This window comes from Pseudoalteromonas sp. DL2-H2.2 (assembly GCF_021532535.1).
GTDB classification, from domain to species: Bacteria; Pseudomonadota; Gammaproteobacteria; order Enterobacterales; family Alteromonadaceae; genus Pseudoalteromonas; species Pseudoalteromonas rubra_A.
Genome location: NZ_JAKGBD010000001.1, coordinates 1 through 115343, shown reverse-complemented (window position 1 = coordinate 115343; position 115343 = coordinate 1). Strand labels below are relative to the sequence as shown.

Sequence of the window (115343 nt, the reverse complement as noted above, 5' to 3'; positions counted from 1 at the left end):
TCGCGCTGTACTTCTTCGTCTTCAAAACGACGACCGATCAAACGCTTGATTGCGTACAGTGTGTTCTGAGGGTTAGTCACAGCCTGACGTTTTGCCGGTTGACCTACTAGCGTTTCGCCCTCTTCGGTAAATGCAATAACCGATGGCGTTGTACGATCCCCTTCAGCGTTTTCGATAACGCGTGTCTTATCACCATCAAGTACCGCTACACAAGAGTTAGTAGTACCTAAATCGATTCCAATAATTTTACCCATGTGAATCTTCTCCGACTTCAAAAATTCGTTGTTCTGTTAGATGACTTGATAAATAGGGGCGGCAATTTGTAATTCAAGCGTCACAACAAAAAAAAAGTGATTTTTTTTGAAATTTTTTCGTTATGCCGTTTTTTTCATCAAAAAAACGGCATTTGACATTTCCACCCTGGTATGACCAGATAAGTAACTCTAAAAACGAACCAAAAGTAAACGCGATGACATTTGATCAACTAATTTCTCTGCCTGTCTTGCAAAACGCGCAGGCCGACCTTTCGTTACCAGCCAGCTGGGGTCAGGGCAGAACGGTATTTGGTGGGCTTTCTGCGGCCCTGATGCTGCAAAGCATGTTGCACCAGCTCACAGAGCAAGACAGACGCCTGCTTTCTTTTAGCTGTAACTTTGTCGGCCCGCTGTTAAGTGAGGAACCATTTGAGCTCAGCACGCAGCTGCTCAGATCGGGTAAAAATGCCACTCAAATGCAAACCACCATTACTCAAAATGGCCAGCCCTGCCTTGTTGCACTGGCTTGTTTTGGTAAACCTCGTACATCGGCAATCACAGTGCCCGCTGATGATACCTGTACTTTAGCAGAGCTCAATGACAAGCAAACATTACCTTACATAGACGGAGTAATGCCTGCCTTTATCCAGCACATCGACCTTAATCTGCAACAAGGCGCTCTGCCGTTTAGCGCTGCCAGCTCGAGTAACCTAGGCGGCTGGATGAAATTCAAGGCGCCTGCCGAGCCAAACCTATCAGTACTACATTTACTTGCACTGGCCGATGCCTGGCCACCAACATTGCTGCAATTGTGTAAAGGACCGACTCCCGCCAGCAGTATGTCTTGGTACATCGAGTTTTTAGATGATATTGCATTACCGGGTGATGAGTGGTTTGCAATGGAGGCGGTGACACACCAGGCTGAGCATGGTTATGCCATTGAAGATGCCAAGCTCTTCTCACAAGATGGTAAGCTGCTGGCACTAAGCAGACAAACAGTCGCTGTATTTGACAGTTGATTAAAACGCTTTAGTCACTCACACTATGTGACAGGAGTAAGTTTAGGTATATTCAAACAGTGATAGTTGCCTGTCAGCATTGTGATTATTTAGTATCCATTCAAGATTTGGGCGAGCAGCAACGCGCTGTTTGCCCCCATTGTGGTAATGTGCTGGCTACCACTGTGCGCAATTATAGCCAGTGGATAGCCGCATTTAGCCTTTCGTCTATTATTTTTTTATTGCTGAGCCTGCAACCGCACTTCATTTCTTACTCACAGCACGGTCTGAAACAAACCATCAGTTTAATGGCTGCCATTATGCAACTTGCCGAACACTATAGTGTGTTCTTAGCCGCATTATTGAGTACCAGTATCCTGATATTACCATTGTTAGCCAGTGCCCTTATTTTATTGGTGCATACGCCGGTGTGGCAAAAATTAAACCCCCACAATGCCCGGGCAATCGCCAAGTTTATCATGGCGCTGAGGCCCCTCAACCTGGCCGATATTTTTCTGGTCGCCGTGCTGATCAGTGCGTTTAAGCTAACCACCTTCGCCGAAATCGTAGTCGGCCTTGGCTTTTGGGCTTATATTTTATTCGTACTGTGTTTTATCGAAACCCTGTCTTTGCTGAGCCAACATCAGTTATGGCAGCTGCAGCAAGCGCATTTTACCCCTACAATCGAACACTGCGCCAAACGCGCCAGCACCCAAAACCTAAAGCAATGTCATGTGTGTCAGCAGATCAGTCGCAGTGAGCACTGTCCGCGCTGCCTCGCTAAATTACGTTACCGTAAAAATAACTCTGTCGCGCGCAGCGCGGCCTGGATGCTCACTTCTTTGGTGTTTATGGTACCTGCCCTGTCTTTTCCAATCATGGATACCATTAACCTGGGGCTACACACCCCGGCCACCATTTACAGTGGCGTAGAGGTGCTATGGCAAAATGGCTCCTATCCCATCGCAATCGTGATTTTTATTGCCAGTATCTGCATTCCTCTGCTAAAAGCCGGTACGCTGTTTTATTTGCTGTATCGTGTGAGGCATCCGGTTAATCCAAAAGTGACCGCTAAGTTTTACCGCGCCCTTGAAGCGGTCGGTAAATGGTCAATGATCGACGTTTTCGTCGTGATCCTCTTGGTTTCTCTCGTACAGCTTGGTACTGTACTGAGCGTAGAGCCACAGCCGGGTATCGTCTTTTTTACCGCCATGGTCATTTGTCAAATCTTTGCTGTGAACAATTTTGACCCTCGTTTACTTTGGGACTCTCTAAAAAAGTATGAATAAAGAAGCGCATATCGAGCCCAAGCCCAGGCTTTCCGTAATCTGGATCGTGCCCCTACTTGCCGTTCTCATTACCGGCTGGATGCTATATCAGCATCAGCAAAACAAGGGCCACCAAATCTACATTAAAATGAAAAATGCGGACGGCGTTATCGCTGGTAAAACAGAAATTAGAGTCCGCAGCGTTAAAATCGGCATAGTCGAAGAGTTGCGCCTGCAAGTAGAGCAAAAAGCCGTAGTAGCCACAGTGCGTATAGAAAAACACTATGATAACTTACTGACGCAAGACGCCAAATTTTGGATAGTGAAACCGCGCATTGATCAGTCAGGGATCAGTGGGTTAAACACGCTGTTATCGGGCGTTTATATTGAATTATTGCCTGGGGAGAGCAAACAACGAACCAGCCTTTACACGCTTCAGGAGCAACCCGCGCTGATCTCTACCGATATAGAAGGCCTGCGCTATCAGCTTAGCTCCACCAGTGGAGAAGTGTTAGATGTCGGTACGGGGATCTTTTTTCGCAACTATCACGTTGGCCAGATAGAAAGTGCGGTGTTCAATACCGACTCGTTAAAGATGGAATATGGTATTTTTATCCACTCTCCTTATGACAAGCTCATCACCCACAATGCCATTTTTTGGATCAACTCAGGGGTCGAATTGTCTCTGACCAGCGAGGGGATTAACGTCAACACGGGATCGCTCGCAAAAATGATTAAAGGCGGGATCTCTGTCGATTATCCACCGGGCCAAAGTGCCGGTGAACCCGCAGCAGAAGATAAACCCTTTACGCTACACCAAAATTTTGCCGTTGCGCTGGAACGGCGTTTTGATTTATTTGATCACTACTTGGTAGAATTTGAACAATCTATCCGGGGCCTTAAGCCAGGCGCGCCAGTTGAATACCGGGGTATGAGAGTCGGCACAGTCGAGCAAGTGCCAGCAAGGTTAGAGCGCAATGGACAGCCACTCTACTTTCAGCAGGGTAACACCTCGATCCCGGTGCTAATCAAAATCGAGTATGGCCGCATTTATGAAGTTGATGCGAAAGCCAAGCAATACTGGCAGGAAAATATAGAACAATGGGTTAAAAATGGCCTAAGAGCATCACTAAAAAGTGGTAATATTTTAACAGGTGCGGTATATATAGAACTTGATTTTTACAACTCAACCCCTCAGACCAGTTTAGGTATGAATTTCGAGTATCCGGTATTACCAAGTGTTCCGAGCGGGTTTACGGCCTTATCTGAGCAAGTTATGGCCTTGTTAAACAAACTCAACAAGCTGCCGCTGGACAGCTCGCTCGTCGAGGCACAAAGAACAATGCAGGCGTTTAGTGCATTAGCAGCCGAAACGCAGGCACTGGTAAACAGTTTCAACACAACGAAAGTATCAGAGAAAGTGGAAAAGAATTTAACACAACTACAAGGAACGCTGGCGCAACTCACAGCGAGTCTGAAACAATTTGAGAAGACGCTGAACAACTATCAAAAAGGCTCCGGTATGGTCGAGCAGCTCACAGATACATTGCAAGAGCTGGAGAGCCTTAGCAATTCACTCAAACCCGTTTCAAAAGGGCTGAACGAGCAACCTAACATGTTGTTGTTCGACAAAGAAATACAGGCAGATCCAGAACCCAGGAAGCAACGCTAATGAAGGCTGTGATTGGTTTATTGGTTATCATTTTGGCAGGATGCGCCGGCTCGGAACCGGCCCAGTACCAGTACTACCGATTTGGCTCAGCGCCTGTCACCTCAAGCCAAACCAGTGATGCAGCCGAAAAGAATCCTCATCGGGTCTATGTCGATCAAGTAAATATCATAGGCGTTGCTGATCAGCAGGCGCTTATTCAATATGTAACACAACATAAGGTGCACATTGCCAATTACCATTACTGGGCAGAGCACCCCAAGTTACTGTTGACCAAAGAAACACTGAGTTCCCTAAATAATGCAGGCTTTGCCCCGGTGCTCTCAGCCCATGCCAGCAATATCAAACCTGGCGACTACAGATTGCTTATTGAAGTGTCAGATCTGGCAGGTCACTATCAGCAAGGGGCCATTTTAAAGGGCGCCTGGCACTTGTATCAAATCACAGAAAACGGTAACGAATTACGCCAGGTCAAGCACTTTGAGTTTGAATCAGCACTCTCACAAGATGGTTTTAATGCGCTGGTATCGGCCCATCAGATAAACTGGAATAAGTTAATGGGCCAACTACATACAGAACTGGCCCAGTAAATACTAATCCCGCAGCAGATTTACATACAGGTTGGTCGGTCCCATGTCTGGCGCCAACTCAAGCGTGCCGACTAATACAAAGCTCAACTTGTTCAGCAACTTATTGCTGGCCAGGTTGTTAGGGGATGTAATCGCTCCCAGCGCCTTATATTTACCACATTGGTATACAAACGTGAGCAATGCGTCTGCCGCTTCAAAGGCGTAGCCTTTCGCGCAATACCTGTCCAGAAATGCATAACCCAAATCTGGAAAAGCCAGATAAGGACGCTGATACAGGCCACAAATGCCAATGGCCGTACCGTCATTCAGCGTCACAATATAAGGGCTCGGCGCGCGTGAGTCATAAGGCGTGAAAAAAGCACTTTCTATGTACTTTCGGGCGTCAGCTAAAGTTCGGATCTGCTTGTCAGCAATATTGTCTATGAAGCTTTGTTGGTTGAGCAACTCGTAGATAAACTCAGCGTCTGTGATTTGTGCCCTGCGGATAATCAATCGCTCTGTATGCGTTATGATATCAGACATATGAATACATCCTTAAAAAGTGGGGCAATTTGCCCCACAAAATAGCAGTCATTTACTGAAAACGCGCTTTTTTATAAAGCTCCGTCATCGAATTGATTTTTACTTCATTTTCCAAAGTAGCAAAGGGCTTGTCGGCAAACTTCTTACCCCGGATCTGCACATTCAACCTGGCAGCATCGGCATTAAGCATACTCTGCTGATAATAAGACTGAATATCCGCCAGTGTTACTTGCTCTGTTGCAACAATCAGCTTGGCTTTCGAATCAAACGCTAAGTTATCGCGATACCAGTCGCTCAAAATAGGCTGAGACTCTTCTGCCAGATTTTTAGGTACTTCCTTAAGAGACAACAAAGCAGCCTGCTTGAGTTGTGTAAAGGTCTCTTCATCGAGTGCTTCGAGTGCCTGTGCATACTCCTGACGATAGCGGTCAAATCTTGCCTGCATTGACTGCACATCTAACACCGGCGTCTGAATATAAAACCCTAATGCAGAGTGTTCATCAATACTCTGAGCGACTGCCCCAACCGCGTAGGCGAGTTGCTCTTCCGTGCGCAGTGCATTAAACAAGTGGCTACTCAGATGAGACTTTAAGATCAGCGCCGCCGCTTTTTGCGGATATCCGGGCTGTGGGTGCACAAACATATCAACAATCGAGACATCCGCCGTTTCACTGTCCTGTTGCCATACCAGTGTTTGTTTAGCCTGTGGCTGCAAAAAGTGCGCTCTCACGTAGTCATTATGCTCTGCCGGCTTGTTAAGCGTGCCTTTTACCTTTTTTACAACTTCTGCAAGGAAGTCCTTGTTGTAGTTACCATAACCAAAAATACGGACTGTATGATGATTTAATAGCGCATTTTGAGCTTCCAGGAAGCTATCCAGGGTCATTTTAGTGGCGGCTTCAATCTGTACTTCTTCATCAAAGTTACCGGAGCGCACCAAAGATTGGTAACGGCCAAATGCCTGATAAAAAGGAAACTGCTGGCGTTGATTCTGAATATCACGAACAAAACGATCAATGGCTTGCTCTAACTGCTTTGCCGTGGGTTGTACTTTCAAGCCTTCTAACGACTGAGACAGCAGTACCCCCTGCTTGTCTGTAAACCCTGATAAAGTCAGTAACAAACCGTTATTCACACTCATACGCATTCCCATGCCCGCAACCCCGGCTTCCGTTTGCAACTTGGCTTTGTCTATCGCGTATAGATCTGCCCAAAGTGCTGCAGCAACCTGGACCTGCACACTGTCTAAAGTAAGCGGAGAATTAATATGAACTTGCAGGCGCCCCTTGGGCTGTTCGCTGTATTTATCACTGGTTTTTTGCCAAACGGCCACCGAATTATCCTGATAAATCTTGTTTACCGTTTTGGATGCCTCGCCTTGAGTGACGATATCAAACTGCTCCGGTAGCAAGCGGTTCACACTAGGCAGCGCCAACTGAGGAGCGGGCTCTGCCTGCCAGGACGCAATTTCTTGTTGTGGAATGTCCGAGACCTTATAGCGACCGTCATAAAAGTGCAGTTGCTGATCGTGTGGCTCTTGCTTGCTGATATACCAGACACGCAGACGCTCCGGATTTAATTGCACCAGTACATCTTTGACTGCTTGCTCGTTAAAATCAGCAAAATAATATGGCGCGTTAATTGCATTATTTAGCGGATACTTTTGCATGCTGTCTGCAAGATTTGATACGTAACCAAATTCATCACCACGCTCTAAGAAACGAAACTGGTTGGCAAGTGCGGTTTTTATCTCTTTAAAGTACTTAGCGTCGATCCCCTGCCCTTTGATCAGCCGAATATATTGCATCACGATAGCAACCGCCTGCCCGCGGTGCTGCATGCCCAGATCTGTCAGTTGGATATCGACCGACAAGGTACCATAGTTACCGTACAGATCCGGCGATGCATTAGCCGTTAGCTCAGAGATCCAGCCTTTTTGTTTGAGGACTTGTGCCGGACTGCCCTGCATTTCGTTACTCAACAGATAAGTGACAAAATAATTCGGCTTAAACGCAAATTCGTTGCGATTGTTGGTAATCGTGAAGTCCAGCTTCAATGTTTTCACGTCTTCGTTCGGCACGTAATGGATACGCTTTTTGCCCATTTTCGAAAAGTCTAACGATGCTTCAACCTCAGGCTTATCGATTTCTTTATTTTCTATCGCAGCAAAGTGTCGCTGTGCCTTTTCAACCATTTCGGATAGCGGCAAATTAGATATCATCGCCAGCTTCATGATGTTTGAAGAGTAATACTTATTGTAAAAAGCGACGGTTTCCTGGTGTAAGTTGCTGCCAGGTTTATCTCCCAGGGTTTCCAAATTACCTATCAAAAACCGATTGGCTGGGTGTGTGCCCATCATACTGCGCGACAATTTATACTGCCCGAAAAAATCTAGCTCACGGCGCATCGACCATTCCGCATTCACCGCACTCTTCTCTTTCTCTGTGTATTCGGGGTAGAGCTTGGGTGCCTTGAAGAAGTCGGAAAAGCGATCCAACGCCTCATCGTATGCCTGATTGTTTACTTTGAACATGTAGTTAGTGATATCTAACCAGGTATAAGCATTATGTGAGCCACCATTACGGCTCATAAAGTCTTTGTAACCCTGAGTATCAGGAAAGCGCTCCGTTCCTAAAAACAGCATGTGCTCCAGATAGTGCGCCATGCCCTGTTGCGACATCGGGTCGTGAAGCAAACCTACTCCCACACTTAACGCAGCCGCTGATTTCTCAACTTCAGGATCTGAGACAAGAATAACCTCTATGCCATTTGATAAAGTCAGTGTTTTATATTGTCGGTTATCATTCGGGCTCACCACGAGCGAAGATGTTTCAGCAACCGTCGCTGACTGACCAGCTCCGTATTGAGTTGCCGCACATCCGGATAACAATGCCAGCGTGATACTGGCCACTATCATTGTTTTTTTCATTCACTTTCCATCTTAAAAAATGAGTCTGGTCCCGGTTTATCTGGGGTCCTATGAGATACTCAAACGCTATCATCTATCCTCGGTACAATTCAATCACCATCAAGCATTTTAGTGACTTACGGTGCAACCTGCGCTATTTGCGATCAACGTGTAATCTTTCCTCAGCGTTGTTCTTATTCCCATTAGTAATAATAAGAAGGAAATTTAAAAGAATTTTTTATCACAAATGTTTATCCATTTGATAACATTGGGGGCGAAATATAATCATAAACACAGATCATCAGGGGCTAACAATGGACATTAATCAACCGATCTGCGATTTCGGGCTGCACAGTGGCGAACCCTACTGCAAACTTCCCGCAAGCTTTTTAAACTGGATGGTCGCAACGGGCCATGCTAAACAGGCGCTGGCCAAAGACGAGCTCACCCGCAGACACAACGCAGTTTGTGACTCAAGAATGAAATCAAAAGTTCAATAATGAGCTAGGTTTACTATGACTTTTTAGTTTAAACTACAGCGTATAGTTCGTCCCCATTGAAGTAAACTTATGCGCTTTATCATACCTTCTCTTTTAGCGCTGTCGCTGACAGCGTGCTACTCTACACAACAATCAACAACCCAAGCCGCCGACAACACAACCCGCTATCTGACTGTGCTGCACACCAATGACCATCATGGTCGTTTCTGGCACAATGAAGACGGTGAGTATGGTATGGCAGCAAGGAAAACCTTGCTGGACAAACTTAGAGCACAAGCTCACGCCAAAGGCCACAGTGTGGTATTGCTCTCCGGAGGCGACATCAATACCGGCGTACCAGAATCTGACCTACAACATGCTGAACCAGATTTTAAGGGCATGAGCATGCTTGGCTATGACGCCATGGCGATCGGCAACCACGAGTTTGACAACCCGCTGGATGTGCTGGATAAACAAATTGGCTGGTCCAACTTTCCGCTGCTGTCTGCCAACATTTTACATAAGCACAATGGCGAGCCCGCCTATCAGCCGTATACTGTCATCGAAAAGCAAGGGCTGAAAATTGCCATCATCGGCTTGACCACAGTTGATACGGTGAAAATCGCTAATCCGGAGTTTGTTGGCGGCTTGGATTTCGTTGACCCAGCCCCCGTCACGGCGCAACTATCCGAGCAAATCAAAGCGAAATATAGCCCGGACGTCACAATTGCAGTCACTCACATGGGCCATTATCATGATGCCGCTTTTGGTATTAACGCACCGGGTGATGTCACGCTTGCGCGCAATGTCCCGGCCGGCACTCTGGATATGATCATCGGAGGCCACTCGCAAGAACCTGTCTGTATTGATGAAAACGGCAAAGAAGACAGCGCATATGTGCCAGGCAAAGCCTGTCAACCAGACCAGCAAAACGGCATCTGGATCATGCAGGCACATGAGTGGGGCAAATACGTAGGTAAAGCCGTTTTTGAAATTTCACAAGGCAAAAAAACGCTACAAAGCTACGAATTATTACCCGTTAACCTCAAAGATGAGCAAGGGCAATGGGCAACCAACTATATCGAACATGACCCGGAAATAAAGGCCTTCCTCGCTCCTTATCAAAAAGCCGGTGAAAGCAAAATTTCTGGCGCCGTTGGCGAAGTCGACGCCTTTTTGGATGGCCGCAGAAACACCGTGCGTTTCAAACAAAGTCCGCTGGGTGACTTAGTGATCAAAGCGCAAATGGCCGCGGTTGGCGCCGACTTTGGCCTTATCAGTGGTGGCGGGATCCGTGCCAGTATTAAGGCAGGAGAAGTGAGCTACAAGGATATTCTGAAAGTGCATCCCTTCAGAAATCGCATTACCTATATCGACTGGCGTGGTGAGCAGCTGATTGACTACCTGTCTGTGGCCAGTCGTTTCCCGCCGGATTCAGGCGCTTACTTGCAGTATCACGGTATTGAGTTTGATATTCAGGGAGACAAGTTAACAAACCTGAAAATTCAGGGCAAGCCTGTTGAGCCGGGTAAAACCTATCGCATGAGTATTAATAGTTACAATGCGGCAGGCGGAGACGGTTACCCGGTACTAACGGATTTACCCGGTTTCACAGCAACCGATAGTACAGATGCTCAGGTTCTCAAAGACTACATTGAACGACACTCACCTATCAAGCGTTCAGCACTGTAAACACTTTCTCAGTGGCGGTACACAAGGTATGCACCGCCACTGTCTTTACTTCCCTATTACTTCAACGTCATCCACACCCAGTGCTTTTAGCCCATAGCTGTGCAACTTAGAGCGTGACCCTTCCCCGTGCGCTTTTGGGGGATAGAGCTTTATTTTCAAGTCGGGCTGATGCGTCAGCAATTCATCCAGAGCTGCGCGGATCTCACTCAGCGTCTTCTCCAGACTATTGGAGAAGTTGGGGCGCTTTCTGATGGTGTGGCCGAGTGCAACTAAGCGATGAAAATATTTATCAGCAATATCCAGTAACTCCTCGGGCACGTCTTTATTTTGATTCAATAAGGCTTGTGGATTTTGCAAGCAAAACTCGAGTAACGCGAGATAGAAACACAGTGGTTTATTCGCCAGCTGAACCTGACACGTTTTATCACCACTCAGGCACAATGTTTTGGAGTACAGGTCAATAACCAAGTGCTGAGGTTGAGGCTTTGTGGCCATTGTTGTGGCAGTTTGTCGTTTTGCCTGCTCTCTTTTTCTGGAAACCGATTTATAAAACGCCAGGTTTAGCAAAGCAATTAATAAGGGGATGATATACAGCCATTGGTTGTGGCTGGTATTAGCCCGATAGCCTATTACTGTAGTGCCCTCCGGGCCGGATAACAGCAGCTGGTCCGCCGAGATGTCTCCATTACTGGTGGAGATATTAACAATTCGGATCCTGCTGGTCTTCTTCTGCAAATTGTCGTTTAGCAGATCTATATATGCCTGAACGCGTGTCGCATCCCCTGCGTAATTCAGGGCTGGGTCAGCAATGGGAAGACGATTCTTATCCAGCGCGACTCTGAGTTTAATGCTGTCCAAGTCTTGTGCAATGGTATGTCGGATCGCCTGCTCATGTGCAATGGTAAATATGAGCAAGAAAATGACACTGTAAACAATAAATGCAAGTATACCCGTTTTACGACTCATCCGTTTCTCCTAAAAAATAAACAGGTAATTCATTACATTGCCAGTACAAATCAAGTTCATCGAAATAACTTGAGCCGTTATTTTTTGCGACTTGCTGCAATTGCTGCTGTAACGCGCAGGCCAGGTCAGTGTTGTCTACGTCCATTTTCATATACCAGCGGCTGCCGCTGATGTTTTCACCAATAGGGGTTATGTAATTGGCCGAGAAGCGACTTTCATCACTCTCTTGCCAATAAGTTGCAATAATGTCCAGCTCACCGGATGAGAGTTTTTCTCTGAGCACCTGATGAGAGCTGACGTATTGGATATCCAGTACACGCATATCTAAGTCAAGCCGTTTAAACATTTGCTTGGGTATGATGTGGCCAGAGCGACTGGTGGGATAATCCAGCAAACCAATTTTTTTATCCAAAAAATAGGCTTTGTCTAATCTTGGCTTTTCGCGAGTTGAGATAAAAAAGGCGGTATAGGTCGGATAGCCCACGACTGGCATGTAGTTGTAGGTTGACTGAGCTTTTAGCGCTGCCATGACATTGTCTTTCGACAATATCAGATCAGCGAGTCCCTTTGCGATATAGTCGATTTGTTCAGCTAACTCACCACTATAACGCACTTCCACTTGCCCGTACTGCTTTGCAACCACATCGTCGCCGCACAGTGCAGGCGCGAGTCTGCGAGCCAATGACTCGACCGGAACATGAACCCTGAAAACAGCCATATTACTGGTTGAACGTGTCTTACAGGAGACGCTACTTTCGACCAGCTTTGGCAGCTCGCCAACAGGCTTACCAGTGAGGTTACTGGCAAGTAACCAACAGCACCAGACTGAGAGAAACAAAACTGTAACAATAGTTGTTTTATTGCTTAGAGAGTGATTATTTTTCAAAACATCGTATTTCTTAGGTTGCGCGCCCCTATATTAGATCAATTTTTCTTACTTATTGCAATAGGTAAACTTACTAAAAAGTTATAAACCTATGTTTTTGCTACTTTATTAACAAGAAATTATGAATCTCATTGAGTCCTTTTCTTTTTCTGAAAAATCCGGACAATTGGCCGCATTCCAAACGTGTAAACAATACCCAGTTTGGGTAATGAGAGATTTTGATGTTACGAGCTTCTTTAAAGGGTTTAGCGTTGTCTGCACTGCTTATAAGCACCAGCGCCTGGTCTTGGGGTATGAATGGTCACAGAGTGGTTGGTGAAATAGCCCAACAACACCTCACCCCAGCAGCAGAAAAAGCAGTAAAAGCCCTGTTAGCTGAAGATTCACTGGCCGAAGTGTCTACCTGGGCAGACGAAATGCGATCCAGCCCTGATGACTTCTGGAAAAAACAATCTGGCAAGTGGCACTACATCAATATCGAAGATCCCAGCAAAATGGCACAGCACGACAATCACGCTGTTGAACACAAACACCAGGTGTCACACATCCTGGACGGGATTAACTATTCAGTTTCTACATTACAAAACCCCAAAGCCATTAAAGAAGACAAGCAGTTTGCTTTAAAGTTCCTGGTTCATTTGGTCGGCGACGCTCATCAACCATTTCACGCAGGGCGCAGCGAAGACCGCGGTGGTAATTTAATTAAGGTTTCCTTCTTTAAAGAAGAAACTAATCTGCATTCCGTATTCGATACAAAACTTATTGAGCACCAGTCTTTATCCTATCGCGAGTTCAGTGACTTTATTCTTACCCGCGACAAACAGAAGATAGCTCAGATGTTAAACAGCCGCCCTGCCGACTGGCTTTTAGAATCAAATCAAATAGCTGAAAAGATTTATGACAGCAATGAAACTGACATGAGTTGGGAGTATATTTACAGGTACACCCCTGTTGTTAAATCTCGACTACTTCATGGTGGGATTAGACTGGCAGGATTGCTCAACCAAATTTTTGACAAAAATTCAAGGCCACTTGACACTGCTTTAAAAGCAGCCAAGTGATCTTGGGGATGATTATTTAATAAACCTATAACACGGGAAACAACATAATGAAAACGCAACTACGCAAAACGGCTCTATCGCTTGCAGTTATTGCAGGCATTGGTGCTAGTGGTGCTGCATTCGCTAACGAAACATCTTCATCTGTAAAAGGTCAGATTGTTGGCCCTAACGGCAACCCTGCCGTAGGTACAACTATCACGATCATGCACTTACCGACTGGCTCAACTAAAGTCACAAGTGTAAACGATGCGGGTTACTTCAGTGCCAAGGGTCTGCGCGTTGGTGGTCCTTACCAAATTATCGTTGATTCAAACAAATATGAAGATCAGCTGCTGGAAAACGTTTACCTATCTCTGGGCTCAGACTACCCTGTAAACGTACAACTTCAGCCACAATCAAGCATGGAGCAAATCGTTGTAACTGGGCGTCCGATCAGCCAAATGGCCGGTGGCACAGGTCCTGCTGCAACGTTCACACTTGAAGATTTACAAGAAGCACCTGCTATCAACCGCGACCTGAAAGACATCGTTCGTGCAGATCCACGTGTATACGTTGATGAAAGCCGCGGTGCTATCCAGTGTGGTGGTGGTAACCCTCGCTTTAACGCGTTGACACTAGACGGCGTTCGCATGAACGACAACTTCGGTCTTAATGCAAATGGTTACCCAACAATTCGCGCACCATTCTCTTTTGACTCAATCGAGCAAGTTGCTGTAGAGCTGGCACCTTTCGACGTTCAATACGGTGGTTTCACGTCTTGTAACATCAACGCCGTAACTAAGACTGGTTCAAATGAAATCCACGGCGGCGTATTCTACGACTACACCAGCGATTCAATGAAGGGTGATAAGTCTAAAGACAAAGAGTACGATAATGGCGATTACGATGAGAAACGTTATGGTTTCAACGTTGGTTTGCCAATTCTAAAAGACAAGCTTTTCCTTTTCACATCTTATGAAAAGCTTGAAGGTGTTCAGCAGTTTAGCTACGGCGCACTTGATACAACAGTAAGCCAGGCTGACTTGAATCGTATTATCGACATCACTAAAAATGTTTATAACTACGACCCAGGTACTATGGTACCAAGTATGCCAGTTGAAGATGAAAAGCTACTGGTAAAACTTGACTGGAACATCAACGACTCACACCGTGCAAACATTGTTTACAACTACAACGATGGTTTTGCACTTTCTCAGTCTGATTCTGGTAGCCGTGAGCTGTCTCTGAGCAACCACTTCTATGAGCGTGGTGCAGAATTTACCTCAATCGTAACTTCAATCTATTCAGACTGGAATGACGAATTCTCAACCGAAATTCGTGTTGGTAAAGCAGACCTTGACGCACGTCAACAGTCACTGGATGCAGCAAGTGGTTTTGGTGAATTCCAGGTAACTGCCGCTGACGGTGGTAAAGTTTACATCGGTCCAGATGACTCTCGTCAGGCGAATGACCTTGACTGGGATAACTTCACAGTAAAACTGGCAGGTACATATTACCTTGACCAACACACTATTACTGCAGGTTATGAGTATGAAGACCTGAACGTATTCAACTTGTTCATGCAGCATGTACAGGGTGAATTCCGTTTCGACTCTATCGAAAACTTCGAAAAAGGCTTGGCTCAGCAGGTTTACTATAACAACGCAGCAGAAACCAATGATCCGAATGATGTAGCAGCTAACTTCTCTTACCAGCAGCACACATTCTACATTCAGGACGAGTATAGCTTCTCTGATATCGATGCTACGTTAACTTATGGTCTTCGTTACGACAGATATACCAGTGACGACACACCAACTCCAAATGCACATTACGAGAGCATTTACGGCTTCTCTAACACCACTAACATGGACGGTGTTGACCTTGTACAGCCGCGTGTAGGTTTCAACTGGTATGTTGATGATGCACTAGAAGTACGTGGTGGTATCGGCCTGTACTCTGGTGGTAACCCGAATGTTTGGTTGTCAAACTCATACTCTAGTGATGGTGCAACACAGGTATTTACCAGCCACAGAAAGAATGATGAGAGAGGCATAGGTTATTACGATTTATTCGCCAACGAAATGACTAACTTTGACGGCGGCACACCTGGTTTTGACGTACCTAAAGAGCTATTCGACAAAGTTGCTGCAACGAAAGTAGCAGATGGTAAAGGTTCTGTAGACGCAACTGCGCCTAACTTCAAAATTCCTTCTGAATGGAAGATTTCTCTAGGTGCAACGTATACCACAGAAAACGAGTACGTCATCAGTGCTGACTGGTTGTACACTGAGAAAAAAGACTCAGCAATCGTCCGTCACATTGGTTACAAACTTTCTGACGAAACAACCTTTGATGGCCGCCCTATCATGGTTGAACGTGACCCTAACAACCCTCGCGGACGTGACTATTTACTGACAAACGTTTCAGGTCCAGATGGTGAGTCACACGTAATGTCATTGTCTGTTGCAAAACGCTACGAAAACGGTATTAACTTCACCCTGTCGTATGCTTACACAGACGCTAAAGACATTACACCAATGACTAGCTCAACGGCGTCTTCTAACTATGGCAACATCGCGCTAACTAACCCTTGGAGCCCAGAGCTGGCAACTTCTGATTATGAAGTACCACACCGCTTTACGTTGCAGTTAGGCTATAAGCACGAGTTCTTCGATGGTTATGCAACTAAGTTCAACTTATTCGGCCAAATCAGTGAAGGTCAGCCGTACAGCTTCACATTCAATGAAAGTGATGGCATCTGGGGCGATAGCAACTCATCTGACGGTCGACAGCTGCTGTACGTTCCAATGGAAAACGATCCTAACGTTGAGTACGACATGACTGCTGAAGAGCTGAAAGAGTTCAACGACTTCATCGCTGCTGAAGGTCTGGAGCGTGGCACTATTCTTAGCCGTAACTCACAGAACGCTAAGTGGATGACTAAGGTTGACTTCAAAGTGACTCAGGAACTACCTGGTTTCATGGAAGGTCACAAAGGTGAAGTATTCTTCGTCATTGATAACCTGACAAACCTACTTAACGATGACTGGGGCACAATGTACAAAGGTGGCTTCGTAGGTAACCGTGTTGTTGACGCTAAGCTGGTTGACGGCAAGTACGTTTACTCTAACTTCAACGATGGCGCTATCGCACCGACAATCCAAAAAGATGCGTCTCTTTGGGAAATGCGTGTAGGCGTTAAGTACACTTTCTAATATCTAAAACACGTAATTAGATAAACTCAAAGGTCAACTTCGGTTGACCTTTTTTTATTCTCATACTCTGATTATTCAAGGCTGTAAGGAATGAACTATCTAGAAAGAAAGTGACCCTCCAGTTTTTCCATCATCGCCAGTAACGCTTGCTTCTCATCAGAATTCAGCTCACTCAGCAGCTTACTTTCCCAGTAAAGCGCCTGCGGCGTTAGCGCATCAAACAAAGCCTTCCCTTGTAACGTTAATGACATTTCAGTCGCCCGCTTATCGGTCTCACTTTGCTTAGCAACCAGCATGTCCTGTTGCTGTAGTTGTTTGATGGCCCGTGACACGGTTGATTTATCCATGCTCGCCAGGTCACACAACTGCTTGGCGGTTGCCCCCGGATGTTGAGCCAGATGTACCAACACTCGCCACTGAGGTATGGTCAGCCCGGCGCGCTCATACACCTCAGAAAAGGCCTCACTCATGGCATTCGCCAGTCTCACCATGCGGTAGGGAAGAAATTCATTAATATCAAACGCCATTATCAAGCTCCGGGTACACCAGCTCCATTTCTGTATATAAAAATTTACACATAAATATGAGTCAAAGATTGAAAATACTCTCACATGAGAGTATCTTTACAAAAAACATCAACGGAGTCTATGCAAAATGAGTGCAGAATTCGAGTACATGAGTGGTTTTGGTAATGAATTTGAAACCGAAGCCCTGCCTGGCGCCCTACCCGTCGGCCAGTTTTCACCACAAAAAGTAAAATATGACCTATACGCGGAGCAATATAATACAACGGCTTTCACGGCCCCGCGCGCTGAGAATCGCAGAAACTGGTTTTACCGTATCCGTCCGTCGGTGGTACAGGGTGATTATCAGGTAATGGACAATGGTCTGCTACGTACAGCGCCTATCACTGAAGTACCGACCCCGCCCACTATGCTGCGCTGGAACCCGGTAGAAGTACCCGCTGAAAAGACTGACTTTATCGATGGCTTAATCACTATGGCCGCAAATGGTAGCGCCAACGGTCAGGCCGGTATCGGGATCCACGTCTATGTTGCGAATGCCTCAATGGAAGGCCGTTACTTTTACAATGCGGACGGTGAACTACTATTTGTTCCTCAGATGGGTGAATTAGTGCTACACACTGAGTGCGGCAAGCTGGCCATTAAGCCCGGTGAAATCGCAGTGATCCCGCGTGGTATTAAGTTCCGCGTCGAGTTACTGAGTGAGCAGGTACGAGGTTATATTTGCGAAAACTATGGTAACCCTTACATTCTTCCTGAGCGCGGCCCAGTTGGTGCAAATGGCTATACCAACGAACGCGATTTTCTTTATCCGGTAGCGGCGTTTGAAGATCTGGAAGGTGACTTTGAACTGGTTGCCAAGTTCAACGGTAATTTGTTCCGTTGTGATATCGGACATTCTCCACTCGATGTGGTTGCCTGGACAGGTAACAGTGCACCTTATAAATATGATCTGGCCCGCTTTAATGTGATGAATACAGTAAGCTTTGATCACCCGGATCCGTCGATTTTCACGGTACTGACTTCGCCGTCCGGTACACCGGGTGTTGCCAACGTCGACTTTGTAATCTTCCCACCACGCTGGATGGTTGCAGAAGATACGTTCCGCCCACCTTACTACCACCGCAATATCATGAGCGAGTTTATGGGTCTGATTGAAGGTGTTTACGATGCGAAGGAGCATGGTTTTGTACCTGGCGGTATGAGTTTACATAACTGCATGTCGCCACATGGCCCAGAAGCAGACGTATTTGAAAAGGCATCGAATGCGGAATTAGAGCCACAACGTTATGAAAATACATTGGCCTTTATGTTCGAATCGCGTTATGTCATTTCTCCGACCAAGTATGCCCTGGAAGGCAAAGAGCGCCAGCCAAATTATCTTGATTGCTGGAAAGGCGTCAAAAAGTATTACAAGGGTGCCTAATTAATAGATAACGGACACAGAAAACAAAGCGGGCTGATATGCCCGCTTTTCATCGTGTCTAATTCACCTCGAATACGAAACTACTAATACCAATTTCACTTAATACCTGTTCAATTTGACGGAGCAAATATGACGCTAACGGCGTTAAAAATTTCTCATTTAGAACAACTAAATAGCAAAATTTTTGCCTCGCCTATATGGATGTAGGTGCCTCAGCGATAGCAGGACGCGAGAGCGGTGTTATCGACTATATTTTCTCGCCTCAAAATAGAACACTTAATTAAGCAAATTGGTATAATATAAAAACTTAACCTGCGTCGTGAACAAAAGGATCAACCATGAAACTGTATACTTATTTTCGCTCCTCTGCCGCGTACCGTGTGCGGATAGCACTCAACCTAAAGGCACTGGATCATCAGCTTGTGCCCGTCAACCTGCTAAAATCTGAACAACAAGGGGCTGATTACCTGAGTAAAAACGGCCAAGGTCTGCTCCCCGCTCTGGAAACGGACCAGGGCGTACTGGCACAGTCTTTAGCCATATTAGAATGGCTCGAGGAAACTTACCAAGCAACTCCCCTACTGCCTGCAGATCCCTGGGAAAAAGCACAGATCCGCAACTTTTGCTATGCCATAGCTTGTGATATTCACCCAATTGATAACCTCAGAGTATTGAAATACCTAAGCAACGAACTGGCTGTGACCGATGAGCAAAAGAACACCTGGTATCGCCATTGGGTAATTGAAGGGTTTAAAAAACTGGAAGCAATGCTGGATGACAACAGTGCGTTTTGCTTTTGTGATAAGCCAACGCTTGCTGACGTTTGCCTGGTTCCTCAGGTCTATAATGCCTTGCGCTTTAAAGTAGATATGAGCGAGTTTCCAAAAATTGCGCGTATTCATGAACACTGCAACACGCTGGCAGCGTTTTCAGATGCTGCGCCGGAAAATCAACCGGACGCGCCCAAATAATAATAAAGTCAGGAGCGCTTTAAACGCGCTCCTACTCTCCTCTCGCACTATTTAAGTGCACTGTGCACCTGGTCCAGATGCACCAGTAGATCGTGCCCCAAATCGGTTAAGTATCCCCCGTCGGGTTGGTCAATCACGCCCTTGGCATACAAGCGCTCTGCCGCCGACAAAATATCCTGATCTGCATTTTTGTGTATTTTTATCCCCTGATGCAAACTGCTACGTGGAAACTTCACCAGCAACTCCAGCTCAGCCATTAGTTTTTCATCAAATGCCATATTCCCTCCTGAGACCGTAAAACAGGCCCAACTTCTGCATAATTTACCGCCACTGGCCAGCCAAAAAAGCCTTGCCAGCACATTACCAATAGCTAAGGTGTATAGTACATTAGCTTTCCCCCTTAAATTTAGCTGGAACTCGGAGTTATGCCATGAAAAATAAGCTAATTTGCTTTTTATTTACAATTTTATTGATTCCACTCAAAGGGACAGCCTTTGGTAACGAAACCAATCTCTACCTTGAACAACTTCAAAGCGTATGTTGGTATCAGGACTTAAGGTACTCGGAAGGGTCTGTCATCAAACAGGCTGATAAGCTCTATGTCTGTTCATACCGATATCAAAATCAACCACAGAGCCCACTGATGTGGCTGAAGCTCGATAAAAACGGCGACCCCGTCAGAGTAGAAATGAAAGGTAAAATCAGGGTACACTAGTGACTTTTAATGAACGAACATAAGCAGTATGAGCGAATCACAACCTAATAACCCGTTACATGGTATAAAGCTCCAGGACATAGTTGAGCGCCTGGTTGAGCAACTCGGGTGGGAAGCCATGGCTGAAGCGGTCAATATCAATTGTTTCAAGAAGGATCCGTCAGTCAAATCGAGCCTCAAGTTTCTCCGTAAAACCCCCTGGGCAAGAGAAAAAGTAGAGCAGCTCTATCTGGACACATTCCATGGTTTTAGCTGGCCGGAGATTAAAAAGCCTTAGTACAGCCGTTGGTAAGCAGCCTGAATACGCTGGATGATCTGCGCAGGCACTTTTTTGTTGCAGGCAAAATAGAGCTGAGTACTCATAGTTTCAATCCTCATCACCGGCTCAAGCTCGTGGCTCAAGGGTTCACTTTTGCTCTTATGCTCGAACTGAGCATCGCTTAATATCACCAAGTCAACGATATTTCTGCGTGTAGCCAGTAGCTGAAATACCTTATCAAAAGACTGGATCAAAAGCAGTTGCTGACCTTCTACGAACCCCTGGCTCTTCAGGTATTGGTGGCTAAAGTTGTCACGGATCACTGCAATCTTATACTGCCTGGCTTGCTCCAGAGAGTCGATGCGAATGTTTGCGGTCTTGAGCGCATAAAATGAGGTTGTAAAAGCGCCGATGGGAAACACCCATGAGAATAACGCATTACGTTGTTCGCTCTTAGCGATAGAAAATATACACGTATTTGGGTCTCGCTTAGCGCTATTATAAGACGTGCTCCAATTATCAATACTCAACCGATAATCAAGCTGTGCTTCTTTGAGCACAGCTGTCACCTTCTCTGCAGCATGACCCACCAGCTCCCCCTCTCCGTTCACATACTGAAAGTGTGCGAAATTCTCGGTAACCAGAGTGAGTGTATAGGCATATGCACCTGCGTTACCCAGCATAAGCCACGCGTAAACAAACCAGCGTACCAAGCATCGCTCCTTATGAATTATTCATGAATTATTCAGACTGCAATTTTTAATATAGGAAAATATTCCAATACTGTGAATACAAAGGAGAGTTAAATTTTCGAGGAGTTAGGAAAAACAGGTGACATAAAACAAGAAAGAAGGCCAACGCCTTCTTTCTGGTGATTGTTTTAGCCTTTGTTCATGGCATCAATCAGGAAGGCTGATAGCTTAGCCCCTTCACGCAGCGTTGTTTCAGAGCTAGACTGGCCTGCCAAAGAGCTATCCGTAAATGGCGCAATCTCCATCATATCAGCACCGGTGATAGGGAACTCCTTACTTAGCGCAGTCAGAATTTTCATTGCCTCATCCGGTGTCATACCACCAGACTCAGGCGTACCAGTTGCAGCTGCAAACTCTTCATCCAGCGCATCAATGTCGAAGCTCACATAAAGCTCATCAACTTTGTCTTCTTTAAGCTGCTTGATGACCTGCTCAACGATGACGTCGGCACCTTGTTCACGAATTTCATTCGCCCAGTGTTGCTTAACACCAAACGTTGACTCCCAATGTTGCTTACTCTTACCGCTTGAACGGATCCCGAACTGGATCAGGTGGTGGGGTGCTGGCAGAAACTCCAGAATATGCGTACACCAGGAACCAAAACACAGATCAATACCTAAACGCTCAACCAGCAGATCGGTATGTGCATCGAAATGAATGATAGCCGTGCGCTTACCTTGCTCGCGTTTCGCCTTCAGATAGGCTTTAGTAAGCGGGTAGCTGATTGAATGGTCGCCACCGATACCAAAGATACCTTTTTCTGGATAATGAGCATAAAAGCCGTCGCATACATCTTCAGTGATAGACAGTGGAGAAACGTGATACTCACTGTTTTCATCCTGGTAAAGTGCCTTCTGACAGTTGCTGATCGTTCCCTCGTTTAAATACTTATCGTGAAGTAAGTGAGGAATAACGCGCACATCACCTAAGTCAAACGCACTGACTTGTGGTTGCTCAGTCAACAAAGTCGAGCGAAGAAATAATGGCCCCCAATTAGCACCTCTTAGGATCCCGCCACCACAATCAGAGCTGATCCCTAAAATAGCCGCCTTGTGTTCACTGTCACCTAATGTGTTTAATGATGCTTTCCAAAGAGGTTCAACGTTTTCTGTCTGTCCATACAGCTTTTCACGTAGCGCCGCTTTTCTTTCCTTTGCTGTGTTGACGGTAAATACACCATCGCCCGGCGGACACAGACAGTTTTCTATTTTCTGATGAAATTTTGCTTTGCTATCACTCATTGAGACCTCCTCAGTCAACTGCATAAACATGCCACACCGCTACTTATAAATTTATTGTCAGATCTGTACTGCTATTTGGGTAAGCCAACCTCAAGCTTTGAGTAAAACTCGCGAACAAATCAAACTAACCGTTTATTTTCAAATGGTTAAGAAGATAGTGTGGACTTTAAAATATTAAAATATACTTTTCTGAAGTTGGTATAACATGGCTGGGAGATAAGTCAACCGCCCTGCTACTGCCAAGCGCAGCAAGGGCGGTTGAATATGCAGGCTAAGTGTTTGCTTATTCGTATTTTCTCGGCTTTTTAGTCTTAATTGTCGCGATGTAACCGTGCCAACTTGCGTAGGCTAGTAATGGCATAATCACAATAAATCCGGCCGTACCAGTTAAGAAACCTACAATCACCAGCACACCTATGGTTACGCCCCACACAATCATGGCCGCAGCGTTAGATTTCACAGCATGAATGGAGGACACCACCGCAGTCATAATATCGACACGTCGTTCCATCATGATCTGAGGTGTAAACGCCGAAATGGCAAACACAGTGACAACCAATATGCCACCAACTAGCGTGCCGAGCCCTAAAAATGCCGACAGCTGCTCAAAGTTTGGGTTGGGTACATTCGGATACAGTGCATGGATCAGAGCGGCTAACCTCATCCAGACAATCATAATCACCATTAGCAAAATGGCAAAACCCCACTCCCCCGCCGGGTTTCTGAACATAGATTTCAAACTATGGCTCAACGTCGGTTTGTGGCCCTTTTCAAGTTCCCAGGCGACATCATACAAACCGGCAGCAAACGCGGGCCCTATTAACGCAAACGCAACAGCCGCGGGCAAAATGACCAGGTGAGTCTCCACTTCAAATGCGAGCCACATTATGGCTGCCGGGATCGTTGTAAAAACCAGTCCATATATCAGACTCAGTAAAGGTGCTCTGGCGATGTCTTTAAATGCGAGTGCGAGCCAATGAAACGCCACAAAGGGGCTTAACTTGTTGCTTTCAAAACAGCGGGCAAACTCGGTGTGCTTGTCTATCGATTGTGTTGCAGGCATAGTAGGTATTCCCCATTTGCTTCTCCTTATTAAGGTTTAGAAGACAGTCGACAATGTTGCAAGCAATCGGTTAATTTGAATGGCTTCAGGCGTTACATTTGGCCTCTTTAATTCCCCCTATCTTAGCGGTAATTAATTGACAACCCTTTGTTTCAGGGCCCATTACACTTAATACGACGGGTTTTTCTTTGATCTTGATATTATTCTCGATTGAAAAACATAATTGTAACGCTCAAAGGCCAGTATAAGGACATTCGTCCTGTACTTAAATGCAGGTAAAACTGACCATTGGGCTTTAGAACTATACAAGGTTTATTTATGGAAAAGGTATTTCACCTGGGTCTTTCGAAAGCAGATCTAAACGGTGCAACACTGGCTATCGTACCTGGCGACCCTAAACGTTCAGAGCGTATTGCTTCACAACTCGATAACCCTAAATGTTTAGCACAGACACGTGAATTTCACGTCTATCTTGGCGATATCAAAGGCCAATCCATTGTCATTTGCTCAACCGGTATTGGCGGCCCATCTACCTCTATTGCTGTAGAAGAGCTGGCTCAACTTGGTGTAAATACTTTCCTGCGCATCGGCACAACTGGTGCTATCCAGCCACATATTAACGAAGGTGATATTCTGGTCAGCACAGCGTCTGTGCGCCTTGACGGTGCCAGCCAGCATTTTGCGCCACTGGCCTACCCGGCGGTTTCAGATTTCCATTGCACCGCAGCTATGGTCGAGGCGTGTGATCACTTGGGTGTTACCTATCATACCGGTATTACCGCTTCAAGCGACACCTTCTATCCGGGCCAGGAGCGCTACGACACTTTCTCCGGCTACGTGCCAAAAGCATTTCAGGGCTCTTGTGAAGAATGGCAAAAGCTCAATGTTATGAACTATGAGATGGAATCAGCAACGCTGTTCACTATGTGTGCGGCACTTGGCTTAAAAGCGGCGTGTGTTGCAGGCGTACTGGTAAACCGCACTCGTCAGGAAATTCCGAACGTCGATCATCAGCTGGTTGAAAAAAATGCAGTGTCTGTGGTTATCAAAGCCGCAGAGCTGGTACTGGAAAAAACAAAGCAGGCTTAAGCCTGCTTTGTGTCTATCTGATAATATTGCAGCTCTAGCGCCTCGTTAAAGCTGCTTATCACCGCCTCTGTGACCGCGCGCTGATTCTCTCTTCCTTTTGTTTCCACCAACGTGGCTCGCTCAATTTTCGCCTCAGCCAATATCTGGCCACTCATGGCTAGCTGACTGAGAGCACTTTGCATGGGCGACAAGCTTGGGCTATACGCCGCATTCTCAACGTAGCGGCCATAAAAGCGCGTGCCATCAGTCATTACCAGCTCAGCAGCGGCAATATTGTTTGTATAAGGCGCATAGACCTGGGTCAAGTGACTGATAAGCTCACTGGATAGCCCGTGCGCATTTGCAATACTGACCGGTGCACTGTTGAACAGTGACTCCTGATTACCCAAATCTTTCGGGCCAAAGTCTCCCGGTAGCAGCTGAGATAATGAGGTTTCACCGCTTGGCAGTGTGATCTTAAGTTGCCTGGCGTTACTCAGTTCATTCATAAACTGGCGGCAGTAGCCACAAGGTGCAGCGGTAATATCCAGGCTGGTAATTTCCTTAGCCCCATTTAACCAGGCATTGTTGATAGCGGCCTGTTCGGCGTGCACTACCAAAGACAGCGCCTGGTGTGAAAACTCCAGATTAGCGCCCAAAAAATACTGGTCGCTATGCTTATCATATGCCACAGCGCCGACCAGAAATGAGGAAATAGGTGCCTGAGCAAAGCTGGCAGCATATGGCAGTAGCGCTTGCCCTAACTGTGCTTTACTACAACCGAGTATGGTTTGAATGTGATTTTGAAGATCGAGGTTTAATACGCCTTTGGCGGTTTTACATACTTCCAGTACGGAAGAGTTTAGCTTGTTGTCAGTATCTACCATATATCGTTATTATTCGCGCAGGTAAAGGCCTGCACAGCGCTGTTTTGCGCTTGTTTCATGGCAGACCAGTTTACGCCTGAATCAGCTTTTACTCAACCATTCCTTGGCACTTTTGAAGCACTCAAAGTTCTCGGCATGAATACCAAAACGCTGCACCTTTTGAAGGAATAAATCATGCATAAAGCCTTCAATCCCCACGACCCGAGCAATCTTCATGTTTTTAACATGGTGAGCAACTTTAGGCATGATATTAACCACGTCAATTGCTGCAAATCTGTGTTCCAGCTCAGACACATCTACCAGTAACTTACTACTTTGGTGTTTGCTGGCATAGTTGTTAGCCGCCTTATAGGCATTAACAACATCATCCACTCCTGCTTTGCCTCTGAGGGTCATCATGATCAGGGTGGTGGTTTCATCATAAGTGATACTGGTTGAAAGCGTTGACATTTCAGCCTCTGACTATTGCTTTAATTAACGTGAAGCGCATTTACAAGGTAGCAGGGGATTCTAGTTAATTAAGAATTGATGTCAACAAACCAACCATAAAAAACCAGATAAAATAAAAAAACCAACCCATAAGGATTGGTTTTTGTTATTGCAGAATAAACTCGCTATTGCAGCAAATAAAATTAACCCGTATTTCTTATCCCTGCTGCAATACCCATCATAGTGATCATCAATGCGCTATCGAGTTCATGGTTGGCTTTCTCTCGGGTCCGTTTAAGCAACTCTACTTGTAGTACATTTAGTGGATCGGTATAAGGATTGCGCAGCTCGATTGATTCGCGGATCCAAGGCTGTGCAGACAGCAAAGATCCCTTTGGCGCATACTTTTTAATAAATTGGGTCGCTTCTTTTAATTCACTGCGCAGGGATTCACCCAGAGGTTGTAAGTCATCGGGCACCAAACGCGCATCATAGTATTCGCTCAACCACAAATCGGTTTTACAAAACACCATTTCCAGCATTTCCAGACGCGTTCTGAAAAACGGCCACTGTTCACTCATCTCGCCCAGCAATTCCTCACCATAGGTCTTCACGACACTCTGAATACCTGCTAGTGCACCCAGCCATGCCGGAAGCATTAGGCGATTCTGACTCCAGGCAAAGATCCAGGGGATCGCTCTGAGACTCTCAATGCCGCCCTGCGGCTTACGCTTAGCCGGACGAGAACCCAAAGGAAGCTTCGCCAGCTCAATTTCTGGCGTTGCGGCCCTGAAATAGGATACGAAGTCGGCATTGCCGCGAACAAAATCCCGGTACTGTTTGCACGAGTGCTCACTCAACAGCGCCATAGCTGCACGCCAGTCCGCTTTAGGTTGCGGAGGCGGATAAAGATTATTCTCGATAATTGCACTGGCATACAATGACAGGCTTTGGATAGCAACCGGTGTCAGGCCAAATTTAAAGCGGATCATCTCGCCTTGCTCTGTGACCCTTAACCCGTGACTCAAAGAACCGGGAGGCTGAGAACGCAGCGCCTGCGCCGCCGGTGCTCCACCCCGCCCTATGGTGCCACCACGGCCATGGAAAAGGTGCATCTCAACCTGATATTTATCTCCTACTTCAATGAGCTGCTCCATGGCGAGATACTGTGCCCAGCCCGCAGCCATCATGCCAGCATCTTTAGCGGAATCAGAATAGCCAATCATGACATACTGTTGCTGACCCACGTGTCCTTTATACCAACTGGAGTCAAATAGCTGCTGCATAACCTGTTGTGCGTGATTAAGGTCATCGAGTGTTTCAAACAGCGGTGCGACAGGCAGCTTGAACGGACAACCACTTTCTTGTAGCAACAGCTCTACCGCCAACACGTCCGATGCTTCTCTGGCCATTGAAATGATATAAATCCCCAGCGCGGCTCTATCCTGTGCGGCAATAACAGAAAACGTATCCAGCACCTCCTGCACTTCTTCGCTGGGTTGCCAGTGTTTGGGCAGCAAGGGCCGTCGCGACGATAGCTCCGAGAGTAAAAACGCTTGTTTATCCTGTTCAGACCATTGGGCGTAATCTCCCAGTCCCAAATAGCGAGTCACTTCAGACAATACGTCGCTGTGGCGTCCTGAATCCTGACGAATATCCAGTTTACACAGCTGTACCCCAAAACACCTGAGCCTGTGTATCACATCCAGCAACATGCCATTGGCAACCACTTCCATGCCACACTCAGTGAGTGAAGAATAACATGCACTTAAGGGCTCCATCAGTTGTGCGGTTGAACGGATCTTATCCTGGTATGAACTGGGCCGGGACTTAATCTTATGCTCTAAAAACAAGATTGTTTCATTGATATCAGCTTTAAGCTGCTTGAGGAGTGCGCGATAAGGTTCGGGGTGGTCCCCGGTCAGCGCTTTGAGCGCCTCATTGGCAGGCGCCATCGACAACTCGGAGCTAAGCACATCTAAGTCACGATAATACAAGTCCAGCGCCATCCAGCGGCCATGGTCTAACACGCTCTGGGTTACCTCAGCAGTCACATTAGGATTACCGTCCCTATCTCCCCCCATCCAGGAAGCCAGGCTAACAGGGGCATAGTCTTCAGGGAGCGTGATGCCAAGCTGCCCTTGCGCAAGCTGAGTGAGTGTTCGGGTAAATTTAGGCACCGCATCCCACAGGCTATTCTCTATAACCGCAAATCCCCACTTCGCTTCTTCCAGCGGCGTTGGCCGCTTATTTCTGATTTCATTGGTGTGCCAAGCCTGGCAGATCAACTGCTCAATTCGTGCAATGACCTCATTGCGACACAGACTATTATCCAGACATGCTCCAAGCTCAGATAAACAATCGCTCAACTCAACATGCTTGCTGATTAGTGTACGACGAGTCACTTCGGTGGGATGCGCCGTGAGTACCAACTCGATAGACAGGTTTTCGATAACCTGGGCGACCTTGTGTTGATCTGTGTCGCCCAGACTCACTTTCTTGGTGATCTCAGACAAAGTGGTTTGCAGGGTATCGAACGGACCTTGCGGACAACCTGAATCGGAAATTGTGTGCTGCTGCTCAGCGACGTTGGCAAGGTTAAGAAAGTGACTGAATGCACGACACACCGGCAGCAGCTCTTCATCAGGTAAAGACTGCAGTGTTTCTATTAGCGTCTCTCTGGCCTGCACGTCGCCACTGCGGGATGATTTAGCAAGGTGGCGGATCAACTCCACTTTTTCGAGTACCTCTGGCCCCTGTGAGTGGGCTATGGTAGTGCCCAACAACTCACCCAACAGACTCACGTTTCGTTTCAATTCTGTATATTGCTGTTGCATAAAATGCTCCCTGAACAATTTTCACTCATCCCAATATACTGACTCTACAGAAAAAAAGAAAAGATACTTTGATGACAAGCAAAAGCTAAAAGTTATAAAGGCCCGCAAACGCAATTAATTATCATTTACTATTGACATCACGCACAGCGTTAGTGATAATCATTCTCAATGAAGTCAAAAACACCTCGTTGCTCAATTCTCCGTTTCCGGCTTCATTAACGTTGATATGCCAGCTACTTTTCACAGGAGGGGTTGGCAAACGTACTCATTTACTTGCTACATTGCTCATATCAGTGACGGTTGATATGTATCAGAAAAGCCCGAAAGGGCTTTTTTTATTTCTCTTCAATCGCTTATACTAGTCATTTGGCGAAGTTACAATCCAAAACCAGAATAGCGTCGCAGTGCTATACTCAGCACTTAGATCTGGTGATACACAACGTCGGTTTTGAAGGAGAACGCACATGTGGCAAAAACTTACTTACGCACTGGCCTTTGCGGGTCTGCTTGCCAACACACCCGCTGCGCAAGCCGGGCTTGAAGAAGGTATTGCAGCAGCAAATGCCGGACAATTTGATGTCGCCCTGAAAGAATTCAGATATCTGGCTGATATGGGGTACGCGCCGGGTATCTACGAGCTGGCCAGAATGTATGAGGGTGGATATGGCGTACCCAGAAACCCATATAAAGCGGCTGAGCTGATGCAACAGGCCGTCAAGCTGGGCAGTGCCGACGCGATGTTTTCACTGGCCGTTATGTACGATCAAGGCCTGGGCGTAAAAATCGATAAACAAAAAGCAGTTGACCTATTTATGTCGGCTGCGAAAAAGAACTTACCTGCCGCGCAATTTAACCTGGGCGTGATGTATGCCAATGGCGATGGTGTGACCCAAGATTACAGCGGGGCAAGGTTCTGGTACGAGCGCGCCGCCGCCAACAACTATACGCTGGCGATGTTCAATCTTGCGTTGCTTTATTATCAGGGTCTCGGTGGAGAGAAAAACATCCAACGCTCATACATCTGGAATACGCTCGCCGAATATAACGGCTATCGCCCGGCAACAACCAGTCGTAGATTGGATGAGAAGAGCATGTCACGATCTGAGCGTGAGGATGCTCAGGAAATTGCCGATACCATCTATCATAAAATTCAGGCTGGTACTTATATCGCGGGCTCCCAAATTACCGAAGACTAACATCAAAACAGAGCAATCCGCATGAGTGCGGAGTCAATTCAGCGGATTGCCATTACACCAACGCAAAAATCTCTTCTCTAATTTACGCCAAAGCACGCCGTAGTTTCGTACTACACAAGTCTGCTTATTATCTAAACAACCATACTATATTCTGAACATTAAAATAAATATAAACATAAAACGCTACCATAACTTTAACTTGATGATAATAAAATGAAATCAGTTCATAATATTGTCATTTAATGTTACCGAAAGAAGATTTCTCCGCTCGAATATGATTTAATCCCGCCAACCCGAGATCGGGACACTTTAGTAATCAAAATAGTATAAATAGGACATATGGATGTTTAAGTATTCAAAAATTGCAATTGGTTTAGCGACGTGTTTTGCTCTAAGCGGATGTCTTGAAGTAGAAGATAACAATAACAATGATGAACTGGTCAATAAACTTGAGCAGCAAAATCAAATTTTGCAAAGCCAGCTTGATGAAAACAAAAAACAAAGTGAAGCTCAGGCCGCAAAAGACAAAGCGCTTGAAACACCATTTATTCTGAAGGGCGGTATTGTCGCCGCCGTTGACGGTGTTGACTTATCTGATGTGCAAGTGACCGCATACTATGATGGCACATGGCACGAGCCTGTCGACGTTGCCGAAGATGGCAGCTACTCAATTCCTAAAGTCCCTCAGTACAGCAATATTTTGCTCAAAGTAAGCAGCCCGAGCAACGCGATTGTTACTCAGCTGTTCGACCATGCAACACGCAGTGCCGGTGACCGTACTGAAGTAGTCAGCGCTGTGCAAACACTGACTGTATCCAAACCGCATACCGTTACCTTTAGCATTCTCAATCGGAACACTTTTGAAGCCATTTCCGATTTGCAAATTACGGCTGAGCCGGAATTGAGTTTTAACACTTATACCAGTGCGCGATATGAATTGGCACATATGCTGGAGAAAAACAAGGTTGATGCAACCTATAGCACTGAAACAAACCAGTATGAGCTTATCGTGCCTCAAGGCATTGATTTCAAACTGGCGATTGATGTAGACGTCGACAACGATGGCAATGACGAATACACCATTTATAAATCAGACTACGAAATTCACTCAAGTAATGGTATCGCGAACCTGCACCACTTTGATGCTGAACGACACAATACGCTACATGCGACTGTTGAAAGCATCAATGAGTACGATTTAATGGTTAACTTTGTCGGCGCATCAGGTGAGCAGCTTTATCCTGATACTGTATTTGCCATCAACAATGATAAAGGTGACAGCAACTTTACGTTTAATGAAGCACAAGGCCATTATACCTTATCAGCTAGATACTACGGCGAGCTGCAATTCATCACGCATGAATTCACAGTAAATGGGCGCACGTATAAGGCCGACAACATTGGTATTTATCGTGATCATGATGATACTTTTCAAATAAGCCGACATCACAGCCAAAACCACCAGGAAGGCCTGTATAATTCTGAATTAAGCAACAACACGTTAGCTATCACCATACCACTTGTAGAGCAGGTTTCAGCACCTTATCTGGGACTTGAGATCATTGAATCTACAGAAGACGAAGTTGAAGAGACACACGGCTTAACTTACTACTTTAATGCCCCTGTTTCACTAAAGCAAGACTCTGCCCGGTTATACAAGCAGGGTGTAATCACCGTTGTAAAAGGCAATGATTCTGACAGTGACGATGTCGCTGCGGGAACCACCTCTATACAGCGTGCTAACCAATCTGTTGAGTTAAACCGTGCGCTGTCATTCAACGATACCAAGCTCTCTATTGCCCCGGCCGCACCACTTGAAGCGGGTTATACATACCGTTATGAGCTGGATAACATCACTCGAAAAGAAGCGAACTCTCAAGGTTACGTCAACCGTTCAGTTCAATTTTCAATCGATACCCCATTTGAGTTCGATGAGTCTCAGTTCAAAGCAGACAACATGAACTATCGCAGCGGCGGTGCACTAATCACACCGAAGAACACGGCAGGCGAGCAAAGTGGTACAAACAGTGATGCAGCCTCGTACCAACTGTGTATCATTGCACCAAAAGACGTAATGCTTAGTGACGCACATATCAGTGCGGTTACAACCAATGGTGTAAAATACACAACCGACCAGCGCTATCATGGCTACTCTAACGTTTATTTATACGCGCTTGCTGACAATGAGCAGCTAGATTCCAACATATACCTAAACATGCGCTCTGCTCAACCAAATGGTTACTACCACTCGATATGCTTTGACTATATCAGCCAGTACGACCAAGATGGAAACTGGGCAGGAAATGCGCAATTCATGGACCATACCGATAGCGCGACAAATAGCGTAGATGTCAACATCACTTATCGTTTACCGGGTTCTGATACTGAAATCTCAACCGGGGTTAAAACACTCTATATCGATTAACACGATATATGGCCCTGCCTGAGTTTCTCAGTGCAGGGCCTTTTTGCTTATTTAGCCACACTAATAACCAAACATGTAACTACCGACTGTCATAGTCAGCGTCGTTATCACCGCAATTGCAAGCAGATTCATCACAAACCCAGCTTTGATCATATCGCGGATTTTTATCTCACCAGAGCCAAATACAATCGCATTAGGCGGCGTCGCCACCGGCATCATAAAGGCACAGCTTGCCGCCATCGCCGCAGGTATAACCCAGATAAGTGGCGTACCGGCAATTTGCTCAGCAACTGGACCCAGCAGAGGCAAAAACCCCGCCGCCGTTGCCGTATTACTGGTCAGCTCGGTCAAAAAGGTTATGAGTGCAGCAACAGCCAATACACCCAGTACCAAAGGTATCGCACTGGCACCGGCCAGCATGTTGGCAATGTACTCGGCCAGGCCTGAGCCTTTAATTTGTGATGCCAGTGTTAGTCCCCCACCAAACAGCAATAAGATCCCCCAGGGTACCTGCTGCGCCGCCTGCCAATCCATTAAGCGCGTATCACTTCCCCGCTTTGCCGGGAGCACAAATAATAATAACGCAGCGGCCATCGCAATCCCTGTGTCTGTGATGTCCAGACCAGTCCAGCTGGCTAGATAGGGACGGCTGATCCAGCTTACGGCAGCGAAAATAAACACCAGCAGGACATTTTTTTCGGCCAGGTTCATACGACCCAGTTCACCCAGTTGCTGGTTAAAAATCTGAGTCAGGTTGGTATCAGTGTTGGTCGTTTGTACTCTAAACGCAAAGCGCGTCAGCCATACCCAGCACAGCAATATCATGCCAAATGTGAAAGGGACCGCCATCACCATCCACTGTGCAAAGCCAATTTTAATCTGATAATTTTCCCACAGATAGGCAACCATAAGCGCGTTCGGTGCAGTGCCAATGATAGTGCCGACGCCGCCCAGGCTCGCGCTGTAGGCTATCGCCAGCAACAGAGCAATACCATAATTATTATCCTGGGATTGATTGTCTTTAAGCACATGGATCACCGACAAGGCAATCGGCAGCATCATTAATGTCGTTGCGGTATTGTTAATCCACATAGATAAAAAGCCACTTACCAGCATCATTGCGAGAATTTGGACTCTGGGGTTATTGCCACTGCGTAACATGGTATGTAAAGCAATACGTTTGTGTAGCTGCCATCTTTCCATGGCGATAGAGATCAAAAAGCCGCCCAGGAACAAAAAGATCAGCGGGTGCGCATACAAACTTGACGCAGACTTAATGTCATTGATCCCGGCCAGAGGGACCACCAGCAGAGGAACCAAAGAAGTAGCAGGTATGGGCACAACTTCGCTCACCCACCAAATTCCCAGCCAAAGAGCAAGTCCGGCTGTACGCCAGGCTTCTACACTCATCCCTTCGGGCGCGGTTGTTACGCACGTTAGTAACATAAAAGCAGGACCGAGCAGCAAACACAGTCTGTCGGTCCAGAGTTTTGATTTGTTCAAATTATCCATTACTTATTTTTTACCTGGATCTAACACTCGGTGCGTATTATGCCAGTAAAATAAGTACAGAGTATGGAAAATCTGACTACTGTGCCGTTATTGACAACGTCATGCCACTGGCACTTTGATAGCCTTTGATGCCTATATACCAGTTGCCCGCACTTGGCGTACTAAAGGTACAGGTTTCTGAGTTACCACTTTTATAGGGGCGGCAATCAAAACTGTTGTCTCCCACCTCAGCACCGTGTTTAACATAAAGGTCTCCATCCCCTACACCACCTGACAAAGTGACCGTTAACGACTGATAATCACTTCCCAACTGTTGCGAGAAGTTGACCCAACCCCCTTGTGCCACGGATAGGTCAGATTCAGTCCGGTTAATTGGCGTTGGCGTTGTTCCGCCTTGCTGATACTCGCCCACGAGGGTGACATTCTGAATCTCGTTCCAGGCTTCAACCAAGACATAGTAAGTGCCCTCATTAACCGTAGTAATGGTGCAGGTTTCAGCACTGCTGGAGTTTGTACTCTTGCAGTCATAGGTTTGCAGCGTTGGTTTCGAGCCGTATCTGACATACAGATCGGCATCACCTGAGCCGCCTGATGTTGTGAAAACCAAGTTGTTACTTCCGGCAGGTACATCGAGTGAGAAGTCATGCTGCGACTTGGCTACCCCGCTGATCCCCGTTCTTGGCACGCCATTTTGCAGCTTACCGGGGTCCGGCGGAGGCAAATCTCCCGCGTTTTTGCCCATTTCAGCCAAATAAGCGACCGCTAGTTTGGCAAACTTACTGGCATGTGTGGCATCAAAAGACGTATCGTTGCTGGTATGTATCTTGCGGTTTATCTCAGACATGCGAGATTCAAATGGCATAGACGCCGCAAACCCTTGCTGATACCAGGAAGCATGATCCGAACAGCCATAGCCACATTGATCATAACCGTAACTTAAATTAGGTAAGTAAGCGTCAAGGAGCTGCGACAAAAATTGATTTTGACCACTGTTGGTGTAGTCAGTCATCATAGTGATGTCCTGGGTGCTTCCGTTATTGCCAGTCATATCAAACTGCACCATACCTACCACATTTTTACCCTGAGACTTATAGTCCTGAGCAATGGCTTTTGACCCTCTGAGGCCGACTTCTTCTGCCGCAAAGCCCATGATCTGAATGGTTCGTTGCGGTTTGTAATCTGCCGCAACTAAGGCCTTTAGTGCCTCAGTCAGCACAGCAATACCCGACGCATTATCGTCCGCGCCCGGTGCTCTGCCAGCGCTTGGGCTTGACTGATTGATAGAGTCGAGATGCCCACCAATGACTACGATTTCATCGACATTTTCGGCCCCGTTAATGGTCACAACAACCGAAGATTGAGACCAGCTGTGGGTGTAATAATCAACGCTGATGTCACTGCGGGACTGTGCGATGCTCTGCCAGTTTTGTTTGATCCACTGAGCCGCGTCGACGCCACTTTGCTGGGTATAGTAGCGATTATGAAATGCAGTCAGGTTAGCCACTGTGCTATCCAGGCTGGTTGTACTGATTTCGTTGATCATGGCATTGGCCATAGCCGGGTTGTCTATGGTGTAGGTTTGTAGTGGCTGGTTATTTATTGCCAGGTTTAGCTGGGACAGATAGAGCTCAGCCTCACTTTTAGATGCATGCGCAACAAATCCACCGCAGCGGTGATACTGATCATGCATAAAATGACTTAACTCGCCATGCTCTGATTCATCTATCTGCGCTATGCTAATACCCGGTATTGCGCTCACCTGCGCATTAATATGCTTACCTGTTAATAAATTTTGTAACTGATAATGTTGCCCTGCCATCGTATCTATCGTGATCCAGGGTTTATCTGATTGCGCTGAAGCATTAGCAAATGCCACACCATGAGATAAAAAGATTAAGTTCGCAGCCACCAATAAGCCCGGCACACGAACGGGTCGTTGAGCTGTCATCGCAACACCCCTCTGTAAAGTGAATGAGAAAGAAAAAGGGAGCAGCTTGCTCCCTTATTCAAATGTTAATTGGCCTGGATATTTACAGTGACATCGCTTGCCGCAGTGTAACCACGTAAGTCGATGTGCCAGGTGCCCGCTTGTGGATTATCAAAGGTACAACTCTCCGAATTGCCATTACGATATGGACGACAATCGTATGTTGAGAGCGTCGATTCGCTGCCATATCTCACGTACAAATCAGCATCACCACTACCACCATTGATGGTAACGGTCAGGTTGGAGTAGCCAGCGGTCAGATCCTGGGTGAAGCGTGTCCATTGTCCGGAGCCAATCGAGACATTACTCTCTGTACGGTCAATCGGGGGCGTGCCGGTGCCACCTGAGCTGTAAGAGCCGGTTAGTGACACACCTGAAATGGCATTCCATGCTTCAACCATCACGTAATAAGTGCCTGCCTGAACGTTCGCAATGTTACAAGTTTCATTGCTGCTTGATGACGTACTCTTACAGTCAAAAGTTTGCAAAGACGGACGACTGCCGAATTTCACATACAGATCTGCATCGCCACTGCCACCTGTAGTCACAAATGACAAGTCTGAGGCATCTGCCGGCACTTCCAGGCGGAAGAAACTTTGCGCCTTTGATGCGCCGCTGATCTCGGTGCGAGCAACACCATTAGTGAGCAACTCATCCTGTGGTGGCTCAGTCGTGCCACACGAGCTGCCCGGGCTTAACTGCGAAGTTACGCCCACTACAGCCAAAGCGGCCTGCACATCTTCATGGTTGTAGCCTAAGTCACACGCAGCATCCATCACGCCGTTACCTGCTGTATCCCAGTCAGTATTTGCCGTCCAGTACAGCTGGTTTGCTTTCGCCATGACGATAAACGCTTTTTTAGTATCCCAGCCGGTTTTATTTGCCAGGGTATAAAAGGCTTTATTGAATACCCCCGAGCTATGATGCACATCCATGCTGGAAGTGTAATCCGACTGATGCCCAATTGAATTGCCGTCTTTGGTGGGGTCGTCCATGTAGCGCAGCGCGCCTGTCGCTTTGAAGATCTCCTCTCCCACCATCCAGTCGTTACTGCCTTTCATGTAAAACTCAGCCGCTTCACCTGCCATATCAGAAAATGCTTCATTCAGGCCGCCAGATTTATAGCGATAAACCAGCCCGGAATTCTGCTCGGTAAAACCATGGCTGACTTCGTGTGCCGATACATCCAGGCTAACAAGAGGATAAAAACGCGTTCCCCCATCACCAAACGTCATCGCACTACCATCCCAAAACGCATTTTCATAGCTATTGCCATAGTGAACGCGCATTTTCAGCTGAAAGCTCAGTGGCGCAGTGCCCAGCCAGTCGTTGTACATATTGAACACCACATTACCAAAGTAATGTGCGTCGTTAAGCGGCGAAAAGGCACCGTTAATTTCCTTGTGGGTATTTTCCGGGCAAGTGAAGCTGTACGCGGCACTGCCGCTGCTACCATGATTCAGGTTGATAGTTCTGACATTGGCATTGTTCATGGTGCAGGTATTGCCAGACTGAGCAACATCCAGATAGCCATAGTCAGTACCATACTCATAACGCCCTGTTTTCTGGTTGCCGCCGGGGCCGGTCGCATTCGCATGCTGGATATTATCGAATTCCAGCAACAGCTCACCGCTGTTCGCATCAATAATTTTGTACGGGCGTGCTGGCGATTTACCATAGGTGACATAAGTCACTTCATAGACCAATCTGGCAGTCGATTGCTCGTCAAGCCAAATCCCCAGGCGGCTAGTTTCGTTATGCCTGGCAAGTGCGACTTCTTCATCACCATGTTGCGTAGCAAATTGCGCTTCCAGTTTACGCTGCATTGCCTGCTTAGACAGTTTTGGTGTGACTGAACCCAGATCTGCCGCAATTTCATACACTGCGGCACCATGTGCTCGCTTCAGCGCACCGGCGTTGTCATATGTCAGGCTGACGGTGTCTCCAATCACAGGCAGACCCTTGTACATTTGCTGATAGCGCTTGGTAACCGCACCACTGGCATGTGGGTAGGACTTTATCTCGACCAGTGCGTTGTCTGCGCCCAAACCAATTAATTGTTCAGGCTGTGCCGACAACACAGCCGGTGCGGCTGATTCAAGCATTGTTGAAAGCGCATTGTGGGTATTTAAGAAGCGCTTTTGAGCGGCATTCGCGGTGCCCGACGCCAGTACCAATCCGGCAACAGTTGCCAAAGCTATTTTTGATAGTTTCACTTGATTTGCTCCATGATTACTTGTTGTTTTAGGTGCGAGTGAGAGATTGAAGCCCACCCACAATGCGCTCAATTCATGAACACGCAACATAGAGACTAGTGACAATGTTAAAAAAATAAACTTTCGTTAACTTTTTATTGTTTTTGATTTTACATGTGAGGCAAATTTAAAATTAGCTTTATTTACATTTAGTTGAATATAAGATCCAGACGATCGAGCGTGGTTCTCACACTCCCAATGTAAGGATTTTGTTACACTTAGAGTAATCTTAACGTTTTATGATTATCCTTATGAGTTGCCAAACCACAGTTGATATACTATAACAAAACATTACCTAAAGGTTATTGATAGCGCCAGCTTTCGTCACCACTCACACCTGCCATAAAATAATTAGATACGATTACCGCCTGCAGTTATTGCGCGCAAAAATTGCGTGCAAAAATCTCGTGCAATAATGGCTTTAGTGATCAATTGCCAACCGAGCGATGTTTCCTTCAGCTCAGACAAATTGCCGGGTTCAGTCTTGAGGCACAGCGACTTTTCTTCCCCCGCAGACTCAAGATGCAGTTCAACCTTTGCAAAGGCCAGATCATCATCACCGCGTTGTGCCTCAAAAGCCAGCTTCTGTATGGCTACGGTATCCACATCGGGATATTGCTGAACAATCGCATTGGCCATTGCCCATACGCCTTGTTCTTTTGAATTATCCATTGCCAGGCCAATGTCTTTACCGATCCCCTCGTCAATAGCAAACCCGACCGCAATACCGACAGGGCCCAGCGCTCCTGCCAGCATGGGACCTGCTGCACTGCCCCTGCCCTCATAGGTCACCTTTGGCAAAGCCTGATTTACAACGGGAGTGTGGGATACAGATGAACAGCCGCTCAACACAGTCAGTAAGATTGCATAGATAAGTTTTTTCATTTCAAATAGTAATACCAATTTCACTTAATACCTGTTCAATTTGACGGAGCAAATATGACGCTAACTGTGTTAAAAATTTCTTATTTAGAACCTTTACCTAAGGTATGAGTTCGCAAATTTTTGCCTGGTTATCGAACATGTTTTCTCGCCTCAAAATAGAACACTTAATTAAGCAAATTGGTATAAGGATAAAATACATTAGGTGCCGCACATTATAAGAGGTTGGGAATTGCTGCATAGCCAAACTTGATCTTTCAGCAAGGACATCCGCCGGGAGCATACATTTTAAATCGACGGATTAAATTCCTTCTCTCAGATAAATTGATAAAGCTAAATATGCGCCATATGGTTATCCCAGTGCACTGAGTATTGGTGTTTTACATCATATTTCCCTTTACGGATTATTAATTCCCCTTGCCCTGTACTGGCAATAAATCCTGCGTGCGTACTTGCGATAGCTGCACAGTCGGTTTGTTCAAAAATATCTGCCAAACTCAAAGAGTCACTATTCCAAATACTTACAATGCCGCCACGCGGAGAGGTGACAGCGAGCAAGTTATCTCGTTCATTTACAGCCAGGCTAGCGGTATACTGATTAAAATTCTGCCACACAGATTTACTAGCCTGAAGCGCTTCTAATGAACCTCCTTGCCTGTGCCTGTAAATCAGCGGATTGATCTGGTAGTCCGGACCCTGAAATTGGCAGCCGACAAACACATTGTCTAGTTTATCGACACATAAATGACGGATACTAAGCTGATGATGTGGCGGCATAGCTTGGGAAAGCAGCCTGCCTGAAGATGCATCTATATAGCTTAGATTGGGCTCCATAGTGCTCAGATTAAGCTTTATTCTGGGATTATTCGGATGCGTATGGATCCCACCATTCGCCACCACGAGTGTCTGACCATCACTCAGCAGCGCAAGCTGATGGGGGCCTACCCCACCACTTGAGAACTCGGTCACAGGCTGCCAGTTAACTGTTTCTCTGACAACTATCCTGCCATGGTATGCAGTAAGGCTCTGATCGAATTGATTTTCAGTCGTATATAGCAAGCTACCATCATGACTGAGCACACCGTGACCAAAAAAATGTCGATTTGGCTCAGCGATAATAGTCTTTACCACTGTGTGTAACTTGATATCTATCACCACCATCTCATTACCAGGGCGGCGGGCGAAGGCAACTAGATGACGTTGATCCGGCATAAAGACTAGATCATGAGCACGCTGGCCAATAGCAACCTGACCGATTAACTCGCCTTCACTGTCAAACCAGGCCACAAAATTCTGCCCCTGGCTGTCAGTAAAAGCATTGGCATACATCTCAGATGGTGCCTTTGAACATCCAGACATCATGGTGGTCGCTGAAAGCACTGACCCTAATAAAAGGAGCTGCTTGCAGAACTGACGACGATTCATAACTAATCCCCGTCGTTTGTATTGAAACCGGTTTGGATATCAGTTACCTGAACAAAGTCACTGGCCATTACACTGCGCAGTAGCTCAAGTTTTTCGATCAAAGTCTCGACTTGCACTCGCCCGCTTTCAGCTGCCACATGAATAGCCAGGCTCTTTCCTTCCAGTGGCTCAATTGCAGCGAATATAGCATTAAAGTGCTCATTAATTTGCAGTAACAAATTTTCCTGATCACTAACATCTACAAGATAATCATCTAACCCGTATTGTTCATCAGCATTAAACAGTGATTGTAGAGATGTAACGTTCGTTTTTATATTCCTGACACTCACATCAGCCCAGACACTTTCTCGTTCTTCAGGGGCACCCGGAATGCCTGCACCTAACACAGTTTTTAGTTTGTTATCTACTATTACCTCCAAATATTCAAACCATGCTGAGTAGAGCTTTTCCAAATTCTCATGGTTCTGTGCGAAGCTTGAGGTCTCGCCTTTAAAGCCAGTACCATAGTTGCTCTTCCACTGTTCAATAACTTCTCCAATATTCAACGCAAGGCTACCAGTCATTGCTTTAAGATATTCACACCTGCGCACCTGCTCTTCTCCTTCCAATAGAGTCTTGTTAGCTGTTTGGTCGTAAAGCTGGTACTCGAATGAGATTAAGCCAATACTCTGATGAGGTTTACTTTGAATAGACTGAGAAAAATCGGTGTCACTGTCTATGAGCGCTTCAACCGACTCACTTACCCTTGTCGGAGATAGAGGCCACACCTGAAGACGAGAGTAACGGAAAGACTCCCCTAAAGGACCAAACTTTGTTGCGCGTAATGTTTGAAAAGCATCATAACTTGCAAGCCATGCACTCTTTAGATTTTCTAAGTCACTTTCTGTGCGCTCTGGAAGCGAACAGAATTGAGTTACTTCATAGTCTAAGGTTGTAATTTGAGTCGCAAAAGCCTCATATCCAGGCAAAATCACATTATCAGTCAGGCTAGCCAGAACTCTCTTGTGTCCTTCTTCTTTGCTAAGTGAGCCAGGTTGAGGTTCAGAACTGTTACTGTCATTATCGGCATTTGTATTCCCGGCGTTGTCGCCGCTTGCGTTGTCGACATTAGTATTTCCGCTATCCGAATTAGTATTGTTGCTATCGTTGCTAACGTTACTCTGACTATTGCTGGTGGAGTCACTGGATCCGCCGCCACAGCCGCTTAAAGTGGTAACCAAAGCAATGAGTACTATGGCAAGTAGTTTCAATTTCATGTTCATTATGATTCTCTCTAAATCTGTTTTAAAAAGAAGATTAGAGCTTGTCGCTCATCTTTTGTTAACTTGGTAAATTGCAGCTTGTGCGGTTTGGCTTCACCGCCGTGCCAAAGTATCGCTTGCTCAATCGTTTCGGCCCTTCCATCATGCAAATACGCCTGTGTTCCCTGAACGCGTTTTTGTAATCCAAGTCCCCACAATGGTGGCGTGCGCCACTCTCTCCCATGTGCCAGGTTTTCTCTGCCTTTATCTGCCAACCCTGGTCCCATGTCATGCAGCGCGAGATCGGTGTAAGGCCAGATTTTCTGTCCAGCCAAGGCTTTCACAGGGTAATCCTGAGAAGTCACATAGAAAGGTGTATGACAACCATTACACTTGAGCTGATAAAATAGTGTTCTGCCATTTTGAGCACGCTTACTATTGAGATTGCGTGCTGGCGCAACTGCCACTGTTTGACTCATGTAAGTGGTGGGATCAAGCAATTTTTGAGGTAAGTCAAGCATATCGTCAGGTTCAACACTGGCAGCCTGTAAACATGCCTGTTGGTGGAGAAGACAGGTTTCCTCAGGAAATAGTGGGTTAGTTATTCCTATGTCGTTGACAAATGCGCCGGCAATCTGTTGTTCAAGCGTAGGATGTAATCCTTTAAAACCAAATCTGCCAATCTCCAGCTCATCATTTCGAACATTCTTCACCTTATTATATCGAGCACTGATCCCATCATTGTCTTTGTCGTGCGGATCTTCTTGCACTAACAAATCCTGTTTATCAATGGCATCGAGTAAGCCCATCCCATAAATCGCGGGTGTATACCGTGCAGATAAATGGCTTTTAGTGTCCGGATCTCCAAATGCTGGATTAAGTAATGTGTATATTGGCTTTCTTAGCGTGTAAGAGCCGCCATCTGCATAAGAGCCCTGTATAAACTCATAATCAACTCTGACTTGAGCTTCGCCACGAGGCTCCTTGTTAAGTTTATGATGAGACAGTCTGACAGAGAACGGTTGTAATTGACCACCATACCTTGGATCAACATTGCCATCATCTTGCAAAAACCGGAACAGCAATGCCCGACTTGCGATTTCTCCAGATTTGGGCATTGCTCCTCGCCCTCCATCGCTGTGACATGCTTTACAAGAGCGTGCATTATACAAAGGACCCAGTCCATCGCGGTCTGAGGTGATAGCAGGCGCTGCCACCCATGGATCACGGAAAAACGAAAACCCAATCCAAAACTCCATTTGTGCAGTCAGAGACTCATTACTCACTGGGTGCATAAATGTGCGCTTGGGCACTTTTCGCAATGTTCCATCTCCACCAGGTTTGAGCTCAGCATTAGAAAAAGCAGGCACATTATTTGCCAAAACCGGTAAAGTTAAAATGATGGCTAGGCTCGCCATTATTTTGTTCACACTTAATACTTTAAACATCACAATGACTCAAGAAAGGCTAACAGTGCCGCTCGCTGAGGCTTTTCCATTTTTAAGAAAGCCTTTTTAGCTGCCTCAGCTTCGCCGCCGTGCCATAAAATAGCTTCCTGGATTGTTGTAGCTCGGCCATCGTGTAAAAAGGTCGCTCGCTCAGTCACGACTTTTGCTAAACCAATCCCCCATAAGGCAGGCGTCTTCCATTCCGCTCCGCTCGCTTCACCTTCAGGTCTGTTATCAGCAAGTCCTTCACAGCGTTGAACGTAATAACATTGTGCTCCATCATCGCAAGCCTCACCTGAGCTGGTTTCACGACTTATCTGACAGCTGCCACCCATATCGTGTAACAGCAGATCGGTATAGGGATAGATCACAAGCCCTTCCAAAGCTGAAATATTGGTGCTTGTGTCTTTTAGCCCGACTAAGTCAACATCACCCAGCACACTGCCTTTTGCCTCTCCTGTTTTATGCCTTGGTACATGGCAACTGTGACACTTTGCCTGATAAAACGCAGCACGCCCAGTTAGCACATCAGCACGCCAGCTCTGCGTTGATTCGTTGTAGCCTCTACGCACTGGCACGGATAAAGTTCGGTTATAAAACTCTACTTGTGCCAAGTTGACAGTCGTAACATCAACGCCATTTTCGTGGCGATCCTGCTCTTTATCAGCCTGCGCCAGACAAGCTAATTGCTGTGAGGTGCAATTTTCCTCAGGTGTAACACTGGTCGTGACCCCCATATCACCTCGATAAGCGCCACTTATCTGTTGTAAAATTGAGCCCGTCACCGCTTTGTAACCAAACCGTGCAAGCTGCTTTTCACCGTTAATCGGATGTGTTGTATAAGCTGGCCGACCGGATATACCATCCTGATTAGCATCTTCAGGATCCGCATAAGCCAAAAGACTGGACTCAGGAATACTTTCCAATAAACCCGTGCCAAATACTGGAGGAGAAACACGAGCTGAGAACTGAACATCCTCCATAAACGGTCCATATGACAGGTCTTTTACTTTATAGATTGGATTTCGAAGCGTATATTCCTCACCATCGGCAAACTCGCCTTGGATAGTTTCATATTCTATCCAGCTATACGCTTCACCATAAGCAAGCCCCTCATCGAGGGCGCCATTATACTTAGCTCTGGCACCACCTTGTACACCATCGATGACACCAAAAACCTGGATCTGATCACCGTAAATGGGATCTAAGTTACCTTGACTATCCCCAACTCTCAAAAACATACTGACCATTGGCATATCCGGTGACTCGGGGACAACACCTCGACCATCCTGAATATGGCAGCCCTGACATGTCGCATTGTTGAACAAAGGTCCCTGACCATCATGATTGGTCCTGAAGAGATGGTCCCCGGTCTTGAATAGACCTTCAGATGCAATGTCAGCCTTTATCGCAGGTAACATTTGACTGTATGCGGTTTTGCCTACCTCAGGGGTTGTTGCACTATCAGCAGAACGGTGTTCATTAGGATCCGGTGTATCTATAAGTAATGGTGGTAACTCTTGATTAACCTGAAACGCAAAAGCATGGTTGCTTGTATCTGGCTGGCCGCCTTCTATGTCATCGTTGTCGCCTTCACCATCAGCTTCATTACTATCAGAGCCGCCATTATCATCTGAGTCAGTATTATCTGAATTGCTTGAGTCGGGAGTTTGGCCTGTATTATCTGTGCCTTGCTGGTAATTATTGGTATTAGTTTGGCTGGTGTCTGAACCTCCACCGCAGCCACTGATTATCAAAGAGAGAGTTAGTATCAATAATTGGTATTTCATTTCAGTGCCCCAATTCTGCACCACTAATGAGCAGAAACTGAAGAGGCTGCTTTTTCAGCAGCCTCTGGTATCATTAAATATCTTCGTCTGTGTCGCCAACCAAGCTGTCATCTGCGTTTAAACCTAAAGCATCAAGTGCCTTTTGGATCACTTCAGTCTGCTTAGCGAGTGCATCAACGGCGGCATAAACTTCAGCTTTGTGCTTATCCATCTGAATTTGCACATCAAAAGACGTACCTAGCTTAGCATTAGTATCTATAACTGAGATTGCGGTACTTGACTTTTCAAGTGCCACTCGCAACTCATTTGCCAGCTCTGCGTGACCTTCAGAAACCAATAAATCGTCAATACCAGCACCAAGTAATTGTTCACCATCAATACGCGTGTATTGGCCGAAGAAGTGATTTTCTACGCCCTTGGCGTTAAGTAAAATGTCGCGGTGTGTATTATCTGAGAAACAAGAGTGCTCATCTTCCTGGCTGTCTGTACGCACTGCTATACTCATGCGCTCTCCAGCCAACTCGCCGTAGCTCAAACGCCCCATACTTTCCAACATAGCAGTTAAGTTAGCAGTGGCATTCTCTTCTTTGATGTAATCTTCGTAGTGAAAACCCGAACCTGGAGTCCACGCATCTACAACTGATTGAAGATCATCTACCAGTAGCTCAGCAGCCGCTTTGAGGTAGGCTCCACGTCGAGTACAAATATCATTAGCCGCGCCGGCTTCACCAGAAGTACATGTACCTGTACCGACCAGGTCTCCTAAGCCTTGGGTATTCGCCGTCGTATAGTAGTCGGATACGGCTCTGTGACCCGCCGTATAGTCTCGCTCATGCGTATATGTGCCATCCTGATTCAAGTCTTGACCCCACAAAAGGAACTCTATAGCATGGTAGCCAGTGGACACATTAGCGCTTTCATCATTGATTTCAAACTGACTGCGAAGCAACTCTTTGGTAATGCTAGGGAAAGAAGCCGCATCAGCGATGATATTTCCACCTGGCTGATAAATAGGATCATCACCCCGAGCTTCGTTGTCTGCACCCATAGTGATGGTGTAGTCAATCATAGCTTCTGCAAGAGGCCATGCATTAATAGCGCCTTCAGGCCCTTGTTCATCCACTAACACAAACTCGTTTTGCTCATTTTTCGTCAGAGCGTCAATAGGCCCCTCGCGGAATCGATATACTTCGGACTGACCATATGGTTCACGCGCGTTTAACCAAGCCAGCTTAGCAGCCGTAAAGTTTTCCTGTGACGGCATTGCAACAAGCTTGTCTATCTTACTCTGTAATTCTTTCGCACGAATGAGTGAGTCAGCGTAAACTGCATATGCATGTCTCGCATTCGTTATTACAACATCCAAGGCGGTTACTTTATTTGCAACACCATCTTGACCGGCTTCACCTTGCTCTCCCTGAACACCTTGAGAACCCTGCAAACCTTGTTCGCCTTGAACCCCTTGTTGGCCCTGTGGTCCAATTGCGCCGTCATCACCATTACAGGCCGCGAGCACAGCAGCACATACCAGACTAAATGCCAGGCTCTTCATCTTTTTCGCTTTCACATCATCCCCCTTATGGGTGTTATATTATTTCTTTTAATGAAACAGTTGCATGCAACATATTAAACGATAATGATTGCCATTTGTAGTTTTATAAGTAATTAATAGATGGGTTTTATTGATTGAAATCAAACTGGGTGACTTTATTTGCGATCATATGAAGCAGTTTTAGTGAAAAGTTTAGGTAGCATAGCACCGAGGCAACCAAAGAAGGCTGCCTCGGTAACCAGATCTACCCAAGAGATAATGGAAATGAGAAGTCGTTGTTTAATTGTTTGTAACTGACTCGACTGATGCTTAGAATGTTTGTTTATATTTAAAAAACAATCGTTGCCCTTGTTGTGGCACTCGACCATCATAAACTCGGGGATCAAATGCGTGTGTTTGCTCGTCGAACAGGTTTTGGGCTTCTATTCTGAGCTGTTTGTTAGCCGCAAGATGCCAGGTTAGCGTACCTCCGATCAGCCAGTGTGACGCCTGTTCATAATGTTGGAAGTTTGGGTCGTCAGGAATGAGTGCGGGCAACACTTTGACCTGGGCGCGCCATACGCCATTGAGGCCCACCTGCCAGTGGCCAAACTGGTGATTCAGCTGCCATGAGCCAAAGCGTTTATAGCTGGCGCTGAATGGTTCATCAAAGTGCTGAGTATAATTAAACTTAAACCAGGTCGCGTCGCTTAGCTCAAAGGACGCACTGACTTCAAGTCCCTGCATGGTCGTTGCATAAACGTTGTTAAAGGTAAAGCGACTTTGCGCCATATCGACAGGCTCAAGTGTAATGAAATCATCCAGCTGGTTTTCAAACAACACCAGGTCCAGCTGCCAGCGAGTGTAGGCCATATTCCAGACCAGCTCGGTGGTTTTAATATTCTCGGATTTGAGCTGTGGATTCCCTCGCGTGATGTCATCATTAGAATTGAGCTCATTGCTGACCGGAATACGAAAAGACTCGCCATATTGCAGCTTAAATGCATGGTGTGGATCAAGTTGATAAATGGTGGCTACCCGGGGCGATAACTTGCTGTCTATATCGATAAATTCATCAAAACGCAGCCCGGTAAAAACCGTCAATTTTTCGTTCAGCGCGTATTTTAGCTGCACATATGTCGCATAGGAGTCAAAGTCTTGTTTCAGGCTATCGAACGCCGCGAATTCATCCAGGCCCCTGATGTCGCCAAGATAATACTGATCTTGTAAAATAATCTCCCCGCTGACAGGGTCAAAGTGTGATGTATAAGTCCCAGCTTTCGATTGCTCTTCCAGCGAATATTCGACGCCCCAGTGCAGGGTCAGATCTGCATTATACTGATAAGCCAGATCCCAGTTGAGGGTAAGATCTTCTGATTGCCACTTTGGTCCGTTAAAAAAGTCGTTCTGTAGTCCCAGCTCCTCAGCGGTGGCTATTAACCCGGCACTGTCAATCTCATGGCGAATAAAACTCAATGTTAAATCGCTGTCCAGTTTATCTGATAAGCTTGTTTGATGATTGAACCTTGCCCCAATATTGCGGCTGGTATGAAAGTTGTTCTCACTGTAACTGGATAAGTTCATAAACTCATCCAAAGTGGACTTGGTAAAATGGACTGAGCCACTGAATTCACCCCACCGGCCACCCAGCTCCACAAACAGGTTCGACTGCGGATCGCGTGAGCGCTGTTCAGTGTAGGCTTCCCCATCCGTTTTGTAGCCACTGATATTAGCGTGAAAACTGCGCTCTGCGTCTGGGCTATAACTATAGTTGAGAGACGCCTGACGACTCTTATGTAAACCAATTCCAACTTGTACCTGGTGTGAGGACTGGCGCGTGACAATATTCATAACGCCAAGAAAAGCGTTACTGCCATACAAGGCAGAGCCCGGACCACGAATAAATTCGACTTTTTCAACCACATCAACCGGAATAAAAGGCGCATATACCGATGCTTTACCAAAAGACGCATCGTTCAGCCTTTGTCCGTTTAGCATCACCAGAATATTACCATTATCCAGATACACCCCACGGGCGTGCTCTTTGGGTACACTGCCAACCCAATCTCCCCGGGTAGACTGAAAACCGGGCACAAAGTTCATCAACTCGTAGACATTGCGAATGCCGAGCAAAGTAATCTGCTGTTGAGAAAATGATGTCACGCTGGATGGGACAGACTGAGCCGTCTCTGAAGTTTTACTGGCAAGCTCTACCGTTACATCCATCAGCTCTTCAAACGTCAGTTCGAACAGCGCTTCCTGATGGGCGCACAGTGGCAGGCTGAGCAAAGTGATGCTCAAAGGTAGCAGGCTTTTCATCATATTCTTTCGCTCAACGACGCAACGACAGCTAAACACTTATACCAATTTCACTTAATACTTGTTCAATTTGAAGTAGCAAATATGGCGCTAACGGCGTTAAAAATTTCTCATTTAGAACAACTAAATAGCCAAATTTTCGCCTGGTTATCACCGATATTTTCTAGCCTCAAAATGGAACAATTAATTAAGCAAATTGGTATTATCTTATTAAACAAGACTCACATAGCGATTTTATATTTCAATTTTAATATTACGCAGGCAGGGACAGTTCGCAAGTTTTTTGCGACTTTTTAGTAAGTTAATGAGGAAAGTTAGTAATAAAGCGCGAGATAAGGTAATTAAATATGACCATTTACTGCATAAATAACAAAAATAGCGTAGTATTTTCATGTCGAGCAGTACATCAGCCGATGTACTGCCCGGTGCCTGTATCAGGCAGTCGCAAGTTTGCGCTTTTTGAAGTATTTGTACAGACCAATCAGAGAAGCCGCTATCCAGAACAGTTCAATGACAAAGCTTGCGAGGTTAAAGTTATAGCAAAGGCTGATAAGTAGTAAAATGGCACCACTGAGGTTCATTATATTGTACTTAATACCGTCGGGACTGACTTTGTCCAGTTGCAGTAAAAAGAACGCACCAACCACCAGGAAAGTACCTGTCATACCAATGATATCAAACACTATGTCTATCATGTTTTTGTCCATATAAAGTAGGCTCACCCAAACACGCTGGCCCGGATCCATGGGTAGGGTGATTTTCAGTCTTTGAAACAGCACAAACCTTACTATGATAGGACTTGAGGCTGGGGATAGACAGGATATTTGTCCGCTTGCGTAGGGCAAAGTAGTCGCTGAACCTATCAACTGACTACAGCAACACGCTGGAACTTATGGCCTAACTTAGTATTGCAAGCACAAAACCGATTAAACAAAACTGCACGGTATGATAGCCCGCATTAATAAGAAACAATTTAAGCGGCCGTTGTTCAAACAAGTAACTGGTACCCAGAGTGCTGGCAACAAAACAGACCCCAACAGCCAGACCCAGCAGCACACCATCCACTATGGCAGGACTTTTTCCCAATAGCGCAGCCATGAGCAGCGCAGCCAGCACAGACAAAAACATGGCTCCAGAGAAGATCAGTTTATGATCGGCGTTTTGGATATCCAGCTCCGTCAGCCCGGCTTCTTCAAGCCAGGATTTATGGAACAATAAAGGCGAGTACCATATTCCTCCCAAAGCAAAGGAGGAGATCGCCGCAATGACAACGGCGACCACATCTACATCAAACACAGTCACAGCACTTACCTCAATTATTTCACTAATCTCAATTTAGTTAATAACCTTTGGAAGAGCAAACCAGGCCTTGCATGGATTATTTAAGTACCGGGCGTTTCTGAAGTTTTCTTTGCAAGGTTCGCCGGTGCATGTTCAATTGTCTGGCGGTTTCAGAAATATTGCCTGCATTAGATTTCAGGGTTTGCTGGATATGCTCCCACTCCAGCCGCTCGGGAGACATAGTGTTATCAGCAGCAATATCCAGCGGCGTGTTAGTGCCCAGCAAGGTTTTGGCTATCAGCTGGGTGTCTGCAGGCTTCGTCAGGTATTCATCGGCGCCCAGTTTAATTGCCTCCACAGCCGTTGCAATGCTGGCAAACCCGGTCAGCAGTACAATTTTGCTATCCGGGACAATCTGGCGGATCAATGCAATATGCTGCAACCCGGAGCTGGCCGTTAGCTTCATATCCAGTAACACATAATCCGGCAAAAATGCCTGACACTGAGGTTGAATGTTCAGTTCATCATGGACACACAGACAATCAAAGCCCAGCTTACTCATTCTACGCGACAGCGTAGTGGCGAATGGCACATCATCCTCAATAATTAATAACTTCATAATTTATACAACCGGTAACGTCACCACAGATACAGCACCCTGGCTCTGATGATTAGATAAGTGTAAGGTGCCTTCGAGTCGCTCGATTGTAGCATGAGACAACAACAGTGCCATGCCCAGACCGGACGAGCTGTCGACCACCGACTTACCTATCAGTGCCAGCTTGTCCATATCAATGCCAGGCCCCAGGTCGCGGATCGACAAGGACCAGGTTTGCCGGCCTTGCGCTGCCCCCTCCTCAAACACTGTCACACTGACTTCCAGGCGCGATGCCGAGCACTTTTCATTGGCCTTGGCCGCATTCACAAACAGGTTAAATAGCGCCGGGACCAGCATAGGATCGCCACTGACCGAAAACGGCTGCGCCGGTAACTGGCAGGCAATTGTTTGTTCAGGGAACTGCAAAGTCATAAGCTCATGGAGCTGCTGCCAGAGCGTTTCAAACGCTTGCTTATTGACCTGAGCATGAGGTTTAAGTAACTCAGTCTGCGCCCTGAAACCATCCAGCTGGGTTTTGCACTGAGTAAGCGGTGCCTGCATCTCCTGCACGGCGGGGTGTTCGGGAAAGTCCTCATTTAACTCTTCTAACAGCAAACTCAGGTGCGCGATAGGAGTTGCCAGTTGGTGAGTCACTTGAGCGGCAGCGCTGCCTAGTGCCAGTACCTGCTCCTGTTGCAGTTGCTTTTCACGGCTCTTGGCCAGCGCCAGTTCGCGTTGCTGAATACGGCTTGCCAGATAGGTGACAATCGTTACCGTCACAATCACCATAAAAATAAAATTCACCAGCATGCCAAGCAAATGCTGACCCATGTGCATACCATGATGATGCATCGGCACTACCGTATACAAATAGCCATAGGCAGCCAGCGCAGCGCCAGAGATAAACACCACAAACCTTGGTGGCACCGTGACCGCGGCAATGATGCAAGGCAATAGCAATAAAGAGACAAATGCGTTGCTAGCGCCGCCAAGAAAAGACAGTAACACAGTCAAAAACAGAATATCGGCCACCAGCTGCATCACCATAGCCCTCGGTGACACATCACTGACTTTACGATAGGCATAAATGCTTGCCAACTGGAACAAGGACTCCAGTGCAATCACCGTAAAGATAGGCTGCTCTGGCAGGTTTTTGTCCAGAAACCACAAGGAAATAAGCACCAGTACCAGTTGCAGCACAATGGCGATGGAGCGCAGCAACAGTAACTGGCCAAGGGCAGAATTGGGAGAGAAGTTAATTAACATGTTTTTACGTTTTATACTTTAAAAATGTCGACACAGTAAGCATGCCGACCTGAAGTAAGGCTATCAGCCAGCGCGTCTGGATTGCCTGACAATGGCAAGCTGTCCGTCGATGTGGACATCGCGCTGCGGAAACGCCACCACAATGTCATGTTCAGCAAATAGTTCATCGAGGCGAAAACGCACTTTGCTACGGGCCTGCCTGAGACCACCCTCAACCGTCGAGTTTAGCCAAAAGTTAACCTCAAATATCAGTGCATTGTCGCCAAAGTCTTCAAATGTGACCTGGGGTTTGGGGTCTTTTAAAACCTCTGGCTGCTCCTCAGTTGCCTGCAAAATCAACGCGGCAACCTGTTTTGCTGGCGAGCCATACGCGACACCAACCCGTACCGAGGTGCGCATGAGTTTATCGACCAGCGTCCAGTTGGTCACTGTGTTTTCCAGCAGTTTACTGTTGGGGATCAACATATGCACCCCGTCCACCCGGCGCAGGCGGGTTGAGCGCGTATTGATTTTTTCAACTATGCCTTTGGTCCCTTCCACTTCGAGGAAATCTCCAATGCGAATGGGTTTCTCCCACATCAAAATCCAGCCGCTGATGAAGTTGTTGATAATATTCTGGGCACCAAAACCAAAGCCGATGGCGATTGCACCAGACAGAAATGCGAAGGCCGTGATGGGCACATTGATCACGTCTAATATGGTGATCACAGTGATGGCGATGGCTAGTACATAGCACAACCTTTGGACCAGATGCACCATATTGGGATCGGTATTGCCCGCTCTGAGCCGATTGGTCAGTTTGCCTACCAGATATCGGGTTAGCCAAATGCCGAGTAACAAGAGCAACGGCACGAGCAATAATTTACCTAGGGTAAACGTGCGCTCGGCATAGGTAAATAGGGGAAAATTTAATAATTCGATCAGTTTATCCAGGTAAATCAATACACACCTCTTAAGACTCTAGGGACTAAGTCATGCTTGCGTTCAATGAACACTTTGTTTTGGCTATTATTCGTACTTGAGCTTAAATTCCGGACAAGGCGTTCCCTGATGGAACAACAGCTGCCAACCCGACGTTCTGTGGCGCCAGATGGACATTCTGACTGAATAATTTAAATTAGAATAGGCATTTCGGCGATAAGCGGCATGATAGGTGATCTGTGCCAGGTTTTCTGCCAACATTTGACCCTGAAAGTCCTGATTATAAAACTGCGGGACTTTTTCACGGGGTAACCTGGCCAGCACATGAGACTTATTAAACATCAGCCCGTTAGCGGAAATCTCATAGAAGTCCTCATCCAACAGCTGAGCCAGCCGTTGCGGGCTTTCACGCACCGCAGGGTCCAATAGCTCACGCTCCAGGCTTATGAGTGTATCCAGCGTATCAAATTTAATTTTTTGCATTATAAACCAAACAATTAACGCCACCTATTCCTTTTAGTCTAGTCAATAAGCCAATTTCAACAAGGGATAATTGAGTGTATCACAACGCAGTTTGCGATATACTGTGCCTTAGCCTACTGGTCGGATTTGAATAAGAGATAAAATGAAGTACGCAAAAATAACCGGATGGGGAAAAGCCATTCCCCCCGCCTCTATCAGTAATGACGAACTAAGTAACATTGTAGATACCAATGACGAGTGGATCAGCACGCGAACCGGCATTAAGTCTCGCCGTGTTAGCCACGTCAGTACCGCAGAACTGGCTACTTATGCCAGTAAACAGGCGCTTGCCTGCGCCGGTCTGAAAGGCTCCGACATTGATTTGGTCTTGCTGGCCACCTGTACGCCTTCCACTATGGTTGCCAATACCGCATCTTTGGTACAAAAAAACATCGGTGCCATTGGCGCCGCGGCCTGTGATACGAACGCCGCTTGTTCAGGCTTTTTATACGCGCTGCAAAACGCCACTGCCCAGATCCAGGCGGGTATGATCAAGCGTGCCGTGGTCGTTGCGGCCGAACGTATGACTTGGTACGTCAACTGGGCCAAGCGCGACAGCGCGGTGCTTTTTGGTGATGGTGCCGGTGCAGTCATTTTGGAAGCAAGTGACGAGCCTTGTGGCTTGCTTGGTACCAAAACCGGGTGTGACAGTGAAGATCGGGGTATTTTACATATCTCAAATTACGGCACAGATCTGAGCCGTTATGAGCCAGCGGGCCCATCGGATCTTGCATTTGAAGGGCGTGAAATTTTTAAACGCGCCGTCACCGGAATGAGCGTTGCCTGTGATGATGTATTGGCGCAGGCGAATTTATCGCTGTCCGACATCGACGTACTGGTGCCCCACCAGGCAAACCTGCGGATCATTCAGGCAATCCAGAAAAAACTTGATATTGCGGATGACAAAGTCATGGTTAATATCGACAAGTACGGCAATACGTCAGCAGCCACCATTGCAATCGCCCTGTGCGAAGCGGTTGAGCAAGGGTTAATTAAACCTCACGCTAACATTATGTCTGCTGCGTTTGGTGCCGGCCTGACCTGGGCGGCCAGCTACATTAAATGGGGTGAGCGGGTAACGCCTGTGGCCCAGTGCGAAGAGACACTGCCTGCGTGTGAACAAACAGGTATGGAATTGATTGCCAGTGCCGTCAAGGCATGCCAACAGTAAAGGCCTCATTCCTTTACAAGGCCAGTTTAGCATTCGCGCTGAATTGGCCGCATCCACTCGACCCTTAATCCCCGCTAATGGTAAACTCTCGCTACTTTTTACCCGCTTACCAGCCCCTATCTGAACGATAAACATGCAGGCTGGAAGACAATAGCTCAAATAAGGGGAACCCGGTGTTTAAACCATATTCCGACATTGCCACTTTGGCACCACAGATCGTATGGCAATTCTTTGACCAAATCTGTGCCATTCCACACCCGTCAAAACACGAAGAAGCATTAGCCACCTTCATTGTTGACTGGGCAAAGTCTCAAAATCTGGCCGTACGCCGCGATGAAACAGGCAATGTCTTCATCAAAAAGCCCGCCACACCAGGCATGGAAAACCGCAAGCCCGTGGTGCTTCAGGCGCACATTGACATGGTGCCGCAGAAGAACGACGACACAGATCATGACTTTACCAAAGATCCGATCCGCCCTTATATCGACGGTGAATGGGTGACGGCACAGGGCACCACATTGGGTGCCGACAATGGTATGGGTATGGCCTCTTGCCTCGCGGTGCTGGCGTCCTCGGATCTCCCTCATGGCCCGCTGGAAGTGCTACTCACCGTCGATGAAGAAGCTGGTATGTCTGGCGCATTTGGCCTGCAAGCCGGCTGGCTGGAAGGTGAGATCTTGCTTAATACCGACTCCGAGCAGGAAGGTGAAATCTACATGGGCTGCGCTGGTGGCGTAGATGCCAGCATGACACTCAAATTGGAACGTCAGCGCATTGCCGAGGGTCATCAGCTGGTCGAAGTCAGTTTGAAAGGCCTCAAAGGCGGCCATTCGGGCGTTGATATCCATACCGGTCGCGGTAACGCCAATAAATTGCTGGCACGCGCGTTGAAATATCACCTCGCGGACGTGGATTTTAACCTGGTGGCCTTTAAAGGCGGCTCTCTGCGTAACGCCATTCCGCGTGAAGCTTACGCCACAGTTGCCATTGCGCCTGCTCAGCGTGCCCTGCTTGAGCAACGTTTGAGTGATTTCCAGGCCGTGTTGAGTAATGAGCTGGGTGCCATTGAAACCAACCTCGCGTTTGCTGTCACTGATACTGACAGTGCTTTTGATGCTATGTCGGCACAGGCTCAGGCCACTTTACTGGCTCTGCTTAATGCCTGCCCGAATGGCGTTGTGCGTATGAGTGATGATATTCAGGGTGTGGTAGAGACGTCTCTGAATCTGGGTGTGATCACCACTGAAGCCGATAAAGTAGAAGTACTTTGCCTGATCCGCTCTTTGATTGATTCGGGTCGGACCGATGTAGAGGGCACGCTGAGTTCACTGGCTGCGCTGGCAGGCGCCGAAATCGAGTTTTCTGGTGCCTACCCTGGCTGGAAACCCGATCCTGACTCGGCGTTGGTGCATATTTTCCGCGATATGTACGAGGGCATTTATGGTAACAAACCAGACATCATGGTGATCCACGCTGGACTGGAATGTGGCCTGTTTAAAGAGCCCTACCCTGACATGGACATGATCTCGTTCGGCCCAACGATCAAGTTCCCACACTCACCGGATGAGAAAGTGCACATTGAGTCAGTCGGTCTGTACTGGCAACAAATGCAGGCCTTACTGCAAAATATTCCTGAGCGTGATTAATATCATACTCAGAGTCAATCAGGCACCTCAGGGTGCCTGATTTTTATTGTGCCTGGATGCGAAAAGCTTACTCCTGACAAGAGATAGAAGCCTGTGTATCAGCAGCTGGCTGGATACTTATGTCACTGAAAGACAGGCTCATATTACCAGAGGCAGAAAGTTCAAATGGCATCACCATTTGGTCAAACGCTACCCCTTGTCTGGCAAAACATTGCAAATCAATCGTCAGCGTTTGCCACTGCTGTGCAGCCAAACCTTGCAGTTCAGCCGTGATATCGACATCAGAGCGGCAACTTCCCGGCTTATCCCCTTCGCTTTGGCAGTGCATGCCAACAAACGCTTTGTCTGCAACCGCATTGCCGCGCTTTATCGTCATACTGAGCACGCCCGCAGATGCCTGATAACGGGCTAAATCCTCTCTGAAGCCGTTGCCACTGACAAACTGCACACCCGCTGTCGGGCCTTGCCAGTCGACTCTGAAAGCATCTTCCTGGATAGCCTTATCTATGGTTCGAAAACTCAGACCGCCCAGTGCCATACTACTGGCGCTGACAGCAAGGTTTTGCTGACCCGAGAACAGTCGCATCTGCCACGGCTGCTGTGTTTTGCCATTGAATATCTCATACACGTCTGAGGTGCTGAGCGCAGTATCAACTTGCTCCGGCAAAGTGTTGCTCAGCACTGAAGGCTCGCCATAACTCAAACCAAACCCATAGGGCAGTAAAGGCGCATAATCTTTATCACCACGGTTAACCGGTTTGCTGGGATGTGCAGGCCAGGAAAATGACAAGCGACCGCTAAAGTCGTGCTGTATTTCACCCTTGGCGTTTCTCAGTAACACATCGGCAACGGCCTCACCCTGAGAACCCGGCAGCCAGGCTGCCACAAAGGCATCACTGGCATTGAGCTCTGGATTCACCCACATAGGTCTGCCACTGATAAACACCGACACCACAGGAATGCCTTGGGCCCTGAGTGACTTTAACAAGGCCAGGTCGCGTTTGTTGCCATGCTGATAAATCAGGGTTTCGCGGTCGCCATGCCCTTCGGCATAGGGCTCCTCACCAAATACCACAATGGCTACATCCGGTTTGGTGTCAAACTGGCCGTTTTCGCTTAGTTCAACCTCTCCTCCCGCCTGTTTTATCTGGCGTGCCAGCCCATCGTAAATTGACTGGCCACCTGGAAAATCGCTGTTCTGATTATTGGTGCCCTGCCAGGTAATAGTCCAGCCCCCCGATTGCTTACCAATGTTGTTCGCCGCATCACCGGCAATCAAAATGCGCTGATTGGGGGCCAGCGGCAACAGCTGCTGATTATTTTTAAGCAGAACCAGGGACTCCCGCACAGCCTGACGGGCAATGCCGCGATGTGCCTCGTGGCCAATTAACTGCGTATTGTTAGCATGCGGGCGATTTGCCGGGCTGGGTTTATCGAACAATCCTGCGCGGAATTTTACCCGCAGAATACGACTTACCGCATCGTCGATACGGGCCATGGGAATAACCCCCGCTTTGACCTGAGCAATGGTGTTTTCCAGCAAAGGTTTCCAGGCATCGGTCGGGACCATGTACACATCCAGACCTGCATTGACGGCCTGCGGACAATTGTCATTCTGGCAACCGGGGATCTGACCATGGCCATTCCAGTCACCAACCACAAAACCATCGAATCCCATTTTGTTTTTCAGCACGTCGGTCAGCAGGTAGCGATGGCCGTGGATCTTCTCACCCTGCCAGCTGTTGAATGATGCCATCACGGATTGTGCACCCGCCGTCAGACCGCCCACATAACCCTGAGCATGAATATCAAACAACGCTTGTTCAGCGTCGATATTATTGCCCTGATCGTCGCCTTTGACCGTGCCGCCATCGCCAAGGAAATGCTTCACGGTGCTTATCACCCGATCATTACCCAGGAAGTCCTCATCAGCATGACCCTGCAAGCCGTGTACTATGGCTGCGGCATAGGCTTTTACGATTTCGGGGTCTTCCGAATACCCTTCATAGGCACGACCCCAGCGGTCATCACGTACCGTGGCAACCGTCGGCGCAAAGACCCAGTCAATGCCCGTAGCCATCACTTCTTTCGCCGTTGCCTGGGCAATTTGTTCAATCAGTTCAGAATTATTCGCAGCCCCCAGGCCGATATTATGAGGAAATAAGGTGGCACCAATCACATTGTTGTGACCATGCACCGCATCGGTGCCCCACATAGTCGGAATGTTGATGCCATCCAGCGAGTCATCCACAGAGGCCTGATACATGGCCTCAGCAAGGTCAACCCAGTCTTTAACACTGGCATGTTTGTTATTGCCCGGAAATGCCCCGCCACCATTGAGATAAGAGCCGAATCCGTAACGGCGCATATCTTCCACTGTGATATCACGAATTTCGGGCTGGATCATCTGAGCCACCTTCTGCTCTAACGTCATCTTGCTAAGCAATGCCGCTACCTGACGCTCAATGTCGGGATCTTTGGCCACCTCAGACTGGATTGTGGGCCAGATATCAATCCCTTTTACCGTTGCCCCAGGTTCAGACTGGCTGCTACATGCGCTAAGCACAGCGACGGCCAACACACTCAGTGACATTTTAATTGTTTTTTTCTTCACTTTACTTCTCCGTGGATAGAAAAACAGGTCGGTGTCCCTTGAGGCCAAAGTAACCGATAAACACGTAACACACTGCCGGAAGTAAGAAAGACAGTTGCACACCAGAGATATCCGCCACCATACCCTGAAGTAGCGGCACGATGGCGCCACCCACAATGGCCAGGCACAATACACCTGCACCATGGCTGGCGCTGTCGCCCAGCTTCTCAATCGCAAGGCTAAAAATGGTGGGGAACATAATTGAATTAAACAAACCCACAGCAAGCACAGACCACATTGCCACTGGGCCTTCGGTTACAACGGCCAGAGACAACAAGACAATCACCATCAATGCGTTGAATGCCAGCACTTTGCCCGCCGCAATTTTTTGCATCACCAGTGCACCGACAAAACGTCCAACCATGGCGCCGCCCCAGTAATAGGCAATGAGTTGCGCGGCCTGCGCTTCGTTTAATCCGGCAATGCGCGGATCATGTAAAAAGTTCACCAGGAAGCTGCCAATGGCAACCTCAGCACCGACGTATAAGAAAATCGCCACAGCCCCCAGTTTGAGGTGTCTGTATTGCAGGGCTTTTTTCAACGAAGGCGCACCCTGCGGCTCGGCCCCCAATGCCGGCAGCCTGATAAAGGCAAAGACGATGGCCAACACGGCCAGTGCGCCTGCAATCATCAGATAAGGAAATTGCACCGCAGAGGCGTCGGCATGTGCCGGTTCGCTAGTGCCGGAGAAAATAAGCCAGGCACCAAAAAAGGGCGCAACGGTTGTCCCCAGAGAATTAAATGCCTGCGTCATTGTCAGCCGTGACGAGGCGGTTTTGGCCGGGCCCAGCGCACTGACAAACGGATTAGCAGAAACCTGTAACACGGTAATGCCCGAGGCCAGCACAAATAAGGCACCCAGAAACAAGCCATATACCCCAAGCTCTGCAGCCGGATAAAACAACAGGCAACCTACACTGGCCACACTCAGACCTGTGATAATGCCCTTTTTAAATCCAATCCTGCCCACCAATATGCCAGCCGGGATGGAGACGATAAAATAGGCGCCGAAAAAGCAAAACTGCACCAGCATGGCCTGGGTATAAGTTAAGGAAAAAGCCCCTTTCAGATAGGGAATTAGGATGTCGTTTAAGCAGGTAATAAAACCCCACATAAAAAACAACGTGGTCAGCGTGAATAAGGCAAATCTATGCCCGTTACCCGGCTGTGCCTCATGCTGGGTATCCAGCATCACAGATGAACTAGCCATAATGAATTTCCAATAAAAAATAGGACAAGCGGGCTCCGGCACCGCAATCGGCGGCGACCAGAGCTTACTCAGAATTAGTTAAACGTGTAGCGAAAGCCCAGCGCATAACGCGGCCCGTATTGGCGGGCAAACAGGAATTGACGTTCATAACGGCCAAAACCCTGCTCGGTTTCATCATTGAGGTTCACGCCTTCGAAGAATACCGTCAGCTGCTCGGTCATGTCGTAGTTAACGCTCATGTCCCACTGGCCAAAGGCCTTGGCAAACTGTGGCGGGTTATCCGAGGACCCCTGATCCTGCCCAACCCCTATCAAATACTCATCGCGCCAGGCGTAAGTCAGTTTTACCGACAGGCCATCGAGCTCATAAAACACCTGGAAGTTGGCAGAGTCGCTCAGTCCGGTCAGCGGAGTTTGCTGCTTAAGGCTGGCCACATCAAACTCCACATCCCCATTCACAAAGGTGGCGTTGACACCCACACCGAAGCCGGTCTCGCCAATCAAGTGCTGCACAGCAACCTCAATACCATCTACCGACTTGGTGTCCGGGGCATTAAACGGTCGGGTAAAGTCCCACACAATCAGCGGGTCTTCGGCGTTTGGTGTGATATACCCCTGCTCATTGAGTGTTGCGCCATTGGCCTGCATTTGTGCAAAAATGGCGTCATTGGTGGCCTGCTCGCCACGGCTTTCGATATCAGCAACCGCTTGTAACCATCTTGGCCCCTGATAAATATCGTGAAAACCGTCTACGGTGGTCGAATTCACCTGACTGCCGATGAAGTTTTTCACCGACTTATCAAAGTATCCAATAGCTGCATAGCTGCCCTCGCTGTAGTAGTACTCCAGGCTGAGGTCAAAGTTGGTCGACTCGAACGGTTGCAAGTTGGTATTACCTTCACTGGCATTGCGCGAACCTATTTTAGGGCTATTGGTAAGACTTCGGCCACCGACCAGGTCGCCAAGCGGCGCTCGGGAAATGGTTTTACCCCAGGACAGTCGGGCAACCAGCTCATCGGTAACATCCACGCGTATATCCACCATAGGTAACACCACGTCGTGCTCACCTTCAAGGGTAAAGAAGGCATCTCCATCAGGTACGTATTGGGTATGCCATTCACTGCCGCCTTTCCACCATACGGCCGTTGGCGTTGGCTGGAAAGTACTGCTGGTGACATCCGTTTGTTCGTAGCGGACACCGGCGTTTATCTGTACCGGATAGCTCGCAACCTCGAACTCCCAGAAGCTCGACAGATAGATACTGCTGGTTTCTTCTGTCACGCTGTCGCGCGACAGAGTGCCCATGTCGTGATATGCCGTAGTCGCAAAATAATCTTTGCCGCCGAGTAATTCATTGGTCAAAAAGGCTTCAGAGCGAGCGGCAACCTCATCAAAGTCAAAGGTGTAGTAATAATGTGGCTGCAGGGCACTGCCACCGCCGTCAAATGCATTTAAAAAATCACTGGTGTCATGTTGAGTAAACATGCCGTCGGGGAACAACTCCGGCCAGGCAGGATTAAACAAGAAGCCTCCAATCAAGCCACTCCAGGCGTTAGAGCCACTCATTTCTTGCTCTGTACGTGCCACACCAAACTTGATATTCACCAGTCCCCAACGGTCACTGAGGTTTTCCCATACGCCATCAAGCTGTAACTGCTCAACGGTCGCTTTACCGGGTGAATGTACAAACTGGCTAAAATGAGAGTCAATTTCACTGGCTGCCAGCTCGTTAGTGCCGTTTTTCCACAAAATCTCAGCATGGGGGATTTCGCCGCTGCGATAGTCATAGCGTTTGGTTGTTAACTGATCCGACCCAAGCACCAAAGTGCCTTCACTGCCAAGGCCAACGTCTGCGCCATTATCGGTTTCGCTTTGCGAATCGTGATAATCCAAAGTGAGGCTCAGCGCATCGCTGGCCTGCCACTGAACATTAAAGCCAATGGAGCGCTCTTTGACTTCGGTCGTCGAACGTGAGGCACTGAAAGAGCCATCGTTACCGCTGATATCGGTATAAACCACAGTGCCGTTTTCATCCAGCTCATAGCCATTAATGTTGCCACCGTAGTCGTTCCACATCCCCCATGAAATGCCATTTTTACCGGTTATGGATTTGGTCCCGGTATAGTCCAGGGTCATCACCAGGTCGTCACCGGGCGCATACTGAAAGACCACCTGACCATTGGTTCTTTCGCGCTGCAAATCGCTTATCTGATAATTCATATCCCGTGGGAAGAAGTAATCCCCAGCTGGCACCCCTTGCTCATTCAGCGGGCGATTGTCGATGACGTTACCGGCCTCCAGGTTGGTGGGTAAATCCACGTTCGCCTGCCAGCCCTGAATATTGGCACTTTGCTGCTGAAAGTCACGGCGATGGTGATTGATGTTAAAACCAAACCCGATGGTTTCATCCAAGAATGCATTGGAGTATAAAGCAGAGACCTCTGGTGTGATGTCGTCGCCTGCCACATTGGAGGAGTCGTGAATAGCCTTGGCAGAAAAGGACATTTTCTCGGCGCCACTGTCGAGCGGGCGCGCTGTGACGATATTCACAGTCGCACCTAATCCGCCTGTCGGATTGTCAGCACGTGCTGTTTTATAGACTTCGAGCGCCGAAACCCCATCAGATGACAGGTTTTCGAAGTTGTAAGAGCGGCTATTACCCGTTCCCGGCATTTGTCTGCCATTGAGCGTTACCAGATTAAAGTCGGGGCCGAAACCCCGTACGGTGATCTGACTGCCTTCACCATTGCTGCGACTCACTGCCACACCGGTAATACGCTGCAAAGACTCGGCCAGGTTGGTGTCGGGAAACTTACCCATTTCTTCTGCTGAAATCGCATCCACCACGCCAGACATATCCCGTTTGACGTTCATAGAGCGGATCAAACTGCCCTTGATCCCACGTACCTCGATAACCTCGGGCGTTTCTTCAGCAACCTGCGACGCAGCTTCCTCAGCTTGTACCATAGAAGTACCAAGTACCGCACCGATCAGAATCGCGACATGTGAGAGTTTATAATTTACTGTATTCATAATGACCTGCTTGAATAATTTTCGCTGTCTGGGCGTGGCAATGCCACGCCATCGGTTTGGTTTTATTGCGCGGCTACCATCACATTATCGAGCCGATATACAGCTCCTTCACCCTGCCCCCAAGCTGGGTAAATCATGATGATGTCAATGCCGCTGATATTCACCCCACCATCTTGCAGTGTCTGAAGTGGGAAAGTATAGGTCTGCCACTGGCCAACCTGAGGTGCCACCGCCTCCAGACTGTCGGTCAGATTAAGCTCCAGTGCAAAACTGGCATCCAGCGCTTCTATCTTAAACTTCCAGGGTGCACTGCTATCATTGGGCGCTGTAACCACCTTAAGATCAAACTGCACTGCGCCTTTTTCAAGATAAGCAGACGCATCCAGATAGTGGCCATCTTCAGCAAACAAGCCCATTACCGTATGCTCCCCGCCTACTTTAAATTCAGCCACGATGCCCTGAGTCATATCATCGTTTTCAAGTGTTGGCACAGAGCCGCCACAACAGTCCCACAGCGTCCATTTGGCTGCCACATCATCGGCAAATAACACTTCCCCGGCAAAATCATCGGCCTGATTCGGGTCGTAAATTTTCATGTTATCTATGCGATATACTGCGCCAGCCCCCTGGCCCCAGCTGGGAAAAACCATTAAGACGTCAATCGCACTGATGTCCAGACCAGCTGCAACCAACTCGGTTAGCTTAAACGTGTATGTTTGCCACTTGCCAACCTCAGGTACGGCTTGCTGGATACTGGTATCTAAAGTTAGCTCGGCTGCACTTTGCGCGCCCACCGATTCCGCTTTAAAAAACCAGGCTGCGCTGGCATCTTGTGGTGCACTGACCACCTTCATGTCAAACTCAATCACGCCGTTAGAGAGGATAGAAGACGCATCGAATGGCGCAGCTGTGACGCCTTCAGCCGTAATAAACTCTTGTCTGGAAATAAAGCCCATCACGGTTGCCACGTCACCGATTTTAAACTCTGCCACATTGCCATGGGCATTATCGTCTAGCTCAACCGAAGGTAAAGAACCACCACAGCAATCCCACATTGGCCAGGCTGGGTTTTCGCTCTCCTCAAACACTGTCAATGCGGTGGTTTTGCCTGGTGTCACAATCGCAACATCTGCGACACGATAAATTGCGCCTTCACCACTGCCCCACGCCGGGAAAATAAGCAATGCATCAATACTGCTGATGTCCAGCCCCTGCTCAGCCAATGTCTGAAGCGGGAACGTAAAGGTTTGCCATTGCCCAACCTCAGGGATGGCCCCTTCTGAGCTTTCAGACAAGGTCAGTTCAACCGCTTTTTCTCCGTTAGCGCTTTCTATTTTTAACATCCAGGGTGCGTCTGTATTTGCAGGCGCAGAAGTCACTTTCAAATCGAAACGCACAACTGAGGATTCAATCAACGAAGAGGCATCGAACGGGCTGGGGCTGCCTCCCGCGTCCGACGCCATCGGATCACGAGAGATAAACCCATTGACTGTGGGCTCACTGCCCACGCTGAGCTCGATGACAGTGCCAGCTGCGTCGTCTTCCACCAGCGCAGGTACGCTGCCACCACAACAGTCCCACGCAGGCCAGTCTTTATTGAGCTCACCGTCAAAGATTTGCAGGCTATCGCCTGAGGTTGCAGGCGGCGGGGGGCTGGGTGCTTTACCTTCAACCAGCGCATCCTCTAAAGAATCCCACCCGCTGCGGATAGTGTCGCAGCCTTTGCCGGTTTGCGGGTTTTGCTGACACTGATAGACCCGCACATAATCCACCTCAAACGTCTGTCCATTAGCAAAAGCGTCTGCATTTACGCCCGTCTCATTGACGGCTTCCGGCCAGTTTCCACCTACCGCAAGATTCAGGATCAGATAGAAATTTTGATCAAACGGCGCGCTGTCCCAGTGCGTTACCAACTCACCGCTGCCCTGATCATGATACTCGGCAAACCAGCCCCGATGTTTAAGGCTGAAGACATTGCCTTCACTGTCGTATAGAGGTTCGGACTGGCGTTGTGTTGCGTACAGGTAATCATCCACGTACCAGCGTATTTCTCCCTCTTGCCATTCCACCGCGTAGGTATGAAAGTCATCGGCCGGGTTAACACCACCCGGTAAGCTATGCGATTTACCAGAGTGAACGTTGTCAGGCCAATCCTTACCATAATGTAAGGTCCCGTAGACATGGGCCTCAGGCATACCATCCGCATCTTGTGCTTTGAGGTTCACCGCCTCAACGATGTCAATCTCGCCAGACTTGGGCCAGCCGCCATAGACTTCGTCCGTTGGCAGCATCCAAAATGCCGGCCAGCTGCCCTGCCCACTTGGCAGTTTCGCCCGCATTTCAAATCGACCATATTTGAAATCCGCTTTGTGCTTTGTAATAAGGCGCGCAGATGTATAGGGCTTTTCAGCATCTTCCGCAGCGCGAAGCGCAACTATTTTCAGTGTGCCATCGCTGACATACGAATTGACTGCATCATCGGTATAGCATTGACGCTCTTCATTGCCACCACCCTGGCAGTTCACTTCGTGCGTCCAGTTTTGGGGATTAATTTGTGACTCATCAAACTCGTCCTGCCAGACAAGCTGCCAGTCACTGACCGGCGCCGCGGGATCTGTTTTGCTCAGATCGGTGCGCGTTTTAGCATCGCCGCCACAGCCAGTTAAACCAGCCAATGTAAGCAGGACACTCACTGCGGTGAGGGATTTTGCAACTTTTATCATAATGTGTGTTCCAACTAATCGTTCCGATTGTTGCGCAGCACAGACGTGTTCTTTTCACAGTCTGGCACAAGGCCGCTGTTGTTGTTATGTGCGCGCTGCCATATAGGAATGCTGGCAAAGCGCACTGTCCGTACTACCGGGAATGAGCAGCGAACCAGATGACCGGTTCGGACTGCGCCTGAGACTATCCTGTAAAATTAACTGAAATGTTACAATGGAAACGCGCCATCACGGGCAACTGCTGCGACGCAAGAACGTGGGCCACAATAGTGCACGACAAGACGATACAAAAATAGGATGAAAGGTTAGCCTTTTGTTTTCCTTGGCTTTTGGAGGGTATCGGGTAAATACATATTGCACCAAAACTTGTAGTCGTTGCACCAGAAGAGGTAATACTTGTGGCTGCTGACTGATATTTCTTGTTTGTAGTAACGCGAACCAGCTAGCTCAATGTTTTCTTTTTGGCAACAAATTGCTGTAATGCCTGACTATAATTACGACTGACTTTGAGTTCCACCTGTCCTTTAAGCGTCACCAGGCTCTCGTTATTTCGCATAGGTTTAATCGCAGTGACATAACTTAAGTTAACTATGGTCGACTTGTGGATCCGGGCAAACAGGCTGTCATCCAGCAACGTCTGTAGTTTTTTCATGGTAATGCGCAGGACATGGGTTTCTGACTCAGTGTGCACGCACATGTAATCGCCGGCGGCATCAATCCAGCGGATTGTGCCCATAGGAACAAAGACCTGCTCATTATCACTGTTTTTAATGATCAACTCTCTGTCCTGCTTATCAGGCAATGGGCGGTCTGTTTCCAGCCAGGATTCTAGCTCAGTTACCGCGAGGCCGGAGGTTTGCGTGAGTGCCTGAAGTAATCGGTATTTTTCCTGCTCGGCCTGACGAGGCTGGCGGCGCTCCAGGATCCGGGTCACCGTTTTTTGTAACCGGCCGAGGTTTGCGGGTTTCAGGACATAATCAATCGCATTGAGCTCAAAGGCGTCTAATGCATAATCGCTGTAGGCACTGACAAATACCACCATAGGCAGTACATCCGCCTGTATAGCCTGCACCACTTCAATGCCATTAAGCCCGGGCAGTTGCAGATCCAGAAATAACACGTCGGGACACAACTCATGACATAAGCGGATCGCGTCATCGCCGTTTTCGGCCTGACCAATGACCTCGACTTGTGGGATCTTGGCCAGTCTCAGACTCAATCCCTCCAGCGCGAGAGGCTCATCATCAACAATGATGGCTGTCAGTGGCTTTGTCATAATTAGTCAACCTCGTACGGCAGCACTAAGGTAACCGTGTTTCCCCCGGCTGCGTTTTTATTCAAAGATATGGTGAAATTCCCGCTGTACATAACGTCGAGCCTGGATTTGGCATTGTTCAGCCCGATGCCAAACCCTTTTACTGCCATGCTATTATCGCCAGTCCCGCTGTCTGAAATTTCGATAACAAGTTGCTGTGCTCGCCGCTTTGCCGAGATGCTTATTTCTCCGCCCTGTTTACTGGGCTCAATGGCATACTTGATGGCATTTTCAACCACAGGCTGACACAACATATTCGGTACCAATGCCTTCAATGCATCGGGGTCGAGTGCATAGCGCACCGACAGGCGCGCACCAAAGCGCACTTTTTCGATAGCCAGATACAACTCAATCAGCCGCACTTCTTCTTGCAAAGAGATCCTGCTACCTTCGGTGGCCTCGAGCGAGTGGCGAAAAAAGTCACAGAGCTTGTCGAGCATTTCTGACGCCGCGTCATTGTCTTCTTTGAGGATCAAAGTTGAAATGGCATTCATGGTGTTAAACATGAAATGCGGGTTAAGCTGATAGCGCAGCATTTGTAACTGCGCGTCTTTTGCCTGTGTTTGGGCTCTGAGTAAACGCTCGTGCTCTTTTTGCAATCGACTGTTGTAAAGCATGATAAAAAATATCGACGTCCAGACAAACATGGTGGTCAGTGAAAACAACAACCAGCCGCCAAACTCCAGCATATTCCAGGCCTGGTCCCAGCGCTGGTCATGTACTATGACCTTGTAGCTGGCGAGCTTGATAATGTTATAAATCAGGCCCAGTAAAGCCGCAGAAAGAAAGCTAATAAAGAGTGTGCGCTGCAATGGCTGATGAATGATCCTGCGGATAAACAACCACTGTATAAGAGATAATGCAAAGCCACTGAGACTTTCGACGCCCAGATTGACTATCTGTCCGGTGAGATTAAAACCGGGCGAATCAAACTGAGGCTGAATGATTGCCAGAAACACCACAGCCGCATAACCAAGCCAACCGGCAATTTGTAAGCTCCAGAATTGCTTAGATAAATGAGGTAGTGCGGAAGACTCTGGCTCAAGCGGTGCCAGTTCAGCTTGTTGCGGTGTAAATACAGACAAAACAGTACTCAGAATAAGGCTCTATCCTGCGACACTCTAAAACTTTTTAAAAATTTAGCAAGCCAGCCTGTACGCTTTTCCCCGTTTAGAGACATTAAAAAAGGGCCATCACGGCCCTTTTATCTATTTAACAGCTTATGACGCATAGCGCTGTTCAAGGTAAGCAAAGGTGGCTCTTAAGCCAAGTCCTTCGCCACCAATCGGTCTGCCGGGTAAGGCACGTATGTTCCACGCCATCACATCAAAGTGCACCCAGGGCGTCTGCTCAGGCTCAACAAACTCCTTCAGATACAATGCGGCGGTGATTGAACCACCAAACGGGGTTGACCCACAGTTTGCCATATCGGCTACATCGCTCTTAAACAATGCCTTGTATTGATCGAACAAAGGCAATTGCCAGATGGGATCCTGAAGCGCATTACCTTGAGCAATCATCGCATTGGCGACTTCCTGATCGGTACTGTAGAAGCCTGGTAATTCTGTACCCAGCGCGATACGACACGCACCGGTCAATGTGGCGAAGTCAATCAGCAGATCAGGCTGCTCTGATTGTGCCTCTGCCAGCGCATCACACAATACCAGTCGACCCTCAGCGTCGGTGTTGTCGATTTCAACCGTTAAGCCTTTACGCGTTTGGATCACATCGCCTGGACGAAAAGCGTTACGCGAAACCGCATTCTCTACCGCAGGGATCAGGACACGCAAGCGTACAGGTAACTGAGCGGCCATGATCATTTGTGCCAGACCCAGCACATGCGCGGCCCCGCCCATGTCTTTTTTCATGTTACGCATGCCGGAAGCCGGTTTAAGATCCAAGCCACCTGAGTCGAAACACACGCCTTTACCAACCAAAGTCAGCTTAGGTGCATTTTCATCTCCCCAGCTGATATCCAGCAGGCGTGGCTTGTTTTCACTGGCTCTGCCCACCATGTGGATGGTTGGATAGTTATGCTCCAGCAATTCGTCACCGACGATTTGTGTAAAATGTGCCCCAAATTTGGCTGCCATTTCAGTGCAGATCTCTGCCATATGTTGCGGCATCATATCGGCGGCAGGCGTGTTGACTAAATCTCTGACCAGGTAAATGGCATCCGCCTGGTCCTGCAGCTTTTTCAACATAGCTTCGGACTCTATCGCCAGTTTTGCACTGGGCGCAGATACCTTCTTGTAAGCATCAAAAGTATAGGCACCAAGTAAGTAACCAAGCGCCGCCTGTTCTACAAACGCTTCATCACCTTGAAAAGAATAAATGCCTTGTGGCAGCTGGGCGGGCAGATCACCTGCCAGCCACATATCGTCCAGCGACTCAGCCAGACATAGCACGGCGCTGAGTTCGCCGCTCTGGATATCTGGGATCAACAGGGTTTTTTGTGCTTTATGCCTGGTAGCCAGCGTGATGTTTTTAGCTTGTGGCGCATTTTCCTCTAACCATTCGCTTAGCTGGCTTTCCTTTATAAAATGTACCGGTATTCCTTGTGATGAGTGAACAAGTAAATGACTCATACGTGCCTCTTGAATTACATAAACCTGACAAGAGAATACCAAGGTGGGAAGAATATTTCACTCACTGGATGAACAAAGCGGACTAATAAACGGGAATAAGCCCTAAGTTTCGCTTTAGTCGGTTGATTTATCTTTACTTTTTGGCTTTTTTCCAATCGAGAACGAACTAGGTAATACGTCGACTCCTAACCACTGACCCAGCTTAACAATGAGCGGAATGGTAATGGGCGCAAAAGGCAATAAAGCAAACACCCCGAGACCCAGCCCTTTTAAAATATCAAAAAACTGCTGATTTGCCGCCGCCAGCTCTTGCTTAGACACACCACCCTGAGGGTATCGCTTATAAATATCCAGCATCTCACGGGTTTCTTGCTTTTCCTGAGCCAACGCTATTTTCAATCCAACCAAAGCACGTCGAAGCCTGATTTGCTGACGCTTCTTGCTGATCCTTGCAACTCGAATGGGCGCTTTGTGCACTACTTTAATTAATCGCATTAACATACTTGGGAAATCTTAGTATTGCCAATACTAGCAGAAATAAAAACGAGACGTTAGCCTACATAAGTCTGACCAACAGTCCCTCACCAATTAGTCGAATACCCGCTTGGCGATAACAAGTGAGCGAATTAGATGAAGAATACAACAGTTCACATTTTAAACATTTCAACAAAAAAACCCGCTGGACTGCGCAATAATGACATTTTAGTGAACATATTTCATGCTAGCATGTACCTCAATAAACCCCAAAAAAGACTATTTTTTGTACCGCAAACAAAAAGTTATTGAAAAATTTGACCTAGTAAAATTCACTGCTACCTTTAAAGGTGCAGTGAACATATTTGCAATTATCTTTAATAACTAGTACACATTAAGTTAATACAAGATGTGCAACTTGTGTATATTGTAAGAAATGACAACATATAATAACTGGGGAAACAGGATGAAACTACAGACAAACGCGCTAAGTCGTGCGATTAAATTTGCGTTAGCGTCAACAGCAACAATGGGGTTGGCGGTAACCAGCGTACAGGCAGAAGAGGCCGATGCTGGTGCCGAAAACAAAAAAATAGAAAAAATCGCTGTGGTGGGCTCACGCGCAGCACCACGCTCGGTTGGTGACTCTCCCGTTCCTATTGATATTATCGGTGGAGACGAGATAAGCAAAGCGGGTGGCGACGACATGCTAGAATTGTTGAAAGGGTCTGTTCCCTCTCTCAACGTTCACGCCAACCCTATCAGTGACGCAGCCAGCCTGGTACGTCCAGCAAACCTGCGAGGCCTGCCTGCAGACTCTACTTTAATCTTACTCAACGGTAAACGCCGTCACCGCTCTTCCGTTATTGCCTTCCTGGGTGGTGGTATCAATGATGGTGCTCAGGGTCCGGATATTTCCGTAATCCCCAGCATTGCGCTCAAACAAGTGGAAGTACTGCGTGATGGTGCTGCGGCACAATATGGTTCAGACGCCATTGCCGGGGTACTGAACTTTGTACTTAAGGATGCCTCAGAAGGCGGCAGCGTTTCCGTCAAGCAAGGCCAATATTATGAAGGCGACGGCGACACAACAACCATCGAAGGTAACATAGGTCTGCCCTTTACAGACCAGGGTTTTGCTAACCTAAGCTTCCAATACAAAGAAGCCGATCCAACCAGCCGCAGTGTTCAACGCCCTGATGCGCAAGCATTTATAGATGCGGGTTTACAAGGTGTTAGAGACCCGGCTCAGGTCTGGGGTGCACCAGAAATCAAAGACGACATCACATTATTTGGTAATGTTGGTCTTGAACTGACCAACGATTCTCAGTTTTACATGTTTGGTAACTACTCTGAGCGCGATGTGAAGGGCGGGTTCTATTATCGTAATCCAACAACGCGTCCGGGTGTATACGGCGGTGTGGTCCGTAATGTCGACGGTGCCCCTGCACGACGTCACCTGACAGACGAAGCGCAACAAGCAGCCTGGGATGCAGCAAACCCAACGGTACTAGTCGGTTCATTGGATGGCTATGACCAACAGCTGAACTGCCCAGTGGTTGAAATCCAGGCCAATGGTCTGCCAGATCAAGCCGCATTAGATTCACTTGCAGCAGCCAACTGTTTTGCATTTAACAACATCCTGCCAGCAGGCTTTACGCCGTTCTTTGGCGGCAACATTACTGATACTTCTTTGACCATTGGTACCAAAGGGGAATTCACTGATGGCTTCCTCAAAGGCGCATACTACGATTTCAGTGGCTCGGTTGGCCGCAATGAATCCCGCTACTTTATAACTAACACGGTCAACGCGTCGTTGGGTCCGGACACGCCAATGGAGTTTAGCCCAGGTAAGTACATTCAGCTTGAGAAGAACTTTAACGCCGACTTCTCCAAAGGGTATGACTTTGATCTGGCCTACGATGTTAACGTCGCGGTTGGTTTTGAATGGCACGAAGAAACCTTTGAAGTGATCCCGGGTGATGAAGCCTCATTCATCGCGGGGCCATTAACGACACAAGGGTTTGGTATCGGTTCAAATGGTTTCCCTGGCTTCCAGCCTTCAGCTGGTGGGGAATTCTCGCGTCGTAACTACGCCGCTTATGTAGACATTGAAACGCCATTCACCGAAGAGTTTTTAATGGGTTGGGCACTGCGCTTCGAAGATTACGACTCATTTGGCTCAACCACCAATTACAAAGTAACCTGGCAATATCATGTTACTGAAGACATCGCGTTACGTGGCTCTGTTAGCTCGGGCTTCCGTGCTCCAACAGTCGGCCAGGCAAACGTGAGTAACGTGCAAACCAACCTGAGTAGTGGTGTATTGGTTGACTCGGCGCTGCTGCCACCTACTAACCCAGTTTCCCAGATCCTGGGCGGTACCGAGCTTCAGCCTGAAGAGTCGCAAAGTTACACGTTCGGTGGTGTTTATCAATCAGGTGACTGGTTCCTGACGATTGACTACTACAACATTCAAGTAGAAGATCGTCTGAGTCAATCGAATAAGATTGATTTGACCCAGGCACAAAAAGAAGCTTTGAAAGCGGATGGCGTACCTAACGTTGACAGCATCGCGCAGGTGTCGTTCTTTACCAATGACTTTGATACCACAACTCAGGGGGTTGACGTTGTAGCTAACTACTCTATGGACCTGCTAGGCGGCTTTGCAACTTTCAGTGCTGCTTATAACTGGAATGAAACTGAAGTTGACGAGTTCTCTGTCATCACAGGTGATTTCAAGGTAGCCCGTCTTGAGAAAGACTTGCCACAACACCGAGCAACCTATACCTGGACGCAACAATGGGAAGAGTTCTCAGGCTTCCTGCGCTACAACTACTATGGCGAATATCAGGGTGTACACGTCGACTATGATGCTACCGCTATCATGGCTGACCCAACGTTTACATTCGATGCCGAGTTGACTTACTTTGCAACTGAAAATATCAGCCTGACGGTCGGTGCTAACAACATCTTCGACCAGGATGCTGAGAAAGTGGTCGACTTCCTTGAAGATGGCAACACAGAGCTTACACCGTCAAACACCTGGGGCGGTATCTACTACGAAACGTCTCCATTTGGCATTAACGGTGGCTTCTACTATGTAAAAGCAACGTACACCTTTTAACGACTTACTGTAACCCAGAAACAAAGGGGGAAGTAGCTATAGCTATTTCCCCTTTTTATTTCTATCATGTATAAAAAACTATTTATAACCACATGTTACTGCTAGAAAGAGCCTCAGAGTTACTCGAAGAAAACCGGCTACGCGAAGCCGAGTTTATGTTCAAGCAAGTCCTTAAACAGAACCCAAAAAACGGCAAAGCCCTGTTTGGCCTTGGCAGGATCTGTATGCGCCTTGAACAGTATGACAACGCCATTTATTATCTCAAACGCGCCTGTGAGCATCTTCCTAAAATGCTCGATCCCCTCTATGCGCTGGCCGATGCGTTTGTCGCCGTTGGCTCTCCCGTTGATGCCAAAACCGTACTTGAATACACCCTCAGCGTTGCCAGGCATAATGCCCAGGCCCATTATCATTTAGGTCAGTTTTACCTCGACTACGGCTTTATTGATAACGCGCGCAATGTCTTTGAAGCTGGCCTTGCCTGCCCCCATTCTGGTATCACTGTGTTTATGATCCATGAATTGATCAAGCTCACCGAAGGCGACAAACTTAATGAGTATCTGGCGTTACTTGATACACTTGATGCCGACCTGGAAAATCCCAGGCTGCACATTGTTACTCATTATGCCAAAGCGAACGCCCACGAAAAGCTGGCAAATATAGACGCCGCTTTTAGTCATTATCAGCAGGCAAATTCTGCTCAGCATGCGCTTTGTGATTTCCACACCTCAGCCATGCAACCTTTCTTCGACTATTTAAAAACTAGCTTTAACGAAGCGTACTTTGCCAAGCCCGCAGACAAGGTCAAAGCCACCTTTACACCCGTGTTTATCGTTGGCCTGCCCCGCACAGGTTCGACCTTGCTGGAACAAATGCTGATCCAGCACTCTCAGGTAGGCTCTATGGGCGAAAGTACGGTCATTAGTGACGATATTGTGCCTTACCTGAGCATGCGCAACGAAGCGCCCTTTCCGGATTGCACCAAAACACTGAGTACCTCGATGCTCGACCATTGCCGTAACTTATACGTCGATGAAATAAAACGCCATCGAGTTGCAGAAGAAGCCGTGATCAACAAATTGCCTGCCAATTTCCAGAATATTGGCCTGATCTACAAAATGTTCCCGGATGCCCGTTTTATCCATATGACCCGGGACTTTATGCCAAATGCCTGGTCAGTGTATAGCAATCATTTTGCTGAAGATGAGCCCTACTTCTGCTCTTTGCAGGAATACCAGCTCTACAGCGACATGACAGACGATGTAATGGCACACTTTAAAGCCATGCTGCCACGTAATATCCATACAATGAGCTACGAAAAGCTCCTTGAGGAACCCGAGCGGGAGATCCGCAAGGCACTCAACTTTATGTACCAAAAATACGAGCCGGAGTGTATGGAGTTTTATAAGAGCCACAAAGTGGTATCTACCCTGAGCAAAGCACAGGTGCGTAAACCACTGAACACAGCCCCGCTGGTAAACTGGAAAAAATTTGAGGCGCAGATCACCAAAGAGCTGGCTTCGCCCGACTCACACTGACGGGGTCTGCCCGAACCGCTCGAACCAGGCCAGTAAGTCAGAAAACTGGTCGTGCCTTGCCGCACTGTGGGTTAACATATTGATGTGGTCATAATCATCCTGATGTCCATAGCGCCTGCCATACACAACGATTTTCTGAATGCCGGTGCCCGACTCAGCCATAAACTGCCTGATGTCTACCGGCTGTGCCAGTGCTTTGTCTTTGACGCCCGCAATGTGTAATATCGGAGGCAGTGCCTTGTCTTTTAATACCGCTGCGTAATCAAAGCCGTCATCGCTGTCTACCCAGGGTCGGCGTTTCGCCCACTGCACACTCTGGGCATGAGATTTACGCGTTTCATTATCAGAGCCCCATTTAAGCTGACGAGCAGGCAGGTAGCCATGCTTCCTCACCTGCCAGAATGCCAGCGTATACCAGATCACATTAGCCTTGAGCAGCTTTTCTGGGTGTCGATTATAAAGGCTTCTTTTAGTACCAAAGTAAACACAAGCACTGACATGCTCTATTTCGTTGGGAAACCTGGCAAAGACACTGTTTAGCAGCACCCCGCCCCATGAATGCGCAACCCAAAACTGAGGACGATTACCCGTTTTGGCCGTTATAAACTGCAAAATAGCGGGAATGTCCTCAACAATCGACTCCGTTTGTCCATGTGTATCTCCTTTACTGATGGCTGGTTTGCTGTCCCCTCTGCCACGTAAATCGGCCACAAAACATTGATAGCCCTGACTGGCCAAAAAAGGCGCTAACCCTTTATTGCTCTGGGTATAAAATATCTTGCCGTTTTCAACAGCCCCATGTATGAACAGCACAGCCGGACCTGATTGTTGCTCATGGTAAATATGGCGCAGGTGAAGCTGGTGGCCTTCACCAACCGGCACATAGAGAGAATTTTGCTTGATCATGTCAAAGTTTAGAGTCATTTTTTAAACTCATCGTACCAGCCAGTCATAGCCATCGCAAGCTTGTCCACCCCGTCAATAATGATAAAGGCACAGCGCAAAGCGAATAATTTAGATATAATGGCGTATCAATGAAGTAAGTAAATAGTCATCCGATGCATCCCAGAAACAAACACCTACAGGGCTATGACTTTGCCCAACTTTGTCAGGCAAACCCGGCCTTAAAGCAGCACTTACATAAAAACCCTCATGGCCATGACACCATAGACTTTAGCGATCGAAATGCAGTGGTGGCACTGAACCAGGCACTTCTTGCCAGCGACTATGGCGTGCAGTTCTGGCAACTGCCTGAGCCCTTTTTGTGCCCGCCAGTTCCCGGGCGCGCCGACTATATTCACGCCCTGGCGGACTTACTTGCCGAGGACAATCAGGGCGAAATCCCCACCGGCAAGCAGATCCGCTGTCTCGACATTGGAACCGGCGCCAACCTGATCTACCCGCTGATAGGTCAGGCTGAATATGGCTGGCAGTTTACCGGTTCAGATATTAATCCCATGGCTGTGTCCGTGGCGCAAACACTGGCAAAAGCCAACGGACTGGGGATCAAAATCAGGCAACAAAAGGATCAGCACGCCATTTTCAATGGCATCATAGGGGCAAAAGACAGTTATCACCTGACTATGTGTAATCCGCCGTTCCACGAAAGTGAAGAGGCTGCACAAGCCGGCACAGCACGAAAGTGGCGCAACCTGGGTAAATCACAACGACCCGAGAAGTTGAATTTTGGTGGTCATGCCCCGGAACTCTGGTGCCCGGGTGGTGAGCTGGCCTTCATTAAATCTATGATTGACGAAAGCCAGGACTTTGCAGAGCAGGTTGGCTGGTTTACCTCGCTGGTCTCTAAAAAAGATAACCTGCCCGCGTTGCAACAAGCCCTGCAAAAGATCAAACCGCGTGATATCAAAGTGATTGATATGCAACAAGGCCAAAAGACCAGCCGTTTTATCGCCTGGCGCTTTTAGCTCACAGGCAGAGTTCAGAGTTTATTGAGCTCTGCTTTATAGTGTTTTCTGCATACCGAAACATAGCGGTCGTTACCCCCAATTTCGACCTGCGCACCGTCTGCAATCGCACGCCCTGTCACGTCCAGCCTTAATACATGGTTGGCCTTGCGACCACAGTGACAAACCGTTTTCAGCTCAATCAGCTTGTCTGCCCAGGCAAGCAAATACTGTGCGCCTTCGAACAGCTCGCCGCGAAAATCGGTTCTGAGCCCGTAACACAGCACCGGGATCCCCAACAAATCGACCACATCGGTTAACTGCGAAACCTGCTGCTTGCTCAGAAACTGGCTCTCATCGACCAGAATACAATCCAGAGATTGCTTGTCATGGCACTGATTAATCAGACTTAACAAGTCTGTTGTGCTCTCATACGTATGCGCATCGGCTTCAAGCCCGATCCGCGATGCTACTTTGCCAACCCCGGCACGATCATCCAACGCAGCGGTGAGAATAAACGGGTTCATGCCCCGTTCGCGATAATTAAATGCAGATTGCAACAAAGTGGTAGATTTACCCGCATTCATTGCTGAATAATAAAAATATAATTGCGCCATGTGCTGATCAGCCGCTAAAAAAATTCGCGATAGTCTACCCAAACTAAGTCGAATAAGCCAGCCTAGTCAAATACCTGCCAGGGTGCCTGCGCGGGAAGTCTGCTACTGTCCTGAGCATCTCCCGGATAGCTTTGCCGGTTAATGTAAGCAATATAAATATGGTGCAGCTCAGTGGTACTTAAAGAAGACCACAAGGCCTGCGCGGTGGGAGCATGCAATGCTCTGAATTGTTTAGAAAATGTCAGATAACCGAAGCTGATGTCGAGCGGCGGATATACCGCTTTAAGCTGCCTGCGATAGGGAAACGCAGCAACCGCTTTACCATCTACCTGGCATAGCCCAAAGGTGCCGTGGACTTTGCCCTTAAGGACCAGCTCAAAGGCATCGCTCTGAGAGTCGGTATTCAGGATAGTGTATTTGTCGCTGCCTACCGATTCGGCCACCGAATATCCTCTTGGCACTGCCAAATTGATAGGGTAAACCTGCTCGGCAATGGCGTTTTGTAACGGGCTCATCCCCACCAGGCACGTACCCAGTCGACTAATAGAGCTCAGTGAATCGGGTGAACCATCCTCATTCAGCGGGTAAGCAAGAAAATCCTGGCGCGACGGCCGATAGCTGGCGATAACCGCATCCACCCGATTGCGTTTAATTTCATGCAGGCAGCGCTGCCAGGGTTTACGTACAAACTGAAACTGTACGTCGTCGACCTGAGTTTCGAGCTGCCTTAAAATTTCGATGGTTGCCCCGGGATTTTCCTGTGGCACATCCAGTCCGTTACCCAGGAAAAAAGGGGGGATATGTTTGTCTTCGTAACACAGTCTGACAGACACTTTTGCGGCCACCTGGCAGCAGGCCAGCAAAAACATCAAAGAGATAAGAGTAAATCGCATTAAAACAGACTTTTAGTCGGGCTTTATCTTATTATATAACTCACCCGAAGGCTTGGCTATGGCGGGCCGATATTAGTGGGTAATTTTTATCCCTTCATGGGCTAACAGCCAGGACTTTCTTGCCAACCCACCAGCGTAGCCCGTCAGCTTGCCGTTTGCACCAATAATACGATGACAAGGAACGATAATGCTGATTGGATTTCGACCATTGGCAGAGCCAACCGCCCTTACGGCCTTAGGATTATTGAGCATATTAGCCATCCAACCGTAGGTGTTCGTCTCACCAAACGGAATTTGACACAATAACTGCCACACCGCTTGCTGAAAAGGTGTCCCCTGCGTGTCCAGTGCCACATCAAAACTCGTCCGTTGTCCGTCAAAGTACTCCGTCAATTGCGCGCAGGCACTTTGCAGGTGTGAATTGCTCCCCTCTGGGTACTGAGATTTCGGCGCAAAACCCACATAACTTAGCCCTTTATCGCTTGCCTGTATGGTTATATCGCCAACTGGACTTGCCAAAACAGTTTGAATTTTCATAATTTACTCCTTTGCGTGGGTGTTTGTCTGTGCCAGTTGTTGCCATAAGTGAAAGGTCAGATAGCTTCTGAATGGGGCGCAGCCTGGTTCGTCTATCTGTCCTACCTTATCAATCGCTTTTTGCACGCCCAAATCCCCCCCCAGATAAATATCCGGTGCACTCAGGCCGCGCATTTTTGCGTAATCGACAGTCCATGGGCCTATGCCTTTGATTGCCAGCCAGGATTCTGGGGCGCAATCCGGCGCATCCACATAATGTTGTGCCAGTGCGATAATAGCCTGTTTACGACGCTCAGGCATTTTAAAAAAAGCCAGCTCAGATGCCGCTATCGCTGCGGGAGCGGGAAACTGATAGGTGCCATCTTGCAGTGGCTCACCCAGTGCTTCAACCAGCTGGATCATCAGGTTCTTAGCCGCCACCACGCTGATTTGCTGCCCCAGTATGGCACGTATGCCGGCCTCAAACGGTGTCCAGATCCCAGGTAACCTGAGCCCTTCTTGCAGCACTATCCCATCGCAATGCTGCTGTAGATGCGCATTGATAAACACAGCGTCGGCATCCAGGTCTAAAATGCGGCGAATATTACTCACCACCTGAGGCAAGCCTTTTAGATCATTCATTTCAATCAATACTCTGAAGCGGTTCTGCTCGCCCTCAAAGTACGCGCTAAAGCGCCCATGATACGCACCCAGCGTAAAATTACGACCGTAACTGCTGTTGTCTAACCATTCCAGTCCCCTGACCAGGCGGTGTGCTAGAAATTCCCTAAGCAGTTGCCAGTTGTAGGGCGGGCGAAACGCCATCATCAACTCAATCTGGCGATTGGCCTCAGCCCCGCGCCGTAAACTGGATGGCGTTATCTGATATAGTCGGCTGAATGCGTCGTTAAAACGGCGCTGGGAGTTAAACCCACAGGCATAGGCAACCTCAGTTACCGGCAAGGCCGTTTGCTGCAACAATTGCTTGGCCAGATCGCACTGTTTAAACAAAGCATATTGTTTAGGCGCTATGCCGTAATACTGCTGAAATAGTTTTCCCAGATAACGTGCCGTGATCCCCAGTTTGTCGGCCAGCTGCTCAACACTTGCACCGCTTAGGAAGCCATTGTCTATCATGCGCTTTGCCCGAACCGCCGTGGTTTGCGTGCCCATCCAGGCATAGCTGCCCGGTGCGCTATCTGGCCGACAACGAATACAGGGCCTGAAACCAGCCTGAGCGGCTGTATGCCCGTGCTGATAATAAACTACGTTGTGTTCTTTTGCCGCCGGTGCAGGGCAAATTGGACGACAGTAAATACCTGTGCTTTTCACCGCCACATAAAATAACCCATCAAACCGCGCATCTCTGCTTTTTCGTGCCTTTTCGCAAACTTCTGAGGAAAACATACTTTACTCTTGTGTGTGACCCGAACCCAGTATAAACCAAACAGGCCCGGATACTGGCCATATTCGGAACCCAATACACAGTGTTCAGCTGATGTCACAGCCATTATGCGTTTATTAGCGCTCAATTTATAGTGATGACCGGATTCAATATCATATCTTGGCCTCACTTGAACGTAAGATCAGAACCGCAGCTCCCCTATTGCATCTGATTGCTATTTAAAGTCCAAAAACTGAACTGAAATGAGAATAATAATCACTTGTTAATATGTTGATTTATATGGATTTTTTATTGACACATAAAATTAAATACGTACACTGGCGTCAATTTAGAAAGAATTGAGGTGACACTTATGCAAGGCAAGCAACAGGTAATTGATGCATTTAACGCACTACTGGCCAATGAGCTGGCAGCAATTGATCAGTACTTTATTCACTCCCGCATGTATGACGACTGGGGGCTGAACAAACTTTATGAGCGTCTTAACCACGAAATGGAAGAAGAAACCACACACGCTGATTGGCTCATCAAGCGTATCTTGTTCCTTGAAGGTGTCCCTAACATGACTAAACGCCGCGACCTGCTCATCGGCAGCGATGTTAAGTCGATGATGGAAAACGACCTTAAGCTGGAGCTGGAAGTGGTTGAAAGCGTTAAGCACGCAATCAAAATCTGCGAACAAGAACAGGACTACCAATCCCGTGCGGTACTGGAAAAACTGCTGTTTGATACCGAAGAAGACCATGTTTACTGGTTGGAACAGCAAATCGGCTTGATCGATAAAATCGGCATCCAAAACTATCTGCAATCTCAGTTGGCATAAGGGATCATTATGAAAGGCGATAAAGCTGTTATAAGTGCACTGAACACAGTTCTGGCAAACGAGTTGGTGGGTATTAACCAATACTTTCTGCACGCCCGTATGTTTAAGGATTTTGGTTTTACAATGCTTGACAAAGCAGACTATAAAACGTCTATCCAGAAAATGAAAAATGCTGACCGCCTGATTGAGCGCATTCTGTTTCTGGAAGGCCTGCCTAACTTGCAGGACCTGGGCAGACTCAAGATTGGTGAAAACAGCGAGGAAATGATTGCTGCCAATATGGCATTCGAACAGGCATCTTTGGGTGATCTGGTAGACGCCATTGCTTTGTGTGAAGAAAAGCAGGACTATATCAGTCGCGAAGCACTGGACAATATTCTCAACGAGCAAGAAGAACAAATTGACTGGCTGGAAACTCAGCAACACCTTATTAAGGTGACTGGCATCGAAAACTATTTGCAGACTCAGATGTGATACTAAAAAAGGGCTGAAAAGCCCTTTTTTTGAGAATGTGTATTTAATGAAGTGAGGGGTTAAGCAACCTGCTCTGTGACATCAACGATGTCGATAAGCTTTTCATTCAGTATTTTCTTCGCACAGTTACAGCACTTACCGCACTGTGAACCTACACCCAGCTGTTTGCTCAGATCACGCATAGACCTTGCGCCATCATCAATCGATTCGGCGATTTTTTTATCCGTTACACCGTGGCAAATGCAGATATACATAACTGAAAACCATTCTCAATAACCTTAACTGCGGATAAGTTTAATCTAAACAAAAATGGTTATCAACAACAAAAACAGAAATAATGAGAATAATTCGTAGTTGCATTGCTTGGGCTTTTCTAACACCTTTTAGTTCAATGGCTTAGGCTTTTGCCCCGGTTAGCTATTTTTTACCTAAAAATTAGCCATTGGGTACATTTTTTCCAAATCTAGTTCAGAGCGGCTTATAAATTGATATAATTAGCGTAATCTGAGCAATGCATGCCTCAGCAGCTATGACTGCACAAAGCGTCAAAGGACTGTTCTCTGTTGTGCGCCTGGGAACGTGAGAATGAACTACTGGCTACAAGCAGCATTATTGTCTTTATTATTAATGTGCCATCATCTGGTGGTTGCAGATCCCTATTATGCAAATCAAATCAGCCGTCTCTCAACACAGGAAGGACTTTCTCAGTCAAGCGTAACTGGCCTGGTGCAAGATAAGCAGGGGTATATCTGGATAGCCACCCATCAGGGCCTAAACCGTTACGACGGCAATCAGTTCAGTCCATTTGAGGGCCAGTCACTGCTTTTAGGCAGCGACATCGTGCTGATCAAGCTACTGGAGGACAACCAGCTCTTTATCTCAACCGCACAGTCAGGTGCCTTTTTACTCAACACCCACACTTTTGCGCTAGAGAAGTTATTTGACCAGGGTGGACGCCAGGGCATAGCCCCAGACGCCGCAGTCAATGCAGTCGCTCAGTTCAAGAACAATTACGTGATTGCGATTGAAAATGTGTTATACACCGTCAATGCAAAAACGCTCGCTTCTAAACGCCTTGCCACCCTCCCCCGTATGGCTAATGTCCGAACCTTGCAGGTATGGCATGATACTTTGCTCATCGGCACTGAGTCAGGGCTGTTTCAGCTTGAAAACGACCAGGTTTTCCCACTTAACCATTTAGGCCCTGTAAGTCGGTCTGTGCTCAACAATAATGTGAAAATGCTAAAGCAAGACTCAGCTCTGGGGCTGCTTGTCGGGACAGTAGAAGGACTGTTTGTTATCCCAAATGATGACATTGAGCTACACAGCGAGCAAGCCTACCTACTGGTTCCAAAACTCAATATTTGGGCACATGAACGCGGCCCTTATGGAGAATACCTGGCCACAGATACTGGGTTGTACCTGCTTGATCGCCGTGACCACAGTGCTACCGCACTTATCTCGTTTACCGAAAGTCGTTACTTAACGCCGCAAAATACCATTCCCGTTATGTTGTTAGATAAACATGCAAATCTGTGGCTTGGGTCAAATAATAATGGCGTATTTGTCTGGCCAACTTCTGCGTATCGGTTCAAGCTGCTCGCTTCTCAGAATAATAACTTCAACAATAATATCTGGGCAGTACATCAAAGCGACGACGGTACTCTGTGGCTTGGCAGCGATGACGGACTTCACCGCTTTTCTGCAGGCCAACAACCGACACTGCAACAAAGTTACTTTCGCGACCCAAATCATAAACCGGCTTACGGCAGTCATGCCGTCTATCGCATCTATAGCTCGCCTTACCTGGCCGACAATATCCTGCTGCTCGATACCAGAGCCGGGTTGCAGCAATTTGATACCTCGACCGGGCAAACTTCACCTATTAAAGCCTCTAACACAGAGGTGCCCATGACGGGTGACGACCATCTGGTCGGGTCGTTAATGTTGGATCAACGCACCCTGTTGTTTCACACCCTTCATCATATTTTCCTGTACGACCTTGCTTTACAATCAATGACCAGACTGACTGAACTGGAAGCGCAGCTTGATGATTTGCAAAGCTTGTTATTTTTGCCTTCCAGACCAGAAAAACCTGATGAGCTGCTACTGAGCACCGCCACAGCCCTGCTCAGTTACGACCGGCGCAACCACCAGCTCACACCCGTGTGGCAAGCCGAGCAAGCGCCTGACAGTGCCTACCCACTCGTTAATGACTGGATGCAGGACTCACAGGGAAGGCTCTGGCTGGCAACCAACACCATAGGATTGATTGCGCTTGAAACAAGTAACTTGCAACGCATCATACACATCACCGAAAACCAGGGGCTAGCAACCAACACTTTGTACCAACTGGAGCGCGATCTACACAATAAGCTTTGGATCAGCAGCCAAAATGGGCTCTATGCACTAGATTTGGACACGTTGCACCTCGACCATTTTGACCATCGCAATGGTCTGATCACCAACGAGTTTAACCTGGGGGCAAGTCGGGTATTGCATTCGGGCGAGATACTTTTTGGCACGCCCAATGGCGCAGTGAAGTTTAACCCCAGTGCCTTTACGCTGCCACCTGAGCGCAACCCCCTCGCGTTTTCTAATCTACAACTGATGTCAAGGTCTGTGCTGGCATCCCCGGCGCAATTACGCGAAGGAACCTTGCAGTTAGAATATGACGATATGGGATTTCGCTTTGAGTTCAGCCAGTTCAATATTTTCAATGAACGGCGTAACTTTGTTCATGCACGCCTGTCTGGACCAAGTTCCGTTGAAATCAAGCATGTCCGTAACAACTATCTGTTTTTTAATACGTTAAAACCCGGAAACTATACCCTCACATTATCAGAGCTCATACCCGGCAGTCATGAAAAACGTGCCCAGAGCGAGCTGCATTTTGAAGTTAAACATGCCTGGTGGAATACCCCACTTGCCATGCTCAGTTATGCATTGTTTGCCTGTGCTGTGCTGCACTTTATTTATCGTAAGCACCAGAGTAAACAACTCGCGCTACGCCAGACCTACGAGCAGCTGGCGCATGCCAAAGCCCAAACCGATCTGGCACTGAAAAAAACACAAAGTGGATTGTGGAGTATGGAGATCCCGACTCAGCAAATCACCCTGCTAGGCAATACTCAGGATGTCAGCCATAGTAAGCAACTCAGCCTTGCCGCTTTTTTTGATAAAGTGCATCCACAAGATCAGGAAATGGTCAGGCATCAGTGGGCACGCTTTTTAGCCTCGCCCGACAGCCAGCTTTCTATTACTTACCGTATTCATTCCAAACAACGTGGTTGGCTCTGGTATCATGATATTGCCAAAGTCAGCGAGTGGGATGCTCAAGGAGAGCCGCTCAGAGCATCCGGTATCTACAGCAATGTAACAGAGCAAAAAGCCAATCAGCTGAATGCCGCCATGTTTTCTCAGGCCTTATCTCAAATTCAGGACTGGTTACTCATTTTAGACAGCAACCTGCAACTGTTGTCTGTCAATCAAAGTCTTGCAGCCGCTTTAGGGCTGGACAGTAAAGCCCCTCAACAGCAGCTGACTAAACTAAAAAAGCATCTGGGGCGACAACAGCTGACTCAGTTGCTTGGTGCACTAAGACAGATCCAGCCTAAAGAGAATATTAAGCAGGAAATCGATATCACTTTTGATGCACAGCGACAGAGCACGGTCCAGCTGAGCATCAATGCCGTTGCAGATGAACAAGGCGACATCGAGTTTCTGGTGATTGTCGGCTCGGATCTGTCGCAACAAAAACAGGCACAAAGTGAGCTGCGTTACCTCGCCAACTTCGATGCTCTGACCGACTTACCCAACCGCAACCTGATGCTTCAGCACATTGAATTCGCAATTTATAACGCATCAAAGCATAACGCGGGGTGCGCATTGTTATTTATCGATCTCGATAAATTTAAACCCATCAATGATGCTTACGGCCACTATGCAGGCGACCAGCTGCTGATCGCCGTGACCCAGCGGATCAGCAGTGTGCTCAGTGAGCACTGCATTTTGGGCCGACAAAGTGGTGATGAATTTATTGTGCTGGTAAAAACCTTTGCAGACATCGCCCAAGTCACCGAGCTGGTGCAGCACATGATCGATACTCTGTGCGCTAAATACGAAGTGGATGGTATTTCGATGAGTATTTCGGCGAGCGTTGGGGTGGCCATTTATCCTTTTGACGCACAAACGGCCGAAGCACTCTTACGCAACGCCGATATCGCTATGCTAAGCGCAAAGCAAAGCGGCAGAAACAGCTTCAAGTTCTTTACCAGTGAGATGAACGCACACCTGAGCAGAAAACTCAGTCTCGAAACGGCACTCAAAGAAGCGGTTGCAGATAATCAGTTCTACAATCACTATCAACCGATTGTGAATACCACAAATCATACGCTCACTGGCGTTGAGCTGCTGATGCGCTGGCAACTGGGGTCAACCGCAATATCACCGGCTGAATTCATTCCTATCGCAGAGGAAGTTGGCTTAATTGAACAAATGACGACACAAGCACTGCGTCATGCACTTGAGGAGCTGGCACCGTTTTTCCGCCAGCAGGCATCGTTTTATTTGTCGCTGAACCTCTCCCCACAGCACATTATGCACGACAACCTTGCCACTTCATTAAACACCATTGTGGCAGAGTTTGGGCTGAGTAATCACCAGCTCAAGCTAGAGATCACCGAAAACAGTTTTCTGGCAGACAGGCACAAAGCCGGAAGAACTCTGGCCGAGCTCAAGAAATTTGGCTTTACCCTGCTGCTAGACGATTTTGGCACCGGATATTCGTCGCTCACTTACCTGAGCCAGTTCCCCATCGATATTATCAAAATCGACCAGAGCTTTATTCGTACTTTAGAAACCCATCCGCATAACCGCTCAATCGTGAAGACCATTTATATGCTGGCACAAAACCTCCATATGGCGTGTATCGCCGAAGGCGTAGAAACCGCACAGCAAGTAAGCTTCCTTCGGGATTTGGGCTGTGAGTATATGCAGGGGTATTATTTTTCCAAGCCCTTAAGCGCAAGCGGGCTGCTTGAACAATACCCGCCGGATGTCGCCGAAGTCGGCTAACGATTTTGCCATCGGTTCAGACACTGGTAGAGCGCATCCGGCTCTATGGGTTTGGAAACAAAATCATCCATCCCCACTTGCAGACACTTCACTTTATCCTCGTTAAAGGCGTTGGCTGTAATAGCAACAATATGCGGCGCGCCGTATAAATTGGGGTTTTGCCTGATCCGGCGCGTACAATCAAAGCCATCCATATTTGGCATCTGACAATCCATCAGGATCAATGGGAATCCGGCCCCTTCCAAAATCGCCAGCGCATCCAGGCCATCATTGGCTTTGGTAAGACTGCATCCGGTATGTTCCATCAGTTTGGCTGCTACAATTTGGTTGATTGGATTGTCTTCAACCAGCAGTACGTTCACACCGCGCAAGTCTGGTGCGCTGATCTGCTGCTTTTCATCAATCTGTGCCTCACCCACCGGGGCTGGAATGACCACAGTGAAAGTGCTGCCTTTACCCCAGGCACTGTCCAGATGAATGGAGCCGCCCATGGCTTCTGCCAGGCGCTTACAGATAGTCAACCCAAGTCCGGTGCCGCCGTATTTACGGGTTGTCGATACATCTGCCTGTATAAACTCACCAAACAACAGCTTTTGCTTCTCCTTCGCAATACCAACGCCAGTATCTGCTATGGCAATGTGCAGGGCTTCATCAACATAACTGGCAGTCAGCTTAATGCTGCCCTGTTCGGTAAACTTGCCGGCATTACTCAGCAGGTTGTTGATGATTTGCGTGGCTCTAAGTTCATCCAGTTTGAGATAGCTTGGCACCGCATCACTCACCTCATAACTGAATGTCACCCCGGCTTTGACGCCGGTTTTACAAAACGAGGTAGTCAACAAACGTAACATTTTACGGCACTCAACATCGTGCCGGTCTAGCTCCAGTGCGCCCGCCTCTATTTTCGAGTAATCGAGAATATCATTGAGGATCAACAACAGATTATGCGCCGACTGGTAGATTACCTGCAACGACTCAGCAACTGACGAGTCATGGGTTTGACGCTGCATATCTGCGGTCATACCAATAATGCCGTTGAGTGGAGTGCGAATTTCATGGCTCATATTGGCCAAAAACAAACTCTTTGCCGAGCTGGCTTTGTTGGCCCTGTCCAGCGCGTCAATCAGCTCTTCCGTTTTCTCCTGCACTTGCGTTTCTAACTGAGCATTAAAATTCTTCAGCTGGGCGTTAAGGGACTGGTTTTCCTGATTCGCCTTTTGCAACTTTTTAAAACTCATGGACAGCTTAAATGCCAGCTGAGTGAACTGCTGTTGCAGCGTGATCACTTCAAGAAACGTGGCTTCCTCGCGAGGTGACAAATCGTCATTACGACTGGCGGGGTCGAAACCATTCAGTCGGGTGCTCAAATCATGCATGGGATTGATCAGCATGCGGGTCAGCTTGCTAACCAGTACACTGCTCAGAGCAATAATGAATAAGGCGAGGAAAAAAGACTGTCCCCAGGCAGAGGCAACCGCCATATTCACGTACTTACGCTCAATCAAACTGATAACCTGCCAGCTAAACTCCTCTGAGCGCACACTACGCCGGTAAAACACTTCTTCTGTTTTGCCGATATACAAATTCTGATTGTCGTTTGTCAGCGCATTCAGTGTGTCATTATCCAATGCATCCAGGGTATTAAAGTCAGACTTCAGTGAGCTAAAGACCACTTTATTGTCGCTATCGAGGATCATCAGGTGCCCCATATGCGATAAGACGCGGGGAATAAACTGCTCAAATGTATTAAAAAATACCGACCCTTCAACAATACCGGCAAAGTCCCCGGTGTTGTAAATCGGTGCTGAAATGGCCACAATCGAGTCATCACCAAACCCTCTGCCTCTGAAAATACCCGACACAAAGCCATTAGGATAATAAGGTGCCTGGATAAAATACTGACGATCGGATACGGCCGGCACTTCGCCCGCTAAACTGGTCCTCAATGTATCGGGATAAAAGTGGCTGACCAGACCGCTTGCATCTGCAGTAATCGCGGTGCGGATATTCGGGTATGATTCAACCAGGCGGGTGATCGTCTGCCGAGGGTCCAGTCCGGCTTCAATATTGTGGGCCGCATCCGCCAGCGCCCGGCGATGATTACCTAAAAAGCCATCTATGCGCTGTGCGGTTGTGTTGGCCACATCACTTAGCTGTGCCCGCACCTCAAACTCAATTCGTTCGTAGTGGCTGTTAGTCAGCATAATGGTTGTCACCAGCACCACCAGAATAATGAGGTGACTGATCATGTAATTGAGGATGCGATAGAGCGGTTTGGCCTGCCACAGCTGTTTAAACAAGAACAGCGACAGCAGGTCAACAATGACCAGACAAATGGCGGCATTGATGAAGTATTTGGCCAGAGCCGTCATTATCACCAGCAGATTGAGATCCAGCGCAAACTTACCAAACAGGAAGAGTAGCGGGATCCCGAACAGTATCCAAAACGCCAGCCCCCTCATAAACAAAGGCTTATTGGGCCTGACACAAAATATCTGCAACCAGGCTATTTCTAACAAAAACACCATCGAGGGCCAGCAATGGCCCCAGCGGTAAAATATGAAGGCTGCGCCTATGGCAACACACAGCAAGGCATAGCGCCACCCCAGCGACATCAGCGCCAGGATAACAAACAGCTGCCCCAGCAGAAATTCGGAACTATCCAGGAACCATAATGGCAGCAGGTTAGCAAAACCGCCTAATAACCCCAGCACAACCGCAATTGCTACCTTAGGTAATGCTATTATTTTCCCGAACAATACTCAGGCTCCTCTTGTTTCCAACACCCACAGAAATCGAACGCAGCAGGCATACGGTTACGTTCTGGTGCGCCAGCCAGCGATGCAGGCGTTTACCCGCACCACACAAACCTATGTTGCCTGAGTCTCACTGACTGGTGATTTTTATTTTATTAATACTGTTAAAAAGTAAAGGAAAAACTGAGTTTTGCCAAGTTTAGTGATCAGGACAATCGTGGCTTTCTATCTGTAATACACATTGTTTGACCGCATAGTTCTTCATCAAAGCGCGCTCAACCTCCAGGCGACATGCCTCATCATGCATTTCAATCGTGCAATGGTGTTTAAGCACTATGTGCGCACCCACCGTTAACTGATTGTCCAGATTAGTCACCGTAACATTATGCACACTCTCAACATGCTCCGTCGAGAGGATCAATCGCTCCAGCTTATCGACCGCTGGCAACAACTGCGACTTTTCTGTCAAGCCCTTAATACAGGTATAAATAACCTTAATACCCGTGAACAAAACAAACACGGAAATCAGCATGCTCGATATAATATCGATAACTTCCCAGTTGGTAAGGTGGATCAGTACGCCTGCCACAAAGGTAGAAATGGTAGAAAGTAAGTCAAAAAAGGAATGCAGAAAAACAGCGTACACATTAATGCTGTCTTTACGCCCTTTATACAACACCCAGGCCGACGCCCCGTGAAACAAGAACCCAACGGCCGCAATGCTGGACATTGCAAAGGCGTTCACATTGAGGTCATGACCATCGCCGTGATGCCCAAGCCGCTCGCCACCTTCAAGCAAAATGATGGCGGCGATAGATAAATACAGTAATCCATTGAACAGCCCGCCGGTATACTCGGCTTTTTTGTATCCGTCGTTATAGGTTTTCGCTAACTTGATTGCAACTGCCGAAGCTATCAAGGCAATGAGCAAAGAGCTGTTGTGTACAAATAAATGTCCGGCATCGGCCAGAACCGCCAGCGAGTTCGCGTAATACGCACCAACTACCTGAATGATCATAAAGGTACAGGTGAGTGCAAGTGCGATTAGAAGTCGATTACGAGACGCTTGGTGTGTTGTCAGATCGGTCATTCGAGCAGTTTAATGCCTTATAAAATACAGCTGGGGAAATGATAAAGAGTCGCAATTGTACCCTGATTTCAACGACTGCGCATCAAAAATGTCAGCTGTAACCAACAAATCAGGCGCTTAGTCGTTTATTGTGCTCTCCATAACTTAAAACACCCTGCTCAAATATTCGCACCTGCTCATGGCTAAACTGACATCGGGTATACCTGAGAATATCCAAAGACACTTCGCTTACTTTACAGCAATCGGGTGGCCGGGTTGGGCTAAACTCGGCATCATCGGGGAACACCACAATCCAGCGCACCCCAAATGGCGTATTTAAAATACCAGCCAGCGTTGCAGCACGTTGCGCCGCGGCTGTCAGAGGGTTTGCCAGATAATGGGTTTTATTTTTATGCCGACAGGGCCAGACCTGGCTATCCGTTTCAATGGCTATCAAGCCGCTTTGTTCAGCTACCACGACAACAAACACCCCGAACGGCGACAACACCACACAATCCACTGACAGCGCGTCAAGCTGATTGGGGTATAAATGCCGGCTAATAATGGTGTAATTTTTCGCATCCAGCGACGTGGCTAGGCTCTGATACACCTGCCATTTAAGCCTGTCAGCTTCGGCTTTATCGACATCGCGTTTACGCACCAACAGATAACGGCCAAGTGTCCACACCAGGTAAGCCACAAAGCACAGAGCAATCAGGTTGAGCGCACTAAACTCTGACCCGGTAAGCGATGTAACTTCAGCCTCGGCCAGCTCACTTGTTTGTTGCTCGGGTGCAGCACTGAGCAAATACCTCTGCGCGTCTTTACCCGCTGTGTTGTCTGTGGTCGCCGCCGCGCTTGCCATGCTAGCGCCGACAATCAATAAGCAAACCAAAATCCATCTAATCATGCCCTCACCTTCTTTAGCGTTGAGCCAGTGCGTTGAGTGTCCACGCCTCCAAAATACCATCACTACTTAAGGTCAGAAGCGTATGTCTGTCCGCTGCATACATGTCCACAATGGTTGCGCCATCGTGAACAAAACTGATTTGCCAAGTACCCAGCTCTTCACCATTTTGCGTATTCCAGATACTTAAATGCGATTTAGATGAAGACGTTGCAAGCAACTCACTACCTTTTATAAACAAGGCTTTGCGAAACACTTTAAAACGCGACATATACTGCAACTCGCTTATGCTCTGTCCGTCGGTCAGTGATGTCACCACCTGTTCGTTCAACGCATCCGAGGCAAATAAGGCTGAAAAATCGTCGCGTACAGCCACACTGGTCACCCGATGATCAAACTCTTTCATAAAAATAGGCTCAGCTGAGCCAAATTTCCACAATGCCAGTTTGCCGTCCTGCGCACCGGTAACAAACAGCTCGCCTTTGTCATCCCAAAAGACATGCTGAACAGGCCGCGAATGTGGCGCAAAACGGTTATTAATCTGAGTATGCAAATCGGCCATGTTAATTGTGCCATCTGCCATGGCAACAATGGCTTTGTCATTTTTCGGGGAAATGGCCATGGCCGTGATCACCGCGCCCGGTGTAACGCCGCCAAATGCGACTTTCGTCATCAGCTTACCTTTACTCAGTGACCAAAACGCCAGCTCTGTTTCGCTGGCAATCACCAACATCTGCAAGTCTTCGGACAGCGCGATATCTCGTACAAATTCGGGGGTCTTGTCCTGGGGCACGGTAAATTCAACTTGTTGATCAGCGACATTCCAGACCTGGATTTGTTTTTGATTATCAAAGGTGACAAGCTTAGTGCCATCTTTTGAAAAATGGCCCATCACAATACCACTGTCATTCAGCCTGCCGATGTTGCCCTTACTGAGCTGGATCTCGTCATTACAAGCACCCAATATCATTACAAACAACAGGACCAGCCATCCCCTAAACCACATAACTCTACTCATGACACCACTAAAACCGCCATTATACGTGTATTCACTGAGAGTAAAAGTACACCTCTGTGTTCGCCCAGCCAGGAGGTTATCCAATTGTGGCGTCGGCTTCTATTACATCTCAATAACACGCGACCTGGCTAGTCGCAGCAAAAACCACACCAGCCTTTATTGCTGATTTAGTAAGGTGCTGATCTGCCAAAACTCTATAAACCCGTCACTGCTCAGCGTTAGTAGCTGACCTTGCGAATCGGTATACATATCCATAATGGTGGCATCGCGACTCAGGGCCTTGATATAAAAAGCGCCAATTTCCTGACCATTTTGTGCATCCCATAACGTCCACCAGGCTTTGGATGAGCCCGTGGCCAGATAGCGTTGATCAGCACTAAAGGCAGCGGCTCTAAACCACCTGAAACGCTCCGGGTAACGCAGAGTCACATCATAGTCAGCGTCTGAATAAACTGAAAAAATACGCTGCTCATTCAGTGCGTCGGATGCAAACATACTGGCTTCATCGGGGCTTTGAGCCACACTGGTAATGCGCCTGTCGAATGTAAACCGCCGTTTGGTCGTCAGGGTGTGCGCATCGTACAACAGTATTTGACCGTCGTGCGCTGCGCTGATCACATTCTGACCTTGGGCGCTCATCGCGATATGCATGACTGTACTGTCGTGGGCCTTTGCTTTTTTAACTAACTGATTATTCAGGTCAAGCAAGTTAATGGTGCCATCGTTTAAGCCAACCAATAATAAATATGGCCGGTTGTATAAGCGCAATGTCGATATTTTGGCAAGCTCAGAGGTGGGATGTACGGAAACAGTCCCCAATTGCTTACCCTGCTCGATATCCCACACTTCAACCGATGTGCGATAACCAATCGCCAGCTGCCTGTTGTCTTCACTCAGACTAAACGCCAGGATTTTGCCTTTGGTATTGCGCGACTGTGTGATTGGGTCGGCCTTGGTAAATATCAGGTCGGCTGTGGCAACATCGAAAACGGCGAGCTTATCGCCCGGGTTGTGCAGCACAACATAACGGCCATCAGCCGAAAACTGACCCGCTACAGCACTGTGCCCAAGGTTTATGAGTTGAGTGTCGTTCTTCTCATGCGCGGTATCACAACCGCTCAAACTAAACACCGTCAGCAAACCTAGGCTAACTAACAGATGTGTTGCAAATTGCGCCATCTGAAACACCTCCCGTCTTTCGTGTAATCGGCTGTAATGTACAAATATCACTCAACCGTATACCTTTTGACCTGCCTGCCGTGAACTGGTTCATCTGGCAGCGTCTCTTATTTCCCCTGGCAGCGCAGTCAGCTGCCAGTCTTTTGATCAGGCGCTATACTTGGTTTAAGGTGTCTGTTCAGGAGGTTCTTATGCCCAGTCCACCAAGACGTTCAGCCAAAGGCCATGTTTCTGATCATGGCTCAGCACTAAATAAGGCGCTCAGCCCAGACAAGCGCAGGCAATTTGCCCAAAAAGCCAATCAGGCCTATGAAAAAAAACACCCTGAGGAAACCAATATAAAGAAGGAGATAGCCAAAAACAAGGCAGAGCGGGAAGCCAAGTCGGTTGTCTATAAACTCGAATTGGTGCTGTTTTTTATTGTATTAGGTGCCATCCTTTTTAGAGTTGTATTCATGGATTGATAAGTCGGTCATGCCACCGGCGTGACATGACCGCGATCTTTAATACCAATTTGCTTAATTAAGTGTTCTACTTTGAGGCGAGAAAATATGTTCGATAACCAGGCAAAAATTTTGTTATTTAGTTGTTCTAAATGAGAAATTTTTAACACAGTTAGCGTCATATTTGCTCCGTCAAATTGAGCAGGTATTAAGTGAAATTGGTACTACCTTCCAGCAGCTGATAAAAGCGACTGGATACACCATTGGTCCAGCCAAAGCCTTGCTGCACCAGATACTCACCGCCGCCAGCGCGCACACCGGGCGCAACTACATTGTACTTTTCAAGCAAACAACCGTGCTGCTCAAAATCGCGCTCCAGCATCGCCAGCCAACGTCTGGCAACACTGGTTGCAAGCTGTCGATAGCCGTAGTTCAGCAGCCCTTTGACCGCAAACCATTGCAGTGGTGCCCAGCCATTTGGGCTATCCCATTGTTGATCCGTCTCGGTCAGCGTGGTCACAAGCCCGCCCGCCTTTAGAAAGTCTTGCTCCAGTCGCAGCGCCATGGCTTCAGCTTGCAGTTGGCTGGCCAGGCCCAAGAACATGGGCACAACCCCGGCCAGCGACATCACCTGGCTACGCGTTTGCAATGCGGTATGATAGTCCATAAACCAGCCCTGCTCTTTATCCCACAAATAAGCCTGGATAAGGCGCTTTCGCTGCTGAGCCAGTTGCAGGAAATGGGCGCTTTGCTGCGCCTGACCGAGCGCGGCATAACACTCGCTGAGCTGCCACTCCAGCTGATGTAACAACGCATTGAGGTCGATTGGGATACGTTGCACCGTATTGATACTGCACAGTTGCGCAGGGTCATCCAGCCAGCGGCTGCTGAAATCCCAGCCCGACTCACAGGCCGCGCGAATGTTACGATAAAACGCAGCACGATGCTCCCGCTCCAGTAAATCCGCAGCTTCAATGTCCTCTTTATAAGATTCAGGTCGTGGCTGCGCGCTGTCATCCCAAAAGCGGTTCATCACACCGCCGCAGGGCATGCGCACTACCCGCCTGCTTTCGCTCAGCTCGCCGCCCAGTTTGTCACTGTCTGCCATCCAAAAAGCATGCTCAGTTTGTAACGCTTCGGTTACTTTTTGCAGCCAGGTTTGATCCTGATAATGCGTTTGCCACAGCAAAGACACCATTAACGCTGTCACCGGCGGCTGCGAGCGACTGGTATAATAACTGCGATTGCCATTGGGTACATGACCAATGCGCGCTATCAGGCTGACAAAATTATCGAGCATATTCGACACTTGCTCGGTACGACCGGCATCCAACAACCCCAGCGCGGTAAAATAACTGTCCCAGTAGTAAATCTCATTAAAGCGACCGCCGGGGACCGTATAGCTCGCTGGTAAATCCAGCAGTGACGAGGCATTGCCAGCCTGTGGCGCGCGCTCAAGACGCGACCATAACTGGCTGATGTAATCTTTCACCGACGTCGCATTCAGCGCCGCCAGTTCAGGTTGCGGCGCAAACTCAAAGTGCTGTGCAACAAAAGCCGCCAGATCTTCGGGCATCTCGCGCTCGTACTGCGCGCAGGCCTGCTCCCAGCTGACTTTTGGAATGGCATCGGCAAAGTGTTTGCTATCGGAAAAAATGGCCTGCATTTGCACCGCTTTAAACAAGTTTGACTGTTCAAACTGCATCGAGAACTCCTAGAGTGCGCAAGCGCTGGCCTGTGCCTGAGCGCGTCGCTTAAACAAAAATAACGTAATGGCAATGCCGAACATGGGGATCAGAGACAGATAAAACGCCTGCTGGCCGCCAATGTATTCGAATACAAACCCGGTGATCAGCGAACCTGTGGTGCCGCCCAGGGCTGAGAAAACCACAATCAGGCCAGTCATTGGGGCATGCAGGCGCTCGGCCAGGCTGCTGAGCATCACTGAGTTAATCACCGGGTAAATGGGCGCCATCAGCAGGCCAACCAAAGGCATCAGGTAGGCAGCAAGCGGCGCGTCAAACAGGCTATTCACCGCACGTGGTTCAAGGTTTTCTGTCATGGGTAAGGTCAGCAGTACCAGGGCCGCCATACCAACCAGACATACATTCAGTAGGCTATACCAGTGAACACGCTTGAGTAACTGGCCTGCCAGCAGGCGACCCACCGCCAGACTGGCAGCAAAAATACTGGTTAGCTGAACTGCAATATCCACCGGCAAATTCAAAACCTGGTTGTTGAATGTCGGCAGCCAGGTCCCGACCCCCTGCTCAATCAGCACGTATAAAAAGGCCGATAAGATAAACACCAGCACCAGAGGTTGATAGGCCAGCTTCAGCATGCCAACAAACTCGTCTTTCAGCGGCAGCTCTTTACTGTGTTGCGGCTTTTTCATAGGAGCACTGATCACCAATAAGGCAGTAACCAGCGTCAGCGCCCCAAGCAGGTAGTAAACATTCAGCCAGGACAAAGAGTCGGCCTGCTCACCGATAAACGCCGCAAAGATCCAGTAGCCGCTGAGCACCCCAACCATAAACAAGCCTTCAATGGTGTTGAGCAAGCTCGAATGTCCCTTTGCATCTTCTGTGACTTGCCCTATCAGCGCGTACACTGTCACCTTGACGATGGCAAAGGCACAGCCAACACTGGCAAACAAGGCTTTTAATGCCCAGAAAGCGCCCAGCACAGGTGTGAGCAAACACATGAAGGCGACCAAAAATAGCGCGCCAAGCAGCGCTAACCGATAACCGATACGCGGAATAAACGAGGCAACAAGGAAAGACACAATGGCAATCGGTATGTCTTTAAAGCCTTCCAGGCTGGCAGCCTGAGCTTTTGACACGTCAAAGGTGTTGATCGCCTGCAATATCACAGTGCCGACACTGTTGAGCAAAATCGCAAACAAAAAGTAGCAGGCCGCCATGGCCAGCACGACTCTGGTGTGCTTCATAAGGGTACTCTGTAACCATTCAATAACAGTCAGTCTAGCCGCGACAATTTACTTTTGCAATCGTTTGCAATTCTAAAATTGAAAATTTGCACGAATTGTTTACAGACTCAGATGCAACAAGAAGAAGGCACATATTGTCTTTGTGGTGTTGATCACTCTGTGCAGCTTAGCTCGACTGGCGCTTGATCAGTTCCACATCCAGCTGTGTAGGCTGTGGCTTATCGCCCTGTAACTGCGCCAGTAACTTGTCGACCAGTACTTGCCCGGCCAGGCGGGTATTTTGTTTGATAGTAGTCAGCGACGGCGAACTGATATCCGCCATTGCAATATCATCAAAACCAACAATGCGCACATCATTGGGAATGCTGACGTAACGCTCTTTGAGTGCTTTCATCGCGCCCAGGGCAACCATATCACTGCAGGCAAAAATGCCATCAAAGCTCAGGCCCTCACTCAGCAGCGTCTGGTTAATAACCTCGTATGCGGCCTGGCTGGTTATGTCGATTTTCAGTAGCGAGGCCGTTGCATCAGGCGTTTTATCTACCTGATCGCAAAAACCACGATAACGCTCAGCCAGCTCGGCGTGCGCCGGGTCGCCCATAAACAACAGTCGACGTGCGCCCTGGTCCAGCAAATGCTGAGTGGCCATACAACCAGCCTGGTAGTTATCGCTACCAACAATGGGATAATCCCCTTCGGTTTTAGGGTCGCCCCATACCACCAAAGGCGTACCAGCACTGGCCGAACGCTCAATACGAGCCTGCTGTTTACCCTGACCGACCACAATTACCCCATCAGCACGGCGGCCATCAATAAAGTATCCGTGCCAGTCATCACCAGCCATATAAGAATTGGACAGCAGCAGCTCATAGCCCTGTCGGTTCACCGCCAGGTTAATGTCACTCACCACTTTAAGTAAGAACGGGTCATCAATTGATTGCTCCGTCTCGGCGTCGAAGTTGATCAGCACCGCAATAACATTGGTTTTTTGTAACCTGAGACGGCTGGCCGCAGCATTAAGGCTAAAGTTGTGCTTTTTCGCCAGTGCCTGCAACTTATTGCGGGTTTCTTCTTTGATCAGCGGATTGTTATTCAATGCCCTTGATGCGGTAGACGTCGACACGCCTGCCAATTTTGCCAAGTCCGCGAGTTTCATTTTTTTTGACTGCATCTTTACCGCACCACCAAAGAACTATTGTAACAAATTGAATATATTAATTTTAAAGACAGTATTAATGCCTGTACACAGCATTATAGCGCAGCGTTTACTCACCTGTCTTACCTTTTCTGAACGCATTTAAGCACTCATCGGTCCAGTGTCTAGTTTGCCAAAGCATGTCAAAAAAGTTGCAAACACCCTATTGCAAACGTTTGCATAAAGTTCTATTTTAAAATGACGCCGCGTGCAACCTTTGCTCTTTTGTGTTTTAACACGCCCAACTGAGCCTAAACCGGCGGCGCATAACAATAGCAATGAGCACAGCCAAAGCTGTGCAGACACTGACAACACATATGACAACCAAGGGGGCAGTTCCTGTGAACCTAGGCAACAAATACTCTTTAATCGCATCCGCGGTGGCAACAGCCATAACCGTATCGGGCGCTGCACAGGCGCAGCAACAAGCCACAAAGCAAGACAAAAAAGTCGAAACCATCATTGTATCTGGTACTCCCGGTGGTGCCGGTATTCGTAAGCTGGACGCCAGTTTTGCAGTCACGAACGTCGATGCCGTACAAATTGAGCGCCTGGCGCCAAAAAGCACGGCGGATCTGCTTAAATCAGTCCCTGGGATCTGGGTTGAGAGCTCAGGCGGTGAGTCTGGCGCTAATGTATTTGTACGCGGCTTTCCCGGCGGTGGTGATGCCCCATTTTTGACCGTCAGCCTGCAAGGTTCACCTATCTACCCGGCCCCGACTTTGTCCTTCCTGGAAAACTCGTCTATTTTCCGACTTGATGAAACCATAGCGCGCATGGAAGGCCTGCGTGGCGGACCAAACCCGGTTGTTTCAAACGGCCAGCCTGGCCTGACAACCAACTTCCACCTCAAGCGTGGCTCAGAAGATACCGAAGGCACAGTAAAATACACCACCTCTGACTACGGCTTACAGCGTATTGACGGCGTACTCAGTGGTGAACTCAGCGATGATCTCTACTACATGATTGGTGGCTATGCAAAACGCTCTTCGGGGATCCGTGATGCGGGTTTTACCTCAGAAAAAGGCCATCAGTTCACCATTAACCTGACTAAAGAATTCGACAATGGCGAGTTCAATGTCTACACCCGTCAAACCGACGACACCGGCGCCTGGTACTTGCCAACTCCGCTCAATGTTGAGGGCGTAGATGCCGGCTTTACCCAGCTGGGCACTCTGAACCGCCAGGCCGTCATTCATGTTGCCGGTCAGGACATGGAGATTGACCTGGGTGAAGGTCGCGGCTGGAAGGGCCATGTTTCGGGTGGTAGTCTGAAACTTGAGCTGGCCAATGGCTGGCAACTGATTGACCGCTTTAGCCTGACAAACGGCGACGCAAACACCTACGGCCTGGTGCCTGACGGTGCAGCAACAAAGCTCGCCAGCGTGGCCGATGACGGTAGCAGCGCAACAGGTGCTGTGACTGGCACTGTGTACGACGGCGATACCTGGGTACAAAACTATGGCCGCTGGGTTGTACTTAAAGACATTGAGGCATTCACTAATGATTTAGCCATCAGCAAAGCGTTCTCATCAGTGAACAGCGCCTTTGGTATTTACACGGCAACCACTTCAGCAAAAGACTGGTGGAGCCTGGGCAACTCTGCTTATCACGTACTTACCGCAGGCGGCGAAGCACTCACTGGCATTGAATGTAACAGCAGCGCAGACGGTTGTGGTTTTAATTACGACATTAACAGCACGGGTGACGCAACCACAGTGGCGTTTTACACCACCCATAGCTATCAGGCTACCGACGCGCTCACGCTGGACTTAGGCCTGCGCAGCGAAAAGCACGAAGTAGACTACTCGGTTGATGAAGGGCTGGACGGCACCATAGATAAGTTTGTTACTTATGATGAGCGTAAAACCTCCTGGACCCTGGGCGGTGACTTCAAACTGGATGACCAAAGCGGTGTGTTCGCGCGTATGAACAAAGGCTACAAAATGCCTTACTTCGACGATTTTCGCGACAACTACGGTGCCTATCAGGGTGGCGAGCGTCTGATCAAAGAAGTCACTCAAGCCGAGATTGGCTATAAATATATGGGCGAAAGCAGCGATGTATTCGCGACCTTATTCGCCAATGAAGTACAAGGCGACACGTTTGTGCGCAAACCAGGTGATCCCGCTGAGATCCTGACCAACGAAGCCATGGGTATTGAAGTCGATTATAACTTCAACCACAGCTCTGGTTTTAGTGTCAACATGAATGCCACCTGGCAGAAAACCGAAATCACTGAAAGTCCGAACAATGTTGGCAACGAAGCCCAGCGTCAGCCTGGCTGGCAGCTGCGCGTAACGCCAAGCTACGAATTTGAGCTGGGTGATATGTTTGCCACTGTTTACGGAACTATCTCAGCTGTGGACGACCGCTTTGGTAACAACGAAAACACTGTGGTACTGGATGGCTACGAGAAGTTCGATCTGGGCTTTACGCTGGAACCAACGGAGCAGGTAAAACTCATGGTATCGGTAGATAACCTGACCGATGAGCAGGGTATCACTGAGGGCGACCCACGTAATGCCGACGCACCAAATGGCCGTTACATTATGCCGCGCAGTGTTAAGCTCAGCGTAAGCTACAGTTTTTAAACTTCTCGTTTAAAAACTATACAGCCCAGGCACTATGCTTGGGCTTTTTCGTTTTTATCACTAAACTCATTGATACAATAATATGATGACTCTTTGCACTGTTTTACTGACAAATGGGGGAAATATCATGAATATTGAAGACGTCCGACACGGCGAATGGGTTGAATATCATAAACATCCTGTCGAGGTGCTTAGCATAGATAAACAGCACAACATGGTGACAATTTACGATGCGCGTTCGCAAAGTAAGGTAGATGTGCACATTGACGAGCTGAAAGATGACCCTCAGTGTCACTGCGACTCATATTTGTATTTTTGAGGTATTTGGTCGAGTGTTGTTAAAGCGCATCCAGTAAAAGGCCGTCTGACAGCCGCCTTTTACTGGATCTTGTGAGCGTGGTTTTTTAACTTAAAATGCTTTCAAATACCTGCTGACGCTGAACTTGAGCATCATTAAGATAAAGGTCTGCACTGGCTACGTCATTGTTATAAGCCAGGGTAAACAGACCGGCTGCCTTTGCCGCTGTCACACCTGAAAAGCTATCCTCTATGGCCACGGCTTGATCCGGCGAAATTCCTAACACGTCGAGCGCATGCAGATATATTGCAGGGTTCGGTTTGCCATGCTGAACCATATCCCTTGAAAAAAACTGCTCAATATGCGCATCAATCTTTAACTCTTGAATAGCCTGACTGACAATTTGAGCATCTGAGTTTGATACAACACATTGCCGAATACCTCGCTTTGAAAGCGCCTCGACCCACTCAATATTGAGGTCGAGATGCGGTGAATCAGATAAGTTTTGCAATGCATAGTCAATGGTATATTGATACCACTCAGAGTAGCGCTCTGTCCGGGTAAACCCCGCTTGTTCACACAAAGCGGAAAATACTGACACCCCTTCCAGACCGGGAGCCAGCTCAAAGCCGTCATCCAGTTTAAGCCCAATTCGTTCATTCGCCGCTAAAATAGCCTGATAGTGCATCGACTCACTGTCAATCAAAGTACCATCTAAGTCCCACAGTACAACTTTTATCATTGGCTTCCTCCCAGTGAAGAATCATTGATTTGTTTATTCTCAAAATGCATAAACAGCAAGTGCGATACACTCGACAGTACAATCAGAGCGATACCAACAAGCCCTAAAACAGACTGAGTTTGATTAAGAAAGAAGTACCCTAAAATACTTGAAAACAGGATCTGTGCGTATTCCAGCGGCATCAACTTTGATAAGTCGCTTTTGTTAAACGCAAAAAACCTGGCTGCCAGTTTGGTGATCAGCAGCGCGCCATAAACCATAATCAATAACCAGCTCCCCGTATCTAGCGGAGTCCAGACAAAATACATGACCGGCAGCAAAAGCAATGCTGAGTACAAGGGCCCAAATACCATTTGAGGTATCACTTTTTCCGCATTGCCAATGCGTTTCAGGTTCACGTTGTAAATCACTAAGGCTGTAACAGCACATAAAGAGAACGCCAACCCTGTTAAGGGGCTTTCACTATTGCCAACCTCATTGAGCAACTTAGGTGAAAGCATCAACAGTACCCCAGCTAGATTTAAAACAATTGCCCCATAAACATAGTGCTTAGGTTTTTCTTTGAAGATATAGACAGATAACACCGATGTGATCAGAGGAACAAAAAAGTTGATTGCGGTTACTTCAGCCAGGCTCAGATACTGCAAAGCATAAAAAAGGCACACGGTTGAGCTAACGCCAAGCGCGCCCCGAAACACATGCAAAGACATATTGGTTGGCCGGATATTTTCCCATTGCCCTTTTGAAAACAATGCAATAGCGGCAATCGCCGCCATTGCATTAACCAAAAAAACGACCTGAAATGGACTCACTGACTTGCCCAGGATCCCACCCAGTAGCAACATAAGGCTAAGAATAAATGAGTCAGATAAAATCCAACATACTGCCGACTTTTGATTTCTATCCATAAACTCGCTCTTTAAAAACCCCAACACTGCAGATATAGTCGACGAAATTTATGTACCCCGTAAACTCTACCACTTGAAAGCCCAAGCTGGTCAGTTGCTCGCCCTGCTCATAGTGTGGTGCGGTACTCACCAACGACTCTAACTGCTCAATATCTATCTCGTTTGCAATTGCATGAGCGACCAGCCTACCCTGGGCTTCAGCAACCGGTGGAGACCCGCCCCAAACTGCCGGACAACCAATGAACCAAAGGTTACGCACTTGCTTACTGGCAATATTGGCAACCAGCCCCTCATCGAACGACACGTCGTCGATCACAGGCAGTGACATCTCATAGCCCGTACAAAAAATAATTGCATCGAACGACTGGCTATCACCATTCGAAAAGCACAATGTGCTTTCTTGCACATCAATGATTTCATCTACAATGTGGATCAAACCACGATGGTATTTGCCAATAATGTCAGAGTTAACGGTAATCCTAGCCTTGGTAAAGTCTAGTGTTTGCGGCGCACCAATTTTGATCACTGCCTCACCATACAAGTTATCTACTAACTGAGACGCATAGTCTTCGTGCTTAGCACGGACAGTCTGAATATATTCATCGATCGGCAAGCCCTGGAACGACTTTGGCACAACCCAAGTATCTCCTCTGACACTGACAGTCGTTGAAGCCGCAACTTCTGACACCATATTTGCGTAATCACCGCCTGTATTACCCAACCCAACGATCAGCACATGCTTATCAGAGAATCGTTCAAAGTCATCAATGTCACTTGAATGGTAAACTTCTCCCCGATATGAGTCTAAACCAGGTAACTCGGGCACATAAGGTTTGTGGTACAAGCCTCCGGCATAGATAACATGCTCGACATCAAGAGACAAAGAGTCAGTACCGGTCTCTCCTTTATCACTTCCGGTTTTTACAACTTCAACCGAAAAGCCATCATCACAACGCTTACACTGACTGACTCTTGTATTGAAAAATGTCAATGAATCTAATTGGTACTTATTATATAAGTCTTCAATAAGACTCGCATACTCATGATAGGTATAGTGGTTTTTGCGATCTGTGGTGCTCGCATCCAATAACGTGAGATTCGGTGCCGTGTTCTGTATCAGTCCTTTATAACAAGCCATGTGCCTGTCCAGCGACCAGATGCCACCGAAGCTACCAGCCTGCTCAATAATTACAGGACGGATCCCTGCTTTCAATAGACTAATGGCCGTGGCTATACCAGATGTGCCGCCGCCAATAACCAAGGCTTCAATCCCTGTGGCGTTTCCACTGGCTGAACACATTTCCTGCAAATCAGCAAACTGTTTGGTTAAGTTCATGCCAATCCCCCTAACCAGGTTTTCATTTTTCCTTGCAGTTCATGCCAAGAACTAGCTGATTGCACAGCGCGTTCACGCACTTCGGGCGACGCTTGGATAGCTTCTTGCAATTTTGCATGCCAACTTTCAACCGAGTTTTGCGCTACAAAACCATTTTCTCCATCTTTAATCATCCAGCATATATGATCACCCATATGTACAACAGGCTTACCGCAGGACAAGTATTCACTGGTCGCAATTGGAGAGCAATCATTTACCGGCATAACACAAACATCAGCGGCCCGAACATACTCGCCGACCATTTCAAGGTCTTGCCGGCCAATACACTCAACATTTGAATGCTTCTCAAACTCCTCCCGGCAAGGGCCGTCGCCAACCAATAGTAACTTCCAGCCGGCAGGCAGTGCCTGTGCCACAATATTGAGTCCTCGATACCACTTTCCTAGTTTGCCCGCAAAAAGTACCGTAGGCTGGCTAAATTGAATAGACGAGCCACCTGGATAAAACACCTTATCATCATAGCCATTTGGTAATACGATACTCGATTTAACATTATGATCCTGTTGTAGATACCAATCTTTTATCGTGTCGCTTTGAAAGATGCAATAAGGCGTATGGCCAATAGCACGCTGTAATGCTTCTTTCATCAGCTCATAGCCTAGGTCTTTACCAAACTCACACTCATAATATTCCAGATACCAATCACAACAGTCGAAAATACACTTAGCAAAATGCTCATCGGAGACGATTAATGCCGATATCGGATTGTCGAAGAAAATAAAATCCGGTTGTGTTTCCTTGACCAGTCTGTTGAGTTCAGCCTTTGCTTCCTCAATGCTTGCCAAATCGGTGAGCTGGCTGTGCTTAAACCAACCTATCTCAAGATCCTCGATATCAGCGAAGAAAAACTTTTCTCGTTGCGGGAACCCTTCAAGGTAACTGGGATGCAATACAGAAAAACTGGCTGTGTATACATGCTCTGATAATTTAAGAATCTTCATGTTATGCAAACTCCTTGTTTGAAGGAGCGAGAGATGACCAAGCTTTTCTTTCAATTGCATCGCACAAAGCCAGCGAATTTCTGGCTTCGTAAATACTGGTGATAGACTCGGCGCTTTCGCCATTGATTAAGTGGATAAATTCTTTCAACTGCTGAGTCAAAGAATCGGAGTATGAATTGTTGGCACTGACACCCGTTACATTATCAATGCCACTGCGCTTTGGTTTAAATACGAAGCTGCGACGCAACAAGTCAATGTGTAAGAAACCATCTTTTCCTTCAGCTTCGATTTGCCGCACCTGTGGACCAGGCAAGCGGCCACAGCAGATTTCTACTTCACTACCTTGCAAGCTTTGATAGGTCGCAGAAACAAAGTCAGGCCTGGTACCATCAATGGATGTTGCACTGATCTGTAACTCGTTTTTTGGCATCATTTCCAGCTGATTTGCTATTAGATCAATGTCATGTATCATCAAATCAAATACCACCGAGTTATCACGTAAACGCATGCTTGAAGGATTTAAACGGCTCACTCTGACACTATCCCAAGAATGTGCCTTGAGCGTATTTAATATTGAAATAAATGCGGTGTTGAATCGCTCTGGATGACTGACGGCGATTTTACAACGATGTTTCACAGAGAGCTCTATGAGTTGCTCTGCTTCTTCAAGCTTTGTACATGCAGGCTTTTCAATCAAGCAATGAACGTTTTTTTCCAGCATCGATTTTGCATATTTATAGTGCAAACTTGTAGGGCAGGAAATAATAGCTGAGTCAAAAACCCCTTTTGAAGAGTAATCCATGACAACGTCAAAGTCTCTGATATAGATTTTGCGAAATTCTTCCTCAATATTTAGGTCATCAAAGTCAACAACATCATATATTGCAATTAAATTACAACCTGACTCTTTGACAACAGTGCTTAGGTGTTTGGCTCCCATATTACCAACACCAATTATAATAACATTGAGTCGGTTATTAATATATCTCTCTTCAAATTGAGTAATCATTTAAAACTCCATTTACTTGTTCGCATATATAGCGAACCTGCTCATCAGTTAAATATGGGTGCATTGGTAGGCTGAATGTTGAAGATGATAGAAACTCGGTATTACTCAAGTCACCTTTTTCGAAATCTATATACGGTGGCTGAAGGTGTAGAGCTAGTCCATAATACACTTGAACTGGTATACCAGTTTGAGAAATACGGCTAACAATATCATCACGACAAGCCACTAATTTTGCAGTATCGTTAATCCCGGTATTAAGCCGTACTGTAAACTGAGCCCAACTGGATTGTGACCAATTTGCAATATTCTGACATACCAATTTATCAGACAGCATCGAGTGATAAAGCCTGGCAACCTGCTCTCTTCTAGTCAGCTCTTGCGCAAAAATTGATAATTTAGCGAGCAAAACCCCCGCCTGGATTGTGTCTAGTCTCGAGCACACACCTATTTCGTTATAGATATACCGACTCTCACCCTGACCATGGTTACGAAGTGAAACTATCCTGTTCAATAGCACTTCATCATTTGTTAAAAGCGCACCGCCATCACCATAGCAGCCTAATGGTTTGGCGGGATAAAAAGACGTCGTGGACACATCAGCGATAGTGACAGAAGATCGGTCCTTATATGTGGAACCAAAGCTCTGCGCCGCATCTGAGATATAAAAAATGCCACACTCGTCGCATATTCTTCTGATCTCATCGTAATCACATGGGTTGCCAAAAATATCGACAGAAATGACTCCTCTCACGTCTTTATGCAATTTTAAATATGACTCTAGAGCACTTGGACACAGATTAAACCCATTTTTATCTACATCAATAAATACCGGAACGCCACCAGCGAGAACAATTGCTTCGGCTGTTGCTGTAAAAGTATAAGATGGACATATAACTTTATCACCTTTATTTAGGTCTAGTGCCATCAAAGAAATTACCAGAGCATCTGTGCCACTTCCACATGATGCTGAGAACTGAGAGCCAGAAAATTCACAAAGAGACCTTTCAAGCTCTTTTACATATTCACCACCAATAAAATCTAAACGTTCTATAGTATTTAGTACATTACGTGTAACAGCTTCAGAAATAGCTTTTCTTTGCTCACCAAGATCTATAAATTTTATACCAGTCATAATCACTCCTTGCTTTAGGTACAAGCAGATTAAACACGATCAAAACTATACTTTCAAGTTAAATTAAAAGAACATAGAAAACCAATCCTGAAAAACAAAATAACGAAAATATAAAACAATAAAAACCCATAAAACACTTGATTAAAAAGCAATAAAAATTTGGAAAAACACTTAAAAAACAAGCCGGTAATAATGATGAAAAAAGCACATCAAACTCAATACAAATTAAGATATTGAGTAAAAATCAATAAATTACTACGACAATCCGTACCTGGCGCACTGTCAAAAAGCTTAACCTAGGCTTTTTGGTAATCAGACTGACATGATTGTGTAAAGAAACATCCAAATGACGCTGGATTAACTATGATGGAAAGGTGATTTTAACAATGTCAATAATAGAGACGATGGTCACGGCCAGGGATCAGTAGCACTAATTAAGACGACCCTTATAACCTGGCGATAAGGTCCTGAGAAAAAAGGCCCACCAAAGAGCAGGCCTTTTGTTTTGTTGAATAAGGTCCAAGATTTCTATTAAGGCTAAGGCAACCTAACGATATTCAATCATCCATTTTGCGTTGTCGTTACTTGCCTCACCATGGCGGTTGAGATGTAGCTGCTGTGTGCTGGTTTCCAGCCAGACGTATTGCCCCCAACGAATGCTTTTGATATTCCAGACGCCACCCTGATCGACTAACTCAAATCCTGCATCCTTCGCTGAATTACTTAATTTCACGTCACCACTAAAAGAGTTGCTGTAATCAAGAAATAGCTCTGCGTTGTGACGGCTGCGAAAATACACTTGCTGATCTTTGCCCGTTACACTCAAAAACTCCACCGGCTGTCCGTCACTGGCTTTTAGCTTTGCGTTGTTTTCAAGCCCGGACTCGCTCGACACTGTAAGCCCAGTCTCGGCACTTTTCAGGATCATGGCCTGAGACGAATCGGCAGGTAACTCGGGAGCCGTCCAGCCGTCAGGCGCAGTTTTCCAAAGTGGCGATTTCCATTTCCAATTGTATGGCATGTCCATCAGCGGATCGTTGACGTCTTCATAGCCCTCTACGGCCTCTACATTATAAAGACACTGACGACGTTCTTCATCTAACTGCGCAACGCGCTCAAGTTGACTCACTGTGCCCACATTCAGCTCAGCCATACATTGTTCAAGGGGTTTACCTTTGCCTGATTCACCCGGTGCAAGCACATAGGTGTGGTCACGACGACTTTCATCGTCATACCACTGACGCATCGCCGTTTCGTCAAATGATAACCAGGCATCGACCAGCATCTGAGCTTGCGTACGTGCATAGCTTTCTCGCTGCTCAACCGGCATTGCCATAGTGCGGATAAACGCCGCCCAAAGATCTTTACTGGCTTCCAGCGCCACCAGTGCCACGGGTTTCATATTGCTAGGGCGATAGCCATCCAAACCGGCGTCACGACGTGTACCTGGGTGCCAGATCACATCGCCACTTTCATAACTGATGGCATCGCCGGTTGCATGCGTGTGCTGCTCTGCGCCTTCAGAGCATAGATAGGCTTTTACCTGCCACACTTTTTCGTAGTTGTCTTCGGGCAGGCGCACGGTATGCTCCGGGCTGAATGAATCCTGGAATAAATGTACAGCACGACCAAACAGGAAGTAGTTATGGTCAACCTCTACCGCACTGGCATAACCACCGCCATCCCAGACCTTGATCTGCTTGTTTTTTGCCATAGCGGCATTCACAAAGTGATCAATAAAACGCGCCTGTCCGCGCTTAGCCGCATCGACGCCACCAGCGCCGCCCACGTCGTCATAACGGCGCATAAAATGATCTTGTTGCAGATCGGCTGGCTCCTGAGCCACTGCGTTAAAACAATTCGGACCGGTCGGGTCAATACTGGCATTGGTAACGTTAAACCCGGCAATATCGACCCAACGCTCACCGACAATGGCGGCAAAAATCGCATCGTATTCTGAGTAGTAAGTGTTGTCGTTGCGACGATTGGCAAGAATTTTTGCGACTTCCGTTTGTGCGATGTTCAGCTCTGTTGATTTCGCCAGGCCCTGCTCCCAGCTCAGACGCGGATCGTTCACATCTTCCACTTTAGTGTCTTGAGCCAGCAACTCAAGCGCTGAGGTTCTGGTGAGCCATTCGTGGCCTATGGGCATCACGCCGCCGCCACCGAGCTGGGTAAATGCGCCGACTTGAGCACTTGCTGCAACTGCAACAATACAAGCAAGATGTTTTAACTTCATAATTACTCCTTAACTAATTTTGCCCACACATTGTCACACAATTGAAATATGAAATCTTTAATAAAACATAAAAAATTCATCAAAATCACATCGGTTAGAATATTAAGTGAGCAAAAAAGCCGTTTGAGTATATAAATCCATCTAAAAATGCGTTTTTGAGATATACGAGGAGGAAAGCTCTGGCCCTGGCGACCCGATAAGGCAATGCAATTTCGCAAAGAGAAATGTTAACAGTTTTCTTGGGGTAAAAAGGGTCACGTTCGCCCTTTCCACCCACATTATTTACCTGACCGACACAGTGCCCGTTCAGCGTAAGTCTGCAGGCGTCGGGTAATCCGGATGCTCAACGTCTCTGTGTGACCAGACAGCAGGGATTGGTGGCTCCCACTTTTCTTCGATCAGGTTCACCAAAGTGGCCAGCTCGTATTTCGGTTCGCCATAAAAAGCCTGCCAATCGGCAGGTACGTCTTTAGGGTCAGCCCTTTTGATGACATGCGCCATCCATTGCTTTCTGAGCTCGGCCCATTGCGCGCTTTGCTTGCCACTTTCAGCTATCCCCTCAATTGGCCGCAATTCGATGTAGATCGTTCGCCTGACGCCTTCGCTTCTTTTTGGCTCAGAGCTGTGCAGTATCATCATATCCTGCACCAGAATATCGCCCGCCTTGGCGCTTTGCTGAACAACACCGGGAATTTGCCAGCCATGCTCACTGGATAGCGTGTAGATATCTAAAATTTTGTGCTGGGAGTCAGGAATATACCTTAAACAGCCATCATCTAGATCAGCATCATCCAGATACACGCCCACATTCAGGTACGGGTAGTTTCTTGGGTGTGGTGCGCCATGATGCCAGGCAATGTGCGGATGAGGGTGCTGATATTTGTACACCAGATCAAGCTGCATAGGCACACAGCCAAGGCCCACCATGCTTTCGCATATTGCCATCATAGTGGGGCTGGCGAGCAGATCTAACACCAATTCAGGGTCGTCAAACAAGAGGTCATTGTAACGAAACAGCCTGGGCTCTCCCGATTCATTCGACAAGTGGTACTGATTGCGCACCGCACCATCTGCCAGCTCTTGTTTTGCCGATGCTTCTAATCTGACCGACAATTCTCTGAGGCGCTGTAACAATTCTTGCGACAACGCTTGTTCAAAGCGCACAAAACCATTTTGCTCGTAAAAGCTCAACTTTTGTTTTTCTATAGTAGACATAACCAAACCCTCTGTCCTTATATATCCAATCACTTAGCTTTGCTCATTCTCTCTAAAATAGCAATTACGCGCGGTTACGCCAAAGCCTTACTTTTCTATTCGAGCGATGTATTGAGTGCACTTTGTACATGAATAGCGGTGGTATCATAAAGGGGAATATCAACATCGGCGTCGCCAATAAGTAAGGCGATTTCAGTACAACCCAGAATAACCGCCTCAGCCCCCGACTCCTGCAGCGCTTTGATGATACGTATGTAATCCTGCCGCGCGCTGTCAGTTACCTTTCCAAGGCAAAGTTCCTGATAAATCACATCATGCACACGTTGCTGGCAAGACTCCGCTGGTACACACACTTCCAAGCCAAACTGGTCCGCCAGACGAGTGCGATAGAAAGCCTCTTGCATGGTGAAACGTGTCCCCAGTAGTCCCACCTTGCTGATCCCGTCTCGCACCAGGGCCTGCCCGGTTGCATCCGCAATATGCAAAAGTGGGATCTCTATCGCCTGGCGTACTTGCTCTGCAACCTTGTGCATCGTGTTGGTACAGATCAGAACAAAGTCTGCCCCTGCCGCTTCAACAGACTGAGCCGCGCGCGCCAAAAGTGTGGCGGCCCCTTGCCAGTCTCCCTCTCGTTGCTGCGCTTCAACTTCAGCAAAATCAACACTGACTAATACGATTTTTGCCGAGTGCAGCCCGCCCATTGCGGCTTTTACTCCCTCGTTCAGCAAACTGTAGTAGCTTAAGGTTGACTCCCAGCTCATGCCGCCTATCAATCCGATGGTTTTCATTGTGTTCCCCTGTTGTATTCGTGCTTACCACACCAGACTCTCACAGCGGGTGGTTAAAGTGCAGCTTTTTGTTACTCCAAATAGTCTATCCATCGATAAGCCGGCAAGTATCTCCCTGTCATCATTTCGTTATTGTACCCGTTTAGATTGACCTTGATTGCTTCCATACTCAATTTGCCAGAGCCCACGGAGCTCTGGCCACACTAACTAAAAGGATAAAACAATGAAATGTGCTACCAAGAGTCTGCTGACATTGTCGGTGATATTTGCCCTAACCGCCTGTGATGGCGACAATGGGAAAGACGGACAAGCGGGAACGAATGGTAAAGATGGCAATCACGGTAGTGCCGGGCAAACTGGCAGCAAAGGCACTGACGGTGTCAACGGGCTGACTAGTCTGCTAAACCAGCTCACCTTACCTATGGGCAATGAGCACTGCTATTTTGGTGGCATTGCGCTGCAATCGGGTATTGATAGCAACAGTGATGGCAAACTAAACGAACCTGAAGTCAACCAAACCAATTATGTATGCCAGCCTTCGCCTGTGACAAGCCAGGGCGCTGTGCTACCTTATACAGCCATGCGCAGCGACCTGCAAAATGGGGATATTGCGGGAAGCACCTTTGAAGTACGCAATGGTGGTTATGGCTCTGACATGGTTGCTCACCCTACCAACAATACGCAATTCTATGCGCTCACCGATCGTGGCCCCAATGCCACCTACACAGGCGATTACGGTAAAGGAAAGAAGTTTCCGACTCCAGACTACACGCCCCGTATCGGCTTATTTGAACTACAAAACAATGGCCAGATAGTTAAACTAAAAGAAATTCTGCTCAAACGTCCCGACGGCACGCCCATCACAGGCTTACCCAATCGCTCAGGACTCGGAGGAACCGGCGAAACCCCATACGACGCCAACGGCGCCCCCATTTTGGTTGATAACACGCAACCTTATGATCCCGAGGATAACCCGCTCAAACTCGACGACTACGGGCTGGACGGTGAAGGTCTGGTTGCCTTAAAAGATGGTACTTTTTGGATCAGTGATGAATATGGCCCACATATTGTTCATTATGATGCCAATGGTGTTGAACTATCACGTATCAATGCATTTACAGGAGATGACCGGGTCGAACTACACCTGCCCGCTGAGTTTGCCAACCGTCGTGCAAACCGCGGCATGGAAGGCCTGGCCATTACACCGGATGAGAAAACCCTGGTCGGTGTTATGCAATCTACTTTGTATAACCCGTCTAAAACCGTTAAAAATTTGGACATAGTTCGTATTGTAACAATTAACTTGGAAACCAAAGCCGTTGGGCAATATTTGTATAAACAGGAAAAACCCCAAAACTCTAACTCAGGGGTAGTCGCCCTGTCTGCGACTGAGTTTCTGGTGATTGAGCGCGATGGCGCCTTTTACAACACCACACCAGATGCCATGAAACGTATTTATAAAATCGACCTGAGCGGCGCCACTAACCTGGAAGAGGTCGCTTCGTCAGGACAACTGACACAGGATGAAGAGCGGGGTTTATTGCTCCAAGATAAGACCCTCGAGGAAGTTGTACTGGAACAAGGCTGGGACGCTTTAAATACCGCAGGCATAGTACCTGTAAGCAAGTCAATGGTGCTGGATTTGGTTGAACAAGTGAGCTATCCGCATGATAAACTCGAAGGTATGTGGCTGATTGACCACACCAGGCTTGGCGTACTCAACGATGACGATTTCGCCACCTGGTCTACCAATGGCACACTGGAGCAGAAATATCTGGATGCAGGAAAAACACAAGTGGACGGCAATCGTCTTTACTTGTTTGAGGGGTTAATACTCAACAAGTGATAGACAAACTGAACCCAACAATCAACTGTTGGGTTCAGACCTTTATGCTGTCACTGTTGATCTACCAGCGGGCATGTCATTACAGGCTGTTCAGCGCCTGGATCAGCCTGTCGATATCTGCACGACTCACGCCCAGATGCGTTACCAGACGCATTCCCTGATAGCCCGGCGTGATCTGGATCCCCTGCTCAATCAAGTCTTTAGCAACCTTATGAATATCAACTTGATTTGCTACATCAACATAAACCAGGTTGGTCTGTACCGGATAAGCCGAGGTATCGAACCCTGGTAGTTCGTTCAGTCGCTCGGCCAGATAACGGGCATTATCGTGATCTTCTCGTAAGCGTTCGACGTTATTTTCCAGCGCATACCTGCCTGCCGCTGCCAATATGCCCGCCTGGCGCATACCACCCCCCAACATTTTTCTTAATCTGCGGGCCTTGCTGATTAACGCTTCGCTACCCAGTAACAAAGATCCAATCGGTGCCCCCAACCCTTTAGACAAGCAAATGGTCATAGAATCGAAATGCTGTGCAATGGCCCGGATGTCGACCTCCAGTGCCACTGCAGCGTTATATACCCGGGCACCGTCAAGATGTAGCTGCAGCTTGTGTTGGCAGCAAAACGCGCGTGCCTGAGCCAGGTAATCCAGACTCAACACTTTGCCGCCAATGGTGTTTTCCAGGCTTAGCAATTTAGTGCGGGCAAAGTGAAAGTCATCGGGTTTGATATAGGTTGCCAGTTTTTGCAGATCCAGGCTGCCATCGGGCTCGTTTTCTACTGGCTGAGGTTGAACCGAACCCAGTACCGCCGCACCGCCGGCTTCATAGCGATAGTTATGGGCGCTTTGTCCGCACAAGTACTCATCGCCACGCTCACAGTGGGCCAATATTGCCAGTAAGTTAGCTTGTGTGCCTGAGCTGACAAACACTGCCGCCTCAAACCCATGGCGCTGTGCCGCAAACTGTTCCAACTGATTGACCGTAGGGTCGTCACCATAGACATCATCGCCAACCTCTGCCTCAACCATAGCCTGAAGCATGGGTTTACACGGTTTGGTTACGGTATCGGATCTGAAATCTATCATGGTTGTTTTTCCTTTTACGGCAATAAATTAAAGCGCCAGTAGAAAACATTTTTCACTTTTATACAAGTCTCATACGCTGGCCGGTTTTACTCACCGGCATAGCGCTTTTCAACTCGCCATGGTGGATTAAGGCGATTTTCGCCCGCCCAGTATAGCTTGATCTTATTCCCGGATGGGTCGGCTACTATGGCTTCACGCCACAAATAAGGCTCGTCGGTTGGGGCCTGTAACAAAGTGATGCCACGAGACTCTATCATTGCAATCCACTGCTCCAGCGCCTCATGTTCAAAATAAATGGTGGTGTTATGCAGGAGCTCGTCCTCAGACAATAACAGCGAGAAGGTTGCATCGCCATGCGGGCACACAAAACGCGCATAATGGGGCGTTTCCACAATTTGCGTAAAGCCCAGCTTAAGATAAAACTCAACCGCTTCGTCCATATCATTCACGCTCAAAGTTACCTGATTTAAGTTCATATTCCTCTCCTTTGTGGTTGTCACAACACTATGTTGCGCTGAAAGAAAAGCAAAGATAAAACCTCAATATAACTTTAGGTCAATATATTTTTTGAAATTATACTTTATGAAGATATTCCCGGTACGGCACTTTGCAGCCGGTGAGTCTTACGCCATCCCGGCCTCCGAGCCCCTTTCATCCCGGCCTCCGAGCCCCTTGTCATCCCGGCCTCCGAGCCGGGAACCATCCAAAAGACAACTTAATTACCGCAGATAAAAAACGGGTGTTCAGGCTATAAGATCAAGTTGCTCACCGCGCAGCCGGTGAGCAGATCCCGTGTCGAGCACGGGATGACCCAAGTGGGGCTAGGCAAGTCAGTGTCTAAAACACGCTGCCCATCAAAATTTGTTGTATACAGTGCTATTGACCCTGTTGTGCCTGACTCAATTCGATGCACCATCTCGAGTTCCTAACCACTGTCGCCCGCCCTGCGAGCCCCTTGTCATCCCGGCCTCCGAGCCGGGAAGCATCCAAAAGACAACTTAATTACCGCAGATAAAAAGCGGGTTTTCAGACTATGAGGTCAAGTTGCTCACCGTGTCGCCGGTGAGCAGATCCCGTGTCGAGCACGGGATGACCCAAGTGGGGCTAGGCAAGTCAGTGTCTAAAACACGCTGCCCATCAAAATTTGTTGTATACAGTGCTATTGACCCTGTTGTGCCTGACTCA

The 115343-nt window shown here is 47.7% G+C and carries 90 protein-coding genes (1 of these 90 running past the window's edge); 27 read left to right on the top strand and 63 right to left on the bottom strand.

Features of this window, described 5'->3' with window-relative positions; translation table 11 throughout:
• Window positions 1-254, bottom strand: the 5' end (the start) of a protein-coding gene (dnaK, locus tag L1285_RS00450) for a molecular chaperone DnaK (protein WP_138543373.1). Its footprint begins 1669 nt before the window's first position; 254 of the gene's 1923 nt are visible here — the first part of the coding sequence; the start codon lies at window positions 252-254; its stop codon lies off the left edge, out of view.
• A gap of 215 nt (window positions 255-469) precedes the next feature.
• Between dnaK and L1285_RS00445 the strand changes: the two genes are divergently transcribed.
• The 4 genes from L1285_RS00445 to L1285_RS00430 all read left to right on the top strand — a co-directional run bounded on the left by L1285_RS00445 (window position 470) and on the right by L1285_RS00430 (window position 4779).
• Window positions 470-1273: an acyl-CoA thioesterase gene (locus tag L1285_RS00445; protein ID WP_235410521.1), complete on the top strand. Its 804-nt coding sequence runs from the start codon at window positions 470-472 to the stop codon at window positions 1271-1273.
• Window positions 1274-1437: 164 nt separating this feature from the next.
• Window positions 1438-2541 (top strand): paraquat-inducible protein A, encoded by a 1104-nt coding sequence (locus L1285_RS00440; protein ID WP_235410520.1) that lies wholly within the window; start codon window positions 1438-1440, stop codon window positions 2539-2541.
• On the top strand, window positions 2534-4192 hold the full coding sequence (gene pqiB / locus L1285_RS00435; protein ID WP_046004272.1) for an intermembrane transport protein PqiB: 1659 nt from the start codon (window positions 2534-2536) through the stop codon (window positions 4190-4192). Before L1285_RS00440 ends, pqiB begins: the two co-directional genes overlap by 8 nt.
• Window positions 4192-4779 carry a PqiC family protein gene (locus tag L1285_RS00430; protein ID WP_235410519.1) on the top strand — a complete coding sequence of 196 codons (588 nt, stop codon included), beginning with the start codon at window positions 4192-4194 and terminating at the stop codon, window positions 4777-4779. The genes pqiB and L1285_RS00430 overlap by 1 nt, the downstream gene beginning before the upstream one ends.
• Before the next feature lie 3 nt (window positions 4780-4782).
• On the opposite strand, the gene L1285_RS00425 is transcribed toward L1285_RS00430, so the two are convergent.
• Together L1285_RS00425 and L1285_RS00420 are read right to left on the bottom strand one after the other, a co-directional pair.
• A complete protein-coding gene (locus L1285_RS00425; RefSeq protein ID WP_235410518.1) occupies window positions 4783-5301 on the bottom strand; it encodes a GNAT family N-acetyltransferase in 519 nt (172 codons plus the stop codon).
• Between the two features lie 52 nt (window positions 5302-5353).
• Window positions 5354-8230 carry an insulinase family protein gene (locus tag L1285_RS00420; RefSeq protein WP_235410517.1) on the bottom strand — a complete coding sequence of 959 codons (2877 nt, stop codon included), beginning with the start codon at window positions 8228-8230 and terminating at the stop codon, window positions 5354-5356.
• 293 nt (window positions 8231-8523) lie between these two features.
• Here L1285_RS00420 and L1285_RS00415 point away from each other — a divergent pair, with 293 nt between their 5' ends.
• Both L1285_RS00415 and ushA read left to right on the top strand, forming a co-directional pair.
• Window positions 8524-8709, top strand: coding sequence for a hypothetical protein (locus L1285_RS00415; protein ID WP_046004275.1), 186 nt, complete (start codon window positions 8524-8526; stop codon window positions 8707-8709).
• A 69-nt stretch (window positions 8710-8778) separates the two neighbouring features.
• Window positions 8779-10380: a bifunctional UDP-sugar hydrolase/5'-nucleotidase UshA gene (gene ushA, locus L1285_RS00410; RefSeq protein ID WP_235410516.1), complete on the top strand. Its 1602-nt coding sequence runs from the start codon at window positions 8779-8781 to the stop codon at window positions 10378-10380.
• A gap of 45 nt (window positions 10381-10425) precedes the next feature.
• Here ushA and L1285_RS00405 read toward each other — a convergent pair whose 3' ends face one another.
• Complete coding sequence (locus L1285_RS00405) at window positions 10426-11346, bottom strand: hypothetical protein (protein ID WP_235410515.1); 921 nt, start codon at window positions 11344-11346, stop codon at window positions 10426-10428.
• Complete coding sequence (locus tag L1285_RS00400) at window positions 11336-12184, bottom strand: PhnD/SsuA/transferrin family substrate-binding protein (protein WP_328284973.1); 849 nt, start codon at window positions 12182-12184, stop codon at window positions 11336-11338. The genes L1285_RS00405 and L1285_RS00400 overlap by 11 nt, the downstream gene beginning before the upstream one ends.
• Window positions 12185-12453: 269 nt before the next feature.
• On the opposite strand from L1285_RS00400, the gene L1285_RS00395 reads away from it, so the two are divergent.
• Together L1285_RS00395 and L1285_RS00390 are read left to right on the top strand one after the other, a co-directional pair.
• Window positions 12454-13293: a S1/P1 nuclease gene (locus L1285_RS00395; RefSeq protein WP_235410513.1), complete on the top strand. Its 840-nt coding sequence runs from the start codon at window positions 12454-12456 to the stop codon at window positions 13291-13293.
• 47 nt (window positions 13294-13340) lie between these two features.
• On the top strand, window positions 13341-16490 hold the full coding sequence (locus tag L1285_RS00390) for a TonB-dependent receptor (RefSeq protein ID WP_235410512.1): 3150 nt from the start codon (window positions 13341-13343) through the stop codon (window positions 16488-16490).
• A 95-nt stretch (window positions 16491-16585) separates the two neighbouring features.
• On the opposite strand, the gene L1285_RS00385 is transcribed toward L1285_RS00390, so the two are convergent.
• Window positions 16586-17017, bottom strand: coding sequence for a MarR family winged helix-turn-helix transcriptional regulator (locus L1285_RS00385; protein WP_235410511.1), 432 nt, complete (start codon window positions 17015-17017; stop codon window positions 16586-16588).
• 127 nt (window positions 17018-17144) lie between these two features.
• Here L1285_RS00385 and hmgA point away from each other — a divergent pair, with 127 nt between their 5' ends.
• Both hmgA and maiA read left to right on the top strand, forming a co-directional pair.
• On the top strand, window positions 17145-18440 hold the full coding sequence (gene hmgA / locus L1285_RS00380; RefSeq protein WP_235410510.1) for a homogentisate 1,2-dioxygenase: 1296 nt from the start codon (window positions 17145-17147) through the stop codon (window positions 18438-18440).
• 338 nt (window positions 18441-18778) lie between these two features.
• Window positions 18779-19411 carry a maleylacetoacetate isomerase gene (gene maiA / locus L1285_RS00375; RefSeq protein WP_235410509.1) on the top strand — a complete coding sequence of 211 codons (633 nt, stop codon included), beginning with the start codon at window positions 18779-18781 and terminating at the stop codon, window positions 19409-19411.
• 47 nt (window positions 19412-19458) lie between these two features.
• Here maiA and L1285_RS00370 read toward each other — a convergent pair whose 3' ends face one another.
• A complete protein-coding gene (locus L1285_RS00370) occupies window positions 19459-19689 on the bottom strand; it encodes a TIGR02647 family protein (protein WP_010381049.1) in 231 nt (76 codons plus the stop codon).
• Window positions 19690-19841: 152 nt separating this feature from the next.
• Between L1285_RS00370 and L1285_RS00365 the strand changes: the two genes are divergently transcribed.
• Entirely contained in the window at window positions 19842-20126 is a 285-nt protein-coding gene (locus L1285_RS00365; protein ID WP_235410508.1) for a DUF1496 domain-containing protein, read from the top strand.
• A gap of 28 nt (window positions 20127-20154) precedes the next feature.
• Window positions 20155-20403: a VF530 family DNA-binding protein gene (locus L1285_RS00360; RefSeq protein WP_046003441.1), complete on the top strand. Its 249-nt coding sequence runs from the start codon at window positions 20155-20157 to the stop codon at window positions 20401-20403.
• On the opposite strand, the gene L1285_RS00355 is transcribed toward L1285_RS00360, so the two are convergent.
• From L1285_RS00355 to L1285_RS00345, 3 genes are all read right to left on the bottom strand, one after another.
• On the bottom strand, window positions 20400-21098 hold the full coding sequence (locus L1285_RS00355) for a substrate-binding periplasmic protein (protein ID WP_235410507.1): 699 nt from the start codon (window positions 21096-21098) through the stop codon (window positions 20400-20402). The two genes, L1285_RS00360 and L1285_RS00355, sit on opposite strands and share 4 nt — an antisense overlap.
• A gap of 167 nt (window positions 21099-21265) precedes the next feature.
• On the bottom strand, window positions 21266-22378 hold the full coding sequence (locus L1285_RS00350) for an arginase family protein (RefSeq protein WP_235410506.1): 1113 nt from the start codon (window positions 22376-22378) through the stop codon (window positions 21266-21268).
• Between the two features lie 283 nt (window positions 22379-22661).
• A complete protein-coding gene (locus L1285_RS00345) occupies window positions 22662-23441 on the bottom strand; it encodes a DUF2189 domain-containing protein (protein WP_235410505.1) in 780 nt (259 codons plus the stop codon).
• 318 nt (window positions 23442-23759) lie between these two features.
• Between L1285_RS00345 and udp the strand changes: the two genes are divergently transcribed.
• On the top strand, window positions 23760-24530 hold the full coding sequence (gene udp / locus L1285_RS00340; RefSeq protein ID WP_235410504.1) for a uridine phosphorylase: 771 nt from the start codon (window positions 23760-23762) through the stop codon (window positions 24528-24530).
• On the opposite strand, the gene cdd is transcribed toward udp, so the two are convergent.
• From cdd to ppc, 3 genes are all read right to left on the bottom strand, one after another.
• Window positions 24527-25396: a cytidine deaminase gene (gene cdd, locus L1285_RS00335; protein ID WP_235410503.1), complete on the bottom strand. Its 870-nt coding sequence runs from the start codon at window positions 25394-25396 to the stop codon at window positions 24527-24529. The two genes, udp and cdd, sit on opposite strands and share 4 nt — an antisense overlap.
• 81 nt (window positions 25397-25477) lie before the next feature.
• Complete coding sequence (locus tag L1285_RS00330) at window positions 25478-25846, bottom strand: hypothetical protein (protein WP_046003436.1); 369 nt, start codon at window positions 25844-25846, stop codon at window positions 25478-25480.
• 182 nt (window positions 25847-26028) lie between these two features.
• A complete protein-coding gene (gene ppc, locus L1285_RS00325; protein ID WP_235410502.1) occupies window positions 26029-28662 on the bottom strand; it encodes a phosphoenolpyruvate carboxylase in 2634 nt (877 codons plus the stop codon).
• Between the two features lie 464 nt (window positions 28663-29126).
• Between ppc and L1285_RS00320 the strand changes: the two genes are divergently transcribed.
• Window positions 29127-29858: a tetratricopeptide repeat protein gene (locus L1285_RS00320; RefSeq protein WP_235410501.1), complete on the top strand. Its 732-nt coding sequence runs from the start codon at window positions 29127-29129 to the stop codon at window positions 29856-29858.
• A gap of 343 nt (window positions 29859-30201) precedes the next feature.
• A complete protein-coding gene (locus L1285_RS00315; protein WP_235410500.1) occupies window positions 30202-32283 on the top strand; it encodes a hypothetical protein in 2082 nt (693 codons plus the stop codon).
• Between the two features lie 60 nt (window positions 32284-32343).
• On the opposite strand, the gene L1285_RS00310 is transcribed toward L1285_RS00315, so the two are convergent.
• From L1285_RS00310 to L1285_RS00235, 16 genes are all read right to left on the bottom strand, one after another.
• Window positions 32344-33795: an SLC13 family permease gene (locus L1285_RS00310; protein WP_235410499.1), complete on the bottom strand. Its 1452-nt coding sequence runs from the start codon at window positions 33793-33795 to the stop codon at window positions 32344-32346.
• A gap of 76 nt (window positions 33796-33871) precedes the next feature.
• Complete coding sequence (locus L1285_RS00305) at window positions 33872-35743, bottom strand: M28 family metallopeptidase (protein ID WP_235410498.1); 1872 nt, start codon at window positions 35741-35743, stop codon at window positions 33872-33874.
• 65 nt (window positions 35744-35808) lie between these two features.
• Window positions 35809-37998 (bottom strand): M4 family metallopeptidase, encoded by a 2190-nt coding sequence (locus L1285_RS00300; protein ID WP_235410497.1) that lies wholly within the window; start codon window positions 37996-37998, stop codon window positions 35809-35811.
• Window positions 37999-38388: 390 nt separating this feature from the next.
• Window positions 38389-38946: a hypothetical protein gene (locus L1285_RS00295; RefSeq protein ID WP_235410496.1), complete on the bottom strand. Its 558-nt coding sequence runs from the start codon at window positions 38944-38946 to the stop codon at window positions 38389-38391.
• 306 nt (window positions 38947-39252) lie between these two features.
• Window positions 39253-40344: a DUF1513 domain-containing protein gene (locus L1285_RS00290; RefSeq protein WP_235410495.1), complete on the bottom strand. Its 1092-nt coding sequence runs from the start codon at window positions 40342-40344 to the stop codon at window positions 39253-39255.
• Between the two features lie 2 nt (window positions 40345-40346).
• Entirely contained in the window at window positions 40347-41606 is a 1260-nt protein-coding gene (locus tag L1285_RS00285) for an imelysin family protein (protein WP_235410494.1), read from the bottom strand.
• Window positions 41607-41617: 11 nt separating this feature from the next.
• A complete protein-coding gene (locus tag L1285_RS00280) occupies window positions 41618-43033 on the bottom strand; it encodes a di-heme oxidoreductase family protein (RefSeq protein ID WP_235410493.1) in 1416 nt (471 codons plus the stop codon).
• On the bottom strand, window positions 43033-44823 hold the full coding sequence (locus tag L1285_RS00275) for a di-heme oxidoreductase family protein (protein ID WP_235410492.1): 1791 nt from the start codon (window positions 44821-44823) through the stop codon (window positions 43033-43035). The genes L1285_RS00280 and L1285_RS00275 overlap by 1 nt, the downstream gene beginning before the upstream one ends.
• A gap of 73 nt (window positions 44824-44896) precedes the next feature.
• Complete coding sequence (locus L1285_RS00270) at window positions 44897-46390, bottom strand: imelysin family protein (RefSeq protein ID WP_235410491.1); 1494 nt, start codon at window positions 46388-46390, stop codon at window positions 44897-44899.
• 294 nt (window positions 46391-46684) lie between these two features.
• Window positions 46685-48676 (bottom strand): TonB-dependent receptor plug domain-containing protein, encoded by a 1992-nt coding sequence (locus L1285_RS00265; RefSeq protein ID WP_235410490.1) that lies wholly within the window; start codon window positions 48674-48676, stop codon window positions 46685-46687.
• Between the two features lie 431 nt (window positions 48677-49107).
• Entirely contained in the window at window positions 49108-49368 is a 261-nt protein-coding gene (locus tag L1285_RS00260; protein ID WP_125718308.1) for a CBU_0592 family membrane protein, read from the bottom strand.
• A 202-nt stretch (window positions 49369-49570) separates the two neighbouring features.
• Window positions 49571-49975, bottom strand: coding sequence for a DUF1761 domain-containing protein (locus L1285_RS00255; RefSeq protein WP_046003428.1), 405 nt, complete (start codon window positions 49973-49975; stop codon window positions 49571-49573).
• 76 nt (window positions 49976-50051) lie between these two features.
• Window positions 50052-50573 (bottom strand): response regulator transcription factor, encoded by a 522-nt coding sequence (locus tag L1285_RS00250; protein WP_235410489.1) that lies wholly within the window; start codon window positions 50571-50573, stop codon window positions 50052-50054.
• A gap of 3 nt (window positions 50574-50576) precedes the next feature.
• Window positions 50577-51818, bottom strand: a complete 1242-nt coding sequence (locus L1285_RS00245) for an ATP-binding protein (protein ID WP_235410488.1) — start codon at window positions 51816-51818, stop codon at window positions 50577-50579.
• Window positions 51819-51881: 63 nt separating this feature from the next.
• Complete coding sequence (locus L1285_RS00240) at window positions 51882-52760, bottom strand: mechanosensitive ion channel family protein (RefSeq protein WP_235410487.1); 879 nt, start codon at window positions 52758-52760, stop codon at window positions 51882-51884.
• Between the two features lie 66 nt (window positions 52761-52826).
• On the bottom strand, window positions 52827-53222 hold the full coding sequence (locus L1285_RS00235) for a nuclear transport factor 2 family protein (protein ID WP_235410486.1): 396 nt from the start codon (window positions 53220-53222) through the stop codon (window positions 52827-52829).
• A gap of 142 nt (window positions 53223-53364) precedes the next feature.
• On the opposite strand from L1285_RS00235, the gene L1285_RS00230 reads away from it, so the two are divergent.
• Together L1285_RS00230 and L1285_RS00225 are read left to right on the top strand one after the other, a co-directional pair.
• Window positions 53365-54432, top strand: a complete 1068-nt coding sequence (locus tag L1285_RS00230; RefSeq protein WP_235410485.1) for a ketoacyl-ACP synthase III — start codon at window positions 53365-53367, stop codon at window positions 54430-54432.
• 173 nt (window positions 54433-54605) lie between these two features.
• The gene (locus L1285_RS00225) at window positions 54606-56078 is read left to right on the top strand and encodes an aminoacyl-histidine dipeptidase (RefSeq protein ID WP_235410484.1); all 1473 of its coding nucleotides are present in this window, start codon (window positions 54606-54608) and stop codon (window positions 56076-56078) included.
• A 67-nt stretch (window positions 56079-56145) separates the two neighbouring features.
• Here the strand turns inward: L1285_RS00225 and L1285_RS00220 are convergent, their stop codons facing one another.
• The 8 genes from L1285_RS00220 to L1285_RS00185 all read right to left on the bottom strand — a co-directional run bounded on the left by L1285_RS00220 (window position 56146) and on the right by L1285_RS00185 (window position 70094).
• A complete protein-coding gene (locus L1285_RS00220; RefSeq protein WP_235410880.1) occupies window positions 56146-58671 on the bottom strand; it encodes a glycoside hydrolase family 3 protein in 2526 nt (841 codons plus the stop codon).
• Window positions 58672-58693: 22 nt separating this feature from the next.
• Complete coding sequence (locus L1285_RS00215) at window positions 58694-59941, bottom strand: sugar MFS transporter (RefSeq protein ID WP_235410483.1); 1248 nt, start codon at window positions 59939-59941, stop codon at window positions 58694-58696.
• Window positions 59942-60015: 74 nt separating this feature from the next.
• Window positions 60016-62973: a TonB-dependent receptor gene (locus L1285_RS00210; RefSeq protein ID WP_235410482.1), complete on the bottom strand. Its 2958-nt coding sequence runs from the start codon at window positions 62971-62973 to the stop codon at window positions 60016-60018.
• Between the two features lie 62 nt (window positions 62974-63035).
• On the bottom strand, window positions 63036-65696 hold the full coding sequence (locus tag L1285_RS00205; protein WP_235410481.1) for a glycoside hydrolase family 16 protein: 2661 nt from the start codon (window positions 65694-65696) through the stop codon (window positions 63036-63038).
• Between the two features lie 442 nt (window positions 65697-66138).
• Window positions 66139-66972: a LytR/AlgR family response regulator transcription factor gene (locus tag L1285_RS00200; protein WP_235410480.1), complete on the bottom strand. Its 834-nt coding sequence runs from the start codon at window positions 66970-66972 to the stop codon at window positions 66139-66141.
• 2 nt (window positions 66973-66974) lie between these two features.
• Window positions 66975-68096 carry a sensor histidine kinase gene (locus L1285_RS00195; RefSeq protein ID WP_235410479.1) on the bottom strand — a complete coding sequence of 374 codons (1122 nt, stop codon included), beginning with the start codon at window positions 68094-68096 and terminating at the stop codon, window positions 66975-66977.
• 135 nt (window positions 68097-68231) lie between these two features.
• Window positions 68232-69599 carry a leucyl aminopeptidase family protein gene (locus L1285_RS00190; protein ID WP_235410478.1) on the bottom strand — a complete coding sequence of 456 codons (1368 nt, stop codon included), beginning with the start codon at window positions 69597-69599 and terminating at the stop codon, window positions 68232-68234.
• A gap of 114 nt (window positions 69600-69713) precedes the next feature.
• On the bottom strand, window positions 69714-70094 hold the full coding sequence (locus tag L1285_RS00185; RefSeq protein WP_235410477.1) for a hypothetical protein: 381 nt from the start codon (window positions 70092-70094) through the stop codon (window positions 69714-69716).
• 445 nt (window positions 70095-70539) lie between these two features.
• Between L1285_RS00185 and L1285_RS00180 the strand changes: the two genes are divergently transcribed.
• Together L1285_RS00180 and L1285_RS00175 are read left to right on the top strand one after the other, a co-directional pair.
• Window positions 70540-73200 carry a TonB-dependent receptor plug domain-containing protein gene (locus tag L1285_RS00180; protein ID WP_235410476.1) on the top strand — a complete coding sequence of 887 codons (2661 nt, stop codon included), beginning with the start codon at window positions 70540-70542 and terminating at the stop codon, window positions 73198-73200.
• A gap of 92 nt (window positions 73201-73292) precedes the next feature.
• Window positions 73293-74738, top strand: coding sequence for a tetratricopeptide repeat-containing sulfotransferase family protein (locus L1285_RS00175; protein WP_235410475.1), 1446 nt, complete (start codon window positions 73293-73295; stop codon window positions 74736-74738).
• Here L1285_RS00175 and L1285_RS00170 read toward each other — a convergent pair.
• Window positions 74730-75644: an alpha/beta fold hydrolase gene (locus L1285_RS00170; RefSeq protein WP_235410879.1), complete on the bottom strand. Its 915-nt coding sequence runs from the start codon at window positions 75642-75644 to the stop codon at window positions 74730-74732. The two genes, L1285_RS00175 and L1285_RS00170, sit on opposite strands and share 9 nt — an antisense overlap.
• A 152-nt stretch (window positions 75645-75796) precedes the next feature.
• On the opposite strand from L1285_RS00170, the gene rlmF reads away from it, so the two are divergent.
• Window positions 75797-76663: a 23S rRNA (adenine(1618)-N(6))-methyltransferase RlmF gene (gene rlmF / locus L1285_RS00165; protein WP_235410474.1), complete on the top strand. Its 867-nt coding sequence runs from the start codon at window positions 75797-75799 to the stop codon at window positions 76661-76663.
• A gap of 14 nt (window positions 76664-76677) precedes the next feature.
• Here rlmF and L1285_RS00160 read toward each other — a convergent pair whose 3' ends face one another.
• The 4 genes from L1285_RS00160 to L1285_RS00145 form a co-directional block, all read right to left on the bottom strand.
• Window positions 76678-77259 carry a thymidine kinase gene (locus L1285_RS00160; protein WP_125718342.1) on the bottom strand — a complete coding sequence of 194 codons (582 nt, stop codon included), beginning with the start codon at window positions 77257-77259 and terminating at the stop codon, window positions 76678-76680.
• 62 nt (window positions 77260-77321) lie between these two features.
• Complete coding sequence (locus tag L1285_RS00155; RefSeq protein WP_235410473.1) at window positions 77322-78152, bottom strand: amino acid ABC transporter substrate-binding protein; 831 nt, start codon at window positions 78150-78152, stop codon at window positions 77322-77324.
• Window positions 78153-78224: 72 nt separating this feature from the next.
• Window positions 78225-78689 carry a methylated-DNA--[protein]-cysteine S-methyltransferase gene (locus tag L1285_RS00150; protein ID WP_235410472.1) on the bottom strand — a complete coding sequence of 155 codons (465 nt, stop codon included), beginning with the start codon at window positions 78687-78689 and terminating at the stop codon, window positions 78225-78227.
• A 3-nt stretch (window positions 78690-78692) separates the two neighbouring features.
• The gene (locus tag L1285_RS00145; RefSeq protein ID WP_235410471.1) at window positions 78693-80075 is read right to left on the bottom strand and encodes a DNA-3-methyladenine glycosylase 2 family protein; all 1383 of its coding nucleotides are present in this window, start codon (window positions 80073-80075) and stop codon (window positions 78693-78695) included.
• Window positions 80076-80425: 350 nt separating this feature from the next.
• Here L1285_RS00145 and bfr (L1285_RS00140) point away from each other — a divergent pair, with 350 nt between their 5' ends.
• Both bfr (L1285_RS00140) and bfr (L1285_RS00135) read left to right on the top strand, forming a co-directional pair.
• The gene (gene bfr, locus L1285_RS00140; protein ID WP_046003410.1) at window positions 80426-80896 is read left to right on the top strand and encodes a bacterioferritin; all 471 of its coding nucleotides are present in this window, start codon (window positions 80426-80428) and stop codon (window positions 80894-80896) included.
• 9 nt (window positions 80897-80905) lie between these two features.
• Window positions 80906-81370 carry a bacterioferritin gene (gene bfr, locus L1285_RS00135; RefSeq protein WP_235410470.1) on the top strand — a complete coding sequence of 155 codons (465 nt, stop codon included), beginning with the start codon at window positions 80906-80908 and terminating at the stop codon, window positions 81368-81370.
• A 59-nt stretch (window positions 81371-81429) separates the two neighbouring features.
• Here bfr (L1285_RS00135) and L1285_RS00130 read toward each other — a convergent pair whose 3' ends face one another.
• The gene (locus L1285_RS00130) at window positions 81430-81624 is read right to left on the bottom strand and encodes a (2Fe-2S)-binding protein (RefSeq protein WP_125781473.1); all 195 of its coding nucleotides are present in this window, start codon (window positions 81622-81624) and stop codon (window positions 81430-81432) included.
• 331 nt (window positions 81625-81955) lie between these two features.
• On the opposite strand from L1285_RS00130, the gene L1285_RS00125 reads away from it, so the two are divergent.
• Window positions 81956-86446: an EAL domain-containing protein gene (locus L1285_RS00125; RefSeq protein ID WP_235410469.1), complete on the top strand. Its 4491-nt coding sequence runs from the start codon at window positions 81956-81958 to the stop codon at window positions 86444-86446.
• Here L1285_RS00125 and L1285_RS00120 read toward each other — a convergent pair.
• The 5 genes from L1285_RS00120 to L1285_RS00100 form a co-directional block, all read right to left on the bottom strand.
• A complete protein-coding gene (locus tag L1285_RS00120; protein ID WP_235410468.1) occupies window positions 86443-89205 on the bottom strand; it encodes an ATP-binding protein in 2763 nt (920 codons plus the stop codon). The two genes, L1285_RS00125 and L1285_RS00120, sit on opposite strands and share 4 nt — an antisense overlap.
• 196 nt (window positions 89206-89401) lie before the next feature.
• Window positions 89402-90292, bottom strand: a complete 891-nt coding sequence (locus tag L1285_RS00115) for a cation diffusion facilitator family transporter (protein WP_235410467.1) — start codon at window positions 90290-90292, stop codon at window positions 89402-89404.
• 109 nt (window positions 90293-90401) lie between these two features.
• The gene (locus tag L1285_RS00110; protein WP_235410466.1) at window positions 90402-91181 is read right to left on the bottom strand and encodes an NERD domain-containing protein; all 780 of its coding nucleotides are present in this window, start codon (window positions 91179-91181) and stop codon (window positions 90402-90404) included.
• A 13-nt stretch (window positions 91182-91194) separates the two neighbouring features.
• On the bottom strand, window positions 91195-92184 hold the full coding sequence (locus L1285_RS00105) for a WD40 repeat domain-containing protein (RefSeq protein WP_235410465.1): 990 nt from the start codon (window positions 92182-92184) through the stop codon (window positions 91195-91197).
• A 168-nt stretch (window positions 92185-92352) separates the two neighbouring features.
• Entirely contained in the window at window positions 92353-93375 is a 1023-nt protein-coding gene (locus L1285_RS00100; protein ID WP_235410464.1) for a WD40 repeat domain-containing protein, read from the bottom strand.
• On the opposite strand from L1285_RS00100, the gene L1285_RS00095 reads away from it, so the two are divergent.
• A complete protein-coding gene (locus L1285_RS00095; protein ID WP_235410463.1) occupies window positions 93357-93839 on the top strand; it encodes a hypothetical protein in 483 nt (160 codons plus the stop codon). The two genes, L1285_RS00100 and L1285_RS00095, sit on opposite strands and share 19 nt — an antisense overlap.
• An 8-nt stretch (window positions 93840-93847) precedes the next feature.
• On the opposite strand, the gene L1285_RS00090 is transcribed toward L1285_RS00095, so the two are convergent.
• The 4 genes from L1285_RS00090 to L1285_RS00075 form a co-directional block, all read right to left on the bottom strand.
• Window positions 93848-94000, bottom strand: coding sequence for a hypothetical protein (locus L1285_RS00090; RefSeq protein WP_235410462.1), 153 nt, complete (start codon window positions 93998-94000; stop codon window positions 93848-93850).
• A 26-nt stretch (window positions 94001-94026) separates the two neighbouring features.
• A complete protein-coding gene (locus L1285_RS00085; protein WP_235410461.1) occupies window positions 94027-95523 on the bottom strand; it encodes a trehalase family glycosidase in 1497 nt (498 codons plus the stop codon).
• A gap of 9 nt (window positions 95524-95532) precedes the next feature.
• Window positions 95533-96768, bottom strand: a complete 1236-nt coding sequence (locus tag L1285_RS00080; RefSeq protein ID WP_235410460.1) for an MFS transporter — start codon at window positions 96766-96768, stop codon at window positions 95533-95535.
• 166 nt (window positions 96769-96934) lie between these two features.
• A complete protein-coding gene (locus L1285_RS00075; protein WP_235410459.1) occupies window positions 96935-97939 on the bottom strand; it encodes a LacI family DNA-binding transcriptional regulator in 1005 nt (334 codons plus the stop codon).
• 341 nt (window positions 97940-98280) lie between these two features.
• On the opposite strand from L1285_RS00075, the gene L1285_RS00070 reads away from it, so the two are divergent.
• Together L1285_RS00070 and L1285_RS00065 are read left to right on the top strand one after the other, a co-directional pair.
• Window positions 98281-100557, top strand: coding sequence for a TonB-dependent receptor (locus tag L1285_RS00070; protein ID WP_235410878.1), 2277 nt, complete (start codon window positions 98281-98283; stop codon window positions 100555-100557).
• A 127-nt stretch (window positions 100558-100684) separates the two neighbouring features.
• On the top strand, window positions 100685-100876 hold the full coding sequence (locus L1285_RS00065) for a hypothetical protein (protein ID WP_046003398.1): 192 nt from the start codon (window positions 100685-100687) through the stop codon (window positions 100874-100876).
• Window positions 100877-100961: 85 nt separating this feature from the next.
• Here the strand turns inward: L1285_RS00065 and L1285_RS00060 are convergent, their stop codons facing one another.
• From L1285_RS00060 to L1285_RS00020, 9 genes are all read right to left on the bottom strand, one after another.
• Window positions 100962-101597: an HAD family hydrolase gene (locus L1285_RS00060; protein WP_235410458.1), complete on the bottom strand. Its 636-nt coding sequence runs from the start codon at window positions 101595-101597 to the stop codon at window positions 100962-100964.
• On the bottom strand, window positions 101594-102505 hold the full coding sequence (locus L1285_RS00055; protein WP_235410457.1) for a DMT family transporter: 912 nt from the start codon (window positions 102503-102505) through the stop codon (window positions 101594-101596). Before L1285_RS00055 ends, L1285_RS00060 begins: the two co-directional genes overlap by 4 nt.
• Window positions 102498-103841, bottom strand: coding sequence for a flavin-containing monooxygenase (locus L1285_RS00050; RefSeq protein ID WP_235410456.1), 1344 nt, complete (start codon window positions 103839-103841; stop codon window positions 102498-102500). The genes L1285_RS00055 and L1285_RS00050 overlap by 8 nt, the downstream gene beginning before the upstream one ends.
• Window positions 103838-104842, bottom strand: coding sequence for a glycosyltransferase family 4 protein (locus tag L1285_RS00045; protein WP_235410455.1), 1005 nt, complete (start codon window positions 104840-104842; stop codon window positions 103838-103840). Before L1285_RS00045 ends, L1285_RS00050 begins: the two co-directional genes overlap by 4 nt.
• Window position 104843: 1 nt before the next feature.
• Window positions 104844-105851, bottom strand: a complete 1008-nt coding sequence (locus tag L1285_RS00040) for a Gfo/Idh/MocA family protein (protein ID WP_235410454.1) — start codon at window positions 105849-105851, stop codon at window positions 104844-104846.
• A complete protein-coding gene (locus L1285_RS00035) occupies window positions 105835-106983 on the bottom strand; it encodes a DegT/DnrJ/EryC1/StrS family aminotransferase (RefSeq protein WP_235410453.1) in 1149 nt (382 codons plus the stop codon). Before L1285_RS00035 ends, L1285_RS00040 begins: the two co-directional genes overlap by 17 nt.
• 547 nt (window positions 106984-107530) lie before the next feature.
• Entirely contained in the window at window positions 107531-109222 is a 1692-nt protein-coding gene (locus L1285_RS00030; RefSeq protein WP_235410452.1) for a hemolysin D, read from the bottom strand.
• A 306-nt stretch (window positions 109223-109528) separates the two neighbouring features.
• Window positions 109529-110437: a phytanoyl-CoA dioxygenase family protein gene (locus tag L1285_RS00025; RefSeq protein ID WP_235410451.1), complete on the bottom strand. Its 909-nt coding sequence runs from the start codon at window positions 110435-110437 to the stop codon at window positions 109529-109531.
• A 95-nt stretch (window positions 110438-110532) separates the two neighbouring features.
• Window positions 110533-111225 carry an aspartate/glutamate racemase family protein gene (locus L1285_RS00020; protein ID WP_235410450.1) on the bottom strand — a complete coding sequence of 231 codons (693 nt, stop codon included), beginning with the start codon at window positions 111223-111225 and terminating at the stop codon, window positions 110533-110535.
• A gap of 223 nt (window positions 111226-111448) precedes the next feature.
• Between L1285_RS00020 and L1285_RS00015 the strand changes: the two genes are divergently transcribed.
• The gene (locus L1285_RS00015; RefSeq protein ID WP_235410449.1) at window positions 111449-113071 is read left to right on the top strand and encodes an esterase-like activity of phytase family protein; all 1623 of its coding nucleotides are present in this window, start codon (window positions 111449-111451) and stop codon (window positions 113069-113071) included.
• A gap of 79 nt (window positions 113072-113150) precedes the next feature.
• On the opposite strand, the gene ltaE is transcribed toward L1285_RS00015, so the two are convergent.
• On the bottom strand, window positions 113151-114158 hold the full coding sequence (gene ltaE, locus L1285_RS00010) for a low-specificity L-threonine aldolase (RefSeq protein WP_235410448.1): 1008 nt from the start codon (window positions 114156-114158) through the stop codon (window positions 113151-113153).
• 86 nt (window positions 114159-114244) lie between these two features.
• Window positions 114245-114634: a VOC family protein gene (locus L1285_RS00005; protein ID WP_235410447.1), complete on the bottom strand. Its 390-nt coding sequence runs from the start codon at window positions 114632-114634 to the stop codon at window positions 114245-114247.
• Window positions 114635-115343: the final 709 nt, after the last annotated feature.

Coding starts and splice junctions, on each gene's coding strand:
- L1285_RS00445 (WP_235410521.1), top strand. CDS start 470: ATGACATTTGATCAACTAATTTCTCTGCCTGTCTTGCAAAACGCGCAG.
- pqiB (WP_046004272.1), top strand. CDS start 2,534: ATGAATAAAGAAGCGCATATCGAGCCCAAGCCCAGGCTTTCCGTAATC.
- L1285_RS00430 (WP_235410519.1), top strand. CDS start 4,192: ATGAAGGCTGTGATTGGTTTATTGGTTATCATTTTGGCAGGATGCGCC.
- L1285_RS00425 (WP_235410518.1), bottom strand. CDS start 5,301: ATGTCTGATATCATAACGCATACAGAGCGATTGATTATCCGCAGGGCA.
- L1285_RS00420 (WP_235410517.1), bottom strand. CDS start 8,230: ATGAAAAAAACAATGATAGTGGCCAGTATCACGCTGGCATTGTTATCC.
- L1285_RS00415 (WP_046004275.1), top strand. CDS start 8,524: ATGGACATTAATCAACCGATCTGCGATTTCGGGCTGCACAGTGGCGAA.
- ushA (WP_235410516.1), top strand. CDS start 8,779: ATGCGCTTTATCATACCTTCTCTTTTAGCGCTGTCGCTGACAGCGTGC.
- L1285_RS00405 (WP_235410515.1), bottom strand. CDS start 11,346: ATGAGTCGTAAAACGGGTATACTTGCATTTATTGTTTACAGTGTCATT.
- L1285_RS00395 (WP_235410513.1), top strand. CDS start 12,454: ATGTTACGAGCTTCTTTAAAGGGTTTAGCGTTGTCTGCACTGCTTATA.
- L1285_RS00390 (WP_235410512.1), top strand. CDS start 13,341: ATGAAAACGCAACTACGCAAAACGGCTCTATCGCTTGCAGTTATTGCA.
- L1285_RS00385 (WP_235410511.1), bottom strand. CDS start 17,017: ATGGCGTTTGATATTAATGAATTTCTTCCCTACCGCATGGTGAGACTG.
- hmgA (WP_235410510.1), top strand. CDS start 17,145: ATGAGTGCAGAATTCGAGTACATGAGTGGTTTTGGTAATGAATTTGAA.
- maiA (WP_235410509.1), top strand. CDS start 18,779: ATGAAACTGTATACTTATTTTCGCTCCTCTGCCGCGTACCGTGTGCGG.
- L1285_RS00370 (WP_010381049.1), bottom strand. CDS start 19,689: ATGGCATTTGATGAAAAACTAATGGCTGAGCTGGAGTTGCTGGTGAAG.
- L1285_RS00365 (WP_235410508.1), top strand. CDS start 19,842: ATGAAAAATAAGCTAATTTGCTTTTTATTTACAATTTTATTGATTCCA.
- L1285_RS00360 (WP_046003441.1), top strand. CDS start 20,155: ATGAGCGAATCACAACCTAATAACCCGTTACATGGTATAAAGCTCCAG.
- L1285_RS00350 (WP_235410506.1), bottom strand. CDS start 22,378: ATGAGTGATAGCAAAGCAAAATTTCATCAGAAAATAGAAAACTGTCTG.
- L1285_RS00345 (WP_235410505.1), bottom strand. CDS start 23,441: ATGCCTGCAACACAATCGATAGACAAGCACACCGAGTTTGCCCGCTGT.
- udp (WP_235410504.1), top strand. CDS start 23,760: ATGGAAAAGGTATTTCACCTGGGTCTTTCGAAAGCAGATCTAAACGGT.
- cdd (WP_235410503.1), bottom strand. CDS start 25,396: ATGGTAGATACTGACAACAAGCTAAACTCTTCCGTACTGGAAGTATGT.
- L1285_RS00330 (WP_046003436.1), bottom strand. CDS start 25,846: ATGTCAACGCTTTCAACCAGTATCACTTATGATGAAACCACCACCCTG.
- ppc (WP_235410502.1), bottom strand. CDS start 28,662: ATGCAACAGCAATATACAGAATTGAAACGAAACGTGAGTCTGTTGGGT.
- L1285_RS00320 (WP_235410501.1), top strand. CDS start 29,127: ATGTGGCAAAAACTTACTTACGCACTGGCCTTTGCGGGTCTGCTTGCC.
- L1285_RS00315 (WP_235410500.1), top strand. CDS start 30,202: ATGTTTAAGTATTCAAAAATTGCAATTGGTTTAGCGACGTGTTTTGCT.
- L1285_RS00310 (WP_235410499.1), bottom strand. CDS start 33,795: ATGGATAATTTGAACAAATCAAAACTCTGGACCGACAGACTGTGTTTG.
- L1285_RS00305 (WP_235410498.1), bottom strand. CDS start 35,743: ATGACAGCTCAACGACCCGTTCGTGTGCCGGGCTTATTGGTGGCTGCG.
- L1285_RS00290 (WP_235410495.1), bottom strand. CDS start 40,344: ATGAATCGTCGTCAGTTCTGCAAGCAGCTCCTTTTATTAGGGTCAGTG.
- L1285_RS00285 (WP_235410494.1), bottom strand. CDS start 41,606: ATGAACATGAAATTGAAACTACTTGCCATAGTACTCATTGCTTTGGTT.
- L1285_RS00280 (WP_235410493.1), bottom strand. CDS start 43,033: ATGTTTAAAGTATTAAGTGTGAACAAAATAATGGCGAGCCTAGCCATC.
- L1285_RS00275 (WP_235410492.1), bottom strand. CDS start 44,823: ATGAAATACCAATTATTGATACTAACTCTCTCTTTGATAATCAGTGGC.
- L1285_RS00265 (WP_235410490.1), bottom strand. CDS start 48,676: ATGATGAAAAGCCTGCTACCTTTGAGCATCACTTTGCTCAGCCTGCCA.
- L1285_RS00260 (WP_125718308.1), bottom strand. CDS start 49,368: ATGATAGACATAGTGTTTGATATCATTGGTATGACAGGTACTTTCCTG.
- L1285_RS00250 (WP_235410489.1), bottom strand. CDS start 50,573: ATGAAGTTATTAATTATTGAGGATGATGTGCCATTCGCCACTACGCTG.
- L1285_RS00245 (WP_235410488.1), bottom strand. CDS start 51,818: ATGTTAATTAACTTCTCTCCCAATTCTGCCCTTGGCCAGTTACTGTTG.
- L1285_RS00235 (WP_235410486.1), bottom strand. CDS start 53,222: ATGCAAAAAATTAAATTTGATACGCTGGATACACTCATAAGCCTGGAG.
- L1285_RS00230 (WP_235410485.1), top strand. CDS start 53,365: ATGAAGTACGCAAAAATAACCGGATGGGGAAAAGCCATTCCCCCCGCC.
- L1285_RS00220 (WP_235410880.1), bottom strand. CDS start 58,671: ATGTCACTGAGTGTGTTGGCCGTCGCTGTGCTTAGCGCATGTAGCAGC.
- L1285_RS00215 (WP_235410483.1), bottom strand. CDS start 59,941: ATGGCTAGTTCATCTGTGATGCTGGATACCCAGCATGAGGCACAGCCG.
- L1285_RS00210 (WP_235410482.1), bottom strand. CDS start 62,973: ATGAATACAGTAAATTATAAACTCTCACATGTCGCGATTCTGATCGGT.
- L1285_RS00205 (WP_235410481.1), bottom strand. CDS start 65,696: ATGATAAAAGTTGCAAAATCCCTCACCGCAGTGAGTGTCCTGCTTACA.
- L1285_RS00200 (WP_235410480.1), bottom strand. CDS start 66,972: ATGACAAAGCCACTGACAGCCATCATTGTTGATGATGAGCCTCTCGCG.
- L1285_RS00190 (WP_235410478.1), bottom strand. CDS start 69,599: ATGAGTCATTTACTTGTTCACTCATCACAAGGAATACCGGTACATTTT.
- L1285_RS00185 (WP_235410477.1), bottom strand. CDS start 70,094: ATGCGATTAATTAAAGTAGTGCACAAAGCGCCCATTCGAGTTGCAAGG.
- L1285_RS00180 (WP_235410476.1), top strand. CDS start 70,540: ATGAAACTACAGACAAACGCGCTAAGTCGTGCGATTAAATTTGCGTTA.
- L1285_RS00175 (WP_235410475.1), top strand. CDS start 73,293: ATGTTACTGCTAGAAAGAGCCTCAGAGTTACTCGAAGAAAACCGGCTA.
- L1285_RS00170 (WP_235410879.1), bottom strand. CDS start 75,644: ATGATCAAGCAAAATTCTCTCTATGTGCCGGTTGGTGAAGGCCACCAG.
- rlmF (WP_235410474.1), top strand. CDS start 75,797: ATGCATCCCAGAAACAAACACCTACAGGGCTATGACTTTGCCCAACTT.
- L1285_RS00160 (WP_125718342.1), bottom strand. CDS start 77,259: ATGGCGCAATTATATTTTTATTATTCAGCAATGAATGCGGGTAAATCT.
- L1285_RS00155 (WP_235410473.1), bottom strand. CDS start 78,152: ATGCGATTTACTCTTATCTCTTTGATGTTTTTGCTGGCCTGCTGCCAG.
- L1285_RS00150 (WP_235410472.1), bottom strand. CDS start 78,689: ATGAAAATTCAAACTGTTTTGGCAAGTCCAGTTGGCGATATAACCATA.
- L1285_RS00145 (WP_235410471.1), bottom strand. CDS start 80,075: ATGTTTTCCTCAGAAGTTTGCGAAAAGGCACGAAAAAGCAGAGATGCG.
- bfr (WP_046003410.1), top strand. CDS start 80,426: ATGCAAGGCAAGCAACAGGTAATTGATGCATTTAACGCACTACTGGCC.
- bfr (WP_235410470.1), top strand. CDS start 80,906: ATGAAAGGCGATAAAGCTGTTATAAGTGCACTGAACACAGTTCTGGCA.
- L1285_RS00130 (WP_125781473.1), bottom strand. CDS start 81,624: ATGTATATCTGCATTTGCCACGGTGTAACGGATAAAAAAATCGCCGAA.
- L1285_RS00125 (WP_235410469.1), top strand. CDS start 81,956: ATGAACTACTGGCTACAAGCAGCATTATTGTCTTTATTATTAATGTGC.
- L1285_RS00115 (WP_235410467.1), bottom strand. CDS start 90,292: ATGACCGATCTGACAACACACCAAGCGTCTCGTAATCGACTTCTAATC.
- L1285_RS00110 (WP_235410466.1), bottom strand. CDS start 91,181: ATGATTAGATGGATTTTGGTTTGCTTATTGATTGTCGGCGCTAGCATG.
- L1285_RS00105 (WP_235410465.1), bottom strand. CDS start 92,184: ATGTGGTTTAGGGGATGGCTGGTCCTGTTGTTTGTAATGATATTGGGT.
- L1285_RS00100 (WP_235410464.1), bottom strand. CDS start 93,375: ATGGCGCAATTTGCAACACATCTGTTAGTTAGCCTAGGTTTGCTGACG.
- L1285_RS00090 (WP_235410462.1), bottom strand. CDS start 94,000: ATGACGCTAACTGTGTTAAAAATTTCTCATTTAGAACAACTAAATAAC.
- L1285_RS00085 (WP_235410461.1), bottom strand. CDS start 95,523: ATGCAGTTTGAACAGTCAAACTTGTTTAAAGCGGTGCAAATGCAGGCC.
- L1285_RS00080 (WP_235410460.1), bottom strand. CDS start 96,768: ATGAAGCACACCAGAGTCGTGCTGGCCATGGCGGCCTGCTACTTTTTG.
- L1285_RS00075 (WP_235410459.1), bottom strand. CDS start 97,939: ATGCAGTCAAAAAAAATGAAACTCGCGGACTTGGCAAAATTGGCAGGC.
- L1285_RS00070 (WP_235410878.1), top strand. CDS start 98,281: ATGACAACCAAGGGGGCAGTTCCTGTGAACCTAGGCAACAAATACTCT.
- L1285_RS00065 (WP_046003398.1), top strand. CDS start 100,685: ATGAATATTGAAGACGTCCGACACGGCGAATGGGTTGAATATCATAAA.
- L1285_RS00060 (WP_235410458.1), bottom strand. CDS start 101,597: ATGATAAAAGTTGTACTGTGGGACTTAGATGGTACTTTGATTGACAGT.
- L1285_RS00055 (WP_235410457.1), bottom strand. CDS start 102,505: ATGGATAGAAATCAAAAGTCGGCAGTATGTTGGATTTTATCTGACTCA.
- L1285_RS00050 (WP_235410456.1), bottom strand. CDS start 103,841: ATGAACTTAACCAAACAGTTTGCTGATTTGCAGGAAATGTGTTCAGCC.
- L1285_RS00045 (WP_235410455.1), bottom strand. CDS start 104,842: ATGAAGATTCTTAAATTATCAGAGCATGTATACACAGCCAGTTTTTCT.
- L1285_RS00040 (WP_235410454.1), bottom strand. CDS start 105,851: ATGATTACTCAATTTGAAGAGAGATATATTAATAACCGACTCAATGTT.
- L1285_RS00035 (WP_235410453.1), bottom strand. CDS start 106,983: ATGACTGGTATAAAATTTATAGATCTTGGTGAGCAAAGAAAAGCTATT.
- L1285_RS00030 (WP_235410452.1), bottom strand. CDS start 109,222: ATGAAGTTAAAACATCTTGCTTGTATTGTTGCAGTTGCAGCAAGTGCT.
- L1285_RS00025 (WP_235410451.1), bottom strand. CDS start 110,437: ATGTCTACTATAGAAAAACAAAAGTTGAGCTTTTACGAGCAAAATGGT.
- L1285_RS00020 (WP_235410450.1), bottom strand. CDS start 111,225: ATGAAAACCATCGGATTGATAGGCGGCATGAGCTGGGAGTCAACCTTA.
- L1285_RS00015 (WP_235410449.1), top strand. CDS start 111,449: ATGAAATGTGCTACCAAGAGTCTGCTGACATTGTCGGTGATATTTGCC.
- ltaE (WP_235410448.1), bottom strand. CDS start 114,158: ATGATAGATTTCAGATCCGATACCGTAACCAAACCGTGTAAACCCATG.
- L1285_RS00005 (WP_235410447.1), bottom strand. CDS start 114,634: ATGAACTTAAATCAGGTAACTTTGAGCGTGAATGATATGGACGAAGCG.